We start from the raw sequence: 112735 nt of genomic DNA, 5'->3' as shown, positions 1-112735 counted from the left end.
AGCGGGATCGCATCCGGCGACGACGAGCGCACGTGGGCGAAGTGGACGACCGCACCGTCGATGACGGTCGTGTACTGCGGCCACGCGTTCAGCCGCGCCTCGGCGGCCCGCCAGTCGTACCCGTCCCGCCAGTACCCGACCAGTTCCTTCACGTAGTCCAGCGGTACGCCGCGGGACCAGCCGGCACCTGGTAGCTCCGAGGGCCAACGCACCAGGTCCAGCCGCCGGCGCAGGTCGTCCAGCTCGCTCTCCGGCACATCCAGCCGGAATGGTTCGATCGTCACGGCGGCACTCTTACACAGGAGGTGCCGGTCAGGCGGAGACTTTCTCCTGGGTGCGGGTGCGGATGACCTTGATCGCGACGGCGGCGATCAGGCAGAGCGCGCCCGCGCTCATCAGGACGGTGGTCAACGTGCCGGCGCCGTTCAGGGCGTTGTCGCAGGCCATCGGCGTGATCCCGCCGGCCGGCTGGAACGCGGAACCGCAGTCGGTCCCGCTCTCCGAGACCGACCGGAACCCGAGCAATCCGCCGCCGATCAGCAGCACCAGCCCGGCCACGCCGAGAATCTTGTTCAACGAGATCACTGTCACGCCAGATCTGTTGGATACGGGCATGCCGATCGCACGCCCCGTGAGCCCCGTAGCACTTCGATCACTCCTGACTTCGTCGGACCACCCAGTCATCGACGGTACGGTCCGGCCCGCGATGATCCCCACCCGAGCAGCCGGTCAGGATCGATTCTTCACAGAGACCTTACTCAGAACATGACCCCTTGTGACGGTGATCTCAGATCAAACAAAAGTCACTCTCAACTGAGACGTTCTTCCAGATACACGGTGATCTCGTCGCCCGGCTGCTTGCCGAGCAGGTCCCGCAACGCCCCTTTGACGGGCAGTTTGTGGGTCCCGTCGCCGAGCGCCATGAACGAGCTCTCGAACGGATGACCGTCCATCGTGCCGCGTACCTTGACCAGTCCACGCGTCCCGAAGTACGTCGCCGAATCCGGCATCTGCACGTAGGTCCAGCCGCCCTTGGCGTCGCTCTTCTGCAGCGGCGCGGTGAATGTCTTGTCCAGCTTGCTCATGGTGAGCTCCTCTCTACACCCCTAGGTAGAGACTGTGATCGGCGTTTCGACATCTTCGGCCAACCTATTCTGGGAAATGTGCAGATGACGATCCGCCGGGCCGGGCGGGACGACGTACCGGCGGTGCTGGCGCTCCTCGACGGGGCGACCGAATGGTTGGTCGCGCGTGGGCGGACCGACCAGTGGGGTACGGCGGCCCACTCGACGAGCCCGCGGCGGGTCGAGCAGATCACCGGCTTCGCCGACGACGGCGGACTGTGGGTAGGCGAGGCGGACGGCCGGGTGGTCGGGGCCCTCGCTGTCGGTGACGCCCTCGACTACGTGCCGCCGGCAACCGAACCGGAGCTCTACGTACGGCTGCTCGTGACCGACCGCCTGTCCGCCGGGCAGAACCTCGGTGCGGTGCTGCTCGACCACGCCCGCATGCTGGCCCACGAGGACGGCGTACGGCTGCTGCGGGTGGACTGCTTCGCCGGTGGTGGCGGGGCACTCGTCCGGTACTACGAGAAGCAGGGCTTCACGCGTGACGCCGAGTTCGCCGTACCGCGGGTCAATGATGTGGACTGGCTGGGTCAGGTGCTGGTCCAGCACCTGTGATGGCGCGGTGGACCGTGCCGTGTGAGTCGCTGCAGTGCTCCGAGCTCTGGCTTTCGGTGGCGTGATCGACCTGGAGCGTGGAGTGCGTCAGGTGGTGGCGCTCGGCAAGCACTTCCTCGATCCGGACCCGGATCTGGTGGCAGTCGAGCCCCTCGGCGACCAGGATGTGCGCGGACGCGGCCGGCTCGCCCGACGTGATCTCCCAGACGTGCAGGTCGTGCACCTCGACCACTCCCTCGACCGCGCACAGCTCGGCGCCCAGCGCCTGCGGGTCGATCGCGATCGGCGCGGCCTCGAGGAAGATCCGCCCGGAGTCCCGGACCAGCGAGACGCCGGCCTTCAGCATCAGTACGGCGACCACGAACGCCGCGATCGCGTCCGCCCGGGCGAACCCGGTCAGCAGGACGACGAGACCGGCGATCGCGGTCGCGATGAATGCGAACAGGTCGTTCAGGATGTGCTGGAACGCGCCCTCGACGTTGAGACTGGAGCGGTTCGCCTTGCTGATCAGCCAGGTCGCGAAGAGGTTCACCACGATGCCGACCACACCGGTGATCAGGACCAGCGCGCCCTTGACCTCGGGCGGATCGATCATCCGGCTGACGGCCTCGTACACGAAGTACACCGCGAGCAGGAGCAGTGTGATGCCGTTGGCCTGCGCGGACAGGATCTCGACGCGCTTGAAGCCGTACGTGAACCCGCCGGCCGGCGGTTTCGCGGCCAGCCGGATCGCTAGCAGTGCTAGCGCGATGGCGATCGCGTCGGTGAGCATGTGCGCCGCGTCGGTGACCAGGGCCAGCGAACCGGCCGCGAACCCGACGATCACCTCGGCGATCATGAAGCCGACGATCAGCGCGAGCGCACCGCTGAGCAGCTTCCGGTCCGCCGCAGCGGAGACACCGTGCCCGTGCCCGTGGCCGGCGCTCACGACTCCGACCTTTCCGGGTGGATGGCGTCGGTGTGCTCGGTGTGCGCGACCGCGAGATCGAGCAGCATCCGCACGTGAGCGTCGTCGAGCCGGTAGAACGCGTTCCGCCCGTCCCGCCGTACGGCGACCACGCGGTGTGCGCGCAGCAACCTGAGCGCATGGGAAGTCGCGGACTCGCTCAGTCCGGTGATCGCGGCGAGATCGCAGACGCACAGCTCCCCGTCGAGCAGCGCGACGAGCAGCTTCAGCCGTCGCGGATCGCCGAGCAGACCGAAAACGTCGGCCGTGTCGGCGATGTCCTCCGCGCCCGGCATCCTGGCATTGACACTCGCCACCCGCTCCGGGTCGACCAGCCGCACATTGCAGGAGTCGAGCTGCACATCTGCAGAACTCTTCATATATCCACAGTAGGGCAGCGGCTCGCCACGCCGCAAGCTACAGCGTGTCAGCGAGCCACCGCAGGTGACGCATGCGCTGCACCTGCGCGCCGCCCTCGTGACCGTTGAACGGCCACACGTCGATCTCGGCCGGACCGAGGTAGTGGTTGTACGCCGCGAAGACCGTCGACGGCGGGCAGACCGCGTCCATCAACGCGACCGAGTACCGGGCCGGAGCCGTCGCCCGGGCCGCGAAGTTCACGCCGTCGAAGTAGTCGAGGACGCCGAACACCTCCTCCGGCGGCACCCGCCGACGGGCGAGATAGCCGGCGATCTCGCCGTACCCCGTCTCCCCCACCATCTCGACCGCCCGCCGGAAGTGCGTCAGGAACGGTACGTCGATCAACGCGGCGGCGAGGTCCGTCCGCAGCCCGGCGACTGCCTGCGTGATGCCTCCGCCCTGGCTGCCGCCGGCGACCACGATCCGGGCGGGGTCGGCGATCGGGTGACTCCGCGCCGCGTCGACCGCCCGGACCGCGTCGGTGAACACGCGCCGGTAGTAATAGGTGTCGCGATCGACCAGTCCCCGTGTGAGGAAGCCCGGTACCTGCGGGTTCGCGCCCGGATCGGGATCGGCCGTCTCGGTCCCCTGCCCGCGCGTGTCCATGACGAGTACGGCGTACCCGGCCGCGGGGTACACGAGCCAGTCGATCGGCCAGTTCCGCCCGCCTTGGTACCCCAGGAAGTGCACGACCGTCGGCAGCGGCCCGGACGGGTCTCGCGGCGCCAGGAACCAGCCCGCGATCCGGTGCCCGCCGAATCCGGTGAACCGCACGTCCCACACGTCGACCGTCGACAGCCCCGAGTCGTACGGGACGAAGGATGGGTCGAGTGGATCCGTAGACGCCTTGGCCAGCGTCTCCTGCCAGAATCGATCGAAGTCGGCCGGCTCGTGCCGCTCGGGACGGTACTCGCGGAGGTCGGGCAACGGCTTGTCGAACAAGGGCATGGTGAGTCCTCTCGTTACCCGGCAGCGCGGGTGAGATCAGCGGGAAGCGGCCGGATGTCCAACGGGACCTGATGCTCGGCCGTGAACCCGAGCAACTCCTCGACCTTCGACAGATCCAGCGGTACGGCGCGCCCCGGCAACGCCCGCCGTACCGGAACCGACGGGTGGTACCGGGCCAGCAGGTCCTCGGTCGCGTACGGCGCCAGCGTCTCCGGGGCCGCGACCAGTACGGCGTGGAACCCCGACGCCGGTGCGACTAGCGCCAGCCGCAGGGCCCGAGCCGCGTCGCGGAGATCGAGGTACGCCCACATCTCGGTGGACCCGACCACCGGGTCGGCCGTGGTCGCCGCCAGCCGATCACGCCGGCGCTTCTCGTTGGCGACGTACGGCAGCCGCAGCGCGATCACTGTCAGGTCGTAGCGCCGCGCCATCATCTGGGCGGTCGTTTCGTCGACCTGCTTGGACAACCCGTACGGGTCCTCGACCTGCGGCGGCAGGCTCTCGTCGATGGGCACGTACGCCGGATGCAGCGGCTGCGCCGCCCAGGGCAACCCGGTGATCGAGTAACTGCTGCTCATCGCGACTCGACGAATGTTCCGCTTCCCAGCCGCCTCGAGGACGACGAAGGTCGCGCGGGTGTTGTTGCCGAAGACCTCGAGCGGCGTACCCAGGACGGGCGCCGGGACCGCGGCCAGATGAATCACGGCATCCACATCGGCCAGCGCCTTGTCGACCGCGTCCGGGTCGCCGGCGTCCCCGACCACCATCCGGTCCGCCGGAACGCCGTCCGGCTCGACCCGCTCCAGCGCGGTCACCGCGATGCCCTGGGTAACCAGGTCGTCCACCACGGCACGTCCGATCATGCCGCCTGCCCCCGTGACGAGAACCCGATTCACTTGTCTCCTCATCCTTTGATTCCACCGGCCAGACCCGCACCACGGATGAAGTAGCGCTGGAAGAGCAGGAAAATGACGATCGGCAGCACCACCGAGATCAGCAGCCCGGCCATGAACAGGTTGACCTGCACGTTGTCGCGGATCGACGGCAACATCACCGACAGCGGCTGTTTGGTCCGGTCCGGCAGCACCAGCTTCGGCCACAGGAACTCGCGCCAGGCCGCGATGATCGACAGCAGCGAGACGACGCCGATGATCGGGCCGGACAACGGCAGCACCAAGGACGTGAACATCCGGAAGTTCCCGACGCCGTCGATCTTCGCGGCCTCGAACAGTTCGGCCGGCAGCTGCGCGAAGAACCGTCCGGTGATGATCACGTTGAAGGCACTCGCCCCGGCCGGCAGCCAGATCGCCCAGTACGTGTTGATCAGCGAGCCGCCGATGATCGGTACGTCGATGACCGTCAGGTAAAGCGGTACCAGCGAGATCACGCCCGGAATGAACAGCGTCGCCAGCAACGCGCCGTTGACGAACTTTGCGTACCGCGGGCGCAGAATCGCGAGCGCATACCCACCGGTCGTTGCCACCAGCACCGACACGGCCCAGTTGCCGAGCGCGATCCAGACCGTGTTGATCAGCGCGGGCCCGACCCGCAGCCGGGTCCAGGCGGTCTCGATGTTCTGCCACTGCGGCTGCCCGGACCACAGGCCGAGCGGGTTCGATGCGATGTCGTTCGGCTGCGAGATCGCGGCCTTGGCCAGCCAGAGGATCGGGCCCAGTCCGGCCAGGGCGAGCAGGACCAGGATCAGGACCTGACCGCTGCCGAGGGTCCATCGCACGAGCGGGCGGCTCCGGTCGGCCGGCGAGATGATGCCTCGATCGCTCACGTCGTACTCCAGCGCCGGGTCAGCCGGAGGTACAGCAACGACAGCAGACCGAGGAACAGGGCCAGCAGGACCGACAACGCGGTCGCGCCGCCGTAGTCGCCGTTGATGAACGCGTAGTTGTAGAGCAGCATCAGGATCGTCGTGGTCGCGTTCGCCGGACCGCCGCCGGTGAACAGGAACGGTTCGGTGAACACCTGGAACGTCCCGATGATCTGCAGCAGCAACGTGATCAGCAGGATCGTCCGCAGCTGCGGCAACGTCACGTGCACCACCCGCCGCCAGATCGAGGCCCCGTCGATCTCGGCCGCCTCGTACAGATCCGTACGTACGCCGGACAATGCGGCCAGGTAGATGATCATCGTCGACCCCGCGTTGGCCCAGGTCGCCTCCAGAACGATGCTGGGCATCGCCGAATGCGCGTCCTGCAACCACTGGAACGGGCCCAAACCGATGCCCCGGGCAAGCGTGTTGAACAGGCCGTCGTCACTCGCGTCGTAGAACACCCGCCACAGCAGAATCGCCACCACCGGCGGCAGCACCACCGGCAGATAGGCGAGCACCGAGAACAACGCGCGGCCGCGGCGCAACTCGCGCACGAAGACGGCCAGCGCGAGCGGCGCCGGGTAGCCGAACACCAACGCCAGCAGGGCGAACCAGGCAGTGTTGCGGACCGCCGTCAGCAACAGCGGATCGGCGAGCACCTTCTGGAAGTTGCCGAATCCGACCCACTGCGCCGGCTCGACCAGGTTCGTCTGCTGGAAGGCGAGGACCAGACCGCGCGCGATCGGCCACCACGAGAACAACCCGAACACCAGCAACGTCGGGATCAGGAACACCAGGGTGCTGATCCCGCCGTTGCGGATCCACCGGGCGGTACGGGTCACGGGTTCGCCAGCAGGCCGTCGACGGCCTTCGACGAGTCACCGAGCAGCTTGCCGATATCGGTGTCCTTCTTGGTCAGTACGGTCTGTACGACGGTGTCGAGGTTCGCGTACACCTTCTGCCCCGCGACCGGCGGCTCGATCATCAGCTTCAGCGACGCCGCCTTGCTCGTGTACGGCGTGAAGTTCGCCTGCACCGTGTTCACGTACGGCTTGATCCAGGTGTTGTACTGCTGCTGCGACGCCTCGTCGAACAACCACAGCATCGGCAGACCGACCGAATGCACTTTGTCCGCGTTCGCGGCCTTGGCATCGGTGACGGCGTGGTCCTGGTCGGTGAACTTCTCCAGCCAGAAGAACTCCGCCCACTTCACCGCCGCCTCGACCTGTTCCTTCGAGGCCTTCGGGTTGAACATCTGCACGGCGCCACCGGTCAGCGTCCCGCCGTCCGGAGAGTTCAGCGGCAGCGGCGCGACCCCGATGTCCTCGCCCTTGCCGCCCATCGTGGTGACCTCGTCGCGGTAGTCCCCCGGCGTCCCGATGTACATCCCGATCTTGCCGCCGGCGAACTCCTGCTGCAGCTGCTTCTGGTTGAACAGGAAGTTGCTGCCCATCGCGTTGTCGGTCCAGCGCATCTCGTGCAACGCGGTCAGCGCGTTCTTCATCGGCGCGTCGTTGAACGCGGCCGAGGCCTTGCCGCCGTCGACGTTCTCGATCTTCCCGCCGTACGTGTAGGTCATCGCGGTCAGGATCCAGCCACCGGTGTTGTTGGTGGTCATCATCGCGTAGCCGGCCTTACCGGTCTTGTCCGCGATCGCCTTCGCGTCCGTCCGCACTTCTTCCCACGTCGTCGGCGGCTTGTTCGGGTCGAGCCCGGCCTGCTTGAACAGCGCGCGGTTGTAGTTGAGGCTCATCGTGTACGCCTGCACCGGCAGGCCGAAGATCTTCCCGCTGGAGTCCTGGACGGTCTTCAGCACCTCGGGGTTGATCTTGCTGCCGACTGGCGACGCCTTCACCACGTCGGTGATGTCGGCCAGTTGCTTGCGCTCGATCAGGCCCTGTACGTCGGTGTACGGGATCGCGACCACGGTCGGCAGCGTCCCGGCGGCCAGATCGGCCTGGAACGTCTGTACGTCGTACCCGTACTCCGAGCCCTCGATCTTGATCTTCGGGTTCGCCTTCTCGAACTCGGCGACCCGGTCGGTCCAGGTCTTCAGCGCGGCCGCCTGGTCGGGCGTCGGCTTCTGCCCGACCTTGATCGTCACGGTGCCGTCGGCCTTCGTGCCCTCGGCACCGGATTCTGACGAGCAGGCGGCGGTGCCGAGGATCACCAGGGCGGCGACTGCCCCTGTCATTCGTCGTGTGGTCAGCACGTGTATCTCCTAACTGAGGAACGTTCCGGGCAGGAACAAGGTCGTGGTCTTTCCGGTGACGATGCCGCTCGCCCACTGCAGCGCACCCGCACGCCCGGCGCCGTCGTTCTCGTTCAGGGCAAGGGAGATCGCGACCGGTCCGGTCGGTTGACTCTGGAACCCGAGCGCCGCCCACGGGATCTTCACCTGGTACGACGTGACGCCGTCGGCGCGCGTGATGGCGGCCGTCGCGCCCGGCGTCGTACCAGTCGGGCTGCCGTCCGAGGTGCCGAACGTGTACACGGCGGGACCGGTCGGCAGCAGCGCCGCGCCGATCTCGGTCGCGGTCGCGTTCTCGCCGGGCAGGCCGTTGCTGACCGCGAACTGCAGGCTGTCGCCCCGCCACAGGTTCGGTGCGATCTCGGTCTGCGCGAACACGTCGTCGGTGACCGCCGCGTTGACGATCAGCCCGGTCCCGTCATACTGGAAGTTGGCGGTGCCGGACAGGTCGGCGGCACCACCCCAGGGACGGGTGAAGGTCAGCCAGCTGGCGTCGGTGGCCAGGTTGATCGAGCTCGTCGGCGTCGTGGCCGCGGGAACGATCGGGTCGAAGGCGGTCGTGCCCTTGGCCGAGATCTTGTTGCCGTCGGACGTGGTCAGGTCGATGGTGTACGCGTAGGCCTTCCACGGCGCGAGGCCCGTGACCGGGACGCTGATCGTTGCCTTCTGCCCCGGTTCGATCGACTGGCCTGTCCCTGCCGTGCCGTGCTGGCCGGCGATGGTCCAGGTCAGGTCCTGGATCGTCGCGGCCGTCGTCGCTCTCGTGTTGGTGAGCTCGACGCCGAGAGATGTTTGCAGGTCAGAGGTGAGCTGTGGAAGGACGCGGATCTTGGTCGCGGGCTCGACACTGGTCCAGGCCACGAGGCGAGCGGTCGGCTTGCCGTCGCGGGCGATCGTCGCGACCACGTGCCGCAGGCCGAGGGTGTCGCTCGGTGGCACCGGGATCGTGACCGTAGAGGTCTTACCCGGGGTCACCAGGACCCGCTTGGTCTGGCCCGCCCCTGTCACCTCGCGCAGGCCGAGGTTGCCTACGGTCCCTTTCAGGGTGACTGTGACCGCCGTCGGCTCCTGCGAGTTGGACGGGTCCGCGGCCGCGATCGTCTGCTGCGGCACGGTCTGCTGGGTGACCGACGTGGCCGGTCCCTTGACGAAGACCGGGTCCTGGTCGACGGTCAGGTTCACGGCGCCGGCCGTCGGGGTCAGGGTGGTCTTGTGGCCGTACATGTCGGTCACTTCGAGCGGGCTGGTCGTGGCGAGTTTCACCGAGGACGTGCCGGTGCCGGTCGACCACAGCACGCGGGTGGTCGACGTACCGGAGCCGAAGCGGTACGAGTACAAGGGCGACGGCAGGGTGTCGCGGCCGCTGTAGGCGAGTCCGGTCAGGGCCCGGATCGTGGTGGCCTTCGCGACCAGGCCCGGCTTCGGCGCCATCCCGGCGATCGGTCCGGCCGGCGCCTGCAGGAGCCCGAAGGTGCTCTCCTTGTCGTCCAGGTTCGTGCCGTCGTTGAGCGCGTCGTACCAGTAGAACTGGCTGACGTTGTTGGCGATCATGATCGTGTCGTTGCGGATCGACTTGCGGGCCTGGTCGATCATCGACCCGCCGAAACTCGGCGCGGTCGGGTAGCCCTCCTCGCTGATCCAGATCGGCTTGCCGGAGCCGCCGTTCGCGTTCGCCGCGGTGCGCAGGCTCTGGATCTGCGTGTCCAGATCACCCTCGGGGCCGGCGAACGTGTAGATGTGCGCGTTGATCGAGTCCAGGTACGCCAGACCGCCGTTGGACAGCACCTGGTCGCGGAACGAGGTGTCGCCCTTGTTCGGCCCGATGTCGGCGATGACGTTCGCGCTCGGGTTGTCCGCGTGAGTCTGCTCGTACGCCGCCTTCATCAACTGCACGAAACACGCGCCGGTCACGCCGCAGGCACTGTCGTTGAAGCCGGGCATGTAGTACTCGTTGTAGGTCTCGATGTCGTTGGTGGTGCCGGCGAAATGCTTGAGCCACCAGCTCTGGTACCGGCCGTACGCGGCGAGTCCCGTGGGCGTGCTCGGGGTCTTGCCTCCGTCGTACAGCGCGTTGCGGTACCCGGTGACGAGCAGCGGGCGGATACCGTTCGCCTTCGCGTCCGCGATCATCGCGTCGTACTGCGGCTCGACCGAGTAGTTGCCCGGCGTGCCGGATTCGATGTGTCCCCACTCGAGGCTGTCGCGGATGTGCGAGAAGCCGGCCAGCGCGAGCGTCCGGATCAGTGCGCCGCTGAGGTTGTAGTAGTGGTTCATGTGGGTGTTCACGCCCCACTTGCCCGTCGGGGACTGGATGCCCGCGGGGAGTGGCGGTATGACGGCGAGCGTCGTACCGACGACCGTGGCGCCGGCGGTGAGGCGGAGGTTGTAGAAGCCGGGGCCGAGGGCTGCCGTGCTGATCGCACCGTTCGTGGTGTTGCCTGAGGCAACGGGCAGGTACTGGTCGTCGGTGACGCTCCAGGCAACCGAGGGCACCGTCGACGTGAGGGTGACGCTGCCCGCGCCCTGCGTGAAGACGAGGCTCTGGTTCGTGACCGTGATGCCGGTCGTGTCCGCGAACGAGATGCTGACCGACGAGATGCAGACCGAGCTGATGACTCCACCAGGAGCGTTGGCCAGCAGCCGGATGTCGGCGCCGTTCGCGCGGTTCTGGAAGTTGATGTCGGACATCCGGAACTGGGTGGAGGCCCAGGTGCCGGTGCCGGGGAACACGAACCACGGCAGCGGGGTGAAGGCCGCGCTGACGCTGTCGTACTGCGCGGTGAGTTGCTGGCCCGGGGTGTCGAAGTAGTTGACCGTGAGCACCGCGTCGGTGGCGCCGGCCGGGATCCGGGTCGCGTCGATGTTCAGGTAGATGTACTGGTTCTTCAGTTCCTGGCTGGTCTGCCAGCAGGGGACGCCGAGGCGGCTCGACGCCGCGTGCTCCGGGGTCTTGTCCGGGTCGCCCGGCCAGGCGGCGATCCCGTCCGCGGCGACCGGGTTGGTGAAGACGATGCCGGGGTTGGTCGCCGCCTCCGCGGGCCCTCCCGACTGCACAGCGACCAGCGCCGCGGCGGCCAGAGCCCCGCCGGCCAGCACCGCGAGCACCTTACGAACCGGACCGAGCATGGGCGGTTCCTCTCGTCGAGTTCACATACATGAATCTTGTCTGTGATGTTGAACGACGAAAAGGTAGGACGAGGCACCGGAAGGTGTCAACGGTTCAACCGGCTGGGTCAGGCGCCGGGGAGGCGGCGGAGGGTGCCGCCGATCTCGTTGGCGTGCTCATGCAGCGCCTGGACCACGTCGCGCTGATGCGCGTCGGTGAAGCGGGTCAGCGGAATCGAGCAACTGAGCCCGTACGTCGCCGGCCGCCCGTACGGGATCGCCACCGCGATGCTGCCGAGCCCCAGCGAATCCTGCTCGCGCTCCGCAGCCCATCCACGAACCCGAACGTCCTGAAGCTCGAGCGCCAGCGAATTGTGATCGGAGATCGTGTGCTGAGTCTCCGTCACAAGCTCGGCCGGGACCCGCTCCGCAACCTCCTCAGGCGACAACTGCGCAAGCAGCACCTGCCCGAGAGCTGTCGAATGCGCAGGCATCCGGCGCCCGACCCGAGACCCACTACGCAAGATATGCATCGACTCACGACTGGCCAGATAGACCACATCAGCACCGTCTAGCCGAGCCAGATGAACGGTCTCATTCAGGTGCGCCCGCAAGGCGGCAAGGTGCGGAGTCGCAACCTGATTCACCACGTCCCGATCCAGGAACGCCGTCCCCACGAGCAGAGCGCGGACCCCGATCCCGTACGCCGTACCGCGATCGTCGACCTCGACCCACCCGGCACCGACCAGCGTCCGCAGCAACATATGAATACTGGACTTCGGATACCCCAACTGCCCCGCCAACTCAGTCAACGTCAGCCGCCGAGGAGCCTGCGCCAACGCCTCCAACAACTCCACCGTCCGAGCCGCCGACTTAACCCCACCCGCCACCTCGCCCATCTCCCCCACCTCCTCCCGAAACACCTAAGTTCGGTATATCAGATCAGGTTCGCATACCTGAACACCGAGCAGCCGCTCAAGCCAAGCCGAGGCGGTAAGCGTAGGCGACGGCTTGGGCTCGGTCTCGGAGGTGGGCCTTGGCGAAGAGGTGGTTGATGTGGGTTTTGACCGTGGCCTCGCTGACTACCAGGTGGCGGGCGATTTCGGTGTTGGACAGGCCTTCGGCGATCAGCCGCAGTACCTCGGTCTCGCGGGGGGTGAGGCCTGTGTCCACCACCGGTTTGGGGGTGCCTTCGATCAGGAGGCGCTGGACGTCGGCGTCGACGATCGACTGACCGGCGGCGGCCGCCTGCAGCGCCCGGCCGATGGACTCCGCGTCCGCGTCCTTGGTGAGGAACCCGCGGGCGCCGGCCCGTAGCGCCGACAGCACCGAGTCGTCGTCGCTGTACGTCGTGAGCACGACGACCTCGGTCCGTGGATAATCGGCCCGCACCCGCCGGGTCGCCTCGACACCGTCCATCGTCGGCATCCGCAGGTCGACGAGCAGAACGTCCGGGTCGTGTTCGCCCACCAACCGGACCGCTTCCAGTCCGTCGGCCGCGGCCGCGATCACGTCGATCCCAGGCAGCAGCTTGAGCAACGTCACCAGCCCGTCGCGCACCACGGTCTGGTCGTCCGCCACCACCACTCGCAAGCTCACGCAGGCACCTTCAGTTCGACCCGCCAGCCCGTCGACGTCGGGCCGGCCTCCAATGATCCGCCGACCAGGTCGGCACGTTCACGCATCCCGAGCAGACCATAACCGCCCGCAGCCGCTCGCTCCGGACGGTGCCCCGGCTGGTCCTCGACAGTCAGCCGGACCAAGTCGCCGTACGTCAGCCGCACCCGTACCGGCGCGCCCGGCGCATGCTTCCGGGTGTTCGCCAGAGCCTCCTGCAACGTCCGGTACAGCGTCCCGAGAGCCTCACCCGGCAACTCCCGCTCCTCGCCGTCGACCTCGAACTCCGCCGTCGCCCCACTCTCCAGCCGGTACGCCGTGACGAGATCGCCGAGCGCCCGTACGTCGGGAACCGCGTCCTCCCGCAGCGCCGCCACCGCCCGCCGCGCCTCGGCCAGCCCGTCCGCGGCCAGCCCCTGCGCCCGCGTGACCTGCTCGATCGCTTCCGGCGACGCCCCGTCCCGCACGAGCATCAGCCGCGCCCCCTGCAGGCTCAACGACAACCCGGCCAAGGAGTGCGCGAGTACATCGTGCACGTCGCGCGCGATCCGCGCCCGCTCGGCCAGCGCCGCCGCCCGCTCGTGCTCCTCGATCGCGGCCTGTTTCCGGGCCAGCGACACCTCGAGATCCTCCAACTGCTGCTCGCGAGTACGCCGGTTCACCGCCGCCAGCGTCAGCGCGATCACCCCGAACGCGGCCCCGAACGCCCCGGGCAGCGAACGCGTGGTGAGGTACAGCGGAACGCTCGCACCAAGGATGCTGATGGCAACGATGATCCATTCGAGCGGCTGCGCCCGGTAGTAGCGGACCGCCGCGCGGCTGACCCAGAACGGGACGATGATCATCGCGCTGCCCGGTAACGCGTACCAGAGCACCGACCCGGCGACCGCGAACACGAGCAGCCCGTAGCCGGCCGGGCCGGGCGGATCGCCGTACCGCAGGAAGAACAGCGTGATGTTGCTGAGGACAACGATCACGCCGATCGCGACGATCAGCGGGTACGGCAGCCGCCGGTCGGCGCGGTCCTGAGCGGCGACGGCCAGCGAGATGATCGTGATCACGCCCGGTACCGCACGCAGCAGCAGGCCCGGTACGGAGCTGTCCCGCACCAGGCCCACCGGAGTCCACGTCATGACCTCATCATGCCCGCTGCGCCGCCAGCGGAATGTTCATGGCCAGCGAGCGGCGGTAGATCATCGCGTTCTGGGCACCGATCGTGAGGCCGACGGTCAGTGCGATCGCCGACCGGCTGAACGTGCTGTGGGGCCAGAGCGCGGCCGAGGCGAAGGACGCACCGACCCGGAGCGCGATCGTCAGCAGCCAGAGCAGGAGCGTCGGAACCGTGCCCTTCTGGTACAGCCCGTCCGCGGTCTGGGTGAGCCGGATGCTCGCACCGCGGGCGAAACCGGCTCCGAGCAGGACCACGCAGTCGAGCGCCAGGAACGCGAGCTCGCCGGTCGAGGCGCTGTGGACGGCCGACGACAACGAGAGCACGCCGACACCCAGCAGGATCAGCGGCATCACGACCAGCGACTTCTGCGTGACGAGTGAGCCGGTCACCTGCTTGCCGATCACCCGCACCAGCACCAGCAGGCCAATCAAGATTCCGAGCACGGCCGACATGTCCAAGATTTCCTTTCCGAGGAGGTTGCTGACAACACTCCTCGGAAACGGCGTCCGGAACGTCAGCCCCGAGGTGAGACCCAGGTGGATCTGGGCCTCAACCCCAGGGTTGACTCACGCCAACGAATTCAGGCGAGCGAGACCAGGTCGAGGTAGTCGTCCGACCACAGGTCCTCGGTCGCGTCCGGCAGGATCAGCACGCGGTCCGGGCGCAGCGCCTCGATCGCACCCTCGTCGTGGGTGACCATCACGATCGCGCCCGGGTAGCTGCCGACCGCACCGAGCACCTCGTCCCGCGATGCCGGGTCGAGGTTGTTCGTCGGCTCGTCGAGCAGCAGCACGTTCGCACTGGAGTGGACCAGGCCGGCGAGGGCCAGCCGGGTCTTCTCGCCGCCAGACAGCACAGCGGCCGGCTTGTCCACGTCGTCACCGCTGAACAGGAACGAGCCGAGCACGTTGCGGACCTCGCCGTCGGTCAGCCCGGGCGCGACCGACGCCAGGTTCTGCCGTACGGTGCCGGCCAGGTCCAGCGTGTCGTGTTCCTGCGCGAAGTACCCGAGCCGCAGTCCATGACCCGGTACGACGCGGCCGGCATCGGGCTGTTCGCGGCCCGCGAGGAGCCGGAGCAGCGTGGTCTTGCCCGCGCCGTTCAGCCCGAGAATGACCACACGGCTCCCCCGGTCCACGGCCAGATCGACACCGTCGAGGACCTGCAAAGCGCCGTACGACTTCTTCAGGCCGACCGCGGACAGCGGAGTCCGGCCGGACGGCGCCGGGGCCGGGAGGCGGATCTTGGCAACCCGCGCGGCCCGGCGTACCGGCTCCAGACCGGCGAGCAGCTTGTCCGCGCGACGCGCCATGTTCTTGGCCGCCATCGCCGTACTCGCCCCGGCCTGCATCTTCGCCGACTGGGCGTGCAGGACCGCGGCCTTGCGTTCGGCGACCGCCCGCTCGCGCTTGCGGCGCCGCTCGTCGACCTCCAGCTGCTCGAGGTACTTCGTCCAGCCGGTGTTGTGGATGTCGATCGTCAACCGCTGCGGGTCCAGGTGGAAGACCCGGTTGACCGTTGCCTTGAGCAACTCGCGGTCGTGGCTGATGACGATCAGGCCGCCGGGGTAGGCCAGCAGGAACTGCCGCAGCCACAGCACCGAGTCGGCGTCGAGGTGGTTGGTCGGCTCGTCGAGCAGCAGGACGTCGTGCTGCGCGAACAGGATCCGGGCCAGCTCGACGCGCCGGCGCTGACCGCCGGACAGCTCGCCGATCGGCTGCTCGAGGGCACGGTTCGGCAGACCGACACCGGCCGCGAGCCGCGCCGCTTCCGCCTCGGCCGCATACCCGCCACCGGCCTGGAACGCGGCTTCGGCGCGCGCGTACGCCGCCATCGCCTTCTCCTGTGCCGCACCCGTGGCCGAGCTCATCGCGGCCTCGGCCGCACGGAGCTGCCGTACGGCGACGTCCAGCCCGCGCGCGGACAGGATGCGCGCGGTGACGGTGATCGCGGGATCGGCCGCCCGCGGGTCCTGCGGCAGGTAGCCGATCGACCCGGTCGTGCTGACCTGCCCCGCCGTCGGCCGGGTCTCGCCGGCCAGCGTCTTCAGCAGCGTGGTCTTGCCGGCACCGTTGCGGCCGATGAGCCCGACCCGGTCTCCGGCGCCGACACCGAACGACACGTCGGCCAGCAGCAACTGCGCGCCGACCCGAATATCTACACCGCGAACGGTGATCATGATGGTTACTCTCCGTGATAGCTAGTGGACACACCTCACCTGCAGAAGCGGGTGCGCCAGCTAGACACAGAGGCAAGTAGCCATACGCCCACGGTAACCGGGACCGGCAAGATCCGTCAGCTGATTTTCGCGGGGAGCTCGACGACGAAGCGGGCGCCGCCGCCCGGACGGTCGGTGACCTGGATGGTTCCGTGGTGCCACTGGACGTGGCGGGCGACGATCGCGAGCCCCAGGCCGACACCGCGGCCACGGCCCGAGGTCTCGCCGCGGCCGAACCGTTCGAAGACTCGGGACCGGTCCTCGGCGGCGATCCCCGGCCCGGCGTCGTCGACGGTGATGACGACGCCGAGACCGCCCGCCTCGACGCCCACGCCCTTGCAGCCGCCGGCGTGGTCCTCGGCGTTCTCCACCAGGTTCGCGATCACGCGCTCGAGCCGGCGCTTGTCCGCCTGCAGCGTGAGCGCCTCGGCGTCCGGCGCGACGACCGTCACCTCCCGCCCGGCGGCCGCGTCGGCGGCGGCCCGGACCAGGTCGGCGATCCGGACGATCTCCCGGCTGCCCCGGTCGCCGCCGTCGTCGCGGGAGATCTCCAGCAGGTCGATCACCAGCCGCCGGAACCGGTCCAGGTCGTCACCGAGCAGCTCGACCGGCTCTCGTACGGCGTCCGGCAGCTCGGCGCGGTGGTTCTGGATCAGCTGCATCGAGTTCAGCATCGTCATCAACGGCGTCCGCAGCTCATGACTCACGTCGCCGGCAAACCGCGCGTCCGCGGCCACGCGTCTCTCCAGGTCGGCCGCGGTCTGGTTGAACGACCGCGCCAGCCCGCCGAGGTCCTTGTCGTTCTCCGCCGGCAACCGCGCGTCGAGCTTCCCGCGCGCCACCGCGTCCGCGACCCGGGCCAGCTCGGCGAGCGGGCGCAGCGCGAGCGTGCTCGCCAGCCGCCCGACGGCGAGCCCGACCAGCGCGGTCGCGATCGCCGCCGCGATCAGCGTGAACTTCATCCGCTGCAGCGTGGCGTCGAGGCTGCTCAGCGGATGCCACTCGAAGAACGCGTCCCCCTGCCGCCCGATCGGTACGCCGACCGCGAGCACCGGCTGCCCACCGACCTCGATCCGCCGCTGCACCACCTTGCCGCTGATCGCGCCCTGGATCAGGTCCGGCGGCAGATCGGACGGCTTCCCGGTCATCGCGTACCAACGGTCCTGGAGGTACAGCATGGTGGCCGCCGCATCGGTGGACGGCAGGCTGTTCATCACCTCCATCACGGACACCCCGGGCTGCAGCGTCGGGGTCTCGCACTCGACCCGCTCGTGGCTCGGCCGGCACGGCTCCGGCGGACCGAACAACCCGTACCGCAACGCCGCCCCGTTGTCCGCCGTGATCGTCTCCGCCGCCGCTTCGCGCTGCTGGACCAGATAGTCCGACACGACGGTCCACGTCACGATCGACAGCACGGTCGACAACCCGAGCGCGAGCAGGCCGTACGCCAGCATCACGCGGCCTCGCAGGGTGACCCGTCCCAGCAAGGTCAGCTCACCAGTCGGTAGCCCAGGCCGCGGGCCGTCACGAGATGCTTCGGGCTGGCCGGGTCGCGCTCGACCTTCAGCCGCAGCCTCCGGATGTGGACGTCGACGATCCGGCTGTCACCGAAGTACCCGTAGCCCCAGACCTTCGACAGCAACTGCTCGCGGCTCAGCACCTTGCCGTCGGCGTTGGCCAGCTCGGCGATCAGCTTGAACTCGGTCCGGGTCAGCGGCAGCACCTCGCCGTCCCGCGTCACCTCGGCCCCCGGTACGTCGATCCGCAGGTCACCGACCTCGAGCAGGTCGGCCTGCCGCGCGCCGGCCGGCTCGACCCGGCGCAGCAGCGCCCGGATCCGGGCCGACAGCTCCTTCGCGACGAGCGGTTTCGTCACGTAGTCGTCCGCCCCCGCCTCCAGACCCGCGACCACATCGTGACTGTCGGTCCGCGCGGTCACCATGATCACCGGTACGTCGCTCGCGCGGCGGATCTCCCGGCAGACCGCGAACCCGTCCCGGTCCGGCAGCATCAGGTCCAGCAGCACCACGTCCGGCGGTTCCCGGCGCAGCGCGGCCAAGGCGTCGTACCCGTTGGCCGCCTCGGCGACCTGATAGCCCTCGTCTTCCAGGGCAAGCCGCAGTACCCGCCGGATCCGCGGCTCGTCGTCGACCAGCAGCAAGCTGTGTGCCACGGGACCAGTGTCGCTCACCAGCAGGCCGGGTGCCGGTTACGCCTGTCATGAATCCGTCATCTTCGTGCGAGAGCCGATTGACATCTGCTTGACGGTTCGGTGACCGCGGTCCCGGGCCCGCCCGGGAGTCCTAACTTCGGCGCTATCGAGTCCCGGAGGAGGACCAATGGCCAGGAAACGGCTGGCGGCAGTATCCCTTGCCGCCGCGGCGAGCCTCATCGCGCTCGCCGCCTGCAGTAACGGCGGCGGAACGGCGTCCGGATCCGGAGGCGGATCCGCCGGCACACCGGTCAGCGGCGGCACCCTGAACATGCTCGGGGCGGGCGACGTCGACTACATGGATCCCAATGTCAGCTACTACTCCGTCGGGTACCTGAACCTGCGGATGTGGAGCCGGCAGCTGTTCACCTATCCGGCCGACCCCGGCGGCAAGAACACCACGCCGGTCGCCGATCTCGCAACCGAGATCCCGACCGCGGCGAACGGCGGGATCAGCGCGGACGGCAAGACGTACACGATCAAGATCCGGCCCGGCGCGCAGTGGAACACGAACCCGGCCCGCCCGGTGACCGCCGCGGACATGGTCCTCGGCGTCAAGCGGACCGCGAACCCGCAGCAGCCGTTCGGCGGCATCCCGGACTTCGCGACCCTGATCGTCGGCTACCAGGCGTTCGCCGACGGCTTCGCCAAGGCGCCGAAGACGGTCGCCGGGATCAAGGAGTACATCGAGAAGACCCCGCTGCCGGGAGTCGTGGCCAAGGACGCGTCCACGGTCGTGTTCCACCTGACCCAGCGGGCGACGTACTTCGTCGACATGCTGACGCTGCCGGCCTTCTCGCCGGCCCCGGTCGAGTCGCTGAACTACCTTCCGGCCAGCACCGAGCTCGGCAACCACTTCCCGTCCGACGGCCCGTACAAGGTCGACTCGTGGGTGCCGACCAAGTCGATCACGTACTCCCGGAACCCCGCCTGGGACCCGGCGTCCGATCCGGTCCGCAAGGCGTACGTCGACAAGATCGTGGTGAACGAGACCGTCACGCAGGACTCGGTCCAGCAGCAGCTGCAGACCGGTACGCCGGCCGCCGACATGGAGTTCGACGTCGCGCCGCCGCCATCCCAGCTGCCCGCCCTGCAGGCCAAGAAGGACCCGAACCTGACCATCGGCGACACCGCGGGCTCGAACCCGTACGTCATCTACAACACCGTCTCGCCGAACAACAACAAGGCGTTGCAGAACCCGAAGGTCCGGCAGGCGATCAGCTACGCGATCAACCGCGACCACATCCTGCAGGTGCTCGGCGGCAAGACGCTGAACCCGCCGCTCACCCACGTCCTGCCCGACGTCATCATCGGCTCGAAGCAGATCGACCCGTATCCGTACAACCCGGACAAGGCCAAGCAACTCCTCGCCGAGGCCGGTTACCCGCACCTGACGCTGAAGTTCCTCTACCGCAACGCGACCGAGGGCAGCAGCAAGACCTTCCAGACGGTGCAGCAGGACCTGACGAAGGCCGGCATCACGGTGGTCGGCGTTCCGTCGCCGAACGCGGACTTCTACGTGAAGTACCTGCAGGTACCGGATGTCGCGCGACGCGGCGTCTGGGATGTCTCACTGGCCGGATGGGGCGCCGACTGGTACGGCAACGCGGCGCTGTCCTTCTTCAACCCGTTGTTCTCCGGTCCGCCGTCGTACCCGCCGATCGGCAGCAACTTCGGGCTCTACAACGACCCGGAGACCAACAGCCTGATCCGGCAGGCCGCCACCGCCGAGACCCAGGACCAGGCCGCGGACCTGTGGGCCAAGGCCGACGCCCGGGTGATGGACCAGGCCGCGTTCTACCCGCTCACCAACGGCAAGCAGGCGAACTACCACGCCGCCCAGGTGAACAACGCGGTGTACGTCCCGTCCATGCAGAACTACGACCCGACCAACGTCTGGCTCTCCAAAGACAAGCAGGGCGGCTGAAAACCTCATGGCTCTGCTTGAAGTAAGGGACCTCCGGGTCTCCTTCGACACCCCGGACGGTACCGTCCGTGCCGTCCGGGGGTTGTCGTTCGACGTGGAAGCCGGGCAGACGCTCGCCGTGGTGGGCGAGTCGGGGTCCGGCAAGAGCGTCTCCACCCAGACCATCACCGGCCTCACCCGCGGCGCGACAGTCTCCGGTACGGCGTACTTCGACGGCACCGACCTGATCACCGCCGACGAGGCGACGCTGCGGCGGCTGCGCGGCGCCCGGATCGGGATGATCTTCCAGGATCCGCTGTCCAGCCTGCACCCGCAGTACCGGATCGGCTGGCAGATCGTGGAGATGATCCGGGCGCACGACCTCGAGATCAGCAAGCAGGCGGCGCGGAAACGCGCCGCCGAGCTGCTCACCCTGGTCGGCATCCCGCGGGCCGCGGAGCGGATCGACGACTATCCGCACCAGTTCTCCGGCGGGATGCGGCAACGGGTGATGATCGCGATGGCGATGGCTCTCGACCCGGCGCTGCTGATCGCGGACGAGCCGACCACCGCGCTCGACGTGACGGTCCAGGCCCAGGTGCTGAACGTGATGCGCCGGCTGCAGGAGCAGTTCGGTACGGCGATCATCCTGATCACGCACGACCTCGGCGTGGTCGCCGAGATGGCCGACGAGGTCGTGGTCATGTACGCCGGTGCGGTGATGGAACGCGCGCCGCGCCGGGACATCTTCTACCGCAACCACCACCCGTACACGCAGGGTCTGCTCGCCTCCCTCCCGGCGCGCAGCGGTGACCGGCTGACGCCGATCCAGGGCACTCCGCCGAGCCTGATCAGCCTGCCGAAGGGCTGCCCGTTCGCGGCCCGGTGCTCGCACGTGTTCGACAAGTGCTCGGAGCCACCACCGCTGACCGACGTGGGCGGCGACCCGCGTCATCAGTCCGCGTGCTGGCTCCCCCACGACGTGAACGAGGCGGTGGCGTCATGAACGACGTACTTCTGAAGGTGGACGACGTCCGGAAGGAGTTCCCGACCCATTCCAAGGAGGTGGTGCAGGCCGTCGCCGGGGTCTCGCTGGAGGTGCACAAGGGCGAGACGCTCGGACTGGTCGGCGAAACCGGCTGCGGCAAGTCCTCGCTGGCCCGGTGCATGGCCCACCTGTACGACGTGACGTCAGGCTCGGTGTGGTTCGAGGGGCAGGAGATCAGCAAGCTCTCGCGGAAGGCGATGCGGCCGCTGCGTCGCGACGTACAGGTGATCTTCCAGGATCCGTACGGCTCGCTGAACCCGCGGCGCCGGGTCGGGTCGATCATCGGCGACCCGTTCGCCATCCACAACATTGCGTCCGGCAACGAACGGAAGAAGAAGGTCCAGGAGCTGATGGAGCTGGTCGGGCTGAATCCCGAGCACTACAACAGGTTCCCGGCCGAGTTCTCCGGTGGCCAGCGGCAACGGATCGGGGTCGCGCGGGCGCTCGCACTGCGGCCGAAGCTGGTGATCTGCGACGAGCCGGTGTCGGCGCTGGACGTGTCGATCCAGGCGCAGATCATCAACCTGCTGTCGGATCTGCAGCGGGAGTTCGACCTCACCTACGTGTTCATCTCGCACGATCTGTCCGTGGTCCGGCACGTGAGCGACCGGATCGCGGTCATGTACCTGGGCAAGATCGTCGAGCTGGCGCCGACCGCCGAACTGTTCGGGCAGACCCGGCACCCGTACACAAGGGCCCTGCTGTCGGCGCTGCCGGTGGCGGACCCGGATACCGCCGACAGCCGCGAACAGATCATCCTCGGCGGCGACATCCCGTCCGCGACGAACCCGCCGTCCGGATGCCGTTTCCACACCCGCTGCCCGAAGGCGCGACTGGATTGCGCGGCCGAGGAGCCGGTCCTGGAGCCCGTCCTCAACGACAAGCCCGGACACCGCACCGCCTGCTTCTACCCGCTGACGGTGGGCGAGGACCTCTCCACCGCCGTACCCGATTTGAAGGCATCATGACCGCCGCGATCGAGATGGTCGATGTTCTCGACGAGCCGAAGGCGATCGAGGGGCGGAGTCCGTTCTCGCTCGCGGTACGGCGGCTGCGCAAGGACAAGGTCGCGATGATCTCGCTCGTCGTGATCGTGCTGATCGTGCTGATGGCGGTCCTCGCACCGGTGTTCGCGGCCGTGACGGGGCATCCGCCGAACGAGCAGTACCGAGACATCGGCCTCACCCCGGACGGCCTGCCGCGCGGACCGAACGGCACGTTCTGGCTGGGCACCGACGACCTCGGCCGCGACATCCTGGTGCGGATCGCGTACGGCGCCCGCATCTCACTGCTCGTCGGCGTGCTCGCGACCGCCATCACGGTCGTCATCGGCGTCGTACTGGGGCTTGCGGCGGGGTTCCTCGGGGGGATCACCGACACCATCCTGGCGCGGCTGATCGACGTGGTGCTGTCCGTGCCGTTCCTGCTGGTCGCGATCGCGCTGGTGTCCGTGACCGGCCCGAGCCTGACCGTCACGGTGCTGGTGATCGGCTGCTTCAGCTGGGCCTCGGTGGCCCGGATCGTCCGCGGTCAGGTGCTGTCACTGCGGGAACGGGAGTTCGTCGAGGCGGCCCGTTCGCTCGGGGCCGGCGACGGCCGGATCATGTACGTCGACGTCCTGCCGAACGTGATCGCGCCGGTGATCGTCTACACGACGCTGCTGATTCCGGTGGTGATCGTGACCCAGGCGACGTTGTCGTTCCTCGGACTCGGCCTCCCCCCGCCCACGCCTGACTGGGGCGGGATGATCAGCGAGTCGCAGAACTACTACACGACCGCGTGGTGGTTCATCCTGTTCCCCGGTCTGGCGCTGCTGGTCACCACACTCGCCTTCAACCTCTTCGGCGACGGGGTCCGGGACGCCTTCGACCCCCGCGCAGATCGGACCTGATCATGGCCATGTTCCTGATCCGCCGGATCGGTCACGGGATCCTGGTCCTGTGGCTGATCAGCGTCGCGGTGTTCGCGCTGTTCTTCGTTGCTCCGAGCAACGTCGCGCAGACGCTCGCGGGCCGCCAGGGTACGCCGGAGACGATCGCACTGATCAAGCACCGGCTCGGTCTCGACCTGCCGGTCTGGCAGCAGTACCTGCACTTCCTCGGCAACGCGGTGAAGGGGAACCTCGGGTACGACTACTACCACCAGGTGCCGGTGACGCACATCATCGGGCAGGCGCTGCCGATCACGGTGTCGCTGGCGCTCGGGGCGGCCGTCCTGTGGCTGGCGCTCGGCGTCTTCAACGGCGTCATCTCGGCGACGCACCCGCGATCGCTGGCGGACCGCGGACTGACGTTGTTCGCGTTGTTCTTCTACTCGTTTCCGTCGTTCCTGCTCGGTCTGCTGTTGCTGTATTTCCTGTATTTCCGGCTCACGCTGAGCGGCTTCGGCTGGTTCCCGGCGGGCGGCTACGCACCCCTGGCCGGCGGGATCGGGCCCTGGTTCCAGCACCTGCTGCTGCCCTGGATCGCGCTCGCCTTGTTGCTGGCGGCAACCTATACGCGGTTGACCCGGGGTTCGATGCTGGACGTTCTCGGCGAGGACTACATCCGGACCGCGCGGTCGAAGGGGATCCGGGAGAGCCGGGTGGTCGTCGTCCACGGTCTGCGCAGCGCGCTGACGCCGGTGGTCACCCAGTTCGGCATCGACCTCGGGCAGCTGATCGGCGGCGTGGTCGTCACCGAGACCGTGTTCAGCCTCCCGGGTCTGGGCCAGACCGCGGTCGTCGCGATCAACCAGCAGGACCTGCCGGTCATCATCGGCATCGTCCTGTTCGCCTCGGCCGCCGTCGTGGTCTCGAACATCCTCGTCGACATCGGGTACGCCGTTCTCGACCCGCGAGTCCGCTTGCACTAGTACCGTTTCCCCGTGATCGCTGTCTATGGCGCTGGTGGGATCGGGTGTTATGTGGGTGGCCGGCTGGCCGCAACCGGTACGCCGGTGACGTTCGTCGGCCGCCCGCGGATGGCTGCCGCGCTCGCTGAGCACGGGTTGCACCTGACGGACTACCTGGGCGCGGATCTCCGGGTCGCTGAGGTGCCGTTCGAGACGACGCCGGCTGGTGCGGCCGACGCGGATCTGGTGCTGGTGACGGTGAAGTCCGCCGCGACCGAAGGCGCTGCTGCCGAGCTCGCGGGGGTGCTGAAGCCGGGCGCGGTCGTGGTGAGTTTCCAGAACGGCGTGCGGAACGGCGAGGCGCTGCGGTCGAGGTTGACCGAGCAGGTCGTGGTGACCGGGATGGTCCCGTTCAACGTGCTGAACCGGGGCGCCGGCGTGTTCCACCAGGGCACCGAGGGCGCGCTCGACGTACAGCGGGATGCCGCGCTGACGCCGTACCTGGAGGCTTTCGAACGGGCCGGGCTGCCGCTCGCGCAGCACGACGACATCCTTCCGGTCCAATGGGCGAAGCTTCTGCTGAACCTGAACAACCCGATCAACGCCCTGTCGAACCTGCCGTTGCGCGACGAACTCTCGCAGCGCGCGTACCGCCGCTGCCTGGCCGCCGCGCAGGCCGAGACGCTCGGGCTCCTCGACGCGGCCGGGATCCGGCCGGCGCAGCTCCTGGCCGTTCCGATGCACCGCTTCCCCGCTGTCCTCCGGTTGCCGGACTTCCTGTTCCGGCGGCTCGCGGGCAAGGTCCTCGCCGTCGACCCGCTCGCGCGGACGTCGATGTGGGAGGACCTCGAGGCCGGCCGGACGACCGAGATCGACTACCTGAACGGCGAGGTCGTGCGGCTGGCGGAGTCCCTCGGCCGGACCGCTCCGGTGAACGCGCGGCTGGTGGAGCTGATCCGCGCGGCCGAGACCGACCGCCGCTCGTGGTCAGGGCCTGATCTCCTTCGCGAGCTGTCTTAGTATGCGAGATAGAAGATCTCGTATGATGAACGCATGGACGTTGCGGTAGTTGGTGGGAGTGTGGCCGGGCTGCAGGTGGCGCTGACCTTGGGGCGGGCCCGGCGGCGAGTCGTGCTGTTCGACGACGGGCGGGCGCGCAATCGGGCGGCGTCGCATGTGCACAACTTCCTCGGCGTGGAGGATCTCGCGCCGGGCGAGCTGCTGGCGGTGGGGCGCCGGCAGGTGGCGGCGTACGGCGTCGAGGTCCGCGATCTGCGGGTCGACGACGTCGACGTGGACGGTGACGAGTTCGTGGTCGGTGGGGAGCGGGTGCGGGCCGTCGTACTGGCGACCGGGTTGTGGGACGAGTTGCCCGACGTACAAGGGGTGGCTGACGGGTGGGGGCAGTCGGTGGTGGCTTGTCCGCACTGTCATGGGTGGGAGGTGCGGGATCAGCCGCTCGTGCAGATCGGGATGCGCGGAGCGCCGGAGCGGTCGGTGGCGCGGGGCCTGCTGCTGAGCCGGTGGAGCGACGACGTGACGTTGTGCACGGACGGGGATGAACTGACCGCGGTTCAGGTGGATCAGCTGGTCCGAGCCGGGGTTGCTGTGCGGACCGAGCCCGTGAAGGAGGTGCGGGAAGGCTACGTGCTCCTGGATGGCGTGGAGCTGCTGGCGAGGCGGGTGTTCGTGGTGGTGCGGCAGCATCAGCAGAGCGATCTGGCCGAGCGGCTCGGGTGCCAGGTCGCGGACGGGGCGGTGGTCACGGACGAGGGCGGACGCACCACGATGCCTGGGGTCTACGCGGTCGGTACGACGACCAGTCCGGCACTGCTCGCGATCGGTGCGGCAGGTCATGCGAGTACGGCGGCGGTCGCCGTACACGCGGATCTTCTAGACCTGGATCTGGGCGGCGGGCGGTAGCCGGGTCGGGTCGGCGATCGGCCAGTCGGCCGGCGGTTCCGGGAGCTCGTCCAGTTGCAGGAGGCACCAGGGCGAGAGGTCCGGGAGGTCCCGTACCTCGTGCCACTCGGCCCATCGGTAGTCCGCGACCTCGGCCGGGTTCGGCGTCGGGTCACCGGTCCACCACGCTCGGTACACCGGGCAGATCTCGTTCTCGACCATGCCGGTCGGCATCTCGGCGCGGTACCGGAACTCCGGCAGCACCAGCTCGACGGTCTCCACGATGATGGCCAGTTCGTCCGCGAGCCGGCGCCGTACCGCCTGCTCCAGCGGCTCACCCGGCAGTGGGTGCCCGCAGCAACTATTGGTCCAGACACCGGGCCAGGTCGGCTTGTCGAGCGCCCGCCGGGTCAGCAGCACCCGCCCGGCCGCGTCGACCACGTAGCTGGAGAACGCCAGATGCAGCGGCGTCGCCGCGTGGTGGACCGCCGCCTTCGCCTCGGTCCCGACCGCACGCCCGCCCTCGTCCACCAGCACAACCCGCTCGTCGATCACGTCCTGAGCCTAATCGGATTCCAGGCGTCGCCCAGCAGCTGTTAGCCTCAGGGTGTGACCAAGCACTGCGTGATCTATCGACCGGCTCTGGGAGGAGCCGGCACTCCGTAGCCGCTGCACCCAGAGCCTCCGAGGCAGGAACCGTCCGGTTCCTGCCTCTTTCCGTTTCGCCGGAGGCACTGGTTTGCGAGGTGCCTCGTCCCGAGAGGAACCCCATGAACGCCGTGATCGACCGATTACGCCGCACCACCGACCTGATCGTCGGCGAGGACGACCTGCGCGAGCGCCTGGAGTCCGGGCGACCGTTGCGGATCAAGTACGGCGTCGACTGCACCGCGCCCGACCTGCATCTCGGGCACGCGGTCAATCTGTGGATGATGCGCCAGTTGCAGGACCTCGGGCACCGGGTCGTGTTCCTGCTCGGCGACCTCACCACGCGCGTCGGCGACCCGACCGGCCGCTCCGAGACCCGGCCGGTCCTCACCCCCGCGCAGATCGACGCGAACGCCGCGTCGTTCCTCGAACAGGTATCGCTCGTCCTGCGCACCGACCCCGCCGTCTTCGAAGTACGCCGGAATTCCGAGTGGTACGACGCGATGCCGGTGGCCGAGCTGTTGAGCCTGTTCGCCCAGGTCACGCAGGCACAGCTGATGAGCCGGGACATGTTCCGCGATCGGGTCGCGGCCGGACGGGAGATCGCCGTCCACGAACTGGTGTACCCGGTACTGCAGGGATACGACAGCTTCGCGATGCAGAGCGACCTGACGATCGTGGGATCGGACCAGCTGTTCAACGAGCAGCTCGGACGGCACTTCCAGCAGCGGCTGGGCGCACCGCCGCAGGCGGTGATCACGACGACGATCACGCCCGGGATCGACGGGCGTGCCAAGCAGTCGAAGTCGCTGAACAACTACATCGGGCTGACGGACAGTCCGCGGGACAAGTTCGGGAAACTGATGAGCATTCCGGACTCGCTGGTGGAGCCGTACGCGCGGGTCTACACCGAGCTCCCCCTCGAGACGGTCGCCGCGCTCGCGGACGCGACCGGCCCGGCGGCACGCGACGCCAAGCTGCGCCTGGCGGCCGCCGTCGTGACCCGGTACCACGGCGCCGGTATCGCCAAGACCGAGCTGGACGCCTTCCGTCACACGTTTTCCGAGCGTTCCGAACCGGACGACATGCCCGAGGTCGTCGTCACCGGTGAGGTCGTGACGGCCTTCGACCTGCTCCGCGCTGCCCGTCCGAACGACAGCAACTCGGCGCTGCGTCGTCTGCTGCAGCAGGGTGCCGTGACGATCGACGGCGTCCGGGTGGACGACCCTTTGGCGGCAGTCGAGCTCGACGCGGGCGTGGTGCTGAAGTCCGGCGCTCGCACTTGGCACCGGATCACGCGAGAGTAGGCGGGTGGAGCTCAAGACGGTAGAGGCGTTGGTCAGCGTCGGTGACCGGTACGTCGGGCGCGCGCCCGCGTTCGACGTCGAACCGGCCTGGTGGGCCGAGGTCGAGGCGATCACCCGGCATCTCGACGAACTGCTCGGGGTTCGGACAGTGGTCCTGCGACTCGTCCACGCCGACGAGGCCGTGATCGGCCGCGGCGGACGGGTCGTGTACCACGTCCAGGCACTCGACGAACCGCGGTACGGCGTACTCGACGAGACTCCGCTGCCCGGCTGGGACGCGATCATCGCACCCGACCCGTTGCGATCGACGTGGGCCGAGATCGACGGCCCGGGCCGGTTGATCGAGTGGGCGCAGACCATCGTCGGACCGCACGACGCCGTCCAGGTGAAGACATGGAACCTCTCGTGCCTGATCCGCTTCCCGGGCGCGTGGGCGAAGGCCACCAGCCGGTTCGGGAGCATCGACGCGGACATCATCCAGCATGTTCACCGGTACGACGCAACGCTGGCGCCCGCCGTACTCGGTCAGTCGACGGACAACCGTTGGTCGCTCCTGGCCCATGCCCCGGGCACCGATTGCTGGGAGCCGGACCAGGCGACCGTCGACAACGTCGTGAGCCGATGGGTCGCCGCTCAGGCCGCGCTGGCGTCCGAGGCCGCCACGCTCGCGGCACCTCGCCTGCTCCCGGAGGAACTGGTCGCCGAGGTCACGCGACTGCTGCCGCGCGTCACGCTCTCCCCCGGCGAATCGGCCGACGTGGAACAGCTGATCCAGAAACTCCCCGGCATCGTGGACGAACTCGACGCGGCCGGACTGCCGATCACGGTCGTGCACGGCGACTTCCATCCGGGCAACTGGCGCTCGGACGGCACCAACCGGGTCATCGTCGACTGGGCCGACGCGTTCATCGGCCACCCGGCGCTCGACGTCCAGCGCCTGCACGACTTCCTGCCCGCGGAAAAGCATCCGCACGTCACCGACGTCTGGTGCGCGGCCTGGAAGAACCACGCACCGAGCAGCGACCCGTTGCGAGCGATCCGGCCGATGAAGATCCTCGGCTACCTCACCTACGCCCTCACGTACCAACGCTTCCTCGACAACATCGAACCCGCCGAACGCGTGTACCACCAGGACGACCCCGTCATCTGCCTCCGCGCCGCGGCAGATGCGTTGCGAGGTTGGGTGTGACAGGGTTGAGCGGGTGACGATTCTGATAACAGGTGCATCCGGAAACGCTGGCGGCGCTGTCCTGCAATCGCTGGCGGAGCAAGGGATTCCGGGGCGGGCGCTGATCCGCTCCGAACGCGAATTGCCGGCCGGCATCGAGCCGGTGTACGGCGACCTGAACCGGCCGGACACGTTCGCCGACGCGTTGACCGGGGTGAAGGGGATCTTTCTGCTGAGCGGTTACGACCGGCTCGAGGAAATGCTGCGGAACGCGGTGCGGGCCGGCGTGCGGAAAGTCGTCGTACTGTCCAGCAGTTCCCTCGACGGCGAGGTGACGAACGCTGTCGCCGCGTACCACCACGCCACCGAGGAAGCGGTCCGCGCGGCCGGGCTGGAGTGGACGTTCCTGCGGCCGAACTCCTTCATGTCGAACACACTGCGCTGGCGCGACCAGTTGGCGGCCGGCGACGAGGTGCGGGTGCAGTTCCCCGACGTACCGGTGTCGACGATCCATCCCCGCGACATCGGCGACGTGGCGGTCCGCGCGCTGCAGGGTGCCCACGACGGCGAGGTCCTGCGCCTCACCGGCCCGGTCGCCCTCACCCCGGTCGAACAGGTCGCGATCCTCGCGGAGGCCATCGGTCGCCCGCTGACGGCGTACCCGATGAGCCGCGCCGAAACGCACGAAGCGCTCCACGACTCGATGCCGGAGCCCTACGCCCAAGCCATCGAGTCCTTCTTCGGCGACGGCACCATCGACGAAACCACCGTCAACACCACCGTTTCCGACGTCACCGGCCACCCCGCCCGGACCCTGCAAGCCTGGGCCAAGGAAAACGCTGCATTTTTCGTCTAGGTGAGCGCCTTCAGGTACTCCTCGGTGGTGCAGACCGAGCCCAGGCGCGGGAAGGTGTAGGTGACGGCGAAGGTGTGGGCGTGGTCGTCGAGGCCGGTCATGGCGTCGGTGAGGAAGAAGGTTTCGTAGCCGAGGTCCGCGGCGGCGCGGCCGGTGGACTCGACGCCGAAGTTCGTGGCGATGCCGGCCAGGACGACGTTCGCGATGCCGCGGGACTGCAGTTCGGCGTCGAGGGTCGTGCGGCCGAACGCGCCGATCGTCTGCTTGACGATCACCAGGTCACCGGGCCGCGGCGCAGCCTCGGGCGCGAACCCGCTGCCCTCCGGCTGCACCTCCACCCCGGGCCGGTCGACCCGGACGTTCACCACCAGACCGCCGACGGACCGCGTCGCCTCGGCCAGCGCCACGGACCGTTCGAGCACAACCGATCCGCTCAGCGGCGCGGTCTCGAGCGCGATGATCCGCGGCATCAGATCGATCAGGACGAGCGCGGTACGACGGGACTCCAAAGGGTTCACGGGGTGAGCCTAAGATCCAGCAGATCCACTCCGACCAGGTAGCCGGTTGCTGCCCCGTTCTTGCCGGTAACTGTCACCGTGAACTGATGCTCGCCCGCCGTCAACTGCGCCTCACCGAGCCCAACTGTCTGGGTACCGACGCCGGACGCCTGGTAGCCGTCGAAGCTGGCCGGCGCGTTGCCGTCCACCTGTACGTCGACGATCCCGTAGTCGGCCGCCTTCGTCAGCACCGTCGACAACTGGTACGAACCGGTCGTCGGGACGCTGAACCCGAACACCGTCTTGTCACCGGCCTTCGTCCCGTGGATCCACGCCTGCGCACCACCCGACCAACTGACCCCGCAGCAGTTCCCCTGCGGATCCACCGCGACGGTCGACGACACCGGCGGCAGCATCGACTCGCCCTCGACCCGCAACGTCCGCCCGCTGGTCCCCTGCACGCCCGCCGACTTCGGCCCGGCGTTCCCGGCCAGATCCACCGCTGACACCCGGTACGTCCACGTCTCACCGAGCCCTAGGCCTCGGTGCAGGAACCCGGGTAGCGGGCTCGTCCCCAGCAGCGTCTCAGCTCCACCGGCCTTCGCCCCGTAGACGTTGTAGTACGCGACCCCGCTCTCATCAGCCACATCGGACCATGTCACGTTGATCGCGTTGTCGGAGCGGCCGGCGGCGGCCAGCCCAGTCACGGTGCCGGGTGCCCGGCGATCGACATACGGCTCGACGATCGATTGGACGACGTACGACGCCGCGGTCCACGCCGGCCCGGTCGGGCGGAGCTCGATGGCGAGGCGGCTCCTGCCCGCGGTGATGGACGCGGGGAGCTGGTAGTTGTCGTCGAGCCAGCGTTGGTGGGTGTTGCCGAGCGGCTGCAGCCAGGTGCCGGCCTCCTTGCCATTGACAACCACCCGCACCGACTGTCCGGCGGCGTTCTGGTTGCTCGTCCGGCGGAGCGTGACGCCGCGGTTCGCCGGGTCGATCTTGACGTTGAAGCGGATCGGTTGCGTGCTGGAGCGGACCTGGTCCGTCAGGGTGATGTTGTCGTGGTCGCCTTCGTACATCGAGGTGAGATCGGCCTGCGTGCCGTTGTCGACGTACCCGTGCTGCTGACGGCTGCTTGCCGAGCCGGTGTCGACGCGGTCGGTTTCCCGCGCGCCGAACTTCGACGCGGTGTACAGGAACGCCGTTGAGCCGTAGATCGCCGGGTGGTCGTCCTGCTGCCCGTGCTCGATCCCGAAGTCGAGCTGGTTCTCGAACCCGATCGAATCGGTGATGTGCAGTCGCCACGCCCCGTCGCACTCGTTGATGCAGTCGCCGGCCCGCACCTCGTGCGCCGAGTTGCCGTGGAACGGGGTCGAGTACGTGCCGGCGTTGAAGTACCAGCCGGACTCGTAGTAGTCCTCGGTGCCGGTGCCGTGGATCGCCGGCGTTCGCTCACCGTCGACGGAGACCCGCTCGTCGCCCTCCAGGTACCCGCGAGTGTTGCCGTCGGCAAGCAGTCCCTCCATGGTCTGCGAGACGCCGACGAACTTGCCGCGGCCGGCCACGTCGGCGAACGTCCAGTCACTGCCCTGCGTGGTCTCGCCGCGCGCCGAGATTGCGGTGAAGTAGCCGATCTTCCCGGTCGCCAGGTCGGCCGCCTTGCGTGCGTCGTGAGCCGACGTCACCTCGGCCTGCCCCTTCAACGGGTACGTCGTCTTGTTGACCAGCGTGACCGTGGCGCGCGCGGCGTACGGCATCGGCCACCAGGAGGAGTACCAGCCGTCGGGATCCATCGCGAAGAAGAGTGAGCGCACCGGGTTCTCGCCCAGACCGGAGCCGAAGAACTCGCCGAGCGGGGCGTCGACGCGCTTCTGGCCGTCGATCGTCACCTGGACGCGGACACCCGCCAGGAGCGTGTCGGACGGCTTGACGCGGGCAGCGTCCTCGTCCGTGGCGGCGTACGACATGGCGTGCTCGCCACTCCAGTTCTGCTGGGTGATCGCGTACCCGTGGGCCTGCTCGTCGGCGACGTGGTTGGGGCCGACGTCGAGTTTGTCACCGGAGTCCACCCAGTACGCGAACTCGTTGAAGTCCAGGTCGGACGAGACGAACTCGTTGGTGATGGTGATCTGCGACTTGCCCGCGGTCAGCGCGGCCGGGAGGTCGACGGACTGGTCGTGCCACTGCGCGCCCTGTGCTTTGAGCGGTGCCCACTCGCCCGCGGGCGCGCCGTCGACGAGGATCTTCGCGCGCTGGTTGCCGATCCGCAGGTCCATCCGGCGCGTCAGCTTCACACCCGTGTTGGCCGGGTCGATCTTCATCGTGAACGTACTGCCGCCGAGGAACGCACGACCGTCATCGGCGAGGCTCTTCAGGTCGAGCCCAACCAGATCGGGCAGCTTCAGCCGCAGCGCGCTCAGCTCGCCGGCACCACGGTTGTCGGCCAGCGTCAACTGCTTGCCTGGGGCAAGGTTCACCGGCGTCTTCGTGGTCCGCGCGTCGGGCCGTGCGGGCTTCGGATCCTTCATGCCGGCCGCGTTGAGCAGGGCGAGGACGTCCTCGGCCTTGTCGCTCGGGTCGAACGTCTGTACGCCGTTCGCGTCCGGGAACTGGCGGTAGTCGACGTGGTAGAAGTACGGGTTCGTCTGCGTGGTGATCCGCATCGACGAGCGGTACGGCATCGGGACGCGGATGTAGACGCCGCCGCTGCTCTGGACGCCGTTCGCGACCAGCGGGTAGCTGAACGGCGCGCCGAGCTTGCCGTCGACGATGTCCTGCAGTGAGCCGTGCAGGACCTGCTTGCCGTCGAGTTCGACGGTGATCGTTCCGGTCTTGGTGACGTTGCCCTCGTCGCGCGTGAACCAGATCGAGGCGACCTCACCGGCACCGCTGTCCTCGGCGATCACACAGCCCGCGTCCGTCGTACGCAGACAGGAGTAGGTGCCGTCGAAGCCGTCGTTGTTGGTGCCGTCGCGGCCGAAACTGGAGAACTGCTTCGTGCGGACGCCGGTCTGCAGCTCGGGCAACCGGTCCAGGTTCCGGTACACCTCCCAGCCGACCGGACCGTTGGCACCTTCGGCGGTACTGGCCGAGGCCGGTACCGCACCGGTCAGCAACAGCACGCTTGACATCAGCAGAACGACGGCACGACGGAGCATGGGTGGTTCCTTCGTCATGGGAAATCGATTTCTGAGATGTCTACCACCGATGTTTGCGGTTGAGAAGGCCTCAGGCAGACTGGACCCCGCACACAACTTGAGACTGCGGGAGATTCGATGAGTTCAGGTAAAGCCCAGATCGGCGTCACCGGCCTCGCGGTGATGGGTCGCAACCTCGCCCGGAACCTCGCACGCAACGGGTTCCGCGTCGCCCTGCACAACCGTTCCCAGGCCCGCACCGACGCGCTGGTCGCGGAGTTCGGCTCCGAGGGCGAGTTCGTCCCCTCCACGGACCTGGCGGGCTTCGTCGAGTCGCTGGAGCAGCCGCGCAAGGTGATCATCATGGTCAAGGCCGGCGCACCGACCGACGCGGTCATCGACGAACTGGTGCCGCTGCTCGCCGAGGGCGACATCGTCGTCGACGCCGGGAACGCGCACTTCGCCGACACCCGGCGCCGCGAGGCCGCGCTGCGCGACAAGGGACTGCACTTCGTCGGCAGCGGCGTGTCAGGCGGCGAGGAGGGCGCGCTGAACGGCCCGAGCATCATGCCCGGCGGCTCCCCGGAGTCGTACGCGGCGCTGGAGCCGATGCTGACCAAGATCTCCGCGCACGTGAACGGCGAGCCGTGCTGCGTGCACGTCGGCCCGGACGGCGCCGGCCACTTCGTGAAGATGCTGCACAACGGCATCGAGTACGCCGACATGCAGCTGATCGCGGAGGCCTACGACCTGCTCCGGCACGCGCTCGGCCTGTCCCCGGCGGAGCTCGCGGAGGTGTTCCGGGACTGGAACACCGGCGACCTCGAGTCGTTCCTGATCGAGATCACCGCCGAGGTTCTCAGCCAGACCGACCCCACCACCGGCGGCGCGTTCGTCGACATCGTCCTCGACCAGGCCGAGCAGAAGGGCACCGGCCGCTGGACCGTGCAGTCCGCGCTGGACCTGGGCATCCCGGTCAGCGGTATGGCCGAGGCGGTGTTCGCGCGGTCGCTGTCCGGTGACGTCGTACGGCGCGAGGCCGCGGCCGGCGTACTGCCCGGGCCCGGGGACGTGAAGGCGGACGTCGACCGGGACGCGTTCATCGACGACGTACGGCATGCGCTGTACTCGTCGAAGATCGTGGCGTACGCCCAGGGGTTCGACGCGATCCGGGCGGCCAGTGAGGAGTACGACTGGAACATCGACCTCGGCGCGATGGCGAAGATCTGGCGCGGCGGCTGCATCATCCGGGCGCGGTTCCTGGACCGCGTCACGGAGGCCTACAACCGGAACCCGTCGCTGCCCTCGCTGCTGGTGGACGACTACTTCAAGGAAGCAGTCGCCAGCGGGCAGGAGGCCTGGCGACGGGTAGTGGCGACGGCGGCGACTGTCGGCGTACCGGCTCCGGGCTTCTCGGCAGCCCTGTCGTACTACGACGGTCTGCGCGCCGAGCGGCTGCCGGCTGCTCTGATCCAGGGTCTCCGTGACCTGTTCGGCGCCCACACCTACAAGCGCGTCGACCGCGAAGGCAGCTTCCACCTCGAGTGGTCCGGCGACCGCTCCGAGACGACTGCGTAGACAGCAACCGCGGCAACACACAGGAAGCCTGCCGCTCCGACGCCGGCCACGTTGAACCCGTGGACGGCGTCGGAGTGTGCGGCTACCGTTCCGGCGACCGTGCTGAGCAGCGCCGTACCCAGTGCTGCGCCGACCTGCTGGGACGTCATCACCATGGCGCCGGCCACTGCACTGTCGGAGCCCGCGCCGAGGGTGGCAGTGCTGTTGGCGGTGACCAGGACCCAGCCGGTACCTAGACCGACCAGCAGGAACACCGGCATGACCTGCAACCAGTAGTTGGAGTCCGGGCGCAGGAGACCAAGCAGTGCGAGCCCTGCCGCGATAGTCAGCAGTCCGGGGCAGATGAGCGTGCGCACACTCACCTTCGCCAGCAGGCGACTCACGGCACGTACTCCGACCATCAGTCCGACAGTGAGCGGCAGGAAGCTCAGGCCGGCGCGGATCGGCGAGTAGTGGCGCACGGTCTGCAGGTAGAAGGTCAGGAAGAACAGCGCGGCGAACATGCCGATCGCCAGGCTGAAGACCGCCAGGTACGACGCACCTCGCTTGCGGTCTCTGAGGACCCTCAACGGCAGCAGCGGATTGGCAACGCGCGCCTGCGCAGCCAAGAACCCGGCTAGTAGTGCCACGCCGACAGCCAACGATGCGTACGTCGCCGGCGCGCTCCACCCGTCCGACTCCGCCCGGCCGAATCCGAACACCACCGCCATCAAGCCAGTGGTCGCCAGCAGTGCCCCCAGTACGTCGACTCGCACGCCGCTAGCGCGCTGCACGGAAGGCACGGCGTACAGCACACCTGCCGCGGCCAGGGCAGCGATCGGGAGGTTGACGAACATGGACCAGCGCCAGTCGAGGTACTCCGTCAGCACGCCGCCGGCCAGGATGCCCAGTCCGGACGCACTGCCCATGACAGCGCCGTAGATCCCGAAGGCCTTCCCACGCTCCGCAGGTGCCGGGAACGAGGCTGCGAGCGTTGCGAGCACGGCTGGAGTCAGCAACGCACCGAAAACGCCTTGCAGCGCACGCCCGGTCAGCAACATCGCCCCACCGGTCGCAGCCCCGCCGAGCGCGGAGGCCAGCGCGAATCCGGTCAGCCCGATCAGGAGCGCACGCCGACGCCCGATCAGGTCGCTCATCCGCCCACCGAGCAGCAGAAGGCCGCCGTACCCCAGTGCGAAGAGCGTGATCACCCACTGCCGCGACGGATCCGACAGCCCCAGGTCCTGCTGCATCGAGGGCAGCGCGATGTTCACGATCGTCAGATCGATCCCCACCATCAACTGCGCCGTCGCCACCGCCCCCAACGCCCACCACCGCCGCGTCGCCGCCTGCTCTTGTGTCTCGAGTTCGCTCATCGTCATCCTTAAGTGAACAACTGTAGTGCTACGACTGTAGGGCAACGTCCGTTGCAATACAATCGGCCCATGGATGCTGGGACGACGCGGAGCCGGAACCGGCGCGGGCAGGGCGAACTCCTGCGGCGCGAGATCATCGACGCCGCACTGCGGATGCTGAACGACCTCGGCGACGACGAGGCGCTCTCACTGCGCGCGGTCGCCCGTGAGGTCGGGATCGCGGCGACCTCGGTGTACATCCACTTCAGCGATCGCGACGCGCTCGTCTTCGCGGCGCTCGAGCAGAGCACCGCCGACCTGCTGCGCGACCTCGAACAGGCCGAGGCGAGCGGCGGCGACGATCCGGTACGCCGGCTGCGCGCGCGGGTGCTGTTCCTCGGCAAGTGGTCACGCGAGTACGCCGGTCTTTACAAGGTGCTGCACGAGAGCACGCTCAACCGGCGCATGCAGCTGGTCTTCAAGGAGGAACTGTCGATCCGGGCGATCGCTGCCGTGCAGGCCTGTATGGACGCGGGACTCGCACCGGCGGACGACGCGGCGGCCGTGGCGCTCGACCTGCGCTCGGCGGTGCACGGCGCGGTCTCGATCCGGATCAACGAGCCGGAGGCCGATCTGCCACCCCTGGAGGAGCAGGTGGATCGCTTCCTGCGCAGGCTGGTTGGCGTGTCAATCGAACATGTGTTCTAATGGTCGTCCCGCGTCAGTTCCCGAAGGAGATCGCCGCAACGATGACTGTAGACACTCTGGCAGTTGAGACGCCGTCCGACCTCGCCGACACTCCCGACCCGGTCAACCTGTCCACGGCCGAGTCCACCACCCCGGCACCGGCCGAGCCGGCCGAGTCCGCTGAAGCTGTGAAGCCGAAGAAGGCGCCGGCGAAGAAGGCTGCGAGCAAGAAGACCAAGACCATCGAGCTGACGCTGACCGTCACCGGGACGGCGGACGGTGAGTGGCGCGCCGAGCTGAAGCAGGGCACGACGTACCTGGCGCGCGACCTGGCCGTCGCCGCGGCCGCCGTGTCGCGGGCAGCCAAGGAGCTGCACGAGGACCTGTCGACCCCGATCGACGAGGTCATCGAGGAGGCCCGCTCCCAGCAGGCCGCCAAGGTCGCCGCCCTCGAGGCCGAACTGGAAGCAGCCCGCAAGGCCCTCGCCGACCTCGACTGAGCACCCGCCTGATCCCGACAACAGGCTCCCGTGGTCGGTCACCTTCCCTGATCAACCACGGGCAGAAACCAAGAACCCGTCCGCAACCGTGTGAGGTGGTTGCGGACGGGTTCTGGAATTACTCGGGCTGCGTCTTCAGGACGATGCGTAGGTTGGCTTTGGGCTGGTGTTGCCAGGCGTCCTCGGCCTGTTCGAGGGGGTAGGTCTCGATGATCGGCCGGATGTTCTTCAGGACCGCGAAGTTCAGCGTGTCCTCGGAGTCCTGGGCAACGCCGGAGTACCAGCCGGACACCGACAGCCGTCCTTCGGCGAGTTCGTGACCTGACACCTGGATCGGGTCACCGCCCTCGAGAACGATCAGCTGACCGTTCGGTCGCAGACCCTTCACCAGGTCCGACTGGAGTTCCGCGCGAGACACCGTTGCGAGGATCGCGGCCGCGCCGCCGAGCGCCTTCAGCGCCTCGCCGGCATCACCCTCGGTGCTGTCGATGTACTCGTCCGCCCCGAGCTGCCGGGCGAGCTTCTCCTTGTCCCGCCCGCGGTTGATCGCCACGGTCCGGAAGCCCATCTTGTCGGCGAACTGGATCGCCAGGTGCCCGACCCCGCCCACCCCCTGCACAGCCACCGTGTCCCCCGGCCCGGCATGCGCGTGCCGGAGCGCGTTGAACGCCGTGATCCCGCCGCACATCAACGGTGCCGCGTCCTCGAAGCTCAGCCCATCCGGGATCCGCGCCACCGCGTCCTGCGGTACCACGACGTACTCGGCGTACCCACCGTCGTACGACGTGCCGACGATCTTGCGGCTCACGCAGTTCGTGAAGTCGCCCCGCCGGCAGAACTCGCAGGTGAAGTCGACGCCGCCGGACCACCCGACGCCGACCCGCTGCCCGGCCTCCCAGACCGTGACGGCGGCGCCGACCGCGTCCACGACGCCGGCGATCTCGTGGCCGGGGATCCGCGGCAGCGTCGTACCGAAGAGCGCGTTCCGCGGGATCGCGTCACCGCCGCAGATCCCGCAGGCGTGCACCTTGACCCGGATCTGGTTCTCCGCGGGCTCCGGGACCGGTACGTCGGTGACGACGAACGGGCCGCCCGCCTGCTGGACCTGGGCCGCGCGCATGGTTCCTGTCATTGTTCTCCTCAGCTCTCAGTGCATTCCGCCGTCGGCGACGATCTGCTGCCCGGTGATCAGGCCGGCCGCGTCGCTCGCGAGGAACGCCGCGATCCCGGCGACGTCCTCGGTGGTGCCCAGCCGGCCGATCGGCACCATCGCGACCAGGCTCTGCTTGTACTCGTCGTTGGCCGGATCGGTGAAGATCCCGGCGCCGTCGATCGGGCCCGGGACGATCGTGTTCACGGTGATCCCGCGCGGCCCGAGCTCCAGCGCCAGCACGCGAGCCAGGTAGCCGGTCGCGACCTTGCTGGTGCCGTACAGGCCGACGCCCAGTTGCGGGACCGTGGTGGTGTTCGACGAGATCGTGATGATCCGGCCGTTGTCGGCGATCCGCCGGGCCGCCTCGCGCAGCACGAAGTACGGGCCCTTGGTGTTGACCCGGAACAACAGGTCGAAGTCCTCCTCGGTGACATCGGCGACCGGGACGTTGACCTTCTCCATCCCAGCGTTCGCGACCACGATGTCGACCTGGCCGAACGCGTCGAGTGTCGCGTCGTACAGCCGCTGGATGCCGTCGACCTCGGACACGTCGGCGGCGACCGAGATCGCCTGGACCCCGAGCGCCTTCGCGGCCTCGAGCACCTCGTCCGCGGCGGACTTGTCGCGCGAGTAGTTGACCACCACGTTCGCGCCCTGAGCGGCGAGCCGGAGCAGGATCGCCCGGCCGAGCCCTTTCGACGAACCGGTGACGAGCGCCGTTCTCCCCTGCAGCGTCATCCTTTTCTTTCTCCCATCAAGTGGCGTGTCTCGATCGTCCTGCGGGATCGCGCGGGGCGGAAACAGAGACTTCTTGGCGGGGGTACAACGGATCGTTGTGCCACCATGGGAGGCGTGGATCTGAGCCTGCGGCTGCTGGAGTCGCTCGAGGCCGTCGCGGCGGAGGGCAGCATGACGCGGGCCGCGCGAACCCTCAACCTGACGCAGCAGGCAGTCAGCTCGCAGATCCGGCAACTGGAGCGCGTGGTCGGTGCGCCGCTGGTCGAGCGGCGCCCGACCGGGATCGAGCTGACCGCGGCCGGGGAGGTCGTGCTCAAGCAGGGCGCGGCGCTGCTGTCGTCGGCGCAGGCGATGGTGACCGAGGCGCGGCTGGCGGCCACCGGGCGGCCCGATCCGCTGCGGATCGCGTTCAAGGCGCAGAGTACGGCGCATTTCATGCCCGCGGTCGAGGCCGCGTTACGGCAGCAGGCGCCCGAGCTCGAGCTCCGGCCGATCGCGTCGCACACGCTGCCGGACGAGATCGACGCGCTGCTCGACGGGCGAGCGGACGCGGCGTTCCTGTGGCTGCCGATCGGGGACGATCCGCGGTTCACGATCCATCCGCTGCTGCAGGAGGACCGCTGGGTCGCGTTGCCGCCCGGACATCCGCTGGAATCGCGGACGACACTGCGGATCGCGGACCTCGCCGACGTACCGGTGATCGGCCCCCGGGACGGGATGCCGCCCGCCGTGGTCGACTTCTGGTTCATCGATCCGCGCCCGGACGGCACCCGCGCCGTCTTCGGACCGCAGGCCCGGACGCCCGAGGAGTGCCTGCACCTGGTGGCCGCCGGTCACGGCTGCTGGATCGCCCCGGCCTCCACGGTCACGTACTTCGCCCACCCCCGCCTGACCTGGCTCCCCCTCCTCGACGCCGAGCCGAACGTCCTAGCCCTCATCTGGCCCAAACACAACGCCAACCCCTCCTCCACCTCCTCCTCACCCAAACCCGCCAAGCCCTAAACCCCTTGCCCCCAGCAACCACTTGACGCACAACCCTCCACCTCGGTGGGCATCCCCTCAGCTGGAGGGTTGCCCCCTGAGAATCTGAGGGGGCAACCCTCCAGCTCAGTGGGCAAGCGTCAGCGGCCGGTGACCTGGGTGGTGGGGTGGGCGGGGGGTTCCTCGGCGGTTGAGGTGAGGGCGCTGGTCACTGTGATGGTGAGGAGCGTCGTGGTGGCCAGGGCTGCGATCAAGGTCCAGCGGGCTGCGGTGTTGCTCATGTGTTCATGGTCGGGGCGCCGCCAGCCGTGCGGAACGGCTGCGCGCGGGATTCAGGGGGCGCTCCGGGGGCGGGTCCGGTGGACTCCTGAGTCCCGAACGGGGGATGAACGGGATGTGACTGAAACGGCACGCCGGAGTGGTGGGCGGGGGCGGTGGGTTGGCCTTACCGTGGGTGACCTGGGCCGGGTCGGTGGGCCTTGGTCTGGTCGAGGGGTTTGGCCGCTCCGGGGTGAGAAGGGGTCAGATGAGCACTTTCCAGGACTTGGGTTCGCTGCTGCTGGTGCGCGGCGCCGACGAGATCGATCACGCGGGCGGAAGCCTGTACGTCCACCTGCATCGCGTGGCCAAGCGCCTCAGCTCGCTCGGCGCGTCCGACGACCTGGTGCTGGCCGGCCTCGCCCACGCGGCGTACGGGACCGACGGCTTCCCAACCCACCTCTTCGACTGGCAGACCGAGCGCCCGGTCCTGGAGTCGGTGATCGGCACCGAGGCCGAGCTGATCGTCTACCGGTACGGCGCCTGCGACCGGGAGACCACCTGGCGCGACCTCGCCGAGCACCGCACCGTGACGGACCGCTTCACCGGCACATCGGAGGAGCTCGGCACCGAGGACCTGCGCGACTTCGTCGACCTGACCATCGTGAACGAGCTCGACGTCCTCGACCACGACCCCAAGCGGGCGCTCAAGCTGCGTCCGTTCCTCCAGGAGCAGATCCCGCGCTGGCAGTCCCTCGCCTCGCCCGCGGTCCTCACCGAGTCCCAGCGCATCCTCCAGCTGTAAACACGGGCCTGCGAAACTAGGAGCTGTGAAACGGTTCCTGTGGCGGGGGTTCTTGGGACTTCTCGGGCTCTGGCTGGTCGTCACCGCGGCATCGCTCGGCTACAACCTCGTCACCAACGGGACCGCTGCACCGCCACCCGGCCTCAAGTACGTGCAGGCCGGTGACGTCAACACCCGCTACGACACCTGGGGTACGTCGGGAACACCCGTCGTACTCGTGCACGGGTCCGTGGAATCCGTCGACACCTGGTCTCGGTTGGTACCGCTCCTCGCGACCAACCATCGCGTGTACGCGTACGACATCACCGGCTACGGGTACTCCGAGCGCAAGGCGCCGTACACGGTCGAGCATCTCGCGGCGCAGCTGCTCGGGTTCCTGGACGCGATGCACCTCGGCGGGCCGGGTGAGCCGCGGCCGATCCTGGTCGGGCACTCGCTCGGCGCCGGGATCGCGGCCGAGGCGACGCTGGAGGCGCCGGACCGGATCGGCGGGATCATGTTCCTCGACGGCGACGGGTTGCCGTTGCCGGGTGGGCAGGCCGGGCCGCCGCGGTGGCTGATCGTCCCGCCGTACCGGACGTCGCTGTTCCGGCTGGTGCTCGATCAGGGCTGGCTGCTGAAGAAGATCTACCGCGATGTCTGCTCCCCCGACTGCCCGGAGATGGTGGTCGACGACTGGACCCGACCGTTCCGGCAGCCTGGCGCGGAGAAGGCGGTCTGGCAGATGACCGCGCACGGCATCCCCGCGGTCGCGCCCGAGCGGCTGGCGAAGCTGAGCGCTCTGAAGCTCCCCAAAGCGGTCGTTTTCGGCACCGACGACACGAACGGCGGCAACCCGGCCGAGACCGCGACCCGCATCGGCGCCCCCGCGCCGACACTGATCCCGAACGCGAACCACCTCACCCCGATCTCCCACCCGGCGGCGGTGGCGGCCGCGATCAACGCACTTCGCTGATCGCAGATTTCTGGAATTCCGGCAACCGCCGACGGATGATCGACGTATGGCCCGTTACGAAGTGGTTGCGCGCGCGAAACCCGATCGTCGACTGCCCAACGCCGCCTACATCGACCTCGCCCTGAACTCGTGGTCCCTGGACAAGGGCCTGCGGTTCCAGCGGATCGAGGACCTGCCGGACGGATCGATCGCGGTCGTCCTGCAGCAGAAGCTGTCGCCGCGCAAGCACGACGCCGCGTGCGAGATGGCGAACCGCAGCCTCGCCCAACTGGGGATCCCGGCCAGTCAGGTGCAGCAGATCGACCTGCACCGGATGACCCGCAAGGGCGGCCGTGCACTGGTCCGCTCCTGGATCGGGCCGTACAACCCGCCAGGTCCCGGCACCGCCGGCGACCGCGAGCCGCGGCGGCCGAAGCCGGCGCCGCCGCACCTGCAGGCCTACCTCAAGGAGTGAAGACCTCGAACCGCGTGCCGTACTTCGTCCCCAGCCGAGCACCGGCCGGGCGCGACGCGCCTTCGAGGAACTCCTCCGGGTCGAAGTGCGGCCAGTTCAGGCCGTCGATGTAGGCCTTGTGCGCCTTCAGCGACTGCACTCCGATCTCGAACGTGTCGGTGGTGTCCACCCCGTGCCGGGAGTCGGGTGAGCCGGCTGCCCAGACCTGCCGTACGCCGTCCCATTTGTCGCCGGCGTCGGGGAAGATCCACCGGTTCGCGGCGTCCCGGACCGCGTCGAGCGTGGCGCGACCGGTGTTGATGTGGTCGGACTGGTTCAGGGCGACGTCGCCGTCCCAGGTGTCGCGGAAGTTGTTCGTGATGACGATCTCCGGCTGGTGCCGGCGGATCGCGGCGGTGATCACGCGGCGGAGCGCGACGCCGTACTCGATGGTGCCGTCGGGCTGGCCGAGGAACTCGACCGCGGAGACGCCGACGATCCGGGACGACTCGATCTGCTCGGCTTCGCGCAGCGGGCCGCACTCGGCCGGGTCGACGCCGTCGATCCCCGCCTCGCCGGAGGTCAGCAGGCAGTACACGATCTGCTTGCCCTGTGCGGTCCAGCGCGCGATCGCGGCCGCCGCACCGAATTCCAGGTCGTCCGGGTGCGCGACCACGGCCAGCGCCTTCTGCCAGTCCTCAACGACCGGTTCGAGATTGCTCATCCTCGCAGGCTAGTGCCCGAAGACCTGGCGCGTGTAGACGTTTTCGAACGTCCGCTGTGGATCCAGCCGGTCGCGGACTGCGAGGAAGTCGTCGAAGTGCCGGTACCGGCCGCGCAGGTCGTCCGCGGTGAGCGTGTGCAGCTTGCCCCAGTGCGGCCGCCCGTCGTAGTCGGCGACGATGTTCTCGAAGGCCCGGAAGTACGGGTCGTGCGGCAGCCGGTGGTACTGGTGGATCGCGACGTACGCCGTCGCCCGCCCGGACGCCGTGGACAGCCAGATGTCGTCCGGCGCGGCCACCCGGACCTCGATCGGGAACGGGATCCGCGACCCCGACGCGTCGATCCACTCCCGCAGCCGGCGGATCACGTCGACGACATGCTCCCGCGGTACGGCGTACTCCGACTCGCGGAAGATCACGTTGCGCTCGGAACAGAACACCTTGTACGACGCGTCGACGTACTCCCGGGCCGACAGCGCGCGCGAGGCGAGCTGATTGATCCGCGGCACCATCCCCGGCCGCCGGACCGCGAGGCGATTGGTCAGCTCGAAGACCTTGTTGGACAGCAGTTCGTCGTCGATCCAGCCGCGGACCCGGCCGACCGGCGAGGCGCCGACCCCGGGCCCGACACGGTTGTTCCGCTTGGTGAGCGCGATCTCGGTGTGCGGGAACCAGTAGAACTCGAAATGGTCGTTGCCATCGGCAAGTTCGTCGAAGCCGTCCAGGACCTCATCGAGCGGCAGCGGCATCTCCTGTGCGCGCAGCAGGAACGCCGGCACGCACTGCAGCGTCAGCGAGCTGATCACGCCGAGCGCGCCGACCGAGACCCGGGCCGCGGCGAACACGTCCGGGTTCTCTTCTGCGGAGCAATGCAGCACCGAGCCGTCCGCGGTGACCAGGTCGAGCGCGACGACCTGCGTGGCCAGGCCGCCGAGCCGCGCGCCCGTCCCGTGCGTGCCGGTCGAGATCGCGCCGGAGACCGTCTGCTTGTCGATGTCGCCGAGGTTGGCCATCGCGAGGTCGAACGCGGCCAGGCCCGCATTCAGCTTCCGCAGCCCGGTGCCCGCGCCGACCGTGACCCGGCCGGACTCCTTGTCGGCGTTGACGATCGAGGACAGGCCGTCCAGCCGGACCATCACCTGCTGCGGCACTGAGCAGCCCGTGAACGAGTGCCCGGAACCGACGGCCTTGAGCTTCTTGCCCTGCTCGGCGGCGGACTTGACCGCGGCCGCGAGCTCGTCGGCCGAGCCGGGTCGCAGCGTGTCGATCCCGGTCGCCGATTCGGTGCCGGCCCAGTTCCGCCAGGTGCTCATCCGAAGTTCTTCCCTTCGCCGCGGTAGGTGACCAGCTCAGTCACCTCATCGCCGTCGATCGCGTGCACGACGTCGAACCGCTCCAGCATCTCGCCTGCCTTCGCGTACCGCATCCACACTCTGTCGCCGATCTGTAGCCGATCGGCCGATTGTCCCTGGACCGGAGTCTGCACCTCGCCCGCGCCTTCGGTGCCCAGCAGCTTCAGTCCGGACGGTGCGGCGGGTAGTGGCAGCCGCGACTTCTTCGCCGGTCCCGAGGCGACGTACCCACCGCCGAAGAGCGTGGCGATCCGTGGTGCGGGCCGGCGTACGACGTCCAGCGCGTAGGCCATCGCGTGCTCGGGCTGGAACACGTCGTACTTGTCGAAGAGGGTCGGGCCGTAGAGACCGGAGCCGGCGGTGACCTCGGTGACGACCGGGTCGGCGCTGCTGATCTCGAGGCTGCCGGTCCCGCCGCTGTTGACGATCCGGAGCGGTGCGACCTGCTTGACCGCGTCGACCACAGCGCCGCGCCGGTCGGCGAGCTCGGCGGCCGAACGGCGCTTCACCCAACGGACGGCCGGTGACGTGTCGGGGAGGCCGGCGATCTGGGCCTCGTAGAACATCACGCCGGTCAGCTCGAACGCGTCGTCGGCGGCGACCGTACGGGCCAGCGCCGCCACGTCGGACGGGGTCCGCAGCGGCGAGCGCCGGACGCCGAGGTGCTGGCCGAAGATCCGCAGCGAGGCGTCGACGTCGAGGCAGATCTGGATCCGGGCCGTACCGGTCGCGGCGGCCTTGACGTACCCGAGGTGCTCGGGCGAGTCGATCATCAGCGTGATCCGGGACGCCGCCTCGGGGTCCTCGGACAGCTCGCGGAGCGCGGTCCGGTGGGTCGTCGGGTAGCCGAGCAGGATGTCGTCGACACCGTTGCGGGCCAGCCAGAGCGCTTCGGGGAGCGCGTAGCTCATCACGCCGTGGAACCCGGGCCGCTCGAGCGCGGCGGTGATCAGCGCGCGGCAGCGGACCGACTTCGAGGCGATCCGGATCGGCGTCCCGGCGGCGCGCCGTACCAGGTCGTCGGCGTTCCGCCGGAACGCGGCGAGGTCGATCACCGCGTACGGCGCGTCCAGCCGCGCGGTCAGGCGGGCATACCGGTCGAAGTCACCCATAACCGGAGTGTAGGACACGAAATACTGAAAGGTAATACATCTTTAGCGGTTGACCAGGGATTCTCACGGGCGCGACCCGGGGTGGTCGCGGGCGAGGCTGAACGCGTACCTACTCAGAAAGGTCTCTCATGAACGTCAGCCGCCGCACCCTCCTCAAGACCACCGGTGCCGCCGCCCTGGCCACTCCGTTCCTCACCGGCGCCGCATCCGCCTCGCCCGACCTCCCGTTCGGGCCGGTGCGGCAGATCGAGGCAGGCGTTCTCAACGTCGGGTACGTCGAGCTCGGGCCGGCACACGGCACCCCGGTACTACTACTGCACGGCTTCCCGTACGACATCCACAGCTTCGAGCAGGTCGCCCCACTACTCGCCCGCCGCGGCTACCGCGTCGTAGTGCCCTACTTCCGCGGCCACGGCAGTACGACGTTCCGCTCGGCCGCCACGCCTCGCAACGTCGACCAGGCCGCATTCGCGCTCGACACGCTCGCTCTGATGGACGCACTCGGGATCCAGCGCGCCGTACTGGCCGGCTACGACTGGGGCTCGCGCACCGCGGACATCATCGCCGCGCTCTGGCCGGAGCGGGTGAAGGCACTCGTCTCGGTCACGGGGTACCTGATCACCAACCTGGAGTTCAACAAGAAGCCACTGCCGCCCGCGGCCGAGAACGCTTGGTGGTACCAGTACTACTTCGCCACCGAGCGCGGCGCGGAGGGCCTGCACCAGTACAAGCGGGAGATCGGCGAGTTCATCTGGAAGTTCAACTCGCCGACCTGGAACTACAGCACCGCGACGTACGCCCGGACCGCGGCCGCCTTCGACAACCCGGACTACGAAGCCATCGTGATCGGCAACTACCGGTGGCGACAGAGCCTGATCCCGGCCGAGCCGGAGTACGCCGAGCTGGAGAGCAAGCTGCAGCAGACACCGAAGATCGCCGTACCGACGATCACCATCGACGGCCGTGACGACCCGTTCACACCGGCCGGGAACGGGTCGTCGTACCGGGATCACTTCACCGGTGCGTACGAGCACCGCGTCTTCGCTGTTGGGCACAACGTTCCCCAAGAAGCACCACGCGACTTCGCGCGGGCGGTGGTGGATGCGGATCGTCTCTAACCCATGCCTGCTTCCAGCGCTGGGACGACGGTGCGAGCCCAGTCGGCCTGCTGCTCCGGCTTGCTGGACGTCGTGGCCAGGAGCGCGACCGTCGCGCCCTTCACCACGGACACGTCCACGTAGGACTCTGCTCCGGCATACGTACGTACTGCGGTGGCGGCTGCTGTCTCGGCCCAGAGTTGTTTGACGCTGAGGTCGCCGCCTGAGCCACACGCCTTCATGCGGGCTTGGTAGCCGGCGTAGTACGCCGCTGCCCGGTCGGAGTTGCTGAAGCGGAGCAGGAGTGCGGTGGCGGGCAGGGCCTCGGCCGTGCGGTAGCTGCCGGTCAGGGCGTACGCCGGTACTGGCAGCGAGCCGTTGACTGGCTGGCCGGCGCAGCCGGAGGGCAGTGCTTCGTACGAGGCCTGGTGTGGGTCGCGGCGGCGGGTCCAGGTGTTGTTGCCGATGAAACCGGCCTCTGCACCACCTGGGTCCGCGTAGGTCTTCCAGCCTGGGCCGAGCTTGTCGGGTGCCGGGAGGTTGCCTGCGGTGAGCGGACCGGCGTTGGCCGGAGGTGGTGCGGTCGCCTGCTCGGGCAGGACGGGTGGGACGGCGGCGTCCGTCGGGTTGCTGGTGGGCAGCGTTGTCGGCGGGACTGGCACGGTGCCGCTGACCGTGGTGGGGATGATCGGGCTATGGCTGGGTGCCGGGCTCGACGCGGGTTGCTCCGCGGCCGAGTTGGAGCTGCAGCCGACTAGGACGACTGACAACGCGCTGGCGACTGCTAGGGCTTTCACTTCGGCTGGAAGTGCTGGTAGTCGGGTTTGGCCCAGCCGGCGCCCCAGAAGTACCCCTGACCGACCAAGGCCTTCGTGGGCGTGCTGCTGGAGAACAGCATGCCCGGACGCACCACCGACCGGTTGCGGTACGCCAGCCCGTTCGACGGGTACCAGACCCCGTTGGCGGCCAGGTACGGGTTCTCGACGGTGTTGATGTCGATCGCCCAGCCGTACGAGTGCGGCGACAACGAGTACGGGTCACCGGTGACGCGGCGGCAGTTGAACGCGGACGTGTTGTCGGCCGCCATCGACTTGATGTCACTGCCGCCGAACACGTCCACCCGGCGCATCTGCCGGATCGGGAACTTCGACGCGAACGTCGAGGTCCACACGGTGATCATCTTCGCCACCGCGGCGTCCCGCAGGATCAGCTCGCCGCGGTGCACACGGCCGTCGAAACCCCAGTAGTTCAGCTGCAGCAGCCGCAGCGACGACGGCTTCACGGGGCATCCGGCGCGGTACGTGTTCGGCACCATCGCGGCGGAGACGGCGTACACCTTGGGGTTCAGTGCCGCCTTGATGACGATGGTCGCGAGGCCGGAGTACTCCATCGCGGGCTGGGTCACGTAGCGCGTGACCACGCGGACGGTCCGGGTCTTCGGCAGGTCGTCGGGGACCCGCAACCGGAAGTTGCCTGCCGCATCCATCGTGCCGATGTTCAGCAGTCGCCACACGCCGCTGCCGAGGTACTCCTGCAGCGCGAGCTCCTTGCCCGGCTCGGCCGGGACCATCCGCCCGGTGACCGAGACGCCGGTCAGGGTCGCGTACCAGGACGCGGGGGTGTTGATCAGGATCTTCCGGTCCTGGATCGGCACGCTCCGGTAGTCCGAGATCGCGAGCGCCGTCTCCGCCTTGACCCCGATCATCGTGCGGAACGCCCAGGTCCCCGTCGCCGCCGACACGTAGCTGAACCTGTAGACACCGCCGGTCGTGGTGCGGGTCGAGGCGCGCAGCACCCACGCACCGGGGACGCGCTGCCACAGCGTGATGTACGAGCCCGTGATCGGCTGGCTGATCTTGCCGGTGAAGACGGTCGGCTTGTCCTCCCAGGACGCAGCCGGCTGATCCAGCGTGATCGACCAGGCGGCCGCCGCCGCTTTCGGTGTGGGCGTGGGAGTCGGCGTAGGAGTTGGCGTTGTCGTTGGAGTCGGGGTTGGCGTTGGAGTTGGCGTCTCCGAAGGAGTCACCGATGGCGTGACACTCGGCGAAGGACTCTCGTCCGCATGGGCCACACCGACGGACCCGAAACTGAGCAGAACTGCGACCGCTACCCCCACGAAGCGCCTCATCCGCCTCACCCTCCCCTGGACAACACCTACCCATATAAGAGGCAGTCACACAGGAAGACGTCACACGTGGGCGGGAAGTTCTTTCACTCCTGCAGTCTCTTCACAGCGGCGTCGACGCGCTCGTCGGTCCCGGTGAGCGCGATCCGCACGTGCCGGTCACCCGCGGTTCCGTAGAACGCACCGGGTGCAACCAAGATCCCCCGGTCGGCCAGTGCGCCGACGGATCCGTAAGCGTCGTACGACGGGTGCGACGCCCACAGGTACAGCCCGCCGTTGGACAGCGTGATCACCCAGCCCGCATCGGTCAGCGCGTCGCGCAGTACCGCACGGCGCCGCAGGTAGCGAGCACGCTGCTCCTCTACATGAGCGTCGTCGGCGAACGCGGCAGCCATCGCGGCCTGGATCGGCGACGGCACCATCAGCCCGGCGTGCTTGCGTACGGCGAGCAGCTCGGCCACGACGGTCGGGTCACCTGCGACGAAGCCACCGCGGTACCCGGCCAGGTTGGAACGCTTGGACAGCGAGTGCACCGCCAGCAGGTTGTCGAAGCTGCCACCGGACACGTCCGGGTGCAGCACAGACACCGGCTTCTCGTCCCAGCCGAACTCGGTGTAGCACTCGTCGCTGACCAGCAGTACGTCGTTGGCTCGCGCCCACTCGACCGCACGCCGCAGGTCGGCCGGCGGGGTGATCTCACCGGACGGGTTGCGCGGAGAGTTCAGGTACGCGACCCGGACCGGCCCGTCGTGGGTCGTCGGGTCCGCCACGGGCACGCTGCGCGCACGGGCCAGCGCAGCGCCCGCCTCGTACGTCGGGTACGCCAGGTCCGGGATGAGCACCGTGTCACCGGCCCCGATGCCGAGCAGCGTCGGCAGCATCATGATCAGCTCCTTGGTGCCGATCACGGGCAGTACGGCGCTCTGCGGGTCGACGCCGGTCACGCCGAGCCGCCGCGCCATCCAGTCCACAGCCGCCTGCCGCGCGGCCGACGTACCGAGCGTGGTCGGGTACGCCGGAGCATCCGCCGCGTCGGCCAGAGCCTGCTTCACCAGCGCGGGCACCGGGTCGACCGGACTGCCCACCGACAGGTCCACGATCCCGTCGGGATGCGCCGTTGCCTTCTGCTTGTAGGGGGCGAGCTTGTCCCACGGGAAGTCTGGCAACCGGCTGGAGGTCTCGAAGATCACCCGCCCATTCTCCCCTACCCGCTCGGCAGCTGAGATTGGCTGTCCACATCACTACGATCAGCGTTGACAGGGGGCGGACAGGGGGTGACCGGATGACGTACGACGTGGCAGTGGTGGGGGCCGGTGCGATGGGGTCGGCTGCCGCGCAGGCACTGGCCGCCGCCGGGCGAGAGGTCGTCGTACTGGAGCAGTTCACGCTCGGGCACGAGCGGGGCGGGTCGCACGGCGCGACGCGGCTGTTCCGGCCGGCCGCGGACGACGCCGGGCTGGCTGAGCTGACCGAGCGGGCCCGGCCGTTGTGGCGGGAGCTGGAGGCGGAGTCGGGCGAGACGCTGCTCGAGGAGACCGGTGGGATCGACCACGGGATGAGCGACGCGTCGGTCGAGGTCTTCCGGTCGTTGCACGGGGCAACCGGGTCGGTGCTCCCGGCTGAGGAGGCCGCGGAGCGGTGGCCAGGGTTCCGGTTCGAGACCCCTGTGCTGTACCAGCCGGGGTCAGGTCGCCTGTACGCCGATCGGACCGTTCACGCGCTACAGGTCGTGGCTGGTCGTTTGGGCGCCGAGTTCCGCGTGCAGTCACCTGTACGGGCGCTGCGTACCCATGACGGTTTCGTCGAGCTCGACGTACCGGGTGGCGCGGTGCGGGCGCGGCACGTCGTACTGGCGTCTGGGCCATGGACACCACGCCTGGTTGACGGGCTGGTGTCGTTACCGCCGTTCAGAGTGACGCAGGAGCAGCCACGGTTCTTCGCGCCGCGGTCGGACGAGCTGGAGTGGCCCAGCTTCGTGCATCACGGCCCTACCAGCTACGGGCTCTACGAGCCAGGCTCCGGGGTCAAGGTCGGCCTGCACGGGACCGGGCCGGAGGTCGACCCGGACACCCGCGACTTCCAGCCGGAGCCGGAGCAGGACGCGGCCCTGCTGCGGTACGTCGAGCAGTGGTACCCAGGGCTGGACCCCAGCAGGTCCACCGCGATCAGCTGTCTCTACGACAACACGCCGACATCCGACTTCGTCATCGACCGCGCCGGACCGGTCACGGTCGCGGCCGGGTTCTCCGGGCAGGGCTTCAAGTTCGTACCGCTGGTCGGCGAGCTCGTCCGTGACCTGGTCACCGGCAGCGGTACGAGTCCAGAGCGCTTCAGATTTCAGAGGTAATCAGAGGTAGAGGCCGGTCTGGCCGTCCTCCAGGCGGCCCGCGGCCACCGCGTGCAGGTCGCGCTCGCGCAGCAGGATGTAGTCGTCGCCGCGCACCTCCACCTCGGCCCGGTCCTCCGGGTCGAACAGCACCCGGTCGTCGACCTCGACCGTGCGCACGTTCGCGCCGATCGCGACCACCTTCGCCCAGGACAGGCGGCGGCCCATCTGCGCGGTGGCGGGAATCAGGATGCCCGCCGACGACTTCCGCTCACCCTCCTGCTCGAGGGAGACCAGGACGCGGTCGTGCAGCATCCGGATCGGGAGCTTGTCGTCGGACAGCCGCTTGCGTGACGTCACCGGCGACCCACCAGGCGGCGGATCACCAGCAGGACGCCGACCACACCGACGACGGTACCGGCGACCGCGACGATCTTCTGGGTCCGCAGCTGACCCTGCTCGTCGAAGACCTGGGACTTGGCCTGCTCGACCTGCCGCAGGGCGACGTTCTTCGGGTTCGCCCGGTCGACCAGCTCGTCCACGGTCGAGGCCAGGCGCGCCCGGGTGGCGGCGATGTCCGCCTCGATCTGCTCGGCGGTCCGAGCCTTCGTGTCCGACACGTGTCGGCGCTCCTTCCATCGGCGGGGCTGCCCCGGTCTGCCCTTCTTCAGTCACCATCCTCGCAGGTCATCCCCGCAAGTCCACGACCACCTTGATGTCTTCCGGTTCCCGCACCAATGCGTCCGGCCACTCCGACAGCGGCACGGTCCGGGTGATCAGCTGCTGCAGCCAGGTCCGGTCCGCGGCCAGCAGCACGTCCACGGCGTCCGCGTAGTGCCGCTTCCCGGCGTTCACCGTCCCGACCAGGGCGGCGTTGCGGACCACCAGCTGCCGGACCAGTGCGTCGAGCTGCACGTCGACAGTCGCTGGGCCGGGGCGGATCCCGGCCAGACACATGACACCAGCAGGCGGCAGCAGCGAGGCACAGTCGAACACCAGCTGCCCAAAGCCCGTTGCCTCGATCACGACATCCGGTACGACGTCCAGCTGTCCCAGATCGGTGAGATAGGTCCCGCCAAGCGCCCGTACCAGCTCCGGCTTCGGCCCGTCCTCAACCCGGTCCAGCACGTGTACGTCGTACCCGCGCTGCCGGGCGATCAGTGCGGCCAGCAACCCGATCGGTCCGGCGCCCGTCACCAGCACGTGCTGCGGGGAGAACCACGACCGCGCTCCGACCTGGTCCACCTGCTCCCACGCCTTGGTGAGGATGCTGGCCGGCTCCACGAGCACACCCAGCTCCCCCAGCTCAGCAGGCACTGGTACGGCGAAGTACGGGTCGACCCGCCAGCGCTCAGCGCCGTACCCGTCCATCTCCTTGATGCCGCGCTCGGTGTACTGCCCGTTGCGGCAGAAGTCCCACTCACCACGCGCACAGGCTGGACAGGGCACCGGGTCGGGTCGGCGTACCACTCCGGCGACCAGGTCTCCGGTGGTGAACCCGGAGCCGGGAGGAGCCTCCAGAACGCGTCCGAGCGACTCGTGTCCGATGACGAGGTGGTCGGCGCCAGGGCGGCCGCTGCCGAACGCTCCGGAGACCAGCTCCAGATCCGTCCCGCAGATGCCCGTCAACAGGCCCTCCACCAGGATCGAACCGTCGACGACGGGAGGTTCTGGGACGTCGCCCACTGCCGCCGAGTCGGACTTGCCCGGCGTGACTGTCATGGCCCGCATCGGGTCAGGCTAACCGGGTCATGTCGACGGTCACCTCGATGGCCGTCGCCGCGTCACCGGAGTAGATGCCCTTCAGAGGAGACACGTCCGCGTAGTCCCGGCCGGTCGCCACCCACACGTGCCGGTGCCCGATCGAGATGTCGTTGGTCGGGTCGAAGCCCCACCACTCGCCGGTCCACGCCTCCACCCACGCATGACTCTCCCCGACGACCTTCTCGCCCACTGCCGCGTCCGGCTTGGTGTGCAGGTAACCCGACACGTAGCGGCTCGGGACACCGACCGCGCGCAACATGGCCAGGGTCAGGTGCGCGTAGTCCTGGCACACGCCCTCACCGGCTTGCCAGGCGTCGACAGCCGACGAGTGCACACCAGTGGTGCCGCGCTGGTACTTCAGCGTGCCGTGGACCCACTTGGACACCGCCAGTACGGTCTCCTCCGGCGAGCGGCCCTTGCGCAACGAGCGGGCGACCGCGGACAGCTCCCGGTGCTTCGGCACGTAGGCGGTCCACTCGAGGAACTCGGCGTACGCGTCCAGAACCTCAGGTGCCTTGAGCTGTACCCAGGTGACCTCAGCGGACGGCTGCTTCTGGTCGCTCGTCTCGACGACAGAGGCAGCGATCACCTTCAGTTCGGTGTGTGGGGTGTGGAGGTCGAAGGAGTTGACCTCGGTGCCCCAGTAGTCCGTGTACTTGTAGGCACGCGCCACGGGGACCGTCTCCAGCCGCGCCACCATGAGGTTCTGCCGGTCGTCATGACGTGGCGTCAGCCTGGCCTCGTTGTAGGACTGCGTGACAGCCGTCGCATACCTGTAGCCCGTCGTGTGCACGACGCGGAGACGCCAGTTCACAGGTTCACCTCCGTGTTGTTCCACTCGATCCACGGCACCGCATGGAAGTACTGCCGGGACACCGCCTCGCCGACGTCGCGGACCGTGCCCTGCAGCGCCTGCAGTCTGCCGGTCAGGTTGTCCAGCAGTTCCGCCGGCTGCAGGAACTCCAGATCGCTGCGCGCCTTCCCCAGCAGCCGGGACGCTTCCGCCCCCGTACCGATCCGCGCCGACGGCCCACGGTCGAGGTCTTCCAGGCAGGACTCCGCCTGCTGCAGCGCGTGGAACACGGACCGCGGGAACAACCGGTCCAGCAATAAGAACTGCACCACCCGGGACGCGTCGAGTGCACCGCGGTACGTCCGCAGGTACGTGTCGTGCGCGCCCGCGGAACGCAGTACCGTCACCCAGCCGGGCGACGTGGGCCGGTCGCCCACCCGGGACATCAGCAGCCGGACCAGCATGTCCACCCGCTCCACCGACCGCCCGAGGACCAGGAACCGCCAGCCGTCGTCGCGGCTCATCGTGGAGTCGGCCAGCCCGGCGAACATCGCGGCCCGGTCCTCCACGAACGTGAAGAACTCGTGCGGCCCTACCCGGCGCGCAGCACGCTGCCGCTCGGGTACGGCGTTCCACATCGCGTTGATGCACTGCCACAGCTCACTCGACACCACCTCCCGCGCGACCCGGGTGTTCTCCCGCGCGCTGGCGATCGAGGACACGATCGACCCGGTCTCCGGGGACATCGCGACCAGCTCGGTCAGGCCCCACACGTCCAGCTCGCTGCCGTCGGGTGGAGTGATGCCGAGGACCGAGAGCAGCCGCCGGCTGGCCGTGTCGGCGTCGACGGTGGCGTCCTCGAGCAGTTGGTGCACCGAGACGTCGAGGATCCGCGCGGTGTCGTCCGCGCGTTCGACGTACCGGCCGATCCAGTACAGCGACTCGGCGTTGCGTGCGAGCATCGTCAGCACCTCCCCATCACTGTTGCTGCTGCTGTTGGGCGACGTTCAGCTCAGGTCCTTGCTCCGGCGTACTCTCCGACTTCAGAGCGGGCGTCCCCAGACCGGGTCCACGCAGCTCGGCGTCTTCACCGGACGCTCTGGGCGCCAGCACCCACGTGTCCTTCGACCCGCCGCCCTGTGACGAGTTGACGATCAGACTGCCCTCGGGAATCGCCACTCTGGTCAGTCCACCTGGCAGAACGAACACGTCCTCGCCGTCGTTGACCGCGAACGGTCTTAGGTCGACATGTCTTGGCTGCAGCCGTTCACCCACCTTCGTCGGCACAGTGGACAGCTGTACGACGGGTTGCGCGATCCAGCCGCGTGGGTTGGCCCTGATACGCCGGCGCTGCGCCTGGAGCTCCTTGGGTGACGCATCGGGTCCGAATACGATGCCGTACCCGCCAGAGCCCTCGACTGGCTTCGTGACCAGCTCGTCCAGGCGGTCCAGCACCTCCGCCTGCTCCGCGGGCAGCCAGCACCGGTACGTGTCGACGTTCGGCAGCAGCGGCGTCTCACCGAGGTAGTACTTGAGGATCTCCGGCAGGTACGTGTAGATCAGCTTGTCGTCGCCGACACCGTTGCCGATGGCATTGGCGATCACCACGTTCCCAGCGCGCGCCGCGTTCACCAGACCGGCCACACCGAGCACGGAGTCCGGAACGAACTGCACCGGGTCCAGGAACTCGTCATCGATCCGCCGGTAGATCACGTCGACCCGCTGCTCGCCTTCGGTCGTCCGCAGGTAGATGACGTTGTTGCGGGCCAGCAGGTCCCGTCCCTCGACCAGCTCCACCCCCATCTGACGCGCCAGCAGCGAGTGCTCGAAGTACGCCGAGTTGTAGACACCTGGCGTCAGTACAACGACGTTCGGATCAGCCACGCCGGGAGCCGCGGCCCGCAGCGAGCGGAGCAGGTGTACGGCGTAGTCACCGACCGCACGGACCCGGTGCTTCGCGAACAGGTCCGGGAACACCCGCGCCATCGTCCTGCGGTTCTCCATCACGTACGAAACCCCGGATGGGCTCCGCAGGTTGTCCTCGAGCACCCGGAAGTCGCCCTGCTCGTCACGCACCACGTCGATCCCGGCCACGTGGATACGGACACCGTTCGGCGGTGCGATACCGGCTGCCTGCCGGTGGAAGTGCTCACAGGAGGTGATCAGCCGGCGCGGCAGTACGCCGTCCGCAACGATCTGCTGCTCGCCGTAGATGTCGGCCAGGAACGCCTCCAGCGCCCGCACCCGCTGTACGACGCCACGCTCCAGCCGCGACCACTCCGACGCCGTGATCACCCGCGGCACCAGGTCCAGCGGGAACGGCCGTTCCTCCCCCGACAGGCTGAACGTGATCCCCTGGTCGACCAGCGCCCGGTCGAGCGCCTCCGACCGAGTGGTCAGATCAGCCGGCCGCAACGGCTGCAGCGAGTCGTGCAGCCGCTTGTACGCCGTACGCACACCGTCGACCGGATCGAACATCTCGTCGTACGCCCCGGCATGCGGGCGACGCGGGTCCAGATAGCCGTCGAACAACTGGCGGGAGGATTGGCGGCTCATTTGCAGATCTTCACCCACGCAGCCCGCACTCGCACCCCGAAAGGGCCGAGTTCTTCCGCACGTAACATTGCGCCCAGTAGACCTACCCGTGGAGGACCTGATGTCCGATCGTCTGTCCGTTGGCGACACCGCCCCCGACTTCACGCTGCCCGATGCCGACGGCAACGAGGTCGCCCTGGCGGACCTGCGCGGCAAGAACGTGATCGTCTACTTCTACCCGGCCGCGATGACCCCGGGCTGCACCAAGCAGGCCTGCGACTTCCGCGACTCGCTCGACTCGCTGCAGGCCGCCGGGTACGCCGTACTCGGGATCTCCCCCGACAAGCCGGCCAAGCTGGCGAAGTTCCGGGAGCGCGACGGCGTGACGTTCCCGCTGCTCAGCGACCCGGACAAAGAGGTGCTGCAGGCGTACGGCGCGTTCGGCGAGAAGACCATGTACGGGAAGAAGGTGACCGGCGTGATCCGCTCCACCTTCGTCGTCGACCCGGACGGGAAGGTCGCGGTCGCCCAGTACAACGTGAAGGCGACCGGCCACGTCGCGAAGCTGCGCCGCGACCTGGGATTGTGAAAAGGCACCCCCGCTGCCGGCGTTACCGGAGGGAAACCTTCGACCGTTTCATGACCTCGGTCCATGGAACGGTCGTTTGAAGCAAACTGCCGCTGTGATTTGGGTCACACCAACATCTCAGCGGACCGCAGCGGAGTCGGCACTCTGGGTGAGTTTTTAAGCGTTCCTGTGAAAGAGCCGTACTCCGGGGACGGTTCCGGTTCAGCGACGGGTGTGTCACGACCTTTGGCGGACTTCGCCGGGACGTGCGGAAACCGGGTAATCTGCGCGCGCAGTCTGCCTCTGGGAGGGAGGGACCTGCCGCGATGGGAAAACATTCCTCTGCGGTGACGCGAAGTAACACCAACCGTCGCTCGGTGTACATCACCGCGGTCGGACTACTGGTGCTGTCGTTGGGCGCCGTCTTCGTAGTCCGGTCCTTCGGGTCCGAGGCAGGCGCCGACGGGTTCCTCGGCGGCGGCAAGGCCTGCGCCGACCCGACACAGATCCAGCTGTCCACGACGCCCGAGATGCAGGCCCCGCTCGAAGCCGCGGCCAAGTCGCTGGCGGCCAAGGGCGGCAAGGACGGCAACCCGTGCGTGCAGGTCACCATCACCGCGGCGCCGTCGGCACAGATCGCGCGGGACGTCGCGCGCGGCAGCGACAACCGGCCGGACCTCTGGGTTCCGGACTCCTCGCTGTGGGTCGCCCAGGCCGACGACGGCCAGAGCGTCCCGAGCATCGCGGTCGCCTCCATCGCGACGACGCCGATGGTCATCGTCAGCCGGCGCGAGAACTTCGCCGACACCTCGTCCTGGCTCCGCATCATGGCCGCCAACGAGCCCGCCCTGCTCGACCCGCTGAGCACCTCGCCCGGCGCGCTCACGTTGCTGGCGGTGCAGAGCGAGCGGCAGAAGACCTCGGCGTCCGACGGCCAGGTGTCGCAATTGGTCGTCCCGCTGGCCCAGAAGCTCGGGTCCATGGCCAGGCCGTACACGGACGTCAGCGCGCTGTTCGGCCGCGCAGACCAGGACGGCAGCAAGATCGTCGTACCGGCGACCGAGCAGAGCTTCGTGAAGTACCAGGAGGCGCACCCCGAGGCCCAGCTCCGGGCGATCCAGCCGGACACCGGCACGCTGTCCCTGGACTACCCGATCGTGGTCACTGCCAAGTCCGACACCGACGCGGCGAACGACGCCGCCCAGGCGCTGGCCACCGAACTGCTGACCGACAGTGCCACGCAGGCCCGTGACCAGGCCGGCTTCCGGGACACCACGATGAGCCCGCTCGCCGGCGGTCGCGGCGTCGGCGACGTGAACCAGCTGCCCAAGCCGACCAGTGAGGCGATCGAGACCACCCTGCAGAACTGGACCCGGCTGTCGCTGTCCACGCACTCGCTGGCGGTCATCGACATCTCCGGCTCGATGGCGGAGAAGGTCGGCACCAAGACCCGGATGCAGCTCACGATCGAGGCGGCCGCGGGCGGCCTCAGCCTGTTCCCGGACAGCGCGGAACTCGGCCTGTGGACGTTCTCGACGACGATCGGCCAGGACAAGGCCGACTACAAGCCGCTGGTGCCGATCGCGCCGCTGTCCAAGCGGCAGCGCGGCAAGATCGTCGACCAGTTGAAGATCCAGCACCCGATCCCGAACGGCGGCACCGGCCTGTACGACACCGCGATCGCCGCGGTCCGGCAGGTCCGGCAGGAGTACAAGTCGAACGCGGTCAACACGGTCCTGCTGTTCACCGACGGCAAGAACGACGACCCCGGGAGCCCGACCCTCGCCCAGGCCGTCCAGGCGCTCAAGGCCCAGCAGGACCCGTCCCGCCCGGTCCGCATCATCGCCCTGGGCATGGGCCCCGAAGCGAACGCCGACGAGCTCAGCGCCCTCGCCGGAGCCACCGGCGGCGCGGCGTACGTAGCCCGCAACCCCGGCGACCTGAAGAACGTCTTCATCGACGCCCTCCAGAGCCGCTGACCCCACCGAAGGCCGACGCCTCCCCTAGGATGTCTACCCAGGGGAGGCACCAGCCCTCCTCAGCCAGAGTGGTGGAACGGCAGACACACCGGCTTTAGGTGCCGGCGCCTTCGGGTGTGCGGGTTCAACTCCCGTCTCTGGCACAAACTGTTGAACCTCCAGGCTGCAGGCCGTCGCGCGTTAGATGCGGACGGTGCCTGTGGTGCCGTTGAGGGTGGTTGGGGTGTGGGTGGGGATTTGGGTTGTGGCTTGGGGGATGGAGAGGACGGCGGGGATGCCTCGCTCTCGGGCGACTATGGCGGCGTGGGAGAGGATGCCGCCTTGTTCTGTGATTACGCCGGCTGCGATGGACAGGAGTGGGGTCCAGGCTGGGTCGGTGTGGGGGCAGATGAGGATGTCGCCGGGGCGGACCTGGGGGAAGTCGGCTGGGCCTCGGACGACTCTGGCGGGGCCGGTTGCGGTGCCGTGGCTACCGGGGATGCCAACCAACAGATGCTGGTCGTCGGTGGCGGGCGCGGGGGCCGGGGGTTGGGTTGTGATGGGGCGGGACTGTAGGAGCCAGGGAGTGTTGGCGGTTAGGGACCATTCGATGTCTTGGGGATGGCCTAGGAGCTTGGTGACTGCATGGGCTAGCGCTGCTAGTTCTAGGGCGGTTGCGTCGCAGAGGGTCGGCGTACGGCGTTGGGCGATGGGGACCTGCTGGACGGTTAGGGCCGAGCCCACCCGGTTCAAGGACGTGAGTTTGTCGGCGATTGTGCGGGTGACTTTGCCGTCGGCGGTGACCTGGTAGCGGTCGGGGGTTACGCGGCCTTCGACGACGCTGGGACCTAGGCCCCAGGAGGCTTCGATCAGTGAGTCGCCGTTGGGATTGGTGAACATCACGCCCGAGACGTCGGCGTCCAGGTGGCGCTGGATGATCACGGCCATCGGAGGGGCCTCGGAGCCGTTGCGGTACGCCGTTGCGCGCAGGGACCACACGGATGCCCAGCAGGCGTGTACGGCGTCGACTACAGCAGCGATCCCTTGTACGCCGAGGAAGCTGTCGTGCTGCCCCGCTGCCGAGGCGAGCGCGGTGTCTTCGTTCGCGGCCGACGACCGGACCGCGACCGGAGGATCCCCCACACTCGCAAGCCACCGCGAGATCACGTCGACAGGTAGCTCAGCACCAGCGGTATCGAACGGGATGACGATGCCTTCGGGGACTGGGTGGCCGGACCGGAGGAGGGTGGCGAGGGTGGCTGCTTTGGGGCCGCAGCGGTCGGGGGTGGCGTCGGCCAGCGGCACCAGCATGCGAGGCTCCCATCAACGAAACGTTGACAACGGAATGTTGACAACGTTCTGTTGATGATCCACTGTAGGCGGATGCGACGCAAGCAGGACGCGGCAGCGACCGCCGACCAGGAACAGGCCGAACGTCAGCGCGAAGCCCGGGAGCAGCTGCTCGGCCTGGGCGCGAAGGACCTACCGGCCCGACCATGGCGACCAGCCCCGATCCCCTTGTCTGCGGTGGATCTCACGCAGTTCGCGGCCTGGCGGGCCGCTGACCTGAGCGACGACGATCTGCTAGCAGCGCTAGCTTTACTGCCGGCCGCGCGGGCGGAGGTCGACGAGGTCGAGGCCGGTTTGCTGTTCATGGCCAGAAGCGCAGGGCTGACCTGGGCGGAGATGGCGGACGCGATGGGGTTCAGCTCGCCGCAGGCCTGTCAGCAGCGGTTCAACCGGCTGACCGCGCGGCAGGATTCATGATGCACCTCGTGCTGCACGCGGTCCGGCTGCTGGGATTCGCGGACACGCAGGCCGTCGCTCAGCGTTTCGAGCTCCCCGAACCAACCACCGTTCTCAAGGATGCCGAGGCGCGCGGGTGGGCGACGTACAGCAGCTTCGCGGGTACTTCGGGCTGGTCGCTCACCGAAGCGGGCCGCGCGGAGAACGAGCGCCTGCTCAAGGCCGAGCTGACCGACCCCGAACCCATCCGCCGGGTGTACGACGAGTTCCTGCCGCTGAACGGCATGCTCCAGCAGGCCTGCACCGACTGGCAACTGCGGCCGAAGAACGGAGATCCGTTGGCGGCAAATGACCACACTGACGCCGCCTGGGATGCCGGGGTTCTGCATGAGCTCAAGGTCCTCGACGGAGCGCTCGGGAGCATGACAAGGCGGTTGACGGAGGTGCTGCTGCGGTTCAGCGGCTACGACGTGCGGTTCTCACAGGCGTTGGCGCGGGCGAACGCGGGTGACATCACCTGGGTCGACCGCAGCGACGTCGACTCCTGCCACCGCGTCTGGTTCGAACTCCACGAGGACCTGCTCGCCACCCTCAACCTCCACCGCGGCGACTAACCCTTGTGCGCGGCGTGATTGGGGAGAGCCGGAAATCCGGCTCTTATGACGGATGAGTGGGCCGCCGATCGGTCGTGTCGTCCCGCGGGCCGTGGCTCGCGCCGGCCTCTGAGAGGGTGCCGATCCCGCCGCCTCCTCCACGCGACGTCCGAGTGGGCGCCGCCGCTCCCGGCTTCGCGTCCACCGCGACGTCTGAGTGGTTGGGCACGCGCGGCGTCGAGCAAGACTGAGCTGACTGGGGAGGATTTGAGACAGGAACTTGTGGCTGCGGACAGGAACTGGTGACAGGCGACAGGCAATAACCTGTTCAAGCGCCCGCGAGCCCGGACCCCGCCCCCACGCACCACTCACCGCCCACACAGCGAACCCCGGTCGGCCCCGCGGGGTGGGGCAGGGCGGCTGGTGCGGCGGATTCTGTGCAGGCCGACAGTACGTATACGTCCACTGTCCGGCGATTCGGCCTGCCGCCCGGTGCGGGGTGGCGGGTAGTAGACGTATACGTACTGTCGAGCTGCCGCTTCCCAGTCGACGGCTACCCGTGAGCGCGGTCAGCCGGCGCCGGGGGAACCGACACCTTCCGGGTACTGGGAACAGGCAATAGCAGGTGCAAGCCCACCAGAACCTGTCACACCGCCCCCGCAGTTCACCCACACAGGAGACAGGAGAGCCGTTCCTTTCCAGATCGGGCAGGTGACTCTCCCCAGATCAACGTGCACCCTCGTGCGAGGGCGGCATGATCTAGTTGCCGATGGCATCCAAGTAGGCTGCGCCGCGGGGTGTGAGGCGGTAGCCGACCTCGAGACTGTAGGTGAGCCCCAGGTTCTTGAGCTTGCGTACGTCGAGTTTGAACGGCGCCGTCTCGCGCCCGACGGACGCCGCCAGGTCCGCGGCCCGGGTCGCCGGCGAGATCTGAATCAACCGAAGCGTCTCCAGAGTCCAGGGACCGTGGTGGCTGAGCTGGTCGAAATGCGAGAGCCGGCCCCGCAGATCCTCCAGGTCCTCAGGAGAAAGAGAAGACTGCGCGGCCAGTTCCTCCCGCGGATCCGGGCCCTCGACCAGGTGGAAGCGGATCAGGAACGTCGGCAACGTGTCGTCGCCCCGCAGCCGGCGCCGGACGTCCTTCGCGTTCTGGCGATCCGCGAGCGCCACGTCCGGGTCGTTGTCGGCGATCAGCTCCGGGTTCACCTCGCGGATGCTGTCGATCTCGATCCGGCCCGCGTTCGTCCGGTAGATCCGCCCCTCGACGACCCGCGGCTCGGCCCACCGCCGGTACGCCACGGTGATCTGCCCGCTCTCGACGCCGTCCTTGTCCGATCCTGCGAACAACATCTCTAGCTCCCCAACGCCTTCGCCACGATCGGGGCCAGCTCGCGCAACGCCTTGCCGCGGTGGCTGATCGCGTCCTTCTCTTCGATCGACAACTCGGCCGTGGTCCGGTCGTACCCCTCGGCCTGGAACAGTACGTCGTACCCGAACCCGCCGGTGCCGCGCAGCTCCCGGATCACCGACCCGCGCATCTCACCGAGCACCATCTCGTCCGGGCCGTCGGGCCGGACAAAAGCGACCGCGGCGACGAACGACGCACCGCGACGCTCGTCCGGCACGTCCTCCAACTGCCCGAGCAGCAGCACGTTGTTCGCATGATTGTCCTTCAAGGGCCCCGACCACCGCGCCGATAGCACGCCGGGCATCCCGTTCAGCGCGTCGACGCAGATCCCGCTGTCGTCGGCGATCGACGGCAGCCCGGTCGCGGCCAGCGCGGCGCGCGCCTTGAGCAGCGCGTTCCCCTCGAACGTCGGCTCGGTCTCGGCGGGTTCGTCGTACGCCGGTACGTCGCCGAGCCCGAGCACCTCGATCCCGGGCACGATCGGCGTCAGGATCCGCCGCAGCTCCTCGAGCTTCTTCTTGTTGTTCGAGGCAAGCAGGACGCGCGTCACGCGAGGGCCTCCTGCTGGATCTTGGCCAGGTCGGCGCAGCCCGAAAGACCCAGTGAGAGCAGGCTGTCCAGCTCAGCGCGGTCGAACGGCGCGCCTTCCGCCGTACCCTGCACCTCGATGAACTTGCCGTCGCCGGTGATCACCAGGTTCATGTCGGTCTCGGCGCGGACGTCCTCTTCGTAGCAGAGGTCCAGCATCGGCACCGAGTCGATGATGCCGACGGACACCGCGGACACCGTCCCGGTCAGCGGCTCACTCTTCAGCAGCTTCTTGTCCCGCAGGAACGACACCGCGTCCGCGAGCGCGACGTACGCACCGGTGATCGCCGCGGTCCGGGTGCCGCCGTCGGCCTGCAGTACGTCGCAGTCGAGCAGGATCGTGTTCTCGCCGAGGGCCTTGTAGTCGATCACGGCCCGCAGCGAGCGGCCGATCAGCCGGGAGATCTCGTGGGTGCGGCCACCGATCCGGCCCTTCACCGACTCGCGGTCCGACCGGGTGTTGGTGGCCCGCGGGAGCATCGCGTACTCCGCGCTCACCCAGCCGAGGCCGGAGCCCTTGCGCCAGCGCGGCACGCCCTCGGTCACACTCGCCGCGCACAGCACCCTGGTGCGCCCGAACTCGACCAGCACCGAGCCCTCGGCGTGGTCGAGCCAGTTCCGGGTCACCGTCACGGGTCGGAGCTGGTCAGCATTACGTCCGTCAATCCGAGCCATACCCAAGACCCTAGTCGCAGTTGCTCAGGTCCGAAGAACCGGCGGGAGCTCCTCTCGCTTCTTCGGACGCAAGCGCATCCCGTCGGTGGCCGGGAGCGACTGCGTCAGCGCCATCCGGGCCGCCCACGGCAGCAGATCGTTCGCCCGTCGGCCGACCCACGGAACCCCTTCCCGGACCAGCCACGCCGCGTCCGCCCACTTGCTCGGCGGCCGATACGCGCAGTCCAGCTCCGGCCGTACGTCGATGCGCAGCCCGCGGACCGCCAGCTCGTCCGCGAACGCCCGGGCGAGCTTGCGATGCCCGCGCTCCGCCGGGTGCAGCCGGTCGACGCTCCAGAAGTCCCGCCGGTACACCTCCGGGTAGTCGGCCATGTCCAGCCGGATCCCGCCGAACCTGGCGTGCAGGTCGTCGAACGCGACGTTGACCTGCTCGATCCGGTGCCACAGCGGCCGCCGCAGCCACCGTGGCAGGCCGAACACCTGGCCGTGGTCGTGGAACCGGACGGTCAGCAGCAACGCACCGCGGGCGGTCAGCTGCTCCGCGCACAGCTGCAGGTGGTCCCGGATCCGGCCGGCGTCGAAGGTGGACCGCAGCGTGTCGTTGACGCCGACGATCAGGGAGGCGAGGTCGATCGGACCGTCGCCGGTAGAGGGCAGTTGCTCGGTCGCGACGACGGGCACGGTGGCGCCGCTGGTCGCGAAGTTGGAGAACGTCACACGGTGGGTGCTGGCCAGGGAGTCGGCGAGCAGCGAGGCCCAGCCCCGCCACCCCTCCCCCGGGCGCGCACCGGCACCGGACAGGTCGGTCGTACTGCTGCCGTTCATCGGGTCCCCGACCCCTACTGTGGTCGAGTCCCCCAGTGCCACGTAGTGGAGGCTCACATTCCGCCATGGTGACGGCACGGAGCGAGACGTCGATGTGCGGCGGGTGACGGACAGCCCAATTCCAACTGGAGGATCGGTGATTGCTTGCCAGAATTGCTCGGAGTTAGGCTGTTGCAAACAACTATGTGCAGGAGTTGCCTGGTATGACTGATCTTCGGTTTGGCGTGGTGGGGCTCGGAGCGCGCAGCCGCATCGCGCAGTACGCGCACCGTCCCGGCGAGGGCTCGGAAGTCGTCGCGGTCTGCGACCCGGTCGCGGGACAGCGGGACCTCGCGCTGGAGCTGTACCCCGACGCCACGGCGTATGCCGACCACTCCGAACTGCTGGACCAGAAGCTCGACGGCGTGTTCCTGACCACGCCCGACGACCTGCACGAGGGTCCGGCGATCGACTTCCTCCAGGCCGGGGTCTCGGTGTTCGTGGAGAAGCCGCTGGCGATCACCACCGAGGGCAGCGACCGGGTCCTGCAGGCGGCGTACGACTCCGGCGCCCGGCTGTACGTCGGTCACAACATGCGCCACATGCCAGTCGTCCTGACGATGCGCCAGCTGATCCAGGACGGCGCGATCGGCGACGTGAAGGCCATCTGGTGCCGGCACTTCGTCGGCCACGGCGGCGACTTCTACTTCAAGGACTGGCACGCGGACCGCAGCCGCACCACCGGTCTGCTGCTGCAGAAGGGCGCCCACGACATCGACGTGATGCACTGGCTGGCCGGCGGCTACACGACCCGGGTGAACGCGATGGGCGCACTCACGCTGTACGGCGGGATCACCGACCGGATGGACCGTACCGGCCAGCGGTTCAAGGACTTCGTGTCCAGTGACAACTGGCCGCCGCTGGAGCAGAAGGGCCTGGCGCCGGTGATGGACGTCGAGGACCTGTCGATGGCGAACCTGCTGCTCGACAACGGGGTCTTCCTCACCTACGAGCAGTGCCACTACACGCCGGACTACTGGCGCAACTACACCGTGATCGGCACCCACGGCCGGCTGGAGAACTTCGGCGACGGGCCGGGCGGCGTGGTGAAGGTGTGGAACAGCCGCCGCTCCGGATACCGCGAGGACGCCGATCTGGTCGTCGAGATCGGCGGCGACAACGAGAACCACGGCGGCGCCGACCCGCACCTGGTGGCCGAGTTCGTGAACTTCGTCCGGGAAGGCGGCGCGACGCTCACCTCCCCGATCGCCGCCCGCGCCGCGGTCGCCGCCGGCTACGCCGCCACCCAGTCCCTGCGCGCGAACGGCGTACCGCAGGACGTCCCGGCGCTGAACCCGGCCCTGGTCAGCTATTTCGACAACGGGCAGACGCGCTGACGGTGCTACTCTCATGGACGTGACCAGGTACGCCGCGATGCGAATGCTGAGCCCTCGATGCGGGAGGACTTCAGCGGCGTAGGCACGTGTGCTTGCAGCGAGAGGCCCCCGATGTCGGGGGCCTCTTTCGTTTCCCCAGCTGCTGCAACCACCCTGGAGTGCCACATGATCACGTACATCACCGACTGTCACGACGGTAACGCCCGCGCCAGACTCAGCATCCGGATCGGTGCCCTGTTCGGCCAGGCGCCGACGATCGTCGCCGCCGACGGACCCGATCCGGAGTCGTTCGCCGCGCTCACCCTCCTGGACTGCCTGCAGGCGCTGGACCTGCTGGGCGAGGAGGGCCACCCCACCATCACCCTGCTGAACATCGCGCCGCGCGACGGCGTTTGGCTGAACGGCGTCCCGTTCTGCTTCTTCCGGTACGGCAAACACCTGGTCGCGAGCACCTTCAACACCCGCGTGCTCTCGCTGGTACGGCGGGAACTCGGCATCGACCACGTCTGCGTGACCGATATCCGCGAGGCGGTCACCGCCGCCGGGTTCGCGCCGGGCGAGGTCGAGACGATCGCCGGTACGCAGTTCCGAAGCCTGTGGTACCTGCCGTTGCTCGCGAAATGGGTCGCCGACGGCCGTGCGATCCCGGCCACCGAGACCGCCGTACCCGAACCGCTCGACGACGAGCCGGTCGTCGCTGTGGTCGACAACTTCGGCAACTGCAAGCTCGACCAGCGCCTCGACCTCGTCCCCGGTGCGACGCTACCCGTTGCCCAGCGCAACGATGACGGCAGTACGACGATCGTCGACGTCACCTGCTACCCGCATCTGACCGCCGTACCGCGGAACGCGCCGGGCATCGTTCCCGGCAGCTCCGGCACCGGCTTTACCGAACTCGTGATCCGCGGCGGCTCGGCGGCCGAATCCTTCGGGTTGCAACCCGGCGACACCCTGCTGGAGCGAGCCGCGGAGAAAGTCGCGTGACTACGGTTCCATCGGGAGTCCGGCGGCGAGCTGGTCGAACGCCTGGTCCAGAATCTCGAGGTACTGCGGAAGCGGGGCATCGATCGCGGTTTGGTACGTCGCCAGGACGACGCCGACGACCGCTCCGGCCCAGGCGCGGACCGCGAAGTCGTCGGTGGGGCGGCTCGTGCGTTCCGCGGCGAGGGTCGCGAGGAGTTCGATGCCCTCGTACAGCTGGTCGAGCATCCGGACCCGGAGCTCGGGGGCGTTCATCACCAGGCGCTGGCGTTCGGACTCCAGCTCCCACTCCTCCGCGGTCAGCGCGTCCATGCTCTGCCGGATCGCTGCCCGGAGTGCCTCGGTCGGGTGCAGCTCAGGCGGCTGGCCGCGGAACATCTCGATCATCACCGGGTCGAGCCGGTCGAGGACGACGGTGTCCTCCTTGGTCGGGAAGTACCGGAAGAACGTCGCCGGCGACACCTCGGCCGCGGCGGCGATCTCCTGGACCGTGGTCTCGGCGTACCCCTGGTCCCGGAAGAGCCGCAGCGCGTGCTCCTGGATCGCCGCCCTGGTCTTCGCCTTCTTCCGCTCCCGCAACCCGCTCATACCTTGATTGTCGCAAGCTCCGGCGCCGTTGCCCGGGTACGGCGGGGCAGGAACGCCAGTGCGAGCACGATGGACACCACCGCGAGGCCGCTGCACGCCCACAACGTCACGTCCATGCCGTCGACGAACGCCGCGCGGGCCGAACGAGTCAGCTCGGGCGAACCGATCGCGACCGCTGCCGAGGCACCGTCCCGAGCGGCGTGGGCCGCTGCCGGTGGAAGGCCCGCGACGTCCAGGTGGTTGCGGTACGCCGCGTTGAGCACCGTGCCGAGGATCGCGACGCCGAGCGTGCCGCCGACCTGGCGCGACGCCTGGATCAGCGCGGACCCGGAGCCGCTCCGGTCGAGGGGCAGTGCGGCGAGGGCGAGCCCGTTCATCGGCGGCAGCGTGAAGCCGATGCTGACACCCACCAGGCTGACCCAGATCGCGGTGAACCCGTAGCCGTCGCCGACCTTCGTGAACGCCCCGAGCGCCAGCCCGACGAGCATCAACGAGAACCCGATGACCACCGAGATCCGCGCCCCGGCCGTCTCGACCAGCCGCTCGGCGACCTTCGCGCCGATCAGCATCCCGCCGATGATCGGCAGCAACCTCAGGCCGGTGTGGAACGCGTCCGCACCCTGCACTGCCTGGAACAGCTGCGGCAACACGAACAGCAGCCCCACCAGCGCGAACGAAGCCAGCGTCGCCAGCACCGTGCCCCAGGTAAAGCCGGCCGACCGGAACAAGGACAGCTCGACCAACGGATCCGTCGTACGCCGGGCCCACGCCCAGAACGCGGTCAGGAAGACCACTCCGGCCGCGATCCCGCCGAGCGTCCACGCCGAGCCCCATCCGTGCTCACCCGCCGCGATGAACCCGTACGTCAGGCACACCAGCCCAGCCGCCGTCAGCATGATGCCCGGTACGTCGATCCGCCGCGACCGGTGCCCGCTGGTCGCCGGAATCAATAGTGCCACTGCAACTAGTCCGATGGCAACTAGTGGCAGATTGATCAGGAAGATCGAACCCCAGCGGTAGTGGTCGAGCAGCCAGCCGCCGAGTACCGGGCCGAGGGGGATGCCGAGCGAGTTCGCCATCAGCCAGATCGTCATCGCGCGCTGCCGTTCCTCCGGGGCAAACAGCAGGTTGAGCAGCGACATCGACAGCGGGATCAGGAACGCCGACCCGATCCCGAGCGCCGCGCGACCCGCGATCAGCTGACCGGGCGAGTCCGCGAACGCGCACGCCGCCGACGCCAGCCCGAACACCACCAGCGCCCCGAGCATCAGCCGCTTCGGCCCGAACCGGTCCCCCAGCAGGCCCGCCGGGAGCAGCAGCGACGCGAGCACCAGCGTGTACGCGTTCGCGAACCACTGCAGCTCGCTCGTCGACGCCTGCAGATCGGTCGCCAGCGTCGGCAACGCGACGTTCAGCACGGTCAGATCCAGCCCGATCACGATCAGGCTGAGCGACATCGCCGCCAGGGCCCACCACCGCCGCGGATCCAGCATGACAAACACCTTTCTGAGATCAACTCTAATTTGAGAGTAGATCTCAGAATTGCGATCTGTCTACCGCAGGGTGCTGCGCAGCACCTCCCGGAAGAGCTCCGGCTGCTCGCGCCACGGTGAGTGGCCGGCGTCCGGGATCAGATGGAAGGTGTGATTCGGGGTGTGGGCGGCGAGGTCTCGGACGGCGAAAGCAGGACGGGGGTCGCCGGCGCCGTGGATGAACGTCACCGGGGCCTGGATCGACGCGGCCCGGGACGTCACCTCGGTCGCCGTCCAGCTGTTCATGTCCGCGGCGAGCGCGCGGTTGGCGGCGAAGTTGATCGGAAGGTCGACGGACGCGCTCTCGTACGCCCACTCCATCGCCCGCTCCCGGTCGGCATGATCGGGAAACCACGACAGCACGCGGAACTCGATCTCCTCGGCCGGCGTGCGCGGGCGGCCCGAGAGGTTGTCGAGCCGGTCCTCCTGCTCAGGGGTCATCCGGCGGGCCCGTTCCGCGGCGTCGTGCGAACGCCAGTCGCCGATGCCGACACCGCCGACGTACACGACACCGGCGACGTGCTCGCCGTACGCCGCGGCGTACGTCATCGCCAGCGAAGCGCCGAAGGAGTGGCCGAGTACGACGATCCGCTCATGACCGAAGTACGCGCGCAACTCGTCGATGTCCTGCGCGAGCCGGGACATCGTTTGCACGTCGGACGGATCACTTCGGCCGCACCCGCGCTGATCGAAGCGGTGGACGACGGTGAGGTCGTCGAGCAGCTCCGCGAAGACGGCGTAGTCGTCCCACAGACCCGGACCGCCGTGCAGGACGACGACCGGCGGCGCCGACGTCGCCGAGCCACTGGTTGCGGTCCACAACCGAACGCCGTCAGATGTCGAAAACGGCATGCGGGGTAGCGATCTCGACCGGTCCGGAGAAGGTGCGACGGGCGTTCTCAGCCTGCGTCACGCGGTCGTACCACGGCGGGACATGCGTAATGACGAGCCGCTTCACATTGGCCTTCTTGGCATGCTCACCAGCATCAGAGGGCGTCAGGTGCAGGTCAACCGGATTGTTCGGCTCGTTGTCCGGCAGCGCGGCCTCGGACAGCAGTACGTCGGCGCCGCGGGCCAGCTCGATCAACGCGTCGTTCGGCCCGGTGTCGCCGGTGTAGACCAGCGACTTGCCGCCGTGCTCGACCCGGATCGCGTACGCCGGTACCGGGTGCACCATCGGCGCGGTGCGGATCGTGAACGGCCCGATCTGCTGAACGTCCTGCCAGGTATGGAATTCCAGCTCCTCCTCCATCCCCGGATCGAGCGGCAGGTCGTAGGCCAGCGCCATCCGTCCCGCCGTACCGGGCGGGCCGAACACGGGGATCCGCGGGATCGGCGCCCCCGGCGCGTAGCGCGCCGCGACGTACAACCCGCACAGATCCATGCAGTGGTCCGGATGCAGGTGGGTCAGACCGATCGCCCCGATCTCCGGGACGGCGAGGTGCCGTTGGAGCGAACCGAGCGCGCCACTACCGAGGTCCAGGATCAGGTTGAACCCGTCGGCGGTGACCAGATAGCTCGAGGCGGCCGAGTCCGGCCCGGGCACAGACCCGGAACAACCGATCACGGTGAGCTTCATACCTGGAACCCTACCGGCGAGTCGACCCCCGCGCAGGACGACCGGTGGCGTCGATTCGGTTACCACACAGGCATCCGGGACGCTTCCGGTGCCTTGGACAACGTCCGGATGCGACTCACGTCACATGTCAGCGGATCCAGGCGAACTGGTCGACGCCGGACAGCACCGGGCCGAGGAAGCGGGAACCGATCGCGGCGAATTCCGCCGGGTCGCCGGTGGTGACGAACCGGTGCGCCGGCGTCGGGAGGTCGTCGGGGCGCAGCAGGCCGGTCTTGGTGAGGACGCCGTACACGTCCTTCGCGCACTCCTCGGCGCTGCTGACCAGGGTCACGTTGTCGCCCATCACGTACGAGATGACACCGGTGAGCAGCGGATAGTGGGTGCACCCAAGGATCAGCGTGTCCACACCGGCCTCGACCAGCGGGTCCAGGTACTCGTGGGCGGCCTCGAGGAGCTCCGGTCCGGACGTCACGCCGGACTCCACGAAGTCCACGAACTTCGGGCACGCCCGCGTGAACAGCTCCACCTGCGGCGCGGCCGCGAATCCGTCTTCGTAAGCAAGCGATTGCGCGGTCGCCTTCGTGCAGATCACGCCGACGCGCTGGTTCCGCGTCGCCGCCACGGCCCGCCGCGCGGCCGGCAGGATCACCTCGACGACCGGTACGTCGTACCGCTCGCGCGCGTCCCGCAGCATCGCGGCACTCGCGGAGTTGCACGCGATCACCAGCATCTTCACGCCGGCCTCGACGAGATGGTCCAGACATTCCAGCGCGTACTCGCGGACCTCGGCGATCGGCTTCGGCCCGTACGGCTGCCGCGCGGTGTCACCCAGATAGAGGATCGGTTCGTGCGGCAACTGATCGAGTACCGCGCGGGCGACGGTGAGTCCCCCGAAGCCTGAGTCGAAGATCCCCACCGGTGCGTCTGCCACGGGAAAATCCTATACGGGTCCGGCGGCGGGCAGATCAGAAGTGCAGCCTTACCTAACCGGCTGGAGCGACACGCCGAGGTTATCCACATCTTTACGTTATGGAATTGCCTTTTCGCGTGATGCGCGCCACTCTGGAGCGATGTTTGTACGACCGCCCCTCGTGATGCCATGGATCTGATGCATCACCTAGCGGTGGTAATGAGTACCACCGCCGCACCAACTCCGCAGCCGGACCACGTCGCCGCCGCAGGCCAAGCGGCCAGTCAGGCAACGGAGTCCGGTAACGGCACAGCAGCCGATATCGCGTCGTCCATCGGACCGACGGGACTCCTGCTGCTGGCGCTGATGGCGATGTTCGCTGCGTACGTCGTCTCGCTGTCGCTGCACCCGAACGCCAAGTGCAACCGGTGCAAAGGTGCCGGCCGGCACCGCGGCAGCATCTTCAGTTACGCCCAACGCCCGTGCAACAGCTGCAAGGGCCGCGGCGTCCACCCCCGACTCGGCCGCAAGGTCCTGTTCAAAGAACCGTAGGAACCATGACGTAATCACCCCTGCAGGTGCCTAAGGCAACAAAGGCGCCACCTATCCCGGACCGGCCCTCCGCCCGCCGTTCCGGTTCCCCTCACTCCTGCACCGATTGGTTCAGCGTCCGGTTCGGCCGTCGAGCTGTTCGCGCAGGATGTCGGCGTGCCCCGCATGCCGGGCGGTCTCCTCGATCAGATGCACGAGCGTCCACCGCCGCGACGGCGCCGTACGCCTGCCCGGCCGCGGCCCCGGTAAGGTGAGGTCGTCCCAGCCTGCGACCGCCGCGTTCGCCTCGGCTCCTGTCTGCGCGTACGCCGCGAGCACCTCCGCCGCAGTCTCGTCAGCTCCCGCGCGGAACGTCGCTTCCCAGTCCGTCACCTCATGCCCCAGCAAGTGGTACCGCTCCACGGCGGTCAGATGCTTCACGAGTCCGAGCAGGCTGGTCCCGGAAGGTACTCCGGGTGCGCGTACCTCGTCCTCCGGCACACCGTCGGCCTTGGCCGCGATCGACGTACGCAGGTAGTCGAGGAAGCCGACGAGTACGTCGCGTTCGCCCGGCGCGGTCGCCGGCGGTCCGGTGTCACGTCTCTTCACCCGGCCAAGCCTCGCGTGCGGCAGGTCCTTCGTGCACAGAAAGTTGCCGGACTGGCAAGGCTCAGGCCCAGAGCTGCCCTTCGAGGCGGTCCTCGGCCTCGTCGATGGTGCCTTCGTAGGCGCCCGTGGACAGGTACTTCCAGCCGCCGTCCGCGACCACGAACGCGATATCGGCCGACTCCCCGTCGCGTACACACTTGGCCGCCTGGCCGAGCGCCGCATGCAGGATCGCGCCGGTCGAGATCCCGGCGAAGATGCCCTCGTTGTCGAGCAGTTCGCGCACCCGGCGGACCGCGTCACGCGGACCGACCGAGAAGCGGGCGTCGATCAGCGTCTCGTCGTACAACTCCGGGACGAAACCCTCGTCGAGGTTGCGCAGGCCGTAGACGAGTTCGCCGTACCGCGGCTCGGCGGCGACGATCCGCACCTCGGGCTTGTGCTCGCGGAAGAACCGGCCGGCGCCCATCAGCGTGCCGGTGGTGCCGAGGCCGGCGACGAAATGCGTGACCGCCGGGAGGTCCTCGAGGATCTCCCGCGCGGTGCCGTCGTAGTGCGCGAGCGCGTTCGACGGGTTGCCGTACTGGTACAGCATCACCCAGTCCGGGTGTTCCTCAGCGACCTGCTTCGCGACCCGGACCGCCTCGTTGGAGCCGCCCGCGGCCGGGGAGGAGATGATCTCGACCCCCCACATCCGCAGAATCTGGCGGCGCTCCTCGGAGGTGTTCTCCGGCATCACGCAGACCATCCGATAGCCGCGGAGCTTGGCCGCCATCGCCAGCGAGATCCCGGTGTTGCCCGACGTCGGCTCGAGGATCGTGTTGCCCGGGCGCAGCCGGCCGTCCTTCTCGGCATCCAGCAGCATCCGCAGCGCGGCCCGGTCCTTGATCGAGCCGGTCGGATTGTGGTCCTCGAGCTTCGCCCACAGCCGCACGTCGGCCGACGGCGACAACCGCGGCAGCCCGACCAGCGGCGTACCGCCGACCGAGTCGAGCAGGCTGTCGAAGCGCATCGGGACTCAGCCGCCCGCGACGGCCGGGAGCACTACGACGATGTCGCCGTCCTTGACCTCGGTCTTCAGGCCGCCGGTGAACCGGACGTCCTCGTCGTTCACGTACACGTTCACGAACCGGCGCAACTCCTCCGGCTCGCCCTCGACGATGCGCTCCTTCAGACCCGCATGGGTCCCGTTCACGTTGTCGATGAACTCGGCCAGGGTCGCGCCGTCGCCGTTGACCGCCTTCGCGCCACCGGTGTAGGTGCGCAGGATCGTCGGCACGCGCAGCTCGATCGCCATCTCAGTCTTCTCCTTCTCTTTCCTCATAAGAACCAACCACGCGTACTTCTTCTTCCGTGACCTTGCCGTCGACGATCCGGTACGACCGGAACTCGACCGGCCCGTCGTACGTCTGGGAGTGCGCGCCGTCGCGGGTGGAGACCAGCACGTAGTGCGAGGTCGGGTACTTCGCGCGGTCGATGTCGGTCCGCGACGGATAGGCCTCGGTCGCGGTGTGCGAGTGGTAGATCACCACCGCCTCCTCGTCCCGGTCCCACATCTCGTCGTACAGCTTCTTCCAGTCGTCCTCGACGAACTCGTAGTACGTCGGCGACATGGCACCGTTCAGCATCGGCACGAACCGCTCGGCCCGATCCGACCCCTCCGGCCCGATCACCACGCCACACGCCTCATCCGGATGATCCTTCCGGGCATGCGCAACGATCGCCTCGTACGTCGCCTTCTCGATCACCAGCACGCCTCTACGGTAGTTGGCCGAAGCGCTGCATCCGGCCGACCGCACTCTGCGTCCAGATAGTGGATGGTTTCGGAGAGTAGTCAACTGGTGATACTGAGCGAACATGAGGGGACTGCGGAAGTACTGGGGTTGGGGCCTGCTGGCCGTCATGCTGACAGCGATCTGGTCGTGGAGCCTCGGGCCCGCGGTGCTGATCGCCGGCTGGGCGCTGGTGACGGCCTATTTCCTGTTCCAGGTACCCGTGTGGTGTGGCGCCGAGGGACGGCAGGGGCCGTGCCGGAACAACTCGTCGGGGATCATGCTCGGGTGCAACCAGGTTCGTCAGCACAAGTTCCAGAAGCTCAAGCTCGCGTTCGTCCCACGCAGATGGCGTGAGCTGAACCGCGGGCTCTGGGTCAACCCGGCGAAGTGTCTGGCCAGTGCGGGAGCAGTCGTCGGCATCGTCACCGGCATCGTGTCGACGACTGTGAGCGTCGTACGCGGCTGACCTACCAGCGGTCGTGGATCTGGGGGCGGATCAGGGCGTCGTACGTCTCCTGGACGGCGGTGAGTTGGTCGGGGGTGAGTGGGGGGAGGGTGGCGGCGGAGATGTTGCCGGCTACCTGTTGGGGGTTGCGGGCGCCGGGGATGACGACCGTGACGCCGGGCTGGTCGAGGATCCAGCGGAGGGCGAACTGGGCCATCGCGGTGCCAGCGGGGAGCCAGGGCATGAGGCGGCGGACGGCTTCCAGGCCGGTGCCGAAGTCGACGCCGGAGAAGGTCTCGCCGACGTCGAAGGCCTCGCCGTGCCGGTTGTACGTGCGGTGGTCGTCGTCGGCGAACGTGGTGTGTTCGTCGTACTTGCCCGAGAGCAGACCGCTGGCGAGCGGGACACGGGCGATGATGCCGACACCGGCGGCCTGCGCCGCGGGCAGTACCTCGTCGAGCGGCTTCAGGCGCAGCGCGTTCAGGATGATCTGCACCGACGCCACGTTCGGCCGCGCGATCGCGGTCAGCGCCTCGGCGCAGGTCTCGACACTGACGCCGTACGCCGCGATCCGCCCCTCGTCGACGAGGGTGTCGAGCGCGTCGAACACCTCGTCGTCCGAGTACACCGGCGTCGGCGGGCAGTGCAACTGCACCAGATCGATCGTGTCGACCCCGAGGTTCTGCCGGGACCGGTCGTTCCAGGCGCGGAAGTTCGCCAGCGAGTAGTTCTCCGGCACCTGCTCGACCCGACGTCCCATCTTGGTCGCCACCGTCAGCCCGTCAACCGAAGCGAGCACCCGCCCAACAATCCGCTCGCTACGCCCGTCCCCGTAAACATCCGCGGTATCGATAAACGTCACACCACCGTCAACCGCAGCCCGCAACACCGCAACCGCGTCCCCCTCATCCACCGCCCCCCAGTCAGCCCCAAGCTGCCAAGCCCCGAGCCCCACCACACCCACATCCCGCCCGGTCCGCCCGAGCCGCCGCGTCTCCATACGCCCAACCCTAGTGTCAGCGGATCAGCGGACCTCCAGCACTCACCAAGTCCCCCGGACGACCCCAAGCCCAGCCAGAGTCAGCGTACGAACCCGCCAGCACCAACTGTTGCTGAGTGGTGCACGTCCGCCCCACCCACGATCAGCTCACAGCCCTCCAGAAGACCAGCGGTCAGTCACGAGATCTCACCCAAGCTCGGCGGCCCGGAACCACATCCGCCCGCCCGACCGAGGCGGTGTCCTTCCGCCGCACCACACCCACCCCGCCAACCACCTCAGCGCCCCACCACCCTCGCCCGCGCCGGAGGCGCCAATGGTCTGCCGCCGCCGGAGGCGGTGTCCTGTTGCGGCGGTGGGGGTGGGGTTAGCGCATGTTGTGGAGGAGGGCGGATTGGAGGTAGCCGAGCCAGTCGTAGAGGTCGTAGGTGAGGCGGCGGGGGTCGTCGTCGGGGAGTTTTTCCCAGGTGGAGTAGTCGTCCTCGTCCTTGATGTCGAGGCGGGTGCCGATGGCGAGGCGGAGGTCGTTCAGGGCGCGGAGCCAGGACAGCTGCTCCTCGGGCTCCAGTGCGATCTCGTCGGCGCCGGACTCCTCGAGCGCGGACAGCACCCGCTTGGCGTCGGTGACCTTGCCCTCGCGCAGCCCGCGCTCGGTGAACCGGCGGAACTCGGCCGACGCCATGTCGTCCTGCTTGTACGCGTCCGGCAGCAGCCGCTGCAGCACGATGTCCTCGGGCGGCGACGTCGGCCCGTCGGAGTCCAGCAGTGCCGCGAGCGGGTCGCTGGACTCGGTGGCGCGCGGCGGCAGACCGTCGTACAGCAGCTCGACCAGGTTGCGGAGCAGGTTCGCGAGGATGTCCGCCTCGTGCTCGGCGAAACTGACGACCACGGTCTTGCGGCGCCTGCGGAAGCGCGTCACGACTTCTCGCAGGTGGCCCACAGGCCGTAGGTGTGCATCGCTTCCACGTCGCGTTCCATCGCTTCCCGGTTGCCGTTCGAGACCGCCGACTTGCCCTCCTGGTGCACCTGCAGCATCAGCTTCTCCGCCTTCTGCTTGGAGTAGCCGAAGTAGGTCTGGAAGACGAAGGTGACGTAGTCCATCAGGTTGACCGGGTCGTTCCAGACGACGGTCACCCAGGGCGGGCTCAACTCGATCGCCTCGTCGACCTCGGGGCTCTCGAGTTCGCTTGGTGCGGTGGTCACCTGTCCATTCTCTCCATCATCGGTTCCGCTCTCGCAATAGGCTGCACCTGTGACCCACTCGACGGCACTCCTGACCGACCATTACGAGCTGACCATGCTGCAGGCCGCGCTGGCCGACGGCACGGCGCAGCGCCGCTCGGTGTTCGAGCTGTTCGCCCGCCGGCTGCCGGACGGCCGCCGGTACGGCGTGGTCGCGGGCGTCAACCGCCTGCTGGACGCGCTCGAGCGGTTCCGGTTCGACGAGCAGACGATCGCCTTCCTGGCCGATCGCGGCGTCGTCGACCAGGCTACCCGGGACTGGCTGGCGGAGTACCGGTTCTCCGGCGACATCTCCGGATACGCCGACGGAGAGATCTTCTTCCCCGGCTCGCCGGTGCTGGTGGTGGAGTCGTCGTTCGCCGAGGCGGTGCTGCTGGAAACCGTTTTCTTGTCGATCCTGAACCACGACTCCGCGGTCGCCTCGGCGGCGTCGCGGATGACCTGGTGGGCCGGTGGGCGGCCCTGTATCGAGATGGGCTCGCGCCGGACCCACGAGGAGGCGGCGGTCGGCGCGGCGCTGGCGGCGTACATCTCGGGGTTCAGCGCCACCTCGAACCTGGAGGCGGCCCGCCGGTTCGGCATCCCGAGCACGGGGACGGCGGCGCACGCGTTCACGCTGCTGCACGACCGCGAGGAGGACGCGTTCCGGTCGCAGGTCGACGCGCTCGGCAAGGGTACGACGCTGCTCGTCGACACCTACGACGTCGCGAACGCGGTGCGGACCGCGATCGAGCTGACCGGCCCCGAGCTGGGCGCGGTCCGGCTGGACTCGGGCGACCTGCCGTCGCTGGCCGGGCAGGTCCGCGAGCAGCTGGACTCGCTGGGCGCGACGAAGACCCGGATCATCGTGACGAGCGACCTGGACGAGTACCAGATCGCCGCGCTGGCGCCGGCGCCGGTCGACGGGTACGGCGTCGGTACGTCGCTGGTCACCGGGTCCGGGTACCCGACCTGCGGGTTCGTGTACAAGCTGGTCGCCCGGGAGGACGCGAGCGGTGAGCTGGTGCCGGTGGCGAAGAAGAGCCCGGACAAGATCTCGATCGGCGGCCGGAAGTGGGCGCTCCGACGGCGTACCGCGGCCGGGGTCGCCGAGGTCGAGCTGATCGGTGTCGGTGAGCAGCCGGTCGACGACGGCGACGACCGGGTGCTGCTGAAGCCGCTCGTCGAGGCGGGCAAGATCGTCGGCCGGACCACGCCGGAAGAGTCGCAGGCGCACCATCAGAAGGTCCGCGACGAACTCCCCCGCTCCGCCAGCCAGCTCAGCCGCGGCGAACCGGCCATCCCCACCGACTACATCGGCGACTACACCAGCCGGAACCCGTTCCTGCCCCGGAGTCACACGTGAGTACGACGCACAATGCCGGAGAGTGGTCACCGGATGCGCCGGCCGACGAGGCCGACGTACTGATCGCGTTGCGGTTCGCGGAGCGTACGACGCGGAAGGCGATCGCGGAGGAGCTGGCCGGGACCGTGCTGCACACCGGGCAGGAGCTGGTGCTGGCCAAGCTTCTGCACCACGGGTCGTTGCCGGTGGCCCGTCTCGCGAAGGTTCTTGACGTCGAGGTGCCGACGGCAACCAAAACCACGCAGCGGATGGAGGCCGCCGGGCTGGTCCGCCGGGTGAAGAGCACGACCGACGCCCGCCAGGTGGGCATCGAGCTGACCGACCGCGGCGTCGAGCTCGCCCACACCGTCCAGGAGATCTACGACCGCGCCGGCCGCCGCGCCCTCGCCCAGCTCACCGCCGAGGACCGCCGCCTCCTCCGCAACCTCCTCTGGACCGTCACCATGACCCTCGAGCCGATGTCACACGAGTAGCTCGTCCGCCTCGGCCGCAGCCTCCTGCACCGGTTCCCCAGGCGACTGCTCGGTGGTGCCGGACTTCCGCCAGCGGTAGAGCCCGATGATCAGATCGATCACCACGAACGCGGCCAGGCTGATCCCGAACAGTGGCAGGAACAACCCGATCCCCACCGCGAGCGCGAGCAGCACGACCACCGCGAGCACCGGGATCTCCCGCCACGCGCCACGCCGAGCCGGCCGGCCCAACCGCAGTGCGTGGCCTCGGGTCGGACGCCGCAGCCACCACATCCGGTAGCCCCAGACCACCGACGCGACGACGGTGCCGGCGACGATCAGCAGCAGGATCTGGTTGACCAGGCCGAAGAGCATGCCCATGTGCGCGTCGATCCCCCACCGCGACAGCTTCGCCCCGATCGGATAGTCGTCGAACCGGACGACGTCCACGACCTTCCCCGACATGGGGTCGACCGCGACCGAGTCGGCCTGTGTCGGCCAGGCCTTCCCGATCTCGCTGACCACGAACGACGTACCGGACTTCTTCGGTGCCACCATCTCCACCGGCCCGTCCAGCTGGGCCGAGCGGGCGGACTGCAACGCCTGCGTCCACTCGTCGACGGCCGGATCGACCTCGCCGCCGGGGAACGCGTGCCCCTCGTGACCGACATGGTCGGCGTCGGTCAGCGCTGTACTGACCGTCGGCGTCTTCCAGTCCAGCGACGCCTTCAGCTCCGTCACGTTCGCGCCTGCGAATCGCGACCACGTGAGGCCGGTCGCCGACAGGAAGAGCATTCCGAAAATCACCCACGTCCCGAGAACTCCATGCCACGACAACGTACGGCGGCGCGCGCTGCCGGATCGCTCCACCCGCCAGCGAGATCCGTTCCGGCGTCCGGTGAACCACAACACGAGTCCCGCCAGGGCGATGAGCCACAACCACGACGCGGCCAGCTCGCTGTAGTTCCGCCCAGCGTCGCCGAGGTGCAGGTTCGCGTGCAGATGGGACAGCCAGGTACGGAACGGCAACGCACCACTGGAGCCATAGGCAACCAGTTCGCCGGTGACCTGTGCGTTGCCCGGATTCACGAACACAGCAAGGCGTTCCGACTCACCCAGCCCGGGTGCGTCGAACAGCACCCGAGTCGTGTCTCCCGGCCCGGCCGCCGGGCGTACGGCGAGTAGTGTGCCGTCCGGTTGCCGCTCCCGGGCGGCCGCCACCTGGTCGCCGACCGGCACCGTCGTACCCGAGCTCTCGACGAAGATCGTGTCCCGGTAGAGCGCGTTCTCGATCTGCGGGGCCAACGCGTAGAGGAACCCGGTCAGCGCCGTCAGGAGGAGGAACGGGCCGACCAGGATCCCCGCATAGAAGTGCAGACGGACCAGCAAGGGCCGCACGCCACCACGTCGCACAGGCGGTTCAGAATCAGACATGGCACACCTCTCGGGACGGAGCGTCAACGATCCGAAACACCCCGTCACTGTGGCGTGCGCCTGTTGCCCCCGAAGACCAGCTCGGTTGCCGTCAGATTTCTCTTTGCTCTCTCCTACCCCTGCGCGCTGAGAGGCAGGTACTGGTCCAGGTACGGGTTGCGGAACTTGCCTGTGGGGTCGTACTTGGACGCGAGCGTGATGAAGTCCGGGACGCGTGGGTAGCGTTCGGCGAGGGTGGTGGCGTCGGCTTCGAAGACCTTGCCCCAGTGGGGTCGCGCGTCGAGCGGCGCGAGCGCGTCCTCCAGGGCGGCGACCACGGGACGGACCACTGTCTCGTCCTGGATCCAGGTGAAGTGCAGGGCGACGGTGTCCCGGCCCTGGCTCGGGCTCAGCCACAAGTCGTCGGCGGCGATCGTCCGGACCTCCGACACCTGGATCACCGGCGCGAACTGGTTGCCCAAGGCCCGCAGTACGTCGAACGCCTCGGCGGCCCGTTCGCGCGGTACGAAGTACTCCGACTGCAGTTCGTCCCCGTTGCTCGGCGTGAACTCGAGCCGGAAGTGCGGCAGCCGCTCGTTCCACGGCCCCGCGACCCCGCCCTGCTGGGTCGCGTAGTCGGCCGGCATCACCTTGATCGGGTGCCGCGGCCCGTCCGCGAGCCGCGCCCCCAGCCACTCGGCCGAAGGTGCACCCAGCTCTCGCCGCTTGCGCCACACCATCACGTCCGGGTCCACCCAGTCGGTGAACGCGCTCACGCTGTACGCGCTGCCCATCACCTCGGCGAAGTCCGTCCCGAGTCGCTCCACCGGCAGCCCGTCGTACACGACCTGGCTGATCTGGTACGTCGGTTGTACGTCGAGCGTCAGGCTGACGGTCACGCCGAGCGCACCGAGTGAGATGACCGACCCGGCGAAGTCCTCGTCGTCCCGGGTCAACGTGACGAGCTCACCGGACGCGTCCACGAACGTGATCGCGTTGACCGCGTCCGCGAGCGGTCCGTTGGCGTCGCCGGAACCGTGTGTCCCGGTCGAGCACGCGCCAGCCACCGAGATGTGCGGCAGCGAGCCGAGGTTGTGCAACGCCAGCCCCTGAGCCTGCAGCGCGGCCGTGATCTCGCCGTACCGCAGCCCGGCCGAGACCGTGACGCCACGCTCGCCGATCTCGATCACCGAGGGCAGGTCGGCGACGCTGACCAAGGTGCCGGCGCTGTCCGCGATCCGGTTGAACGAGTGCCCGGTCCCGAGCACCCGCACCTTCTCCGACCGGCCGACGAGGTCCTGCAGATCGGCGATCGACCGCGGCCGCTGCAGCGCACTCGCGAAGCTGATGTTTCCCGCCCAGTTGGTCAGCATCATGACAGGACTCTCGCACACCACCTCCCGTCGGCCTCCAGGGGTCTTAACCCTTGGAAAACAACGAAAAGTTTCGCGCTCCACCCCCCCCCGTTCCGGGCTGCTCCGGTTGCCCGCGTTAGCGTGGCAACGACAGCGAAATCTCGACTGAGAGGAAGCTATGTCGCGCATAACACCACGCCGATGGGGCGCCATCGCGCCCGGTCCGGCCGGCGTCCTGGCCACTGGAACCGCGGTCACTCTCGCGGTCGCGGGTACGGTACCCGCCCAGGGCGCAACCACCACCGCGAACGACGCAGTGTCGGCGACGCGGAAGATCAAGTGTGACCCCAAGACCGGCGGCAAGCTGTTCTACGACCCGCCGTCGGCATCGAAGAAGTACAACGAGAGGTTCCGGAAGAGTGCCGCGCTGCCCAAGCTGGGGTCCTACATCCCGCAGGGCGTCGGCACCTGGTGGAACTGGTCCGGCTCGAAGAACCTGCTGCTGGTGGCGATGTACCACCCGGGCAAGCGGTCCCTCATCGTCGGCATCGACCCCGCCACCAACAAGGTCGTCGGCGATGTCTCGATCGCGCCGACGCATGCGGGCGGGATCACCACCGCCTACGGCTGGGCCTTCGTGCAGGGCAGCAAGCACGGGATCCGCAAATACAAGCTGTCCACGCTGGCCAAGAAGATGAAGCAGTCCGGTACGCCGTACCTGAAGGCGACCGGCTCCGAACGCAAGGTCTACTGGGCCTCGTTCCTGACCAGCTACGGGGACTCGCTGTTCGCGGGCCGGTTCAACGCCAAGGGCCGCGGCAAGATGTACCGGTACAAGATCAAGAGCAACGGCACGCTCACCACGATGAAGGGTGCGTGGGAGATCCCGACCAAGACCCAGGGCCTGTTGGTGACGAAGCGGCACTTCATCTACAGCACCTCGGCCGGCAACGAGAATCTGAGCAACCTGTACGTCGTACGCCGTGGCCAGCGTGATCTCGACAAGGCGAAGCTGACCTGCTTCCGGGCGCCGAGCATGTCCGAGGGGATCACCGACTTCGGCGGGTACGCGTATCTGGGCTTCGAGTCCGGCTCGTACGCGTATCGCAACAAGCCGGACACGAAGAACGTGATCAGCAATCTCCACCGGGCGAAGATCTCGTCCCTGATCCGCCTGTTGTGACCAGCCTGTCGTGAGGGCGTCGGGCGTCGTCAGATGGTTTGATGGCGCCCGATGGTCATCTGTTTCGGTATCGCCGGGTTCTGGTTCCTCGTCTTCGGCGTCAGCTTCCTGCGCGACCGACGGCTGTTCAAGAACGGGATCTTCCTGGTCCTCACGCTGATGTTCGCGGGCATCGGCGTGATCTTCGCGGTCGAGACGGTCAGCAAGCCCGTGGCGGTCGCGATGGTGTGGGCGATCGTGGTCGCGATCCCGCTGACGATCGCGGTGCTCGCGGTGTTCCTGGTGATCAACGGCGTCACGATGCTGCGCCGGGAGCGCCGCCGGCTGTCCAACCTGCTGTCGCTGCTGGTCGGCCTCGGGATCATCGGCTTCGTGATCTTCAGCGTGCTGGTGCAGAAGATCGGCTGGGAACCGCTGGCCGTCGTACGGTCGGTGCTGCTCGGTGTGCTGACCTACATCTCGTTCCTGTTCCTGTGCTTCCTGGTGTACGCGTTCTTCTACAGCCGGGTCCGCTCGTCGCGGAAGGTGGACTTCGTCGTCGTCCTCGGCTCGGGCCTGATGGGCTCGCGGGTCACGCCGCTGCTGGCGAGTCGCCTGGACCGCGCGCAGCAGGTGTACGAGCGCGCGCTCCGCAAGGGTCGCTCGCCGCTGCTCGTGACGTCGGGCGGCCAGGGCCCCGGCGAGGACCTGCCCGAGTCGCACGCGATGGCGGCGTACCTGGTCGACCACGGCGTCCCCGACGACCAGATCCTCCGCGAGGACAGGTCGACGACCACCTGGGAGAACCTGACGTTCAGCCGGGACCTGATGGTCGAGCTGCGACCGCAGTACCGCTGCCTGATCGTCACGAACAACTTCCACGCGTTCCGCGCCGCGCTCACCGCCCGCAAGGCCAAGGTCAACGGCCAGGTGGTCGGCTCCCCGACAGCGGCGTACTACTGGCCGACGGCAACGATCCGCGAGTTCGTCGCGATCCTGGCCAGCCACCCGTACATCAACGGCGCCATCTGCCTCCTGATCGCCCTCACCGCAATCCTGCCGCACATCTAGACCCGCCCGACCAGACTGCGGCTGAGTCGCGTCAAACACAACGGCGACAGAAACAGTCCCGCGGTGGCGACGAGCAAGGCGGTCCGTACGCCGAACACGCCGGCAGCCGCTCCGCCGAGCAGGGCACCGAGTGGGGTCAGTCCCAGACCGAGGAAGTTGATCGTCGCGACGACCCGCCCCTGCACCGGCAGCGGCGTGACGAGTTGCCGGATCGCGACGACCGCCACGTCGACGGATTGGCTCAAGGCGCCGTACAGGATGTTGATCGTGATCAGCGCGGCGACCGTCGCCGGACCGGGGCCGTGCAGCGTTGAGGTGATCAGCATGACGAGGTCCGAAACGAGCGCCGCGTACACGACCACGCGCCCGTACCCGAACCGCCTCGGCAGCCACGCGGACAGCAACGAACCGACCAGCACTCCGGGCCCGAACGACGCCGTGACCAGTCCGACGACCGCACCCGGAAGGTCGAGCGTGCGGGTCAGGAAGAGCAGATAGACGGTCGTCAGCGCGGTGAACGAGAACTGGTACACACAGGTCGCCGCGGCGATCGCGCGCAACGAAGCGTCCCGTACGACGATGCGCAGGCCTTCACCGATCTGGCGCAGTACGCCGCTCTGCGCGACCGGCGTACCCGCCCGGTTCCGGATGCGGCTGACGGACAGGCTGGAGATCGCGAAGAGCACCGCGCCGGCGACCACCGCGGCCGGGGCACCCAGCAGCGACACGAGGGCGCCGCCGAACGCGGGACCGCAGATCTGCGCGGCCGATCTCGTGGTCTCGAGCATACTGTTGCCCTGGGCAATCTGATTCCGGTCGACGAGCCGGGGCAGCGCGGCCATGTACGCGACGTCGAAGCAGACAGTGAAGACGCCGGCGACGAACCCCACGACGTACAGGAACGGCAGCCCGAGGACCAGTCCCAGCGGCACCGAGAAGAAGACGACGGCGCGGCCGAGATCGGCGGCCACCAGGACCGTTCTGGAGCGTAGGCGGTCGACCAGGACGCCGACCGCCAGCGAGAACAGCAGGATCGGGAGCTGCTGCACGGCGCGGAGGATGCCGAGTTGCGCGGCACCGGCGCCGAGCGAGGTGACCGCGACCAGCGGCAGAGTCACCTGACCGGCGAAGCTTGCGAGTTGCGAGGCGCTCTGGCCGAGCCAGAGCCAGCGGAAATCACGATGCGTCCACAGCGACACGGAGTTGTCCCAGGAGTCGACCCGGGGACCACAGCCCCGGGCAAGGAGGAGCTGCGCCACTCACGCACGCCAGAATCCGGCGCGAACAAAGCGGCACGCGATGACGATTGCGTTCAGCGCGTGCCCGGTTGACCGGGCATCCCCAACTCCTCGTGAACTTGTCGACTCGACCGTCAGCCTAGGGCCTGCCCACCTGGTGAACCACTCAATTGCCGGGTGCTCCCCCGACGCGGCAGACTGCTACAGGTGAGTCACCCGCTGTATATCGAGCTGCTGGGTCCGCTGCGGATCAGGTGGCGCGGAGCGGAGCTCCCGGTGCGGGCGCAGCGGTTGCAGGCGTTGCTCGCCGTACTCGCTCTCCGCGCCAATCAGATCTGCACCGCGTCGGAGCTGCTCGACGCCGTCTGGCAGGACAACCCGCCCGGTACCGGCGTGAAGGTGCTGCCGCCGTACATCTACCGGCTGCGTCGGACGCTACCCGTGGACATCCTCGCGCACACGTCCGACGGCTACCTGCTGCGGCTCGACGAGGGCGCCGTCGACGTCACCGAGTTCGAGAACGTCGTACGCCGGGCCACCGAACTGCGCGAACGCGGTGAGCTCGACGCGGCGGCAGCCGAGTACCGTACGGCGCTCGCGTTGCACCGGGGCGAACCGCTCGCCGGGCTCCCAGGGCAGTACCTCGCTGCACAGCGGCTCCGGCTGGCCGAACGTCGCGACAAGGTCTTCGGCGACCGCGTCGACGTCGATCTCGAACGCGGTCGCGCCGCGGAACTGGTGGCCGAACTCGTCCCCGCGGTGGCCGCGCGACCGTTCGACGAACGCCTCGCCGGCCAGCTCATGCGGTCCCTGTCCGCCGACGGCCGCCAGGCCGATGCGCTCGACGTCTACAGCCGCACCCGCCAAACGCTGATCGACGAGCTCGGCGTCGAACCCGGTCCGGCGCTCCGCGAAGTCCACCGGACGATCCTGCGCAACGAGACCACCGCGCAGGTCCGCGACGAGCTCCCGTACGCCGGAGCGACATTCGTCGGACGCGACGCCGAGCTGGCCCACCTCGCCGACGCGCTCCGCGCAACCGACACGCAGGCGCCGCCGATCGTCGCGATCGACGGTATGGCAGGGGTCGGCAAGACCGCGCTCGCCGTCAACACCGCCCGCAGTCTTGCCCGCCGGTACCCGGACGGCCTGCTCTTCGTCGACCTGCACGGCCACACTCCAGGCCGCCCGCCGCTCGATGTGAAGGCGGCGCTCGACCACCTGCTCCTCGGCGCCGACGTACCAGCGGCAGCCATTCCACACACCCTGGAGAAGGCCCAGGCCCTGTGGCGTACGACGGTCGCGGGCCGGCGCGTGCTCGTCGTCCTCGACAACGCCCCGGACAGTACGACGGTGAACCATCTACTCCCGGGATCACCGACGTGCGGCGTACTGATCACCAGCCGTACTCAACTGACCGGACTCGACGCCCGCGACCGGCTGCACCTCGGATTGCTCGACGCGGCCGACGCCACCAACCTGCTGGCGGCCCTCGTCGGCGCCGAACGCGCGACCGCTGACGTTGCTGCCAGCAACGACCTGATCGAGCGTTGCGGCAACCTTCCGCTGGCGCTCCGGATCGCCGGCGCCCGGCTCCGGCACCGGCCGGCGTGGACCGTTGCCCACATCAACCAGCGCCTGGACCGCGTCGGCCGCCGACTGACCGAACTCACGGCCGACGGCCTCGGTATCGCGGCCGCGTTCGAACTCTCGTACGACCAACTGACACCGAAGCAGCAGCGGATGTTCCGCCTGCTCAGCGTCGTCCCGGGCCGCGACTTCGACCGGTACGGCGCCGCGGCGCTGGTGGACTGTGCGCCCGAGGAGGCGGCCGACCTGGCCGAGTCTCTCGTCGACGCCAACCTGCTGCTCGAGCCGACACCGGACCGCTACCAGTTCCACGACCTGATCCGGGACTACGCGGCCGAGCTCGCCCGCAATACCGATGTCGATCCCGACGCGGCGACGGACCGGCTGCTGGAGTACTACGTCCAGGCCGTGAACCATCCGCTGGCCCAGCAGGGAAACGCACCGTTCCTCGAGCTGGGCGACCGGCCACTGAACGTCGCCCTCCCGGCGTTGGACACGATCCGGCAGGCGGTGGCCTGGGCCGACAGCGAAGCAGCCAACCTGGCGGCCGCCGTCGAGCAGGCGCTGGCGCGCGGCAGGCTCGAGTACACGTGGCTGCTGGCCCTCGGCTCGATGCGGCTCCTGCAACTGCGCGGCTATCGTCAGCAGGAGAAGCACGTCATCGAGCTCGGACTGGCGGCCGCGCGGCGGGCGGGCGATCGTAAGGCCGAGGCACACATGCTGCATGCGCTCAGCAGCTACCTGCGAGGACGGGGAAATACCCAAGGCGCGACCGACGTCCTGCGGCAGGCTCTGGAACTGCTCCCCGAGGACGCCGACGCGCGGGTCCGCGGCCGTCTCTACACCAGTCTCGGTCTCGCGATGCAGACCGTGGATCCGTTCGGCGAGGCGCTTCCGGCTCTGCGCAAGGCCGCGGACATCGCCCGGGAGATCCAGGACGACGTTCTGCTGGGGCGGGCTCTGACGTTCAGCGGACTCGCGCTCAGCAACGCCTGCGAGTACGCCGATGCCGAGCAGATGTACACCGGTGCGCTGGCGATCCTGCGGCCGCGCGGCGCCTCGGGGCTGCGCGCCGACGCGCTCAGCGGGCTGACCACCTGCTACGTGAACCTTGGCCGGCTGGACGAGGCGATGGCCAGTGCGACCGAGGCGCGCGACGTCGCGGTCGAGCTCGAGAGCTCCTTCAGCATCCCGTTCGCGCTCGCGCGGCTCGCACTGGTGAATCGCCTGCAAGGCAACGTCGACACCGCACTCACGCTGTGCCGGGAAGCCGTTGCAGTGGCCGAGAACGGTGGGAACGAGCAGGTGCGGTGGTCCGCCCGCCAATCGCTCGGGACCACGCTGCTCGCGGCCGGCCAGACCGACGAGGCCCTTGAATGCTTCGAGTACGTCCATCGCGGTGCCGTCGAAGACCAGAACAACGCGTACATCGTCGGTGCGCTCGAAGGGCTGGCCGACCACGCGGCGGCGGTCGGCGATCCGGCCAAGGCGACGGCGTACTTGGAAGAGGCCTTGGCGATCAGCGACGAGGTCTCCCCCGCGCGTTCGGTCGGTCTGCGCACCAAGCTGGCGGATCTGTAGTTCAGCGCCGGCGCGGTTGCACCAGGCCGGACTCGTAGGCGGCGATCACCAACTGGGCTCGGTCGCGGGCGTGTAGCTTGGCGAGTAGGTGGCCGATGTGGGTCTTCAAGGTGCCGCGGCCGACGTGCAGGTGGTCGCAGATCTCCTCGTTCGACAGTCCGCGCGCGATCAGCGACAGCACCTCCCGTTCGCGCTCGGTCACGCCGTCGAGACCGGTCAGCGGCCCCTGACCCGGCTCGGCCAGCCGTGCGAACTCGGCGATCAGCCGGCGCGTGATCGAGGGCGCCAGCAGCCCCTCGCCGGCCGCGACCACGTTGATTGCCTGCAGCAACTCCACCGGCGGGACGTCCTTCAGCAGGAACCCGCTCGCCCCGGCCCGCAGGCCGGCGTACACGGCGTCGTCGAGGTCGAACATCGTCAGGATCAGTACTTTGGTGGCTGCTGTCTCCGGCGCGGAGCAGATCCGCCGGGTCGCCTCGATCCCGTCCAGCCTGGGCATCCGGACATCCATCAGTACGACGTCCGGCCGCTCGCGCCGCGCGAGCTCGACCGCCTCGATCCCGTCCGCCGCCTCGCCGACCGTCGTCAGCCCGGGCGTGGTGTCGATCAGCACCCGGAAGCTCCCCCGCAGCAGCGCCTGGTCGTCGGCCACCAGGACCCGGATCTCACTCATACGGCAGCCGTACGACGACCTCGAAGCCGCCGCCCGTCCGCGGCCCGGCACGGTACGTACCGCCGTACACACTGACCCGCTCCCGGATCCCGATCAGGCCGTGCCCTTCCACCACCGCACCACCTTCGCCATCGTCGGAGACCTCGAGCTGTACGGCGTTCGCGGCGCCGGTGATCGTGATGCGGCAATGACGGGCGCGGGAGTGCTTGGTGATGTTCGTCAGGCACTCCTGGACGATCCGGTGGACCGTGAGAGCGACGGCCTCGGGAAGCGGCTCGGGTACGTCGACCTGCAGCTCGACTGCGACGCCGGTCGACTCGACGCGCGCGACCAGCTCCGGCAGCGCGGCGAGGCCAGCCGGCGGCGCGAGTTCCGCGGGCTCGTCAGAGGTCCGCAGCAGGCCGAGCATGTGCCGCAGCTCGACCAGTGCGTCGCGGCTCGTGGACTCGATCACCGACAACGCGTCGGACACCTCCTCGGGACGGACCCGCAGGACATGGTTCGCGACCCCGGCCTTGACCGCGATCAATCCCATGCTGTGGGCAACGATGTCGTGCAGTTCGCGGGCGATCCGTAACCGTTCCGCGGCCACCGCCTGCTCGGCCAGCAGCTGCGCCGAGCGTGCGGCGGCAGCTCGCCGGTCGCGGACGACCTGTCCCAGCACCCAGGCGCCGTACAAGGCGGCGATCCCGGTGAGCACGATCGCGGCGCGGGACTGACCGGCCGGTGCGCCGGCGACCACGGCGAGGAGCAGGACGACGAAGCCGACCGCCCCCGCGAGACTGATCAGTCGGCGGCTGGACAGCGGCCGATGCGTCTCCCGGGTGAGTGCGACGACGTACAGCACGTACGCCGCAGCGAGCAGCGGATCGCGCAGCCCGTCCACCGCGAACGCGACCACGGACATCACGGCCACGACGGCGAACGCGGGGACCGGCCAGATCCGCCGTACCGCGACCGGCAGCGCCAGTCCGATCGCGACGAGCGCGGGCCCGCTGGACGAGGTGAGCAGGACGAGGACGGCGTACCCGGCCGCGACGACACAGTCCGCGACGATCAGCTGCCGCCGGCTCAACCCGAACTCGTCTGCCACACACCGAACCTAGCCGAGCCGGCGAGCCACCACCTCGGACCGGAGTCCGACGGACCGCGGTCCGATGGTCAGCGGACGCGGACCGCGACCGATGGGCTCTTCTGGACGTTGCGGCCGTCGCTGACCTCGACGTGGTACGAGACCTTCCGGCCGCTGGTCAGGCCGGAGTCGGTGATCGAGGTGACGGTCGGCTTCGTCCAGGAGTTCGATGTCCGCGACCAGGTCGCAATCCGGGTGCTGCCGCGGTACACCAGGTACGTGAGCGTGAGGTTGTCGCGGTCGAGCACGGTCGGGACGGCGATCGTCACCTTGTTCACCCGCGCGCTGGCGACCTTGGGCGCGGCCGGTCGCGCCGGCGCCGCACCACCGGGCGTGTTCGTGAACCGGGTCAGCCCTTCCTGCGGTACGCCGTTCACCTTGGTGAAGTCACCGCCTGCCCAGAGGTCGTTGCCGCCGGACGCGAACGCGAGCGGACCGACGAGGGTCGTGCCGCCGGCGGTCGCGTTCGGGAACCACGGACCGAGCTTCCCGGTGATCGCGCTGTAGACGAGGAAATGGTGCATCCCGGTCTTGTCCGGGAACGCCCCGTCCGCGCTGCAGTCGTGGGCGTGCGACCCCTTGTAGAGCCAGTTCCCGATCGCCTTGATCGCCTCGGTCGCGCCGCGGCACTTGCTCTGCCAGAGCAGCTTGCCGGTCGTGGCGTCCGCCGCGAGCACCCCGTCGTAACAGCCGACGCTGTTCGTCCCGGCGTTCGACGCGAAGACCTTGTTTCCTTGGACTTCGAGGTCCTTGACCCGGCTGTCGCACTCCTCGGACTTCGGCGGGATCGCGGCCGCGGCGGGCATCGGGAGCGCGGCGCCGGTGGCGGCGTTCACCATCGCCAGCGCGTGCACGTCGCGGCCGCCGATCCGGGTGAAGCCACCGCCGACGAACGCCCGCTTGCCGTCGGTCGACAGCTCGATCGCGTGGACGTCGTCGTTCGCGTTCGGGCTCCACGCCTGCAGTGCACCGCTGTTCAGGCTGACCGCGGCGACCCGGCTGCGGGCGACCTTGTCCACGGATCCGAACGAGCCGCCGAGGTAGACCGTGTCGCTGGAGATCTTCAGCGCCGCGACCCGGTAGTTCACCACCGGGTCCCAGCCGGCCACCAGCTTGCCGCTGGCAACATCGAACATCGCCACTCGCGACCGCGGCACCCCGTCCACGACGGTGAAGTCGCCGCCGATCACGACGCGGCTGCCGTCCGGAGAGGTCGCGACGCTCCACACCTGCCCGTTGACCTGCGGCGCGAACCGCGTCGGTACGCCGGTCGTCCGGTCGAACACCGCGAAGTACTTCCGCGCAACGTCCCCGACCCCGCGAGCCTTCCCCGGCGGCCGGACCCGAGTGAACAGACCGCCCGCGAACACCAGGTTCCCCGCGACGGCGAGCGTGTTCACGCTCGCGTTCGTCTGCCACGTCGTCTGCTGCACCGACGACAGCGCGGACCCGAACCCGCGCGGCGCGCTGCCGGTAGCGGTCTGGGTGGCCGCCCGCACCGCGGGACCGGAGGGAACCAACGCCGCAGCACCCACCGCCGCAGCGGTGACGACGGCCAGCAGAGCCTTCTTCATGGGCGAACCCTAACAATGTGCGTTCAGCCGATTACTTTCGGCATACGGCTGGGGCGGCAGCCGGCCAGGGTCTGCGTACCGGCGCCGCTGGCGTGCGGGACCAAGCCGTAGTAGACGCGGGGTGCGCCGTCGAGCGTCAGCGTCACCTTGCCGTTGGTCACGGGCAGCGTCCGCGCCTGCCCGATCGCATCCAGCTCGCGTACGGCGGAACTCGCGGCCACCGTCAGCGGTGTCTTGGTCGGCCACGGGTCGACCCAGACCTCCGGCGCCGGGAAGTGCCAATCGGTGCGCTGGCCGGCCGTGTTCAGGATGTAGCCGTCGGCCCGGTTCCACAGGACGACCGCCGGCCCGTCCGGAGTGTCGAACCACAAGCCAGAGGTCAGCGGATCCGCAAAACTCAACTTCCCGCGGAAGGTCGCCTGGTCGAGCACCCGGGCCGCTGTCGCGTAGGCGAGCAGCGACGGCTTCGGGCTCAGATCGCGATTCATCAGGCCGAAGTGGTACTCGACATTGTCCGGATCGGCGATCTGCGGCATCCCGAGCACACTGTCGTGGAACTGGTACCAGCAGACGCACCGAATACCCTCGGCCTTGGCCAGCGCCAAACTCAACAGGATGTTCTCCGCGGCATGGCGATAGGTGTCGTGCCACCAACTGTTGGGCTTGGTAGCCGCGTAGGCCTCCGTCAGCCAGATCTCCTTCTGACCGTGCTCCGCCATCAACGCCTTGAGCTGCATCAGCCCGCCGTAGAAGTTCCAGTACGTGCCCACGGCACCGGTGCCCCAGTCGTCGCCCGGCGGGATGTAGTCGGGCGTGAAGTTGCCGCGGCCGGGGTGATAGGCGAAGGCGTCGATCAGGTCCCATCCGCCCGCGGCGATGAAGTTCTCGACCCACGGCTTGTCCATCCCGGCCAGCCCGTTGTTCATCAGCTTCACGGTGTCCCCGGTGACGGCCCGGCGATCGAAGACCGGCCGCATCACCTTGTCCAGATAGGCCTGTGCGGCGTCCCCGGTGTTGAACGGCCGGTTCAGTTCGTTGCCCACCTCGAAGTACCCCGCACCGGCGACCGTCGCCACCGCCAGCTTGTCCGCAGCCCAGGCAGCGGCCTCCGCGTCGGTCACGGTCAACGACGGCTGCAGTTCGACGTTGTGCTGCATCCCGCGCGCGTCGAACGCGGACGGCGGCAGCCCGGGCCCACCGTCGTACGCGATCCGGACCAGGTTGATCCCGGCTCGCTGCCAGAGATCGAGTACGGCGTCGGCGCTCGGCCGCTGGAGCCACGGGTAGTTGGCGATCCCGAACATGCTCGCCGCGCCGGCCTGATAGTCGTACGTCGGCAGTACGGCGAGATTGGTCCGCGCGAACGCCTCGTCGTCCCCCGATCGCACCACCACCTCCGCCAGCGCGATCCCGCTGGGCGCGGTCAGGTTGAACGTGTGCTGCCAGGTGCCTGCCGCGGCGACGTTTCCGGTCACGGTCGTCGACGCCAGGAGTACGCCGTCGAAGCTACGCATCCACAGTTCGAGCTCGACCGCCTTGGCCGCGCCGCCGTTGGCCACCAGTGCGGTGAGCGCCATCGGTGCGCCGGCCGACTCGTACAGGTTGAAGTCGCTGTTGGTGGTGAGCTCGATCCCGAGTTCACGACCGCGGCCGATCGTCGCGGTCGCCGACGGGCGGGTCTCGGAGAAGAAGAAGTCGGCCCGGCTGGTCCAGCCGCCGGCCGGATCCGCCACGCCGGGTGAGTGCACCCAGGTCGCGTTCGTCCACGCCTGGCGGGAGCGGTCCAGCAGGAACAGGCCGTGCAGGCTCGAGTTCCACGTCGACGTGTGCGCGACGCCGACGGTGTCCTCGTACGGGATCCCGCCGCCCGCGTCGCGAACCCACTCGGTGATCGCGATGTAGTCGTCCGGCGCCGTCGGTGCCTGGATCGCGCGACTGAACAGGAACCCGTCCGGAATCAGCGTGTTCGGCCCGGTGATCCGCCATTCCAGCCGGGCGTGCGACGTACTGACGCTGAACCAGCCGGTGACGACCGTCGAGCCGGCCGCGGCGTCGAAGGTGTAGTCCATCCGGATCGCCGGCGTCCCGTCCGCGAGCGCGCTCAGCGTCGGCGTGCCGCCGGTGGACGTCAGGACGCCGGCGACGCTGTCCTTGACCTGGAACTTCGAACCGGCCGACCGCGTGACGCCACCAGCGTCACGGATCGCGAGCCGGCCGCCGGGGCTGGCCAGCAGGCTGATGCCGCCGGCCGTCAGCGTCACGTCACCGGGCGCGGCGAACGCCTTGATCGGGGTCGCTTCGGCGACCAGGACGACACCGGCCGCGAGCGCCGCGCCGAGCAGGCTGCGACGGCTAAGGGTGGAGGTCATCGACTACTCCTTCTGATAATGCGTATCTTCAGATTCGATGGACGGAACGTTCTCAGCCCCGAAGCAAGACGTCAAGAGGTCATTGCGCTAGCGGCTTCGACTGGGCTATGGTCGCCGCAGCTCGTTGAAGATAGGCATTATCACGACGGAGGAACGATGGCCTCGAAACCTCGCCGGGTCACCCAGCGCGAGATCGCCGAACTCGCAGGCGTCAGCCAGACGACGGTGTCGGTGGTGCTGAACGACCGCGACGGCACGAACGTGCGGATCCCCGAGGCGACCCGGGCGCGGGTCAAGAAAGCCATCGAGCAATTGACGTACGTCGCGGACCCGGCCGCCCGCCGCCTGGCCGGCCTGGACAACCAGATCATCGGCGTCTTCACCTACGAGGCCGCGCTGTCGCCCGAGAGCATGGACTTCTACGGCCCGCTGCTGAACGGGATCGAGCGCGCCGCCGAGAAGATCGGCTGGGACCTGCTGTTCTTCACGTCGTCGCCGGTCGAAAACGGCACCCGGAGCCTGTTCCACCGCAAGACCCGGCTGCGGCTGACCGACGGCTGCGTGCTGCTCGGCCAGCAGATGGTCGCGTCCGAGCTGGAGCGACTGGTCGCCGAACAGTTCCCGTTCGTCGCCATCGGCCGCCGGGACGAGACCGCCGCCGCGGTGCCGTACGTCGCCATCGACTATGTCACGCCGACGACCGCCCTGATCGACCAGGCCGCGGCCGCCGGTCATCAGCAGGCGCTGTACGTGCACCGCGGCCGGGACACGCCCGCGGCCCGCGATCGCCGCGGCGCCGTCGAGGCCGCCTCGGCTGAGGGGCGGCTCGCGTTCCTGCTGGTCGGTGAGGAGCGGATCGGCGACCTGCCCCGGCTGGCGCAGGCGACCGGCGCGACCGTGATCATCGCCGAGGACGCGTTCCTGATCGAGGACGTCGTCCACGCGCTGACCGCGGCCGGAGTCGCCGTACCCGACGAGATCTCGGTCGCGGCGCTCGGCGAGGTCCGCGGGCATCGGATCGACGGCAAACCGCTCGCGGGCTTCCATGTCCCGAGGGAGCAGTTGGCCGCGGAAGCGCTCGACCTGCTGCAGTTGCTGATCGCAACGGAGCCGGACGAGTGGTCCACGCTGGAGCTCCGGCGGCACCTCGACTCCGACGTCGAGCCGGGCGCCACCATCGTCGTACGGACAGAAGCGTGATCTCCACCGAGGTCGCGATCATCGGCGGCGGTCTCGGCTCCGTCGCCGCCGCGCTGGCGTTGCTGCAACGCGGCCGGCGCGTGGTGATGACCGAGGAGTACGCCTGGCTCGGCGGCCAGCTCACCTCGCAGGCAGTGCCGCCCGACGAGCACATCTGGGTTGAGCAGTTCGGCGTCACCGCGCGGTACCGCGCACTCCGCGAAGGCATCCGCCGCTACTACCGAGACCACTACCCGTTGACCTCCGCCGCCCGTGCGGACCGGGAACTGAATCCAGGACGAGGCCGCGTCAGTCGCCTGTGCCACGAGCCTCGCGTCGCCGACGCGGTCATCACCGAGCTGCTCGCGCCGTACCGCTCGACCGGGCGCCTGACCGTTCTGCAACCCTGCGTGCCCGTCGCGGCCGAGGTGACCGGCGGCGTCGTCCGCACGGTCACGGTCGCGGATCCGCGGACCGGGGTCGAGACCGTCATCTCCGCCGAGTTCGTCCTGGACGGGACCGAGACCGGCGACCTGCTGCCGCTGACGGGCACCGAGTACGTCGTCGGCGCCGAGGCGCGATCCGACACCGGCGAGCCCAGTGCCGCCGAGGTCGCGGATCCGGCCAATGTGCAGTCGATCGCGTGGTGCTTCGTCTTCGACCACGTCGCCGGCGACCACACGATCGAGCGACCGGACGACTACGACTTCTGGCGATCGTTCGAGCTGCCGTTCTGGGGCGCGCCGATGCTGTCCTTCGTCGCCCCGAACCCGCGGACGCTGGCGCCGGAAGAGCGGACCATGAACGTCAACCCGGCCGCCGACGTCACCGGCGACCCGCGGTTCGATGCCGGCGACAACGACCTGTGGCAGTTCCGCCGGATCGCGGCCCGGCAGAACTTCGCCGACGGCTTCTACGACAGCGACATCGTGCTCGCCAACTGGCCGCAGCTCGACTACGTCGGCGGTTCGATCATCGACACCGACGACCGCGCCGTACACCTGCTGGCCGCAAAGGCACAGTCCCGCGCGTACGTGTACTGGCTGCAGACCGAAGCGCCCCGCCCGGACGGAGGTCGCGGGTGGCCCGGTCTGCGGCTCCGCGGCGACCTCGTCGGCACCACGGACGGTTTCGCGCAGGCGCCGTACATCCGGGAATCGCGCCGGATCAGGGCGCTCACCACCGTCCGCGAGCAGGACATCTCGATCAAGGCCCGCGGGTACGACGGTCCGGCCCGGTTCGACGCCTCGGTCGGCGTCGGGATGTACCGGATCGACCTGCATCCCTCCACCGGCGGCGACAACTACATCGACGTCGAGTGCGCACCGTTCGAGATCCCGCTCGGCGCGCTGGTCCCGGTGGCCACCCAGAACCTGGTGCCGGCCGCCAAGAACATCGGCACCACCCACATCACCAACGGCGCCTACCGGCTGCATCCGGTCGAGTGGAACATCGGCGAATCGGCCGGCGAACTCGTCGCGTTCTGCCTCGAGAACGGCCTTTCGCCGCACCAGGTCGCGACCGACGACACCCTGATCGACCGCCTCCAGGGCCGATTGAGCGAGGCCGGAGTCGAACTCCACTGGCCCGAGATCGCCGGCTACTAGTCCTCTCCAGCATTAAGGACCCACATCATGTTCACTAGAAGGAAGCTGCTCGGCGCGCTCGCGCTGACCACCGCCGCGACACTGACCGCCGCGTGCGGCGCCTCCTCCGACACCGGCGCGCAGACCACCGACATCAAGCTGCGGATGACGGTCTGGACCTCGAACGAGGACCAGCTCAAGCTGTTCAACTCGATCGGCGACGCCTACCGCGCCGAGCACCCCGAGGTCTCCTCGATCACCTTCGAGAGCCTGCCGTTCGCCGACTACAACACCACGCTGACGACGCAGATCGCCGGCGGCAACGCGCCCGACCTGGCCTGGATGGGCGACCTGTCCAGGGACCTGATCGCCTCGGACGCGCTGGTCGGCCTGACCGACAAGCTGAAGGCGACCGACGGCTGGCAGTACGACGACCTGGTGGACAGCGCGACCAAGGAGTTCAGCCGCGACGGGAAGCTGTACGCGTACCCGTTCTCGAACTCGCCGTTCGCGCTGTACGTGAACACCGACCTCCTGGCGAAGGCCGGCCAGAAGATCGACCCGAAGACGCTGACCTGGGACCAGGTCGCCGCCGCGGGAGCCGCCGTCCACGCGAAGACCGGCAAGGCGGGCTTCGTGATCCGGGACTTCGACTACAAGTCCTGGAACACACTGGCCACGGTCTGGACCGGGTTCGGCGCCTCGGCGTGGAGCGCGGACGGAAAGACCTGCACGTTCGACAGCCCGGAGATGCAGCGCGCCTTCACGTTCCTGCACGACGCCGCGTTCAAGACCAGCGCGATGCCCGGCCCGGGCACGAAGGCCGACTTCTTCGCCGGTGACGCCGCCTTCACCGTCGCGCAGGTCTCCCGCGCATCCTTGCTCACCGGGTCGTTCAAGTTCGGTCTGTACCCGTTGCCGGCCGGGCCGTCCGGGAAGTACGCCGTACTCGGGCAGGCCGGTGTCGGCGTCCTTGCCGCGAGCAAGCATCCTGACCAGGCCACCGATTTCCTTGCCTACCTGACGAATCCGGCCAATGCGGCGAAGCTCGCGCAGTTCTTCCCGCCGCCACGCAAGTCGCTGCTCACCGGCGCGAAGCTTGCCGAGAACAACAAGAAGCTGACCGCAGCCCAGCTGCAGGAGGTCGTGGTCGACCAGCTGCCGAACGCCGTCACGCTGCCCAACCACACCAGCCCGGCCGAGATCGCCCAGAAGGGCAAGACCGCCCTGGACGCACTGTGGAAGGCCGACGCCGACATCCCCACCGTCCTGAAGTCGGTCTGCACCGCGATCGATCCCATCCTGGCCAAGTGATGCGCTACTGGACCACACGCCGGCGAGATGTGCTGACCGGATACCTGTTCATCGCGCCACAGCTCGCCGGCGTCCTGCTGTTCGTACTGATCCCGGTCGGCCTGGCGATCTGGTACAGCCTGAACAAGTGGAACGTCTTCACCGGCCAGCAGGTCTTCGTCGGCGGGGACCACTACGCCGCGCTGGCCTCCGACCCGCAGCTGCCATCGGTGCTACTGGCAACGGTCGTGTTCTCCGGCGGCGTCGTGGTCCTGAACATCACGCTCGGCCTGCTGATCGCCGTACTGCTGAACCGACGGTTCCGCGGCGCGACGTTCTTCCGCACGTTGTTCTTCTCGCCGGTCGTGGTGTCCGTGGTCGCGTGGACCCTGGTCTGGGGGTTCCTGCTGCAGGACAACGGCGGTATCAACGGGCTGCTGCACGCGATCGGTGTCGACGGGCCGAACTGGCTGCAGCACGGCGACACCGCGATGCTGTCGGTGATCGTCAGCCAGGTCGTCCGCAGCGTCGGCGTGAACATGGTGCTGTTCCTGGCCGCGCTGCAGGGCGTGCCGTCGGAGCTGTACGAAGCGGCCCGGATCGACGGCGCACGGGGGCGGTCGATCTTCGCGCGGATCACACTGCCGCTGATCTCGCCGACGGTGTTGCTGACCGCGATCATCACCGTCGTCGGCGCGCTCCAGTCGTTCGCGCAGATCGCCGTACTGACCGGTGGCGGGCCTGAACTGAGTACCACCGTGCTCGTGTACTACGTGTTCCAGCAGGCCTTCGAGTTCAACGACATCGGGTACGGGTCGACGCTCGCGCTGATGCTGCTGAGCTTCGTGATGGTGCTGACGCTGCTGCAATGGCAGCTGCGCCGGAAATGGGTGTTCCATGAGCAGTAGAACTTCCTTGCTCCGACGAGCGCTTCTGGTGGCAGCGCTCGCAGTCCTTGCGGTCCCGTTCGCCGTACCGACGATCTGGATGGTCGCCGCGTCGATCAAGCCGCTGCCGGAGATCTTCAAGGCACCGCCGTCGTTGTGGACCTCGCATCCGACGCTGGCCGCGTACGGCGAGGCGTTCACGTTCCAGCCGTTCGCCCGGCAGTACGTGAACAGCGTCTACATCGCCGTACTGGTCACGCTGATCACGTTGCTGGTGTCGAGCATGGCCGGGTACGCGTTCGCCCGGATCAGGTTCCCTGGCGCGAACGCCTTGTTCCTGGTGGTGCTGACCGGTCTGCTGGTGCCGAGTGAGGTGACGATCGTCCCGCTGTTCCAGGTGTTCAAGCGGGCCGGGCTGATCAACACCCACTGGCCGCTGATCCTGGTCACCGCGTTCGGGGCGCCGTGCGTCCTGGCGAGCTTCATCATGCGGCAGTTCTTCATCGCGCTGCCCGCCGAACTGGAGGAGGCCGGGCGGCTCGACGGTCTCGGCCGGCCCGGGATCTGGTGGCGGATCTGCCTGCCGCTCGCCCGGCCGGCGCTGTCGGCGGTCGCGATCCTGACCTTCCTGGCCTCGTGGAACCTCTACCTCGAGCCCACGGTCTACCTCACCTCGCCGGAGCTGTTCACGCTGCCGCAAGCGCTCACCCGATTCACCGACGCGTACGGAGCCGACATGTGGAACACCCAACTCGCCGCCGCCACCATGACCGTCCTCCCGGTCCTGATCGTCTTCGTCATCGCCCAACGCCAGTTCGTCGAGGGCCTGGCCCACTCGGGCCTCAAATGACCGAGCCGATCGTCTTCGAACACGACCGGGTGCAGATTCGCGTCGATCGCGGGATCTTCGAACTGTTCGAGCGCAGCAACGTGATCAGGTCGTACCGCACCCCGTTGGAGTGGGTCCGCGTCCAGGCCCAGGTCCGCAAGCGCGGCGTCATCCTCCTGCACTTCTCGTACGTCGAGGACCTGGACGAACCGATCTACACCCGCCTGATGACCAGCGTCTGCTCCCTCTCGACGGTCGAGATCACGATGGCCGACGAACCCGTCTACCGAGCCTTCTTCACCGAACTCGCCCATCTCTCCGGCCGCCCGATCGACTGAACCTGCCTTGCGTGCCGTTTGTTAGTCGGCTAAATTTTGTGATTAGCCGACTAACGATATGCAGGAGGACGGGTCATGGACCTCGGTTTCAAGGATGTGGCGGTGCTGGTGACGGGTGGGTCGTCCGGGATCGGGCGGGCCACCGCGGTCGCGTACGGGCGGGAAGGGGCCCGGGTCGCGATCACCTACAACTCGCGAAAGGACGCCGCCGAGACGGTCGCCGAGGAGATCGAGGCGGCGGGCGGTACGGCGTACGTCGTACCGCTGGACCTCAGCGCGCCGGAGACGATCGCGGCCGCCGTCGCGTCGACGGTTGAGCACTGGGGCGGGCTGGACGCGGTGGTCGCGAACGCGGTCGACTGGGGACCGCACGACGGGCGGACGGACAAGGTCGAGGACGCCTCGCCGGAGTGGTGGACCAGAATCGTCCGCGCGAACCTCGAGGGGAACATGCACCTCGCGCAGCAGGTCGCGCCGGCCCTGCGGCAGTCCGCGCACGGGCGCCTGGTGCTGGTCTCGACGGACCTCGCGGAGCGCGGCATGGGCGGCGGTGCCTGGGCGTACGGCGCCGCGAAGGCCGGACTACACGGCCTCGCCGCGAGCCTGCAGCACGATCTGGGCGCGGACGGCGTACTGGTCAACGTCGTCCTCCCCGGCATCACGCTGGAGCACGGCGAACACCGGATCATCCCCCGCGCGGCCCTCGACAAGATCACGGCCGGATTCACCGCACGGCACCTCCCCGACGTCTCCGAACTCGCCGACGCGATCCTGTTCCTCACCTCACCCCGCACCAAGGCCGTCCAAGGCCAACTCCTCCGCGTCACCGGCGGGCACATGATCCCGGCGTAATGCAGCGTTGACGGCGTCGGCGCTTGTACGGTGGGCCTAGGAGTACTCCGGCAAAGGAGCATGACGATGGCCCGGGCACTGATCGTGGTTGATGTGCAGAACGACTTCTGCGAGGGCGGAAGCCTGGCCGTCGCGGGCGGCGCGAACGTGGCGTTCCGGATCGGCGAACTCCTGCACCAGTGGCACGAGGCCGAGCCCGGCGACCGTCACTACGACTACGTGGTGGCCACCCGGGACCACCACATCGACCCGGGTGACCACTTCTCCCGCGAACCCGACTTCGTCCACTCCTGGCCCCCACACTGCGTCGCCGGCACCGACGGCGTCAGCTTCCACCCGAACCTCGACCCCCAGCCCTTCGACGCGATCTTCGACAAGGGCGAGTACGCCGCCGCCTACTCAGGCTTCGAAGGCAAGTCCCACGAAGGCGGCCACCCCCTGGCCGACTGGCTCCGCGCCAAGGGCGTCACCGCCGTAGACGTCTGCGGCATAGCCACCGACTACTGCGTCCGAGCCACCGCCCTAGACGCCCACGAGGCCGGCTTCACCACCACAGTCCTGACCCCCCTCACGGCAGGCGTCGCGGAGGCCAGCACCGACCAGGCCCTACTCGACCTCCGCACCGCCGGCGTATCCCTCACCTGACCGCCTCGCAGCGGCCGCACCTTCGCCTCCGGCACCAGTTGGATTATCTGACGGGGGCTCCTGGGCCTAGGGGGATTCCTAGGGCCCACCACGCCAGGAACAGGAGGGTCCAGGCGATGGTCATGGAGATGGCTAGGGGGACTGTGTACGACGCTAGCGTGCCTACGCCGGCGTCTTTGCGGTAGCGCTGGAGGAAGCCGAGGGCCATGACGAAGTAGGGGCTCATGGGGGTGATGGCGGTGGAGCCCGAGTCGGCGATTCGGAAGAGGGCTTGGGTGGTTTCGGCGGGGACGCTCAACAGGAGCATCATCGGGACGAGGATCGGGGCGGTTAGGGACCACATCGCGGAGCCGCTGGTGACCAGGACGTTGATGACGGTCAGCAGGGCGAGGATGCCTAGGAAGATCACCACTTTCGGCGCCCCGAGGTCACCTAGGACTCGGGCTGATTCCGCGGACAGCAGGTCGCCGAGGTTGGTCCAGTCGAAGTAGGCGAGGAACTGGGCGATCGCGAAGAACAGCACCAGGACCGGCGCCATCTGTTTGATGCCCTCGGCCATCAACCGAGGTACGTCGGCGGCGCGTTCGATCGCCCGTACCGTCACGCCGTACGTGATGCCGACCAGGCCGAAGAGGACCGCGACGACCATCGCGATGCCGTCGAGGAAGGGTGAGTCGACGATGCTGCCGTCCTTGCCGCGGAGTGGGGAGCCGTGCGGGAGCAGGATCGCGACGATCGCCGCCGCGGCAATCAGGAAGACGAGACCGGACCGGCGCAGGCCCTTGCGCTCGGCGTCCGACACGGACAGCTGATCCAAGTCTCCAGGGGCGTCCGGGTCGGCGTCGAGGTCGGTTCGCTTGCTCAGGACCAGGCGGGTGACCAGCGTGATCACCAGCGCCAGCAGGATCGACGACGCGATGTTGAAGAACCAGTTCGACAGCACCGAGACGTGCGCGTCCGGGTCCACCGTGCGCGCGGCCGCGGTGGTGATGCCGGCGAAGATCGCGTCGTTCGGGGTCGGGATCGGGCTGGCGTCGTACCCGGAGGCGATCGCGGTATACGCGACCACGATGCCGAGGATCGGGGACCGGCCGACCGCCCGGAACGCGAGCCCGCCCAAAGGCACCAGGATGATGTACGCCGCGGCCGACGCCACATGGGCCATCGTGCCGGCGAACGCGACCGCGAAGACCACCATCGACTGCGGTACCCGGGACACGCTGACCCGCATCAGCACCTGCAGGAACCCGGTCCGCTCGGCCAGCGCGACGCCCATGATCACGACCACGATCGTGGCCATCGGCGGGAACTCGGCGAAGTTCGAGATCGCCGTCGACACCGCCATCTGCAGGCCGTCGCCGGACAGCAGGTTCTGGACCGCGACCTCCTTGCCGTCCTTCGGCGAGAGCACCGAGACGTCCAGCGCGGACAGGATCGCGCTCACCACGGCCAGCAGGGCGGACAGGATCCAGAACAGCCAGAACGGGTGCGGCAGCGCGTTCCCGATCCGCTCGATGACCGCCATCGCGCGGACCAGGCGCGGCAGCTCCCTCGTGTCGGTCGCCGTACTCATAACGTGTGCGCCTTGAAGAACGCGCCGATCAACTCGTGCGCTTCGAACGTCTGGGTCACATAGCCGGGCCCGGACGTCGAGTCCGATCCCGGCCAGCTGTGCCCGCCGTCGGTGACCGCGACGTGCACGACGTCGGCCTTGCAGCCCTTGTAGGTGAACTTCAGGACGTCGTCACCGAGCTGCGAAGTCCTCGGCGAAGGGTCGCAGTGGTCGCGGACGGCCCAGTCGCGGACCCAGGTCTGTACGTCGGGCAGGTCGCGCTGACCGTCACCGCCGTACGGGATCGTGGTGTCGCCGGTGCCGTGGATGTCGAGGATAGGCACCGGGCGGCTCGGCGCGCAGTGGGTGCCCTCGATGTAGAACGCGCCGGAGACCGGGGCGATCGCCGCGATCCGGTCGGCGAGCTGACACGCGAGGATGCCGGTGAAGCCCGCTCCGTTGGACTTGCCGGTCGCGTAGACGGCGTCGGTGTCGACGCAGTACGACGACTCGAGCTGGTCCAGCAGGTCCCGCGTGAACTGAACGTCGTCGACGCCGTCGGCGGAGTACGGCGCGCCCTGCCAGGCCTGCTTGTTCTCGTCGCCGATCACACCGTTGGGGTAGGCAACGATCGCGTCGAGTTTCGACAGGTCGGAGAACGCCTCGGTCTGGGCGCCGGTCTTGCCGCGGCCGTGGTAGACGAGGATGAGCCGCTTCGCCTTCGAGCTCTGGTAGTTGTCGGGCACGTGCAGGCGATAGGTGCGCGTGAGGCCGCCGCTCGTGACGGTGTAGTCGCCGCTCGGCGCGGACTGCTTACCGCAGCCGGGACTACCCGCGGAGGCAGCAGTTGCTGTGGGCAACGTGGTGGCGGCGGTCACCAGAGCCGCCGCTCCGAGCAGCGCACCGACCCGGCGGGCGGTACGGCGGGGGACTTTCGGGCATGCGAGGTCCATCAGAGGTGCCTCCTCGGGCGGGGATTTGCCTGGGTAGCCAGCCAATTTGCCTGGGTAGCCAGCGAAGTTCGGGGTTCTACACCCGGAACCAGGGAGCAGAACCCATGAGTTGGTGGGTCAGCCCACCAAACGCGTCAGGCCGACAGGAGTTCGTCGGCGAAGGTGGCGATGCGGTCGGCGGCCGTTTCCACGAGGAGGCGGCCGTCCTCGGCTGTGGCGCGGCGGGGATCACCCAGCACGCCACGCTTGTGGTACGCGTCGAACCCGACGGACAGCCGCGGTCCGCGCGACTGCCGGGAGAGCCGGGCCGTGGTGGTCAGGTCGTCGAGCGTGGTGGCGCCGGGCTCCAGGCGGTCGGCCTGGACCAGGTCCGGCGCCAGGTACAGCATCTGCGCGGTCTCCGCCTCGCCGGCGTGGCCGTGCACCTCGCTGACTCCGGTGATCAGGTCCGCGACGACGGACGTGACCGGGGTCCACGCGAACGTCAGTTCGCTGCGGACGTACTCCTGCGCGAGCACGGACAGGGCGGCGTTGTTCCCTCCGTGCCCGGTGATCACCAGGAACTGCCGCCAGCCGTGGTCGTGCAGGCTGGCCACCAGGTCCCGGAGAACGTGCATGAACGTTGCCGGTGACAACGTCATCGTCCCGGCGAACGCCATGTGGTGCGGCGACACGCCGTACGGGACGGCCGGGGCGAGCACCGCGCGGCCGGCCAGTCGTTCCGCGACCCGCTCGGCGACGCCGACGGCGCGGACGGTGTCGGTGGACATCGCCATCCCGCCGCCGTGCTGTTCCTGCGCGCCGACCGGGATGATCACGAGCGGCGCCGTACGGACGGCCGCCAGGGCCTCGTCGGTCGTCATCTCGGCGAGCTTCATGAGAACTCCGGGGCGGATTCGACGGCCTGGCGGATGTTGTCCAGGTGTGCACGGGTCAGCTCTTCGGCGCGTACGGCGTCCTGCGCGCGGACGGCCTCGACGATCGCCTGGTGCTCCTCGTGGTCGCGTCCGCGGTTGTCGTACAGCGCGCGGATCTGCTGCTGCTCGCGGACACGGACCTTCAGCAGCGATGCCAGAACCTCTTGCAGCAAAGGGTTTCCGGACGCGGCCGCGAGCTCGACGTGGAAGTTCAGCGCGAACGCCGGACCTCCGGGCGGGACGAGCGCGTTGGTGACCGCGGCTTCCAGGCGCTCCAGGTTCTCCGCGCGGCGCGCCAGGGCCGACTGCGCCGCGACGGCCGGCTCGATCACCAGGCGCGCGCTGATCAGCTGCAACACCGAGTCCTTGGTGATCGGCGGCCGGTGCGGATTCGCCAGTACGACGTTGTTGATCGTCGGACCGACGTACGTCCCGGACCCGTGCCGGAACTCGACCGCTCCGGTCGCCTCGAGCTTGCGCAGCGCCTCCCGCACCGTCGGCGTGGTGATCGCGAACCGCTTCGCCAACTCCCGCGCCGACGGGATCGCGTCACCGGGCCGCAGCCCGCCGTCCCGGATGATCCCGAGGATCGACTCGGTCAACCGGTCCGACAAACTGGGCAGCGCCTCAGAAGCTGAGTAAGTCACGAAGTGACTAAATCACTTAGCCACAGCCCGGTCAAGACCTCGAACGAGTAGTTCTGCTCAGGCGCGGTGACCGTCCGTGCCCATACCTTGCTGGCATGAAGGAGCGCACTTGGGCAGGATCGATCGTCGTCATCGTGCTCCGTGCCCTGGGCATCGGTCTGGGCGTGGGCGTGGTGGTCGGGATCATCGTGACGAGCGTCCAGTCCGCGGACTGCCTGCCCGACGAGGAATGCTGGGCGGCCGTCGGCGGCATCGCGTACGGCGCTCTCGGCGGCGGGATCGCGATGGCGCTGGCGATCCTGCTGTTCGCGATCCGTCTGCGCGTCGGCGCGATCTTCGGCGCCGGCGCCGCGATCGGCGTACTCGCGCTTCTCGCCGCGGCGTGGGCATCGCTCCTCGGATGGGGCCAGCCACTCTTCTTCCTGGCCGCTGTCGCGTTCTCGGCCGGCGTGGTTCTCCAGCGCTGCCACCGGCCGGCCGACGGCGGGCATCGGCAGTGGTCGCGGCCGTCGCGGGTGGCGGTTCTGATCGCGGCAGGCGTCGTACTCCTCGGCGCCCTCCCGGCCGGTGTCAAGCTCGCCAAGGTGTGGTCGGAACAGCGGCGGATCGAGGCTGTCATCGCCCGGCCGCTGCAGACCGACCTGGACGGCACCTGGCCGTACACCGTGCGCTCGCGGGACTCCGGGTTCGAGTACGACGTGATGGAGCCCCCGTCGAACGGACAGCGGATCGCCGAGGTCTCCGTCACCGTTCGCAACGCGGCCCCGGACCAGGCGGCGTGCACCGGCTTCACCGACCGTGTCGAAGGTCCGGTCACGGTGACCGGCTGCACGGAACTCGCCCCGAACCTGTGGCAAGGACAGGGCGCCAACGGTCAGACCCACTACTTCGTCCATGCCGAGGACCGCCAGTGGGCCTACGTCCGGGCAGGAACCTATGGCGGCGCGGACGTCCAGCGACAGCACGACGCCCGCGCCGAACAGGTCGCGAGATCTCTGCGACCGCGCTCCGCCTTTCCGCTCGCCGCCGAATCGGTCGGCTGTGGCTTCTGCGAGTGGCTGGCGTAACAGCCACTCGCAGAAGCGGGGTCAGGGGGTGACGGTGATCGGGGAGCCGTTGGAGGTCAGGGACCAGTCGCCGGTGTGGAAGGTGTTCGGGTTGACCTCGCCGGTGGCGGTGACGTAGTCGATCATCAGCTGGCGGATCTCGACCTGGCGGTTGTAGACGACCGGCGCGGTCTTGACGTGCGGGAAGTTGCCGCCGCCGGACTGGCGGTAGTTGTTGACCGCGACAACGAACTGCTGGTCGGCGGCCACCGGTGTGCCGTCGTACGCGAGGTCCGTGATCCGCGTGCCGGCCGCCTTGGCGATGTCGATCTTGTAGGTCAGTGGCTTCGTCAGCCCGCCGAGGATGTCGTAGTTGTAGTCCGGCGTACCGTTCGGCGCCGTCGGAGTCGGCGCGTTGGTGACGTCAGTGGACGGGAACGGCCCGGTGCCGGTGACCTGCTTGAAGTACTGCGCGGAGAACTCCAGGTACTCCTTGATCTGCGTACCGCTCATCGTGACCGCGAGCAGCGTGTTGTCGAAGACGTAGAGCCCGGCGACGTCGCGGATCGAGACGTCCCCGGCCGGGATCGCGGCGGCCCGGTTGAACGGCGCCGCGATCGCGAGCACCGGCAGCGACGCCTGCGGCGTACCGGCAAGGGCCTTCGAGACCGCGTCGGCCTGGATGAAGTTGACGAAGTCCAGCGCGGCGGTGTCCTCCCAGGGCGCGGTCGCCGCGGACATCGCCTCGGTGCAGGTGCCGATCTTCGAGTTCACGTACTCGACGACCTTGTCGTGGTCCTTCTGCAGCACGTCCACCACGTGCGGATCGGCGTCGACGGTGTTCGCGTTCAGCACCTGGCTGTGCCGGCCGACGACCTTCCACTGCCCGCGGACCTTCTGCAGGTCGAGGTCGAACAGCGACAGCCGCATACCCCACTTCAGCGGCTCGCTGAGCACCACCTGCTCGCCGCTGGTCTTGTTCGTGACGAGCCGCTCGGGGATCTCCAGGTGCGCGTGGCCGACCAGTACGGCGTCGATGCCCGGGACGGTCTCGGCCATCAGCACCGACGCGTTCTCCGGGTACGGCAGCGCGTCGCCGTACGACGAGGACAGGTCCATCCCCGAGTGCACCGAGGCGATCACCACGTCGGCGCCGGCCTTGCGGACCCGCGGCGCCCAGACCTTCGCGAGCTCGACGATGCCGCCGAACTTCAGCTTGTTCTCGACGTTCGCCTTGTCCCAGATCGCGATCCCCGGGTTGGTCAGGCCGAGGATGCCGACGGTGATCGGCTTCTCCCCCGGCACGTGCACCCGCTTCAGCGTGTACGGCGGGAACACCGGCAGGCCCGTGGTCCAGTCCTGGGCGTTCGCGCCGAGCAGCGGGAACCGCAGCTGCCGCTGGAACTTGCGGAGGATGTCGAGGCCGTAGTTGAACTCGTGGTTGCCGAGCGCGGCGGCGTCGTACCCGATCCGGTTCATCGCGGCCGCCATCGGGTGGATGTGACCGCCCGTGATGGGCTCGATCTTCGCGAAGTAGTACGCCAGCGGCGTGCCCTGGATGGTGTCGCCGGCGTCGAGCAGCAGCGGGCGGGGCGCGCGCCGGTCCGCGGCGATCCGGTCCCGGACCGCGCTGACCAGCGTGGAGATCTTGGCCAGGCCGATGTCGTTGTGCGCGCTGTCGTCGTACTCGGCGTTCTTGAAGTAGTCCCAGTTGAAGACGTTGCCGTGCAGGTCCGTGGTGCCCATCACGGTCAGCCGGACCGTCTTGCCCGACGATCCACCACCCGCGTACGCCGGAACCGCCTGGAACCCGGCCGCGGCCAGCGCCGCCGCACCGCCGATCACCGTACGTCGTGTCATCGTGGTCCGCTCACCGCTGTCCGTCATCGCCCCGCCTCACAGGTCAACTCGCCGGGATCTCCGGCCCGAAAGCACACGATACGACCGACACACCCCCACCCCGCCAACGCATGGCCCCGGGCTCGCGAGAAGATGCCCGTCATGACCAAGCCGCCCGGCAAACTCCTGCCGTTGGTCGCCGCCCTCCTCTGCGGTGCCGTCCTCGCCCAGTCCGCCACGCCGTCCGAGCACTCCGTCACGTCCGCCGCCGCGCCGGTCTCCCCGACGTCCGGCCACGGACAGCTGGGTACGCCGGTGACGTCCAAGCGCGGCGAACCGTCGTCGACCAAACAGCCCGCGCAACCCGCGCAACCCGCCAAGCACTCGGTCGCCAAGCCGCCCGCCGACGACTGGAACCTGGCCGCGCACGGGAAGGTCCTCTACCTGACCTTCGACGACGGCCCGCAGCACGAGTGGACCCCGAAGGTCCTGCAACTGCTGCGCAAGCACAAGGCGCAGGCGACGTTCTTCGTGCTCGGGATCCAGGTGGCGCAGTACCCGGAACTGATCGCCGCCGAGCGGGCCGCCGGGCACACCGTCGGCAACCACACCTGGGACCACAAGACGCTGACCCTGCTCCCGGACGCGAAGGTGCGGCAGGAGATCGCGATGGGCGTGAAGTCGAAGTGCCTGCGGCCGCCGACCGGCGCCACGAACGCGAAGATCCAGGCGATCGCCGCGGCGTACCACCAGCGGCAGGTGCTCTGGGACATCGACACGAAGGACTGGGAGAAACCCGGCGCGGCGCACATCGAGAACGCGATCATGGCCGGCGCCCGTCCCGGCGCGATCATCCTGATGCACGACGGCGGCGGCAACCGCTCCCAAACCGTCACCGCCCTCGACCGAGCCCTCACCAAACTCACCAAACTCGGCTACACGTACCGCGCCCTGCCCTGTTAACGAGCCACCGCCGCGACCCCGTTGGAGAAGTACCGCAGCGCCTGGTCGATGGCCTCAACCGGCTGGTCAAGGGACGCGACGCTGTAGACACCGGCAGTCTTGACCCGCCTGCTCCGCCGCAGCAGTGCCTGGACAACCGGCTGGTCGAGGCCGCTGACGCCCGGGCTGCCGGCGGTGACCCCGGGCTGTACGACGACCTGCAGGAGCGGCTGTCCGAGCTTCCGTTTCCGCCGGAAGCCCACCACGGCCGGCCAGGGCAGGACGACCGGCGCCGGTGCGCCTTCTACACCGAGCTCGAGTCCGCCGGCGGTCATCCGCAGCGCGTACGGCGGGAGGTCCGCGCCGGCGTACCAACGTTTCAGCTTGCCCGACTGGACGAAGGGGACGAGGCTACTCCCGAAGAGGAACACCATGCAGGCGATCATCATCGCGCCCATGGCCCACGAGCCGTCGAGCCGGAACGTCAGCCAGATCGACAGGGCCAGGCCGGCCATCGAAATCAGCAGTGTGATTCCACCGCTGATCATCCGAACCCGGCGGACTGTGCTACGTCGGCGCAACATCTCGTCGCGCCTCAGACCGACCACGAAGCTCTCGTTCATGCCTCGAGCCTTGCAGCTCGGCAGGTCAGCGGTCGGGGGGTCAGCGCAGCACGCCTGCGGTGCCGTCGGAGAAGTGTTTGATCGCCTCGTCGATGACGTGTACCGGCTGGTCGAGGGCCTTCACCAGGAACATGCCGGTGGGGCGCAGGAGCGGGTTCGGCTTGACGACGCTGCGGACCGACGGCTGGTCGAGGCCGCGGACACCGGCCGTCGTCGCGCCGACGCCGCGGACCAGGGCCAGGTCGAGCATGTACTGGCCGAGGAGCTTGTGCTGTGTGAAGCCGCGGACGGTCGCCCACGGCAGTACGACGGGGAACGCGGCGCCGTCGCAGGCCAGCTCGAGTCCTTTGGCGGAGATCCGCATCGCCACGGGCGGCAGCTCGTTGGCGTCGTACCACTCCACGCGCTCGGCCTGCAGGCGGTACACCAGCACCGTGCTGAGCACCAGCGGGATCATTGCCGCGATCAACAACAGCGCGAACGGCCACATCCCGGAGCCGCGGAACGCGATCAGCGCGTAGATCGCGGCCACGATCCCGATCGCGCCGAGGGCCAGCGTCACCCAGGCACCGCGCCGCTCGACGGTCCGCACCACCTCACGCCGCCGCAGCACAGCGTCCCGGTCGATCCCGACCACGAACGGCTGCCCCGGATCCCCTGGCGGCACCTGCACCTCCGGCTCGACCTCTTCGGCACTGACCTCTGCAACCAGCGAAGCTACGTCCCCGTCCTCACTCACAGAGGACAGAATCCCACAGACCGTCAGTTTGTGCTGTCAGCCCTTGCGGCGGCCGGCCCAGGTCCAGGCGTAGACGCCGTCGTCGACCGCCTGGCCGCCCTCGCCGAGTTCGAGCGGACGGAAGGTGTCGACCATGACGGCCAGTTCCTCGAAGCGCTCGGCGCCCAGCGAGGCCTCGATCGCCGACGGCTGCGGCCCGTGCGCGTACCCGCCGGGGTGCAGCGAGATCGACCCGAGCCCGATCCCGGAGCCCTTCCGCGCCTCGTAGTCGCCGCCGCAGTAGAACATCACCTCGTCGGAGTCGACGTTCGAGTGGTAGTACGGCACCGGCACCGACAACGGGTGGTAGTCGACCTTCCGCGGCACGAAGTTGCAGACCACGAAGTTGTACCCCTCGAACACCTGGTGCACGGGCGGCGGCTGGTGCACCCGCCCGGTGATCGGCTCGAAGTCGCTGACGTTGAACGTGTACGGGTACAGGCAGCCGTCCCACCCGACCACGTCGAACGGATGCGTCGCGTACGTCATCCGGCTGCCGACGATCCCCCCGGCGCCGTTGCCGCGGTGCTTCACCAGCACCTCGACATCGGTCCCCTCGACCACGAGCGGCTCGGTGGTGGGGTGCAGGTCGCGCTCGCAGTACGGCGCATGCTCGAGGAACTGCCCGTACCGGGACAGGTAGCGCTTCGGCGGCGCGATGTGCGAGTTGGCCTCGATCGCGTACGCGTGCACGCCCTCCGACCCGGGCAGCCAGCGGTGCGTGGTCGCGCGCGGGATGATCACGTAGTCGCCCTGGACCGCGTTCAGCACGCCGAACACGGTCTCCACGGTCGCCGAGCCCTTCTCGACGTACACGCACTCGTCGCCGATCGCGTTCCGGTAGTACGGCGACGGCTGCTCGGCCACGACGTACGAGATCCGGACGTCGCCGTTGCCGAGCACCAGCCGGCGATCCTCGACCGGGTTCGTCTTCGAGGTGTCGGTGAACAGGTCGTGCAGCTTCAGGTGCCGCGGCGTGAGCGGGTGGTTCGGGACGGTGGCGAGAT

Annotated in this window: 112 protein-coding genes and 1 tRNA gene (2 of these 113 running past the window's edge); 44 read left to right on the top strand and 69 right to left on the bottom strand. The window is 68.7% G+C overall.

What is annotated here, in order from left to right; genetic code table 11:
- The 3 genes from E0H92_RS25650 to E0H92_RS25640 all read right to left on the bottom strand — a co-directional run.
- Positions 1 to 284: the start of an epoxide hydrolase family protein gene (locus E0H92_RS25650; RefSeq protein ID WP_131497963.1), read on the bottom strand. Its footprint begins 844 nt before the window's first position; 284 of the gene's 1128 nt are visible here — the first part of the coding sequence; its start codon is at positions 282 to 284; its stop codon lies off the left edge, out of view.
- Positions 285 to 312: 28 nt separating this feature from the next.
- Positions 313 to 585, bottom strand: coding sequence for a hypothetical protein (locus E0H92_RS25645; protein ID WP_238173627.1), 273 nt, complete (start codon positions 583 to 585; stop codon positions 313 to 315).
- A 224-nt stretch (positions 586 to 809) separates the two neighbouring features.
- Entirely contained in the window at positions 810 to 1085 is a 276-nt protein-coding gene (locus tag E0H92_RS25640; protein ID WP_131497961.1) for a DUF1905 domain-containing protein, read from the bottom strand.
- Between the two features lie 84 nt (positions 1086 to 1169).
- On the opposite strand from E0H92_RS25640, the gene E0H92_RS25635 reads away from it, so the two are divergent.
- Positions 1170 to 1682 (top strand): GNAT family N-acetyltransferase, encoded by a 513-nt coding sequence (locus E0H92_RS25635; protein WP_131498371.1) that lies wholly within the window; start codon positions 1170 to 1172, stop codon positions 1680 to 1682.
- Here E0H92_RS25635 and E0H92_RS25630 read toward each other — a convergent pair.
- The 15 genes from E0H92_RS25630 to E0H92_RS25560 all read right to left on the bottom strand — a co-directional run bounded on the left by E0H92_RS25630 (position 1636) and on the right by E0H92_RS25560 (position 18356).
- On the bottom strand, positions 1636 to 2610 hold the full coding sequence (locus E0H92_RS25630) for a cation diffusion facilitator family transporter (RefSeq protein WP_131459727.1): 975 nt from the start codon (positions 2608 to 2610) through the stop codon (positions 1636 to 1638). The genes E0H92_RS25635 and E0H92_RS25630 overlap by 47 nt on opposite strands.
- Positions 2607 to 3008 carry an ArsR/SmtB family transcription factor gene (locus tag E0H92_RS25625; RefSeq protein WP_131459728.1) on the bottom strand — a complete coding sequence of 134 codons (402 nt, stop codon included), beginning with the start codon at positions 3006 to 3008 and terminating at the stop codon, positions 2607 to 2609. Before E0H92_RS25625 ends, E0H92_RS25630 begins: the two co-directional genes overlap by 4 nt.
- Positions 3009 to 3045: 37 nt before the next feature.
- The gene (locus tag E0H92_RS25620; protein WP_131497960.1) at positions 3046 to 3996 is read right to left on the bottom strand and encodes an acetylxylan esterase; all 951 of its coding nucleotides are present in this window, start codon (positions 3994 to 3996) and stop codon (positions 3046 to 3048) included.
- 14 nt (positions 3997 to 4010) lie between these two features.
- A complete protein-coding gene (locus tag E0H92_RS25615; protein WP_131459730.1) occupies positions 4011 to 4904 on the bottom strand; it encodes an NAD-dependent epimerase/dehydratase family protein in 894 nt (297 codons plus the stop codon).
- Positions 4901 to 5779, bottom strand: a complete 879-nt coding sequence (locus E0H92_RS25610; protein ID WP_202873804.1) for a carbohydrate ABC transporter permease — start codon at positions 5777 to 5779, stop codon at positions 4901 to 4903. Before E0H92_RS25610 ends, E0H92_RS25615 begins: the two co-directional genes overlap by 4 nt.
- Positions 5776 to 6663: a carbohydrate ABC transporter permease gene (locus E0H92_RS25605; protein ID WP_131459731.1), complete on the bottom strand. Its 888-nt coding sequence runs from the start codon at positions 6661 to 6663 to the stop codon at positions 5776 to 5778. Before E0H92_RS25605 ends, E0H92_RS25610 begins: the two co-directional genes overlap by 4 nt.
- Positions 6660 to 8015 carry an ABC transporter substrate-binding protein gene (locus tag E0H92_RS25600; RefSeq protein WP_131459732.1) on the bottom strand — a complete coding sequence of 452 codons (1356 nt, stop codon included), beginning with the start codon at positions 8013 to 8015 and terminating at the stop codon, positions 6660 to 6662. The genes E0H92_RS25605 and E0H92_RS25600 overlap by 4 nt, the downstream gene beginning before the upstream one ends.
- 27 nt (positions 8016 to 8042) lie before the next feature.
- The gene (locus E0H92_RS25595) at positions 8043 to 11198 is read right to left on the bottom strand and encodes a sugar-binding protein (RefSeq protein ID WP_131497959.1); all 3156 of its coding nucleotides are present in this window, start codon (positions 11196 to 11198) and stop codon (positions 8043 to 8045) included.
- A 107-nt stretch (positions 11199 to 11305) separates the two neighbouring features.
- Positions 11306 to 12076, bottom strand: a complete 771-nt coding sequence (locus E0H92_RS25590) for an IclR family transcriptional regulator (RefSeq protein ID WP_131497958.1) — start codon at positions 12074 to 12076, stop codon at positions 11306 to 11308.
- Positions 12077 to 12152: 76 nt separating this feature from the next.
- The gene (locus tag E0H92_RS25585) at positions 12153 to 12776 is read right to left on the bottom strand and encodes a response regulator (RefSeq protein WP_131497957.1); all 624 of its coding nucleotides are present in this window, start codon (positions 12774 to 12776) and stop codon (positions 12153 to 12155) included.
- Positions 12773 to 13927 carry a sensor histidine kinase gene (locus E0H92_RS25580; protein WP_202873803.1) on the bottom strand — a complete coding sequence of 385 codons (1155 nt, stop codon included), beginning with the start codon at positions 13925 to 13927 and terminating at the stop codon, positions 12773 to 12775. Before E0H92_RS25580 ends, E0H92_RS25585 begins: the two co-directional genes overlap by 4 nt.
- Positions 13928 to 13934: 7 nt before the next feature.
- The gene (locus tag E0H92_RS25575; RefSeq protein ID WP_131459736.1) at positions 13935 to 14417 is read right to left on the bottom strand and encodes a hypothetical protein; all 483 of its coding nucleotides are present in this window, start codon (positions 14415 to 14417) and stop codon (positions 13935 to 13937) included.
- Positions 14418 to 14545: 128 nt separating this feature from the next.
- On the bottom strand, positions 14546 to 16144 hold the full coding sequence (locus E0H92_RS25570) for an ABC-F family ATP-binding cassette domain-containing protein (protein ID WP_131459737.1): 1599 nt from the start codon (positions 16142 to 16144) through the stop codon (positions 14546 to 14548).
- Positions 16145 to 16260: 116 nt separating this feature from the next.
- On the bottom strand, positions 16261 to 17670 hold the full coding sequence (locus E0H92_RS25565) for a HAMP domain-containing sensor histidine kinase (protein WP_131497956.1): 1410 nt from the start codon (positions 17668 to 17670) through the stop codon (positions 16261 to 16263).
- A gap of 2 nt (positions 17671 to 17672) precedes the next feature.
- Complete coding sequence (locus tag E0H92_RS25560; RefSeq protein WP_131459739.1) at positions 17673 to 18356, bottom strand: response regulator transcription factor; 684 nt, start codon at positions 18354 to 18356, stop codon at positions 17673 to 17675.
- Between the two features lie 166 nt (positions 18357 to 18522).
- Between E0H92_RS25560 and E0H92_RS25555 the strand changes: the two genes are divergently transcribed.
- The 7 genes from E0H92_RS25555 to E0H92_RS25525 are packed head-to-tail and all read left to right on the top strand — an operon-like array spanning position 18523 to position 26104.
- Complete coding sequence (locus E0H92_RS25555; RefSeq protein ID WP_131497955.1) at positions 18523 to 20322, top strand: ABC transporter substrate-binding protein; 1800 nt, start codon at positions 18523 to 18525, stop codon at positions 20320 to 20322.
- Positions 20323 to 20329: 7 nt separating this feature from the next.
- Positions 20330 to 21307, top strand: a complete 978-nt coding sequence (locus tag E0H92_RS25550) for an ABC transporter ATP-binding protein (RefSeq protein WP_131497954.1) — start codon at positions 20330 to 20332, stop codon at positions 21305 to 21307.
- Entirely contained in the window at positions 21304 to 22317 is a 1014-nt protein-coding gene (locus E0H92_RS25545; protein ID WP_131497953.1) for an ABC transporter ATP-binding protein, read from the top strand. Before E0H92_RS25550 ends, E0H92_RS25545 begins: the two co-directional genes overlap by 4 nt.
- Positions 22314 to 23240: an ABC transporter permease gene (locus tag E0H92_RS25540; RefSeq protein WP_131497952.1), complete on the top strand. Its 927-nt coding sequence runs from the start codon at positions 22314 to 22316 to the stop codon at positions 23238 to 23240. The genes E0H92_RS25545 and E0H92_RS25540 overlap by 4 nt, the downstream gene beginning before the upstream one ends.
- 2 nt (positions 23241 to 23242) lie before the next feature.
- Positions 23243 to 24202, top strand: coding sequence for an ABC transporter permease (locus E0H92_RS25535; protein ID WP_131497951.1), 960 nt, complete (start codon positions 23243 to 23245; stop codon positions 24200 to 24202).
- Positions 24203 to 24214: 12 nt separating this feature from the next.
- The gene (locus E0H92_RS25530; protein WP_131497950.1) at positions 24215 to 25201 is read left to right on the top strand and encodes a 2-dehydropantoate 2-reductase; all 987 of its coding nucleotides are present in this window, start codon (positions 24215 to 24217) and stop codon (positions 25199 to 25201) included.
- Between the two features lie 33 nt (positions 25202 to 25234).
- Positions 25235 to 26104: an NAD(P)/FAD-dependent oxidoreductase gene (locus tag E0H92_RS25525; protein WP_131459746.1), complete on the top strand. Its 870-nt coding sequence runs from the start codon at positions 25235 to 25237 to the stop codon at positions 26102 to 26104.
- On the opposite strand, the gene idi is transcribed toward E0H92_RS25525, so the two are convergent.
- Complete coding sequence (gene idi / locus E0H92_RS25520; protein ID WP_131459747.1) at positions 26075 to 26638, bottom strand: isopentenyl-diphosphate Delta-isomerase; 564 nt, start codon at positions 26636 to 26638, stop codon at positions 26075 to 26077. The genes E0H92_RS25525 and idi overlap by 30 nt on opposite strands.
- A gap of 215 nt (positions 26639 to 26853) precedes the next feature.
- On the opposite strand from idi, the gene tyrS reads away from it, so the two are divergent.
- The 3 genes from tyrS to E0H92_RS25505 are packed head-to-tail and all read left to right on the top strand — an operon-like array spanning position 26854 to position 30062.
- Positions 26854 to 28038 (top strand): tyrosine--tRNA ligase, encoded by a 1185-nt coding sequence (gene tyrS / locus E0H92_RS25515; protein ID WP_131497949.1) that lies wholly within the window; start codon positions 26854 to 26856, stop codon positions 28036 to 28038.
- Positions 28039 to 28042: 4 nt separating this feature from the next.
- Positions 28043 to 29227, top strand: a complete 1185-nt coding sequence (locus E0H92_RS25510) for an aminoglycoside phosphotransferase family protein (RefSeq protein ID WP_131497948.1) — start codon at positions 28043 to 28045, stop codon at positions 29225 to 29227.
- Between the two features lie 13 nt (positions 29228 to 29240).
- Positions 29241 to 30062 carry an NmrA family NAD(P)-binding protein gene (locus tag E0H92_RS25505; protein ID WP_131497947.1) on the top strand — a complete coding sequence of 274 codons (822 nt, stop codon included), beginning with the start codon at positions 29241 to 29243 and terminating at the stop codon, positions 30060 to 30062.
- Here E0H92_RS25505 and E0H92_RS25500 read toward each other — a convergent pair.
- Together E0H92_RS25500 and E0H92_RS25495 are read right to left on the bottom strand one after the other, a co-directional pair.
- Positions 30059 to 30580, bottom strand: coding sequence for an isochorismatase family protein (locus E0H92_RS25500; protein WP_131459751.1), 522 nt, complete (start codon positions 30578 to 30580; stop codon positions 30059 to 30061). The genes E0H92_RS25505 and E0H92_RS25500 overlap by 4 nt on opposite strands.
- The gene (locus E0H92_RS25495) at positions 30577 to 33717 is read right to left on the bottom strand and encodes a DUF2961 domain-containing protein (RefSeq protein WP_165549973.1); all 3141 of its coding nucleotides are present in this window, start codon (positions 33715 to 33717) and stop codon (positions 30577 to 30579) included. The genes E0H92_RS25500 and E0H92_RS25495 overlap by 4 nt, the downstream gene beginning before the upstream one ends.
- A 117-nt stretch (positions 33718 to 33834) precedes the next feature.
- On the opposite strand from E0H92_RS25495, the gene gndA reads away from it, so the two are divergent.
- Positions 33835 to 35274 (top strand): NADP-dependent phosphogluconate dehydrogenase, encoded by a 1440-nt coding sequence (gene gndA / locus E0H92_RS25490; protein ID WP_131459753.1) that lies wholly within the window; start codon positions 33835 to 33837, stop codon positions 35272 to 35274.
- Here the strand turns inward: gndA and E0H92_RS25485 are convergent.
- Complete coding sequence (locus E0H92_RS25485) at positions 35202 to 36629, bottom strand: MFS transporter (protein ID WP_131497945.1); 1428 nt, start codon at positions 36627 to 36629, stop codon at positions 35202 to 35204. The two genes, gndA and E0H92_RS25485, sit on opposite strands and share 73 nt — an antisense overlap.
- Before the next feature lie 69 nt (positions 36630 to 36698).
- Between E0H92_RS25485 and E0H92_RS25480 the strand changes: the two genes are divergently transcribed.
- Both E0H92_RS25480 and E0H92_RS25475 read left to right on the top strand, forming a co-directional pair.
- Complete coding sequence (locus E0H92_RS25480) at positions 36699 to 37316, top strand: TetR/AcrR family transcriptional regulator (protein ID WP_131497944.1); 618 nt, start codon at positions 36699 to 36701, stop codon at positions 37314 to 37316.
- Positions 37317 to 37357: 41 nt separating this feature from the next.
- Positions 37358 to 37795, top strand: coding sequence for a DUF6319 family protein (locus E0H92_RS25475; RefSeq protein WP_131459756.1), 438 nt, complete (start codon positions 37358 to 37360; stop codon positions 37793 to 37795).
- 118 nt (positions 37796 to 37913) lie between these two features.
- On the opposite strand, the gene E0H92_RS25470 is transcribed toward E0H92_RS25475, so the two are convergent.
- Both E0H92_RS25470 and E0H92_RS25465 read right to left on the bottom strand, forming a co-directional pair.
- A complete protein-coding gene (locus E0H92_RS25470; protein ID WP_131497943.1) occupies positions 37914 to 38927 on the bottom strand; it encodes an alcohol dehydrogenase catalytic domain-containing protein in 1014 nt (337 codons plus the stop codon).
- A gap of 15 nt (positions 38928 to 38942) precedes the next feature.
- Complete coding sequence (locus E0H92_RS25465; RefSeq protein WP_131459758.1) at positions 38943 to 39686, bottom strand: glucose 1-dehydrogenase; 744 nt, start codon at positions 39684 to 39686, stop codon at positions 38943 to 38945.
- Between the two features lie 114 nt (positions 39687 to 39800).
- On the opposite strand from E0H92_RS25465, the gene E0H92_RS25460 reads away from it, so the two are divergent.
- A complete protein-coding gene (locus tag E0H92_RS25460) occupies positions 39801 to 40688 on the top strand; it encodes a LysR family transcriptional regulator (RefSeq protein ID WP_165549971.1) in 888 nt (295 codons plus the stop codon).
- A 119-nt stretch (positions 40689 to 40807) separates the two neighbouring features.
- Here the strand turns inward: E0H92_RS25460 and E0H92_RS44275 are convergent, their stop codons facing one another.
- Positions 40808 to 40948: a hypothetical protein gene (locus tag E0H92_RS44275; RefSeq protein ID WP_165549969.1), complete on the bottom strand. Its 141-nt coding sequence runs from the start codon at positions 40946 to 40948 to the stop codon at positions 40808 to 40810.
- 245 nt (positions 40949 to 41193) lie between these two features.
- On the opposite strand from E0H92_RS44275, the gene E0H92_RS25455 reads away from it, so the two are divergent.
- Genes E0H92_RS25455 through E0H92_RS25445 form a run of 3 tightly spaced genes read left to right on the top strand, consistent with a single transcriptional unit; the run spans position 41194 to position 43139 of the window.
- Positions 41194 to 41730 (top strand): DUF6817 domain-containing protein, encoded by a 537-nt coding sequence (locus tag E0H92_RS25455; RefSeq protein ID WP_131497941.1) that lies wholly within the window; start codon positions 41194 to 41196, stop codon positions 41728 to 41730.
- Between the two features lie 25 nt (positions 41731 to 41755).
- On the top strand, positions 41756 to 42685 hold the full coding sequence (locus E0H92_RS25450; protein WP_131497940.1) for an alpha/beta fold hydrolase: 930 nt from the start codon (positions 41756 to 41758) through the stop codon (positions 42683 to 42685).
- 46 nt (positions 42686 to 42731) lie between these two features.
- Complete coding sequence (locus tag E0H92_RS25445; protein ID WP_131497939.1) at positions 42732 to 43139, top strand: hypothetical protein; 408 nt, start codon at positions 42732 to 42734, stop codon at positions 43137 to 43139.
- Here the strand turns inward: E0H92_RS25445 and E0H92_RS25440 are convergent.
- Genes E0H92_RS25440 through E0H92_RS25430 form a run of 3 tightly spaced genes read right to left on the bottom strand, consistent with a single transcriptional unit; the run spans position 43129 to position 46304 of the window.
- On the bottom strand, positions 43129 to 43842 hold the full coding sequence (locus E0H92_RS25440; RefSeq protein ID WP_131459763.1) for a PIG-L deacetylase family protein: 714 nt from the start codon (positions 43840 to 43842) through the stop codon (positions 43129 to 43131). The genes E0H92_RS25445 and E0H92_RS25440 overlap by 11 nt on opposite strands.
- A 9-nt stretch (positions 43843 to 43851) precedes the next feature.
- Positions 43852 to 45153, bottom strand: a complete 1302-nt coding sequence (locus E0H92_RS25435) for a D-arabinono-1,4-lactone oxidase (protein ID WP_131497938.1) — start codon at positions 45151 to 45153, stop codon at positions 43852 to 43854.
- Entirely contained in the window at positions 45150 to 46304 is a 1155-nt protein-coding gene (locus E0H92_RS25430; RefSeq protein WP_131497937.1) for an amino acid deaminase/aldolase, read from the bottom strand. The genes E0H92_RS25435 and E0H92_RS25430 overlap by 4 nt, the downstream gene beginning before the upstream one ends.
- Positions 46305 to 46432: 128 nt before the next feature.
- Between E0H92_RS25430 and E0H92_RS25425 the strand changes: the two genes are divergently transcribed.
- Entirely contained in the window at positions 46433 to 47422 is a 990-nt protein-coding gene (locus E0H92_RS25425) for an alpha/beta fold hydrolase (RefSeq protein ID WP_131459766.1), read from the top strand.
- On the opposite strand, the gene E0H92_RS25420 is transcribed toward E0H92_RS25425, so the two are convergent.
- The 3 genes from E0H92_RS25420 to dapC all read right to left on the bottom strand — a co-directional run bounded on the left by E0H92_RS25420 (position 47419) and on the right by dapC (position 50713).
- Positions 47419 to 48171, bottom strand: coding sequence for a hypothetical protein (locus tag E0H92_RS25420; protein ID WP_131497936.1), 753 nt, complete (start codon positions 48169 to 48171; stop codon positions 47419 to 47421). The genes E0H92_RS25425 and E0H92_RS25420 overlap by 4 nt on opposite strands.
- A gap of 23 nt (positions 48172 to 48194) precedes the next feature.
- Complete coding sequence (locus E0H92_RS25415) at positions 48195 to 49529, bottom strand: M15 family metallopeptidase (RefSeq protein ID WP_131497935.1); 1335 nt, start codon at positions 49527 to 49529, stop codon at positions 48195 to 48197.
- 83 nt (positions 49530 to 49612) lie between these two features.
- Positions 49613 to 50713: a succinyldiaminopimelate transaminase gene (gene dapC, locus E0H92_RS25410; RefSeq protein WP_202873871.1), complete on the bottom strand. Its 1101-nt coding sequence runs from the start codon at positions 50711 to 50713 to the stop codon at positions 49613 to 49615.
- A 95-nt stretch (positions 50714 to 50808) separates the two neighbouring features.
- Here dapC and E0H92_RS25405 point away from each other — a divergent pair, with 95 nt between their 5' ends.
- Positions 50809 to 51873, top strand: a complete 1065-nt coding sequence (locus E0H92_RS25405; RefSeq protein WP_131497934.1) for an FAD-dependent oxidoreductase — start codon at positions 50809 to 50811, stop codon at positions 51871 to 51873.
- Here the strand turns inward: E0H92_RS25405 and E0H92_RS25400 are convergent, their stop codons facing one another.
- From E0H92_RS25400 to E0H92_RS25375, 6 genes are all read right to left on the bottom strand, one after another.
- Positions 51874 to 52212 carry a GroES family chaperonin gene (locus tag E0H92_RS25400; protein WP_130381884.1) on the bottom strand — a complete coding sequence of 113 codons (339 nt, stop codon included), beginning with the start codon at positions 52210 to 52212 and terminating at the stop codon, positions 51874 to 51876. It lies immediately after the preceding gene.
- Entirely contained in the window at positions 52209 to 52472 is a 264-nt protein-coding gene (locus tag E0H92_RS25395; protein ID WP_131497933.1) for a DUF3618 domain-containing protein, read from the bottom strand. Before E0H92_RS25395 ends, E0H92_RS25400 begins: the two co-directional genes overlap by 4 nt.
- A gap of 67 nt (positions 52473 to 52539) precedes the next feature.
- Positions 52540 to 53583 carry a glucose 1-dehydrogenase gene (locus E0H92_RS25390; protein ID WP_131497932.1) on the bottom strand — a complete coding sequence of 348 codons (1044 nt, stop codon included), beginning with the start codon at positions 53581 to 53583 and terminating at the stop codon, positions 52540 to 52542.
- Between the two features lie 4 nt (positions 53584 to 53587).
- Positions 53588 to 54430 carry a transglutaminase family protein gene (locus tag E0H92_RS25385; protein ID WP_131497931.1) on the bottom strand — a complete coding sequence of 281 codons (843 nt, stop codon included), beginning with the start codon at positions 54428 to 54430 and terminating at the stop codon, positions 53588 to 53590.
- On the bottom strand, positions 54427 to 55371 hold the full coding sequence (locus E0H92_RS25380) for an alpha-E domain-containing protein (protein ID WP_131293546.1): 945 nt from the start codon (positions 55369 to 55371) through the stop codon (positions 54427 to 54429). The genes E0H92_RS25385 and E0H92_RS25380 overlap by 4 nt, the downstream gene beginning before the upstream one ends.
- Positions 55372 to 55387: 16 nt before the next feature.
- Positions 55388 to 56965: a circularly permuted type 2 ATP-grasp protein gene (locus E0H92_RS25375; RefSeq protein ID WP_131497930.1), complete on the bottom strand. Its 1578-nt coding sequence runs from the start codon at positions 56963 to 56965 to the stop codon at positions 55388 to 55390.
- A 100-nt stretch (positions 56966 to 57065) separates the two neighbouring features.
- Between E0H92_RS25375 and bcp the strand changes: the two genes are divergently transcribed.
- From bcp to E0H92_RS25360, 3 genes are all read left to right on the top strand, one after another.
- Positions 57066 to 57533, top strand: a complete 468-nt coding sequence (gene bcp, locus E0H92_RS25370) for a thioredoxin-dependent thiol peroxidase (RefSeq protein ID WP_131293544.1) — start codon at positions 57066 to 57068, stop codon at positions 57531 to 57533.
- A 326-nt stretch (positions 57534 to 57859) separates the two neighbouring features.
- On the top strand, positions 57860 to 59491 hold the full coding sequence (locus E0H92_RS25365; protein WP_238152475.1) for a substrate-binding domain-containing protein: 1632 nt from the start codon (positions 57860 to 57862) through the stop codon (positions 59489 to 59491).
- Positions 59492 to 59553: 62 nt separating this feature from the next.
- Positions 59554 to 59634, top strand: a tRNA-Leu gene (locus tag E0H92_RS25360).
- A 37-nt stretch (positions 59635 to 59671) separates the two neighbouring features.
- On the opposite strand, the gene E0H92_RS25355 is transcribed toward E0H92_RS25360, so the two are convergent.
- Positions 59672 to 60781 (bottom strand): PEP/pyruvate-binding domain-containing protein, encoded by a 1110-nt coding sequence (locus E0H92_RS25355; RefSeq protein ID WP_131459775.1) that lies wholly within the window; start codon positions 60779 to 60781, stop codon positions 59672 to 59674.
- A gap of 72 nt (positions 60782 to 60853) precedes the next feature.
- On the opposite strand from E0H92_RS25355, the gene E0H92_RS25350 reads away from it, so the two are divergent.
- Both E0H92_RS25350 and E0H92_RS25345 read left to right on the top strand, forming a co-directional pair.
- Positions 60854 to 61237: a DNA-binding protein gene (locus E0H92_RS25350; RefSeq protein WP_131459776.1), complete on the top strand. Its 384-nt coding sequence runs from the start codon at positions 60854 to 60856 to the stop codon at positions 61235 to 61237.
- Positions 61234 to 61830 (top strand): transcriptional regulator, encoded by a 597-nt coding sequence (locus tag E0H92_RS25345; RefSeq protein ID WP_131459777.1) that lies wholly within the window; start codon positions 61234 to 61236, stop codon positions 61828 to 61830. The genes E0H92_RS25350 and E0H92_RS25345 overlap by 4 nt, the downstream gene beginning before the upstream one ends.
- A 738-nt stretch (positions 61831 to 62568) precedes the next feature.
- On the opposite strand, the gene E0H92_RS25340 is transcribed toward E0H92_RS25345, so the two are convergent.
- From E0H92_RS25340 to E0H92_RS25325, 4 genes are read right to left on the bottom strand one after another with little or no spacing between them, the layout of a single operon-like run.
- Positions 62569 to 63159, bottom strand: a complete 591-nt coding sequence (locus E0H92_RS25340) for a hypothetical protein (protein ID WP_131497929.1) — start codon at positions 63157 to 63159, stop codon at positions 62569 to 62571.
- 2 nt (positions 63160 to 63161) lie between these two features.
- Positions 63162 to 63767 carry an RdgB/HAM1 family non-canonical purine NTP pyrophosphatase gene (gene rdgB, locus E0H92_RS25335; protein WP_131459779.1) on the bottom strand — a complete coding sequence of 202 codons (606 nt, stop codon included), beginning with the start codon at positions 63765 to 63767 and terminating at the stop codon, positions 63162 to 63164.
- Positions 63764 to 64480 (bottom strand): ribonuclease PH, encoded by a 717-nt coding sequence (gene rph, locus E0H92_RS25330; protein WP_131459780.1) that lies wholly within the window; start codon positions 64478 to 64480, stop codon positions 63764 to 63766. The genes rdgB and rph overlap by 4 nt, the downstream gene beginning before the upstream one ends.
- Before the next feature lie 24 nt (positions 64481 to 64504).
- A complete protein-coding gene (locus E0H92_RS25325; RefSeq protein ID WP_131459781.1) occupies positions 64505 to 65362 on the bottom strand; it encodes an SGNH/GDSL hydrolase family protein in 858 nt (285 codons plus the stop codon).
- A gap of 146 nt (positions 65363 to 65508) precedes the next feature.
- Here E0H92_RS25325 and E0H92_RS25320 point away from each other — a divergent pair, with 146 nt between their 5' ends.
- Both E0H92_RS25320 and E0H92_RS25315 read left to right on the top strand, forming a co-directional pair.
- Complete coding sequence (locus E0H92_RS25320; RefSeq protein ID WP_131497928.1) at positions 65509 to 66681, top strand: Gfo/Idh/MocA family protein; 1173 nt, start codon at positions 65509 to 65511, stop codon at positions 66679 to 66681.
- 165 nt (positions 66682 to 66846) lie between these two features.
- A complete protein-coding gene (locus E0H92_RS25315; RefSeq protein ID WP_131497927.1) occupies positions 66847 to 67665 on the top strand; it encodes an SAM hydroxide adenosyltransferase in 819 nt (272 codons plus the stop codon).
- Here E0H92_RS25315 and E0H92_RS25310 read toward each other — a convergent pair whose 3' ends face one another.
- The 5 genes from E0H92_RS25310 to murI form a co-directional block, all read right to left on the bottom strand.
- Entirely contained in the window at positions 67666 to 68250 is a 585-nt protein-coding gene (locus E0H92_RS25310; protein ID WP_131497926.1) for an acyl-CoA-like ligand-binding transcription factor, read from the bottom strand.
- Positions 68247 to 69743, bottom strand: coding sequence for a DHA2 family efflux MFS transporter permease subunit (locus E0H92_RS25305; protein ID WP_131497925.1), 1497 nt, complete (start codon positions 69741 to 69743; stop codon positions 68247 to 68249). Before E0H92_RS25305 ends, E0H92_RS25310 begins: the two co-directional genes overlap by 4 nt.
- A 60-nt stretch (positions 69744 to 69803) precedes the next feature.
- Complete coding sequence (locus tag E0H92_RS25300; protein ID WP_131497924.1) at positions 69804 to 70634, bottom strand: alpha/beta fold hydrolase; 831 nt, start codon at positions 70632 to 70634, stop codon at positions 69804 to 69806.
- A complete protein-coding gene (locus E0H92_RS25295; protein WP_131497923.1) occupies positions 70615 to 71361 on the bottom strand; it encodes an MBL fold metallo-hydrolase in 747 nt (248 codons plus the stop codon). Before E0H92_RS25295 ends, E0H92_RS25300 begins: the two co-directional genes overlap by 20 nt.
- Before the next feature lie 127 nt (positions 71362 to 71488).
- On the bottom strand, positions 71489 to 72292 hold the full coding sequence (gene murI / locus E0H92_RS25290; protein ID WP_131293529.1) for a glutamate racemase: 804 nt from the start codon (positions 72290 to 72292) through the stop codon (positions 71489 to 71491).
- A 198-nt stretch (positions 72293 to 72490) separates the two neighbouring features.
- On the opposite strand from murI, the gene E0H92_RS25285 reads away from it, so the two are divergent.
- A complete protein-coding gene (locus E0H92_RS25285) occupies positions 72491 to 72823 on the top strand; it encodes a hypothetical protein (RefSeq protein WP_238173588.1) in 333 nt (110 codons plus the stop codon).
- A gap of 111 nt (positions 72824 to 72934) precedes the next feature.
- Here E0H92_RS25285 and E0H92_RS25280 read toward each other — a convergent pair whose 3' ends face one another.
- The 4 genes from E0H92_RS25280 to E0H92_RS25265 all read right to left on the bottom strand — a co-directional run bounded on the left by E0H92_RS25280 (position 72935) and on the right by E0H92_RS25265 (position 75162).
- Positions 72935 to 73411: a DinB family protein gene (locus E0H92_RS25280; protein WP_238173587.1), complete on the bottom strand. Its 477-nt coding sequence runs from the start codon at positions 73409 to 73411 to the stop codon at positions 72935 to 72937.
- 61 nt (positions 73412 to 73472) lie between these two features.
- Positions 73473 to 74420 carry a PLP-dependent cysteine synthase family protein gene (locus tag E0H92_RS25275; protein ID WP_131497921.1) on the bottom strand — a complete coding sequence of 316 codons (948 nt, stop codon included), beginning with the start codon at positions 74418 to 74420 and terminating at the stop codon, positions 73473 to 73475.
- A gap of 6 nt (positions 74421 to 74426) precedes the next feature.
- Positions 74427 to 74705 carry a MoaD/ThiS family protein gene (locus E0H92_RS25270; protein ID WP_131293525.1) on the bottom strand — a complete coding sequence of 93 codons (279 nt, stop codon included), beginning with the start codon at positions 74703 to 74705 and terminating at the stop codon, positions 74427 to 74429.
- 1 nt (position 74706) lies between these two features.
- Positions 74707 to 75162, bottom strand: coding sequence for a M67 family metallopeptidase (locus E0H92_RS25265; RefSeq protein WP_131497920.1), 456 nt, complete (start codon positions 75160 to 75162; stop codon positions 74707 to 74709).
- A gap of 103 nt (positions 75163 to 75265) precedes the next feature.
- On the opposite strand from E0H92_RS25265, the gene E0H92_RS25260 reads away from it, so the two are divergent.
- Complete coding sequence (locus E0H92_RS25260; RefSeq protein WP_131497919.1) at positions 75266 to 75649, top strand: hypothetical protein; 384 nt, start codon at positions 75266 to 75268, stop codon at positions 75647 to 75649.
- A gap of 1 nt (position 75650) precedes the next feature.
- Here E0H92_RS25260 and E0H92_RS25255 read toward each other — a convergent pair whose 3' ends face one another.
- The 3 genes from E0H92_RS25255 to clpS form a co-directional block, all read right to left on the bottom strand.
- Positions 75651 to 76628 (bottom strand): aldo/keto reductase, encoded by a 978-nt coding sequence (locus E0H92_RS25255; protein ID WP_131497918.1) that lies wholly within the window; start codon positions 76626 to 76628, stop codon positions 75651 to 75653.
- Positions 76629 to 76992: 364 nt separating this feature from the next.
- Positions 76993 to 77544 (bottom strand): DUF2017 domain-containing protein, encoded by a 552-nt coding sequence (locus E0H92_RS25250; RefSeq protein ID WP_131459801.1) that lies wholly within the window; start codon positions 77542 to 77544, stop codon positions 76993 to 76995.
- Positions 77541 to 77828: an ATP-dependent Clp protease adapter ClpS gene (clpS, locus tag E0H92_RS25245; RefSeq protein WP_131459803.1), complete on the bottom strand. Its 288-nt coding sequence runs from the start codon at positions 77826 to 77828 to the stop codon at positions 77541 to 77543. Before clpS ends, E0H92_RS25250 begins: the two co-directional genes overlap by 4 nt.
- Positions 77829 to 77922: 94 nt before the next feature.
- Between clpS and E0H92_RS25240 the strand changes: the two genes are divergently transcribed.
- The gene (locus E0H92_RS25240; RefSeq protein ID WP_238173626.1) at positions 77923 to 79212 is read left to right on the top strand and encodes a nicotinate phosphoribosyltransferase; all 1290 of its coding nucleotides are present in this window, start codon (positions 77923 to 77925) and stop codon (positions 79210 to 79212) included.
- Positions 79209 to 79685, top strand: coding sequence for a MarR family winged helix-turn-helix transcriptional regulator (locus E0H92_RS45550; protein WP_131459807.1), 477 nt, complete (start codon positions 79209 to 79211; stop codon positions 79683 to 79685). The genes E0H92_RS25240 and E0H92_RS45550 overlap by 4 nt, the downstream gene beginning before the upstream one ends.
- On the opposite strand, the gene E0H92_RS25230 is transcribed toward E0H92_RS45550, so the two are convergent.
- On the bottom strand, positions 79674 to 81098 hold the full coding sequence (locus tag E0H92_RS25230; protein WP_131497916.1) for a PepSY-associated TM helix domain-containing protein: 1425 nt from the start codon (positions 81096 to 81098) through the stop codon (positions 79674 to 79676). The genes E0H92_RS45550 and E0H92_RS25230 overlap by 12 nt on opposite strands.
- 113 nt (positions 81099 to 81211) lie before the next feature.
- Positions 81212 to 82453, bottom strand: a complete 1242-nt coding sequence (locus tag E0H92_RS25225; protein WP_131497915.1) for a D-arabinono-1,4-lactone oxidase — start codon at positions 82451 to 82453, stop codon at positions 81212 to 81214.
- A gap of 157 nt (positions 82454 to 82610) precedes the next feature.
- Here E0H92_RS25225 and E0H92_RS25220 point away from each other — a divergent pair, with 157 nt between their 5' ends.
- Complete coding sequence (locus E0H92_RS25220) at positions 82611 to 83615, top strand: hypothetical protein (protein ID WP_131497914.1); 1005 nt, start codon at positions 82611 to 82613, stop codon at positions 83613 to 83615.
- A gap of 51 nt (positions 83616 to 83666) precedes the next feature.
- Positions 83667 to 84665 carry a YdcF family protein gene (locus E0H92_RS25215; RefSeq protein ID WP_131497913.1) on the top strand — a complete coding sequence of 333 codons (999 nt, stop codon included), beginning with the start codon at positions 83667 to 83669 and terminating at the stop codon, positions 84663 to 84665.
- On the opposite strand, the gene E0H92_RS25210 is transcribed toward E0H92_RS25215, so the two are convergent.
- Positions 84662 to 85924 carry an MFS transporter gene (locus tag E0H92_RS25210; protein WP_202873800.1) on the bottom strand — a complete coding sequence of 421 codons (1263 nt, stop codon included), beginning with the start codon at positions 85922 to 85924 and terminating at the stop codon, positions 84662 to 84664. The genes E0H92_RS25215 and E0H92_RS25210 overlap by 4 nt on opposite strands.
- Positions 85925 to 86110: 186 nt before the next feature.
- Between E0H92_RS25210 and E0H92_RS25205 the strand changes: the two genes are divergently transcribed.
- The gene (locus E0H92_RS25205) at positions 86111 to 89074 is read left to right on the top strand and encodes an AfsR/SARP family transcriptional regulator (RefSeq protein WP_165549967.1); all 2964 of its coding nucleotides are present in this window, start codon (positions 86111 to 86113) and stop codon (positions 89072 to 89074) included.
- A gap of 1 nt (position 89075) precedes the next feature.
- On the opposite strand, the gene E0H92_RS25200 is transcribed toward E0H92_RS25205, so the two are convergent.
- The 4 genes from E0H92_RS25200 to E0H92_RS25185 form a co-directional block, all read right to left on the bottom strand.
- Entirely contained in the window at positions 89076 to 89747 is a 672-nt protein-coding gene (locus E0H92_RS25200; RefSeq protein WP_131293514.1) for a response regulator, read from the bottom strand.
- On the bottom strand, positions 89740 to 90840 hold the full coding sequence (locus E0H92_RS25195; protein WP_202873799.1) for a histidine kinase: 1101 nt from the start codon (positions 90838 to 90840) through the stop codon (positions 89740 to 89742). The genes E0H92_RS25200 and E0H92_RS25195 overlap by 8 nt, the downstream gene beginning before the upstream one ends.
- A 68-nt stretch (positions 90841 to 90908) precedes the next feature.
- The gene (locus E0H92_RS25190) at positions 90909 to 92453 is read right to left on the bottom strand and encodes a WD40 repeat domain-containing protein (RefSeq protein ID WP_131497911.1); all 1545 of its coding nucleotides are present in this window, start codon (positions 92451 to 92453) and stop codon (positions 90909 to 90911) included.
- A gap of 23 nt (positions 92454 to 92476) precedes the next feature.
- On the bottom strand, positions 92477 to 94822 hold the full coding sequence (locus E0H92_RS25185) for a hypothetical protein (protein ID WP_131497910.1): 2346 nt from the start codon (positions 94820 to 94822) through the stop codon (positions 92477 to 92479).
- Positions 94823 to 94978: 156 nt separating this feature from the next.
- On the opposite strand from E0H92_RS25185, the gene E0H92_RS25180 reads away from it, so the two are divergent.
- The 8 genes from E0H92_RS25180 to E0H92_RS25145 all read left to right on the top strand — a co-directional run bounded on the left by E0H92_RS25180 (position 94979) and on the right by E0H92_RS25145 (position 102431).
- Positions 94979 to 96022: a LacI family DNA-binding transcriptional regulator gene (locus E0H92_RS25180; protein ID WP_131459825.1), complete on the top strand. Its 1044-nt coding sequence runs from the start codon at positions 94979 to 94981 to the stop codon at positions 96020 to 96022.
- Positions 96019 to 97608 (top strand): FAD-dependent oxidoreductase, encoded by a 1590-nt coding sequence (locus E0H92_RS25175; RefSeq protein ID WP_238173586.1) that lies wholly within the window; start codon positions 96019 to 96021, stop codon positions 97606 to 97608. The genes E0H92_RS25180 and E0H92_RS25175 overlap by 4 nt, the downstream gene beginning before the upstream one ends.
- Positions 97609 to 97635: 27 nt before the next feature.
- Positions 97636 to 98901 (top strand): ABC transporter substrate-binding protein, encoded by a 1266-nt coding sequence (locus tag E0H92_RS25170; protein WP_131497909.1) that lies wholly within the window; start codon positions 97636 to 97638, stop codon positions 98899 to 98901.
- Positions 98901 to 99788, top strand: coding sequence for a carbohydrate ABC transporter permease (locus E0H92_RS25165; protein ID WP_131498365.1), 888 nt, complete (start codon positions 98901 to 98903; stop codon positions 99786 to 99788). Before E0H92_RS25170 ends, E0H92_RS25165 begins: the two co-directional genes overlap by 1 nt.
- Positions 99789 to 99816: 28 nt before the next feature.
- Positions 99817 to 100617 (top strand): carbohydrate ABC transporter permease, encoded by an 801-nt coding sequence (locus E0H92_RS25160; RefSeq protein ID WP_238152479.1) that lies wholly within the window; start codon positions 99817 to 99819, stop codon positions 100615 to 100617.
- Complete coding sequence (locus tag E0H92_RS25155; protein WP_131459830.1) at positions 100614 to 100934, top strand: hypothetical protein; 321 nt, start codon at positions 100614 to 100616, stop codon at positions 100932 to 100934. The genes E0H92_RS25160 and E0H92_RS25155 overlap by 4 nt, the downstream gene beginning before the upstream one ends.
- Before the next feature lie 75 nt (positions 100935 to 101009).
- Entirely contained in the window at positions 101010 to 101786 is a 777-nt protein-coding gene (locus tag E0H92_RS25150; RefSeq protein WP_131459832.1) for an SDR family NAD(P)-dependent oxidoreductase, read from the top strand.
- A gap of 66 nt (positions 101787 to 101852) precedes the next feature.
- Entirely contained in the window at positions 101853 to 102431 is a 579-nt protein-coding gene (locus E0H92_RS25145) for an isochorismatase family protein (RefSeq protein WP_131497908.1), read from the top strand.
- A 43-nt stretch (positions 102432 to 102474) separates the two neighbouring features.
- Here the strand turns inward: E0H92_RS25145 and E0H92_RS25140 are convergent, their stop codons facing one another.
- From E0H92_RS25140 to E0H92_RS25125, 4 genes are all read right to left on the bottom strand, one after another.
- The gene (locus E0H92_RS25140) at positions 102475 to 104004 is read right to left on the bottom strand and encodes an AbgT family transporter (RefSeq protein ID WP_131497907.1); all 1530 of its coding nucleotides are present in this window, start codon (positions 104002 to 104004) and stop codon (positions 102475 to 102477) included.
- Complete coding sequence (locus E0H92_RS25135; protein WP_131459838.1) at positions 104001 to 104936, bottom strand: CE1 family esterase; 936 nt, start codon at positions 104934 to 104936, stop codon at positions 104001 to 104003. The genes E0H92_RS25140 and E0H92_RS25135 overlap by 4 nt, the downstream gene beginning before the upstream one ends.
- A gap of 134 nt (positions 104937 to 105070) precedes the next feature.
- Positions 105071 to 105814: a creatininase family protein gene (locus E0H92_RS25130; protein WP_131459840.1), complete on the bottom strand. Its 744-nt coding sequence runs from the start codon at positions 105812 to 105814 to the stop codon at positions 105071 to 105073.
- A complete protein-coding gene (locus E0H92_RS25125; protein WP_238173585.1) occupies positions 105811 to 106500 on the bottom strand; it encodes a FadR/GntR family transcriptional regulator in 690 nt (229 codons plus the stop codon). Before E0H92_RS25125 ends, E0H92_RS25130 begins: the two co-directional genes overlap by 4 nt.
- Positions 106501 to 106595: 95 nt before the next feature.
- On the opposite strand from E0H92_RS25125, the gene E0H92_RS25120 reads away from it, so the two are divergent.
- On the top strand, positions 106596 to 107567 hold the full coding sequence (locus E0H92_RS25120) for a hypothetical protein (RefSeq protein WP_131459842.1): 972 nt from the start codon (positions 106596 to 106598) through the stop codon (positions 107565 to 107567).
- A 21-nt stretch (positions 107568 to 107588) separates the two neighbouring features.
- On the opposite strand, the gene E0H92_RS25115 is transcribed toward E0H92_RS25120, so the two are convergent.
- On the bottom strand, positions 107589 to 109433 hold the full coding sequence (locus E0H92_RS25115; RefSeq protein WP_131497906.1) for a bifunctional metallophosphatase/5'-nucleotidase: 1845 nt from the start codon (positions 109431 to 109433) through the stop codon (positions 107589 to 107591).
- Between the two features lie 114 nt (positions 109434 to 109547).
- On the opposite strand from E0H92_RS25115, the gene E0H92_RS25110 reads away from it, so the two are divergent.
- Entirely contained in the window at positions 109548 to 110348 is an 801-nt protein-coding gene (locus tag E0H92_RS25110; RefSeq protein WP_131497905.1) for a polysaccharide deacetylase family protein, read from the top strand.
- Here E0H92_RS25110 and E0H92_RS25105 read toward each other — a convergent pair.
- The 3 genes in view from E0H92_RS25105 to E0H92_RS25095 are tightly spaced (at most 40 nt apart) and all read right to left on the bottom strand, a layout consistent with a single transcriptional unit that may run on beyond the window.
- On the bottom strand, positions 110345 to 110950 hold the full coding sequence (locus tag E0H92_RS25105; protein WP_131497904.1) for a hypothetical protein: 606 nt from the start codon (positions 110948 to 110950) through the stop codon (positions 110345 to 110347). The two genes, E0H92_RS25110 and E0H92_RS25105, sit on opposite strands and share 4 nt — an antisense overlap.
- Before the next feature lie 40 nt (positions 110951 to 110990).
- Positions 110991 to 111689: a Hint domain-containing protein gene (locus E0H92_RS25100; RefSeq protein ID WP_238173584.1), complete on the bottom strand. Its 699-nt coding sequence runs from the start codon at positions 111687 to 111689 to the stop codon at positions 110991 to 110993.
- Between the two features lie 36 nt (positions 111690 to 111725).
- Positions 111726 to 112735, bottom strand: partial view of a homogentisate 1,2-dioxygenase gene (locus E0H92_RS25095; protein WP_131497903.1) — the 3' portion only. The gene runs 184 nt beyond the window's last position; the window shows 1010 of its 1194 coding nt (coding positions 185–1194); its start codon lies beyond the right edge, outside the window — the gene reads right to left on this strand; the stop codon is at positions 111726 to 111728.

Origin of the sequence: Kribbella speibonae, from assembly GCF_004331375.1 — a bacterium.
Classification (GTDB): Bacteria; Actinomycetota; Actinomycetes; order Propionibacteriales; family Kribbellaceae; genus Kribbella; species Kribbella sindirgiensis.
This window is presented reverse-complemented; position numbering and strand designations above follow the sequence as displayed.

Bases quoted from the DNA above. Each gene is read 5' to 3' on its own strand.
- E0H92_RS25640 (WP_131497961.1), bottom strand. From the start codon at position 1,085: ATGAGCAAGCTGGACAAGACATTCACCGCGCCGCTGCAGAAGAGCGAC.
- E0H92_RS25635 (WP_131498371.1), top strand. From the start codon at position 1,170: ATGACGATCCGCCGGGCCGGGCGGGACGACGTACCGGCGGTGCTGGCG.
- E0H92_RS25625 (WP_131459728.1), bottom strand. From the start codon at position 3,008: ATGAAGAGTTCTGCAGATGTGCAGCTCGACTCCTGCAATGTGCGGCTG.
- E0H92_RS25620 (WP_131497960.1), bottom strand. From the start codon at position 3,996: ATGCCCTTGTTCGACAAGCCGTTGCCCGACCTCCGCGAGTACCGTCCC.
- E0H92_RS25615 (WP_131459730.1), bottom strand. From the start codon at position 4,904: ATGAGGAGACAAGTGAATCGGGTTCTCGTCACGGGGGCAGGCGGCATG.
- E0H92_RS25600 (WP_131459732.1), bottom strand. From the start codon at position 8,015: ATGACAGGGGCAGTCGCCGCCCTGGTGATCCTCGGCACCGCCGCCTGC.
- E0H92_RS25595 (WP_131497959.1), bottom strand. From the start codon at position 11,198: ATGCTCGGTCCGGTTCGTAAGGTGCTCGCGGTGCTGGCCGGCGGGGCT.
- E0H92_RS25590 (WP_131497958.1), bottom strand. From the start codon at position 12,076: ATGGGCGAGGTGGCGGGTGGGGTTAAGTCGGCGGCTCGGACGGTGGAG.
- E0H92_RS25580 (WP_202873803.1), bottom strand. From the start codon at position 13,927: ATGACGTGGACTCCGGTGGGCCTGGTGCGGGACAGCTCCGTACCGGGC.
- E0H92_RS25575 (WP_131459736.1), bottom strand. From the start codon at position 14,417: ATGTCGGCCGTGCTCGGAATCTTGATTGGCCTGCTGGTGCTGGTGCGG.
- E0H92_RS25570 (WP_131459737.1), bottom strand. From the start codon at position 16,144: ATGATCACCGTTCGCGGTGTAGATATTCGGGTCGGCGCGCAGTTGCTG.
- E0H92_RS25555 (WP_131497955.1), top strand. From the start codon at position 18,523: ATGGCCAGGAAACGGCTGGCGGCAGTATCCCTTGCCGCCGCGGCGAGC.
- E0H92_RS25550 (WP_131497954.1), top strand. From the start codon at position 20,330: ATGGCTCTGCTTGAAGTAAGGGACCTCCGGGTCTCCTTCGACACCCCG.
- E0H92_RS25545 (WP_131497953.1), top strand. From the start codon at position 21,304: ATGAACGACGTACTTCTGAAGGTGGACGACGTCCGGAAGGAGTTCCCG.
- E0H92_RS25540 (WP_131497952.1), top strand. From the start codon at position 22,314: ATGACCGCCGCGATCGAGATGGTCGATGTTCTCGACGAGCCGAAGGCG.
- E0H92_RS25535 (WP_131497951.1), top strand. From the start codon at position 23,243: ATGGCCATGTTCCTGATCCGCCGGATCGGTCACGGGATCCTGGTCCTG.
- E0H92_RS25525 (WP_131459746.1), top strand. From the start codon at position 25,235: ATGGACGTTGCGGTAGTTGGTGGGAGTGTGGCCGGGCTGCAGGTGGCG.
- tyrS (WP_131497949.1), top strand. From the start codon at position 26,854: ATGAACGCCGTGATCGACCGATTACGCCGCACCACCGACCTGATCGTC.
- E0H92_RS25495 (WP_165549973.1), bottom strand. From the start codon at position 33,717: ATGCTCCGTCGTGCCGTCGTTCTGCTGATGTCAAGCGTGCTGTTGCTG.
- gndA (WP_131459753.1), top strand. From the start codon at position 33,835: ATGAGTTCAGGTAAAGCCCAGATCGGCGTCACCGGCCTCGCGGTGATG.
- E0H92_RS25485 (WP_131497945.1), bottom strand. From the start codon at position 36,629: ATGAGCGAACTCGAGACACAAGAGCAGGCGGCGACGCGGCGGTGGTGG.
- E0H92_RS25480 (WP_131497944.1), top strand. From the start codon at position 36,699: ATGGATGCTGGGACGACGCGGAGCCGGAACCGGCGCGGGCAGGGCGAA.
- E0H92_RS25475 (WP_131459756.1), top strand. From the start codon at position 37,358: ATGACTGTAGACACTCTGGCAGTTGAGACGCCGTCCGACCTCGCCGAC.
- E0H92_RS25470 (WP_131497943.1), bottom strand. From the start codon at position 38,927: ATGACAGGAACCATGCGCGCGGCCCAGGTCCAGCAGGCGGGCGGCCCG.
- E0H92_RS25465 (WP_131459758.1), bottom strand. From the start codon at position 39,686: ATGACGCTGCAGGGGAGAACGGCGCTCGTCACCGGTTCGTCGAAAGGG.
- E0H92_RS44275 (WP_165549969.1), bottom strand. From the start codon at position 40,948: ATGAGCAACACCGCAGCCCGCTGGACCTTGATCGCAGCCCTGGCCACC.
- E0H92_RS25455 (WP_131497941.1), top strand. From the start codon at position 41,194: ATGAGCACTTTCCAGGACTTGGGTTCGCTGCTGCTGGTGCGCGGCGCC.
- E0H92_RS25445 (WP_131497939.1), top strand. From the start codon at position 42,732: ATGGCCCGTTACGAAGTGGTTGCGCGCGCGAAACCCGATCGTCGACTG.
- E0H92_RS25440 (WP_131459763.1), bottom strand. From the start codon at position 43,842: ATGAGCAATCTCGAACCGGTCGTTGAGGACTGGCAGAAGGCGCTGGCC.
- E0H92_RS25435 (WP_131497938.1), bottom strand. From the start codon at position 45,153: ATGAGCACCTGGCGGAACTGGGCCGGCACCGAATCGGCGACCGGGATC.
- E0H92_RS25430 (WP_131497937.1), bottom strand. From the start codon at position 46,304: ATGGGTGACTTCGACCGGTATGCCCGCCTGACCGCGCGGCTGGACGCG.
- E0H92_RS25425 (WP_131459766.1), top strand. From the start codon at position 46,433: ATGAACGTCAGCCGCCGCACCCTCCTCAAGACCACCGGTGCCGCCGCC.
- E0H92_RS25415 (WP_131497935.1), bottom strand. From the start codon at position 49,529: ATGAGGCGCTTCGTGGGGGTAGCGGTCGCAGTTCTGCTCAGTTTCGGG.
- E0H92_RS25405 (WP_131497934.1), top strand. From the start codon at position 50,809: ATGACGTACGACGTGGCAGTGGTGGGGGCCGGTGCGATGGGGTCGGCT.
- E0H92_RS25390 (WP_131497932.1), bottom strand. From the start codon at position 53,583: ATGCGGGCCATGACAGTCACGCCGGGCAAGTCCGACTCGGCGGCAGTG.
- E0H92_RS25380 (WP_131293546.1), bottom strand. From the start codon at position 55,371: ATGCTCGCACGCAACGCCGAGTCGCTGTACTGGATCGGCCGGTACGTC.
- E0H92_RS25375 (WP_131497930.1), bottom strand. From the start codon at position 56,965: ATGAGCCGCCAATCCTCCCGCCAGTTGTTCGACGGCTATCTGGACCCG.
- bcp (WP_131293544.1), top strand. From the start codon at position 57,066: ATGTCCGATCGTCTGTCCGTTGGCGACACCGCCCCCGACTTCACGCTG.
- E0H92_RS25355 (WP_131459775.1), bottom strand. From the start codon at position 60,781: ATGCTGGTGCCGCTGGCCGACGCCACCCCCGACCGCTGCGGCCCCAAA.
- E0H92_RS25350 (WP_131459776.1), top strand. From the start codon at position 60,854: ATGCGACGCAAGCAGGACGCGGCAGCGACCGCCGACCAGGAACAGGCC.
- E0H92_RS25345 (WP_131459777.1), top strand. From the start codon at position 61,234: ATGATGCACCTCGTGCTGCACGCGGTCCGGCTGCTGGGATTCGCGGAC.
- E0H92_RS25340 (WP_131497929.1), bottom strand. From the start codon at position 63,159: ATGTTGTTCGCAGGATCGGACAAGGACGGCGTCGAGAGCGGGCAGATC.
- rph (WP_131459780.1), bottom strand. From the start codon at position 64,480: ATGGCTCGGATTGACGGACGTAATGCTGACCAGCTCCGACCCGTGACG.
- E0H92_RS25320 (WP_131497928.1), top strand. From the start codon at position 65,509: ATGACTGATCTTCGGTTTGGCGTGGTGGGGCTCGGAGCGCGCAGCCGC.
- E0H92_RS25315 (WP_131497927.1), top strand. From the start codon at position 66,847: ATGATCACGTACATCACCGACTGTCACGACGGTAACGCCCGCGCCAGA.
- E0H92_RS25310 (WP_131497926.1), bottom strand. From the start codon at position 68,250: ATGAGCGGGTTGCGGGAGCGGAAGAAGGCGAAGACCAGGGCGGCGATC.
- E0H92_RS25305 (WP_131497925.1), bottom strand. From the start codon at position 69,743: ATGCTGGATCCGCGGCGGTGGTGGGCCCTGGCGGCGATGTCGCTCAGC.
- E0H92_RS25300 (WP_131497924.1), bottom strand. From the start codon at position 70,634: ATGCCGTTTTCGACATCTGACGGCGTTCGGTTGTGGACCGCAACCAGT.
- E0H92_RS25295 (WP_131497923.1), bottom strand. From the start codon at position 71,361: ATGAAGCTCACCGTGATCGGTTGTTCCGGGTCTGTGCCCGGGCCGGAC.
- E0H92_RS25285 (WP_238173588.1), top strand. From the start codon at position 72,491: ATGAGTACCACCGCCGCACCAACTCCGCAGCCGGACCACGTCGCCGCC.
- E0H92_RS25275 (WP_131497921.1), bottom strand. From the start codon at position 74,420: ATGCGCTTCGACAGCCTGCTCGACTCGGTCGGCGGTACGCCGCTGGTC.
- E0H92_RS25270 (WP_131293525.1), bottom strand. From the start codon at position 74,705: ATGGCGATCGAGCTGCGCGTGCCGACGATCCTGCGCACCTACACCGGT.
- E0H92_RS25260 (WP_131497919.1), top strand. From the start codon at position 75,266: ATGAGGGGACTGCGGAAGTACTGGGGTTGGGGCCTGCTGGCCGTCATG.
- E0H92_RS25255 (WP_131497918.1), bottom strand. From the start codon at position 76,628: ATGGAGACGCGGCGGCTCGGGCGGACCGGGCGGGATGTGGGTGTGGTG.
- E0H92_RS25240 (WP_238173626.1), top strand. From the start codon at position 77,923: ATGCTGCAGGCCGCGCTGGCCGACGGCACGGCGCAGCGCCGCTCGGTG.
- E0H92_RS25230 (WP_131497916.1), bottom strand. From the start codon at position 81,098: ATGTCTGATTCTGAACCGCCTGTGCGACGTGGTGGCGTGCGGCCCTTG.
- E0H92_RS25225 (WP_131497915.1), bottom strand. From the start codon at position 82,453: ATGATGCTGACCAACTGGGCGGGAAACATCAGCTTCGCGAGTGCGCTG.
- E0H92_RS25220 (WP_131497914.1), top strand. From the start codon at position 82,611: ATGTCGCGCATAACACCACGCCGATGGGGCGCCATCGCGCCCGGTCCG.
- E0H92_RS25215 (WP_131497913.1), top strand. From the start codon at position 83,667: ATGGTCATCTGTTTCGGTATCGCCGGGTTCTGGTTCCTCGTCTTCGGC.
- E0H92_RS25200 (WP_131293514.1), bottom strand. From the start codon at position 89,747: ATGAGTGAGATCCGGGTCCTGGTGGCCGACGACCAGGCGCTGCTGCGG.
- E0H92_RS25190 (WP_131497911.1), bottom strand. From the start codon at position 92,453: ATGAAGAAGGCTCTGCTGGCCGTCGTCACCGCTGCGGCGGTGGGTGCT.
- E0H92_RS25185 (WP_131497910.1), bottom strand. From the start codon at position 94,822: ATGACCTCCACCCTTAGCCGTCGCAGCCTGCTCGGCGCGGCGCTCGCG.
- E0H92_RS25180 (WP_131459825.1), top strand. From the start codon at position 94,979: ATGGCCTCGAAACCTCGCCGGGTCACCCAGCGCGAGATCGCCGAACTC.
- E0H92_RS25170 (WP_131497909.1), top strand. From the start codon at position 97,636: ATGTTCACTAGAAGGAAGCTGCTCGGCGCGCTCGCGCTGACCACCGCC.
- E0H92_RS25165 (WP_131498365.1), top strand. From the start codon at position 98,901: ATGCGCTACTGGACCACACGCCGGCGAGATGTGCTGACCGGATACCTG.
- E0H92_RS25155 (WP_131459830.1), top strand. From the start codon at position 100,614: ATGACCGAGCCGATCGTCTTCGAACACGACCGGGTGCAGATTCGCGTC.
- E0H92_RS25150 (WP_131459832.1), top strand. From the start codon at position 101,010: ATGGACCTCGGTTTCAAGGATGTGGCGGTGCTGGTGACGGGTGGGTCG.
- E0H92_RS25145 (WP_131497908.1), top strand. From the start codon at position 101,853: ATGGCCCGGGCACTGATCGTGGTTGATGTGCAGAACGACTTCTGCGAG.
- E0H92_RS25140 (WP_131497907.1), bottom strand. From the start codon at position 104,004: ATGAGTACGGCGACCGACACGAGGGAGCTGCCGCGCCTGGTCCGCGCG.
- E0H92_RS25135 (WP_131459838.1), bottom strand. From the start codon at position 104,936: ATGGACCTCGCATGCCCGAAAGTCCCCCGCCGTACCGCCCGCCGGGTC.
- E0H92_RS25130 (WP_131459840.1), bottom strand. From the start codon at position 105,814: ATGAAGCTCGCCGAGATGACGACCGACGAGGCCCTGGCGGCCGTCCGT.
- E0H92_RS25120 (WP_131459842.1), top strand. From the start codon at position 106,596: ATGAAGGAGCGCACTTGGGCAGGATCGATCGTCGTCATCGTGCTCCGT.
- E0H92_RS25115 (WP_131497906.1), bottom strand. From the start codon at position 109,433: ATGACGGACAGCGGTGAGCGGACCACGATGACACGACGTACGGTGATC.
- E0H92_RS25110 (WP_131497905.1), top strand. From the start codon at position 109,548: ATGACCAAGCCGCCCGGCAAACTCCTGCCGTTGGTCGCCGCCCTCCTC.
- E0H92_RS25105 (WP_131497904.1), bottom strand. From the start codon at position 110,950: ATGAACGAGAGCTTCGTGGTCGGTCTGAGGCGCGACGAGATGTTGCGC.